This window comes from Demequina ureilytica, assembly GCF_048553575.1.
Lineage (GTDB): Bacteria > Actinomycetota > Actinomycetes > Actinomycetales > Demequinaceae > Demequina.
Map to the genome: position 1 here is coordinate 168,735 of NZ_JBLZIE010000002.1, position 112,962 is coordinate 281,696.

General features: G+C 68.6%; 110 protein-coding genes (2 of these 110 running past the window's edge). 48 read left to right on the forward strand and 62 right to left on the reverse strand.

Annotated elements, in window-relative coordinates:
* From ACNI3K_RS07545 to ACNI3K_RS07655, 23 genes are all read right to left on the reverse strand, one after another.
* Positions 1–641, reverse strand: partial view of a YifB family Mg chelatase-like AAA ATPase gene (locus tag ACNI3K_RS07545; protein WP_419391267.1) — the 5' portion only. Its footprint begins 877 nt before the window's first position; only the first 641 of its 1,518 coding nucleotides appear in the window; its start codon is at positions 639–641; its stop codon lies off the left edge, out of view.
* On the reverse strand, positions 638–994 hold the full coding sequence (locus tag ACNI3K_RS07550) for a YraN family protein (RefSeq protein WP_419391268.1): 357 nt from the start codon (positions 992–994) through the stop codon (positions 638–640). The genes ACNI3K_RS07545 and ACNI3K_RS07550 overlap by 4 nt, the downstream gene beginning before the upstream one ends.
* A 179-nt stretch (positions 995–1,173) precedes the next feature.
* Positions 1,174–2,808: an MDR family MFS transporter gene (locus tag ACNI3K_RS07555; protein ID WP_419391631.1), complete on the reverse strand. Its 1,635-nt coding sequence runs from the start codon at positions 2,806–2,808 to the stop codon at positions 1,174–1,176.
* Between the two features lie 56 nt (positions 2,809–2,864).
* Positions 2,865–3,518, reverse strand: coding sequence for a TetR family transcriptional regulator (locus ACNI3K_RS07560; RefSeq protein ID WP_419391269.1), 654 nt, complete (start codon positions 3,516–3,518; stop codon positions 2,865–2,867).
* Positions 3,519–3,559: 41 nt separating this feature from the next.
* Positions 3,560–3,886, reverse strand: a complete 327-nt coding sequence (locus tag ACNI3K_RS07565; RefSeq protein ID WP_419391270.1) for a DUF2469 domain-containing protein — start codon at positions 3,884–3,886, stop codon at positions 3,560–3,562.
* 61 nt (positions 3,887–3,947) lie between these two features.
* Entirely contained in the window at positions 3,948–4,649 is a 702-nt protein-coding gene (rnhB, locus tag ACNI3K_RS07570; RefSeq protein WP_419391271.1) for a ribonuclease HII, read from the reverse strand.
* Positions 4,649–5,275, reverse strand: a complete 627-nt coding sequence (gene lepB / locus ACNI3K_RS07575; protein ID WP_419391272.1) for a signal peptidase I — start codon at positions 5,273–5,275, stop codon at positions 4,649–4,651. Before lepB ends, rnhB begins: the two co-directional genes overlap by 1 nt.
* A 91-nt stretch (positions 5,276–5,366) precedes the next feature.
* Positions 5,367–5,714: a 50S ribosomal protein L19 gene (gene rplS / locus ACNI3K_RS07580; RefSeq protein ID WP_419391273.1), complete on the reverse strand. Its 348-nt coding sequence runs from the start codon at positions 5,712–5,714 to the stop codon at positions 5,367–5,369.
* A gap of 167 nt (positions 5,715–5,881) precedes the next feature.
* Positions 5,882–6,562, reverse strand: coding sequence for a tRNA (guanosine(37)-N1)-methyltransferase TrmD (trmD, locus tag ACNI3K_RS07585; RefSeq protein WP_419391274.1), 681 nt, complete (start codon positions 6,560–6,562; stop codon positions 5,882–5,884).
* Positions 6,563–6,564: 2 nt separating this feature from the next.
* A complete protein-coding gene (gene rimM / locus ACNI3K_RS07590) occupies positions 6,565–7,104 on the reverse strand; it encodes a ribosome maturation factor RimM (RefSeq protein WP_419391275.1) in 540 nt (179 codons plus the stop codon).
* Positions 7,105–7,218: 114 nt separating this feature from the next.
* Positions 7,219–7,449 (reverse strand): KH domain-containing protein, encoded by a 231-nt coding sequence (locus tag ACNI3K_RS07595; protein WP_419391276.1) that lies wholly within the window; start codon positions 7,447–7,449, stop codon positions 7,219–7,221.
* A gap of 2 nt (positions 7,450–7,451) precedes the next feature.
* Positions 7,452–8,036 (reverse strand): 30S ribosomal protein S16, encoded by a 585-nt coding sequence (rpsP, locus tag ACNI3K_RS07600; protein WP_419391277.1) that lies wholly within the window; start codon positions 8,034–8,036, stop codon positions 7,452–7,454.
* 159 nt (positions 8,037–8,195) lie between these two features.
* Positions 8,196–8,849 (reverse strand): hypothetical protein, encoded by a 654-nt coding sequence (locus ACNI3K_RS07605; RefSeq protein WP_419391278.1) that lies wholly within the window; start codon positions 8,847–8,849, stop codon positions 8,196–8,198.
* Between the two features lie 74 nt (positions 8,850–8,923).
* Positions 8,924–9,694 (reverse strand): FAD:protein FMN transferase, encoded by a 771-nt coding sequence (locus ACNI3K_RS07610; RefSeq protein WP_419391279.1) that lies wholly within the window; start codon positions 9,692–9,694, stop codon positions 8,924–8,926.
* Positions 9,695–9,697: 3 nt separating this feature from the next.
* A complete protein-coding gene (locus tag ACNI3K_RS07615) occupies positions 9,698–10,123 on the reverse strand; it encodes an FMN-binding protein (protein ID WP_419391280.1) in 426 nt (141 codons plus the stop codon).
* Between the two features lie 4 nt (positions 10,124–10,127).
* Positions 10,128–11,483 (reverse strand): ferredoxin reductase family protein, encoded by a 1,356-nt coding sequence (locus ACNI3K_RS07620; protein ID WP_419391281.1) that lies wholly within the window; start codon positions 11,481–11,483, stop codon positions 10,128–10,130.
* Positions 11,484–11,601: 118 nt separating this feature from the next.
* Entirely contained in the window at positions 11,602–12,684 is a 1,083-nt protein-coding gene (locus ACNI3K_RS07625; protein WP_419391282.1) for an amidohydrolase family protein, read from the reverse strand.
* Positions 12,684–14,276: a signal recognition particle protein gene (ffh, locus tag ACNI3K_RS07630; RefSeq protein WP_419391283.1), complete on the reverse strand. Its 1,593-nt coding sequence runs from the start codon at positions 14,274–14,276 to the stop codon at positions 12,684–12,686. Before ffh ends, ACNI3K_RS07625 begins: the two co-directional genes overlap by 1 nt.
* Before the next feature lie 588 nt (positions 14,277–14,864).
* Entirely contained in the window at positions 14,865–16,661 is a 1,797-nt protein-coding gene (locus ACNI3K_RS07635; protein ID WP_419391284.1) for an HD domain-containing protein, read from the reverse strand.
* A 19-nt stretch (positions 16,662–16,680) separates the two neighbouring features.
* Positions 16,681–17,019: a P-II family nitrogen regulator gene (locus ACNI3K_RS07640; protein WP_419391285.1), complete on the reverse strand. Its 339-nt coding sequence runs from the start codon at positions 17,017–17,019 to the stop codon at positions 16,681–16,683.
* A 2-nt stretch (positions 17,020–17,021) separates the two neighbouring features.
* The gene (locus ACNI3K_RS07645; RefSeq protein WP_419391286.1) at positions 17,022–18,275 is read right to left on the reverse strand and encodes an ammonium transporter; all 1,254 of its coding nucleotides are present in this window, start codon (positions 18,273–18,275) and stop codon (positions 17,022–17,024) included.
* A 156-nt stretch (positions 18,276–18,431) separates the two neighbouring features.
* Complete coding sequence (gene ftsY, locus ACNI3K_RS07650) at positions 18,432–19,547, reverse strand: signal recognition particle-docking protein FtsY (protein ID WP_419391287.1); 1,116 nt, start codon at positions 19,545–19,547, stop codon at positions 18,432–18,434.
* 24 nt (positions 19,548–19,571) lie between these two features.
* On the reverse strand, positions 19,572–19,940 hold the full coding sequence (locus tag ACNI3K_RS07655; RefSeq protein ID WP_419391288.1) for a hypothetical protein: 369 nt from the start codon (positions 19,938–19,940) through the stop codon (positions 19,572–19,574).
* Between the two features lie 131 nt (positions 19,941–20,071).
* On the opposite strand from ACNI3K_RS07655, the gene ACNI3K_RS07660 reads away from it, so the two are divergent.
* The gene (locus tag ACNI3K_RS07660; RefSeq protein WP_419391289.1) at positions 20,072–21,373 is read left to right on the forward strand and encodes a hypothetical protein; all 1,302 of its coding nucleotides are present in this window, start codon (positions 20,072–20,074) and stop codon (positions 21,371–21,373) included.
* Here ACNI3K_RS07660 and smc read toward each other — a convergent pair whose 3' ends face one another.
* The 3 genes from smc to ndk all read right to left on the reverse strand — a co-directional run bounded on the left by smc (position 21,374) and on the right by ndk (position 26,133).
* A complete protein-coding gene (gene smc / locus ACNI3K_RS07665) occupies positions 21,374–24,931 on the reverse strand; it encodes a chromosome segregation protein SMC (RefSeq protein ID WP_419391290.1) in 3,558 nt (1,185 codons plus the stop codon). It abuts the gene before it with no gap.
* 67 nt (positions 24,932–24,998) lie between these two features.
* Positions 24,999–25,613: a TIGR00645 family protein gene (locus ACNI3K_RS07670; protein ID WP_419391291.1), complete on the reverse strand. Its 615-nt coding sequence runs from the start codon at positions 25,611–25,613 to the stop codon at positions 24,999–25,001.
* A 100-nt stretch (positions 25,614–25,713) separates the two neighbouring features.
* Positions 25,714–26,133, reverse strand: a complete 420-nt coding sequence (ndk, locus tag ACNI3K_RS07675) for a nucleoside-diphosphate kinase (RefSeq protein WP_419391292.1) — start codon at positions 26,131–26,133, stop codon at positions 25,714–25,716.
* Between the two features lie 106 nt (positions 26,134–26,239).
* Between ndk and ACNI3K_RS07680 the strand changes: the two genes are divergently transcribed.
* Positions 26,240–26,749 (forward strand): adenine phosphoribosyltransferase, encoded by a 510-nt coding sequence (locus tag ACNI3K_RS07680; protein ID WP_419391293.1) that lies wholly within the window; start codon positions 26,240–26,242, stop codon positions 26,747–26,749.
* A gap of 28 nt (positions 26,750–26,777) precedes the next feature.
* Here ACNI3K_RS07680 and ACNI3K_RS07685 read toward each other — a convergent pair whose 3' ends face one another.
* The 4 genes from ACNI3K_RS07685 to ACNI3K_RS07700 all read right to left on the reverse strand — a co-directional run bounded on the left by ACNI3K_RS07685 (position 26,778) and on the right by ACNI3K_RS07700 (position 29,840).
* A complete protein-coding gene (locus ACNI3K_RS07685) occupies positions 26,778–27,338 on the reverse strand; it encodes a dihydrofolate reductase family protein (RefSeq protein WP_419391294.1) in 561 nt (186 codons plus the stop codon).
* Between the two features lie 80 nt (positions 27,339–27,418).
* On the reverse strand, positions 27,419–27,919 hold the full coding sequence (locus ACNI3K_RS07690; protein WP_419391295.1) for a hypothetical protein: 501 nt from the start codon (positions 27,917–27,919) through the stop codon (positions 27,419–27,421).
* Positions 27,916–28,437, reverse strand: coding sequence for a DUF4233 domain-containing protein (locus ACNI3K_RS07695; RefSeq protein WP_419391296.1), 522 nt, complete (start codon positions 28,435–28,437; stop codon positions 27,916–27,918). The genes ACNI3K_RS07690 and ACNI3K_RS07695 overlap by 4 nt, the downstream gene beginning before the upstream one ends.
* On the reverse strand, positions 28,434–29,840 hold the full coding sequence (locus tag ACNI3K_RS07700; protein WP_419391297.1) for a bifunctional folylpolyglutamate synthase/dihydrofolate synthase: 1,407 nt from the start codon (positions 29,838–29,840) through the stop codon (positions 28,434–28,436). The genes ACNI3K_RS07695 and ACNI3K_RS07700 overlap by 4 nt, the downstream gene beginning before the upstream one ends.
* A gap of 197 nt (positions 29,841–30,037) precedes the next feature.
* Between ACNI3K_RS07700 and ACNI3K_RS07705 the strand changes: the two genes are divergently transcribed.
* Positions 30,038–31,018, forward strand: coding sequence for an SDR family NAD(P)-dependent oxidoreductase (locus ACNI3K_RS07705; RefSeq protein ID WP_419391298.1), 981 nt, complete (start codon positions 30,038–30,040; stop codon positions 31,016–31,018).
* Positions 31,015–32,403, forward strand: coding sequence for a hypothetical protein (locus ACNI3K_RS07710; protein WP_419391299.1), 1,389 nt, complete (start codon positions 31,015–31,017; stop codon positions 32,401–32,403). The genes ACNI3K_RS07705 and ACNI3K_RS07710 overlap by 4 nt, the downstream gene beginning before the upstream one ends.
* A 49-nt stretch (positions 32,404–32,452) precedes the next feature.
* On the opposite strand, the gene ileS is transcribed toward ACNI3K_RS07710, so the two are convergent.
* Positions 32,453–35,680, reverse strand: coding sequence for an isoleucine--tRNA ligase (gene ileS / locus ACNI3K_RS07715; RefSeq protein ID WP_419391300.1), 3,228 nt, complete (start codon positions 35,678–35,680; stop codon positions 32,453–32,455).
* A 548-nt stretch (positions 35,681–36,228) separates the two neighbouring features.
* Positions 36,229–37,809 (reverse strand): FAD-dependent oxidoreductase, encoded by a 1,581-nt coding sequence (locus ACNI3K_RS07720; protein WP_419391301.1) that lies wholly within the window; start codon positions 37,807–37,809, stop codon positions 36,229–36,231.
* Between the two features lie 82 nt (positions 37,810–37,891).
* Here ACNI3K_RS07720 and ACNI3K_RS07725 point away from each other — a divergent pair, with 82 nt between their 5' ends.
* From ACNI3K_RS07725 to ACNI3K_RS07740, 4 genes are all read left to right on the forward strand, one after another.
* A complete protein-coding gene (locus ACNI3K_RS07725) occupies positions 37,892–38,773 on the forward strand; it encodes a class I SAM-dependent methyltransferase (RefSeq protein WP_419391302.1) in 882 nt (293 codons plus the stop codon).
* On the forward strand, positions 38,770–39,387 hold the full coding sequence (locus tag ACNI3K_RS07730; RefSeq protein WP_419391303.1) for a hypothetical protein: 618 nt from the start codon (positions 38,770–38,772) through the stop codon (positions 39,385–39,387). The genes ACNI3K_RS07725 and ACNI3K_RS07730 overlap by 4 nt, the downstream gene beginning before the upstream one ends.
* A gap of 183 nt (positions 39,388–39,570) precedes the next feature.
* Complete coding sequence (locus ACNI3K_RS07735; RefSeq protein WP_419391304.1) at positions 39,571–41,280, forward strand: MFS transporter; 1,710 nt, start codon at positions 39,571–39,573, stop codon at positions 41,278–41,280.
* Positions 41,281–41,334: 54 nt separating this feature from the next.
* Positions 41,335–42,576, forward strand: a complete 1,242-nt coding sequence (locus ACNI3K_RS07740; protein WP_419391305.1) for a PQQ-dependent sugar dehydrogenase — start codon at positions 41,335–41,337, stop codon at positions 42,574–42,576.
* 16 nt (positions 42,577–42,592) lie between these two features.
* Here the strand turns inward: ACNI3K_RS07740 and ACNI3K_RS07745 are convergent, their stop codons facing one another.
* The 3 genes from ACNI3K_RS07745 to ACNI3K_RS07755 all read right to left on the reverse strand — a co-directional run bounded on the left by ACNI3K_RS07745 (position 42,593) and on the right by ACNI3K_RS07755 (position 44,724).
* A complete protein-coding gene (locus tag ACNI3K_RS07745; protein ID WP_419391306.1) occupies positions 42,593–43,168 on the reverse strand; it encodes a helix-turn-helix domain-containing protein in 576 nt (191 codons plus the stop codon).
* 46 nt (positions 43,169–43,214) lie between these two features.
* A complete protein-coding gene (locus ACNI3K_RS07750) occupies positions 43,215–43,964 on the reverse strand; it encodes an SDR family oxidoreductase (protein WP_419391307.1) in 750 nt (249 codons plus the stop codon).
* Positions 43,965–44,235: 271 nt separating this feature from the next.
* Positions 44,236–44,724 (reverse strand): methyltransferase family protein, encoded by a 489-nt coding sequence (locus ACNI3K_RS07755; protein WP_419391308.1) that lies wholly within the window; start codon positions 44,722–44,724, stop codon positions 44,236–44,238.
* 63 nt (positions 44,725–44,787) lie between these two features.
* On the opposite strand from ACNI3K_RS07755, the gene glsA reads away from it, so the two are divergent.
* The 5 genes from glsA to ACNI3K_RS07780 all read left to right on the forward strand — a co-directional run bounded on the left by glsA (position 44,788) and on the right by ACNI3K_RS07780 (position 50,223).
* Complete coding sequence (glsA, locus tag ACNI3K_RS07760; RefSeq protein WP_419391309.1) at positions 44,788–46,584, forward strand: glutaminase A; 1,797 nt, start codon at positions 44,788–44,790, stop codon at positions 46,582–46,584.
* Between the two features lie 43 nt (positions 46,585–46,627).
* Positions 46,628–48,331 (forward strand): cytochrome c biogenesis protein CcdA, encoded by a 1,704-nt coding sequence (locus ACNI3K_RS07765; protein WP_419391310.1) that lies wholly within the window; start codon positions 46,628–46,630, stop codon positions 48,329–48,331.
* A 112-nt stretch (positions 48,332–48,443) separates the two neighbouring features.
* Entirely contained in the window at positions 48,444–48,608 is a 165-nt protein-coding gene (locus ACNI3K_RS07770) for a hypothetical protein (protein WP_419391311.1), read from the forward strand.
* A 164-nt stretch (positions 48,609–48,772) separates the two neighbouring features.
* Positions 48,773–49,387, forward strand: a complete 615-nt coding sequence (locus ACNI3K_RS07775; RefSeq protein WP_419391312.1) for a sigma-70 family RNA polymerase sigma factor — start codon at positions 48,773–48,775, stop codon at positions 49,385–49,387.
* On the forward strand, positions 49,384–50,223 hold the full coding sequence (locus tag ACNI3K_RS07780) for an anti-sigma factor domain-containing protein (protein ID WP_419391313.1): 840 nt from the start codon (positions 49,384–49,386) through the stop codon (positions 50,221–50,223). Before ACNI3K_RS07775 ends, ACNI3K_RS07780 begins: the two co-directional genes overlap by 4 nt.
* A gap of 36 nt (positions 50,224–50,259) precedes the next feature.
* On the opposite strand, the gene ACNI3K_RS07785 is transcribed toward ACNI3K_RS07780, so the two are convergent.
* A complete protein-coding gene (locus tag ACNI3K_RS07785) occupies positions 50,260–52,623 on the reverse strand; it encodes a hypothetical protein (RefSeq protein WP_419391314.1) in 2,364 nt (787 codons plus the stop codon).
* Positions 52,624–52,704: 81 nt separating this feature from the next.
* Here ACNI3K_RS07785 and ACNI3K_RS07790 point away from each other — a divergent pair, with 81 nt between their 5' ends.
* Positions 52,705–53,274: a dienelactone hydrolase family protein gene (locus ACNI3K_RS07790; protein ID WP_419391315.1), complete on the forward strand. Its 570-nt coding sequence runs from the start codon at positions 52,705–52,707 to the stop codon at positions 53,272–53,274.
* 95 nt (positions 53,275–53,369) lie between these two features.
* On the opposite strand, the gene ACNI3K_RS07795 is transcribed toward ACNI3K_RS07790, so the two are convergent.
* Positions 53,370–53,888, reverse strand: a complete 519-nt coding sequence (locus ACNI3K_RS07795; protein ID WP_419391316.1) for an aminoacyl-tRNA deacylase — start codon at positions 53,886–53,888, stop codon at positions 53,370–53,372.
* Positions 53,885–54,346 (reverse strand): hypothetical protein, encoded by a 462-nt coding sequence (locus ACNI3K_RS07800; protein ID WP_419391317.1) that lies wholly within the window; start codon positions 54,344–54,346, stop codon positions 53,885–53,887. Before ACNI3K_RS07800 ends, ACNI3K_RS07795 begins: the two co-directional genes overlap by 4 nt.
* Before the next feature lie 156 nt (positions 54,347–54,502).
* Between ACNI3K_RS07800 and ACNI3K_RS07805 the strand changes: the two genes are divergently transcribed.
* Positions 54,503–55,867 carry an MFS transporter gene (locus ACNI3K_RS07805; protein WP_419391318.1) on the forward strand — a complete coding sequence of 455 codons (1,365 nt, stop codon included), beginning with the start codon at positions 54,503–54,505 and terminating at the stop codon, positions 55,865–55,867.
* Here ACNI3K_RS07805 and ACNI3K_RS07810 read toward each other — a convergent pair.
* The gene (locus ACNI3K_RS07810; RefSeq protein ID WP_419391319.1) at positions 55,864–56,268 is read right to left on the reverse strand and encodes a hypothetical protein; all 405 of its coding nucleotides are present in this window, start codon (positions 56,266–56,268) and stop codon (positions 55,864–55,866) included. The two genes, ACNI3K_RS07805 and ACNI3K_RS07810, sit on opposite strands and share 4 nt — an antisense overlap.
* A 271-nt stretch (positions 56,269–56,539) precedes the next feature.
* Here ACNI3K_RS07810 and ACNI3K_RS07815 point away from each other — a divergent pair, with 271 nt between their 5' ends.
* The 4 genes from ACNI3K_RS07815 (at position 56,540) to ACNI3K_RS07830 (ending at position 59,199) form a co-directional block, all read left to right on the forward strand.
* Entirely contained in the window at positions 56,540–57,559 is a 1,020-nt protein-coding gene (locus ACNI3K_RS07815) for an aldo/keto reductase (protein ID WP_419391320.1), read from the forward strand.
* A 168-nt stretch (positions 57,560–57,727) separates the two neighbouring features.
* Positions 57,728–57,931: a hypothetical protein gene (locus ACNI3K_RS07820; RefSeq protein ID WP_419391321.1), complete on the forward strand. Its 204-nt coding sequence runs from the start codon at positions 57,728–57,730 to the stop codon at positions 57,929–57,931.
* A gap of 33 nt (positions 57,932–57,964) precedes the next feature.
* Positions 57,965–58,630: a SecDF P1 head subdomain-containing protein gene (locus ACNI3K_RS07825; protein WP_419391322.1), complete on the forward strand. Its 666-nt coding sequence runs from the start codon at positions 57,965–57,967 to the stop codon at positions 58,628–58,630.
* Positions 58,631–58,695: 65 nt separating this feature from the next.
* On the forward strand, positions 58,696–59,199 hold the full coding sequence (locus ACNI3K_RS07830; protein WP_419391323.1) for a hypothetical protein: 504 nt from the start codon (positions 58,696–58,698) through the stop codon (positions 59,197–59,199).
* Positions 59,200–59,207: 8 nt separating this feature from the next.
* Here ACNI3K_RS07830 and ACNI3K_RS07835 read toward each other — a convergent pair whose 3' ends face one another.
* Entirely contained in the window at positions 59,208–60,191 is a 984-nt protein-coding gene (locus ACNI3K_RS07835) for a diguanylate cyclase domain-containing protein (protein WP_419391324.1), read from the reverse strand.
* A gap of 92 nt (positions 60,192–60,283) precedes the next feature.
* On the opposite strand from ACNI3K_RS07835, the gene ACNI3K_RS07840 reads away from it, so the two are divergent.
* Together ACNI3K_RS07840 and ACNI3K_RS07845 are read left to right on the forward strand one after the other, a co-directional pair.
* A complete protein-coding gene (locus ACNI3K_RS07840) occupies positions 60,284–61,483 on the forward strand; it encodes an exonuclease SbcCD subunit D (RefSeq protein WP_419391325.1) in 1,200 nt (399 codons plus the stop codon).
* A complete protein-coding gene (locus ACNI3K_RS07845) occupies positions 61,480–64,521 on the forward strand; it encodes an AAA family ATPase (RefSeq protein WP_419391326.1) in 3,042 nt (1,013 codons plus the stop codon). Before ACNI3K_RS07840 ends, ACNI3K_RS07845 begins: the two co-directional genes overlap by 4 nt.
* On the opposite strand, the gene ACNI3K_RS07850 is transcribed toward ACNI3K_RS07845, so the two are convergent.
* The gene (locus ACNI3K_RS07850; RefSeq protein WP_419391327.1) at positions 64,518–65,627 is read right to left on the reverse strand and encodes an Ltp family lipoprotein; all 1,110 of its coding nucleotides are present in this window, start codon (positions 65,625–65,627) and stop codon (positions 64,518–64,520) included. The two genes, ACNI3K_RS07845 and ACNI3K_RS07850, sit on opposite strands and share 4 nt — an antisense overlap.
* Positions 65,628–65,955: 328 nt before the next feature.
* Here ACNI3K_RS07850 and ACNI3K_RS07855 point away from each other — a divergent pair, with 328 nt between their 5' ends.
* The 3 genes from ACNI3K_RS07855 to ACNI3K_RS07865 are packed head-to-tail and all read left to right on the forward strand — an operon-like array spanning position 65,956 to position 69,492.
* Positions 65,956–66,426, forward strand: coding sequence for a DUF6328 family protein (locus ACNI3K_RS07855; RefSeq protein WP_419391328.1), 471 nt, complete (start codon positions 65,956–65,958; stop codon positions 66,424–66,426).
* 58 nt (positions 66,427–66,484) lie between these two features.
* Positions 66,485–68,179, forward strand: a complete 1,695-nt coding sequence (gene treS / locus ACNI3K_RS07860) for a maltose alpha-D-glucosyltransferase (protein WP_419391329.1) — start codon at positions 66,485–66,487, stop codon at positions 68,177–68,179.
* Positions 68,176–69,492, forward strand: a complete 1,317-nt coding sequence (locus ACNI3K_RS07865; protein ID WP_419391330.1) for a maltokinase N-terminal cap-like domain-containing protein — start codon at positions 68,176–68,178, stop codon at positions 69,490–69,492. Before treS ends, ACNI3K_RS07865 begins: the two co-directional genes overlap by 4 nt.
* A gap of 30 nt (positions 69,493–69,522) precedes the next feature.
* Here the strand turns inward: ACNI3K_RS07865 and ACNI3K_RS07870 are convergent, their stop codons facing one another.
* The 3 genes from ACNI3K_RS07870 to ACNI3K_RS07880 all read right to left on the reverse strand — a co-directional run bounded on the left by ACNI3K_RS07870 (position 69,523) and on the right by ACNI3K_RS07880 (position 73,324).
* Positions 69,523–69,819 (reverse strand): Dabb family protein, encoded by a 297-nt coding sequence (locus ACNI3K_RS07870; protein ID WP_419391331.1) that lies wholly within the window; start codon positions 69,817–69,819, stop codon positions 69,523–69,525.
* Between the two features lie 230 nt (positions 69,820–70,049).
* On the reverse strand, positions 70,050–71,918 hold the full coding sequence (locus ACNI3K_RS07875) for an HNH endonuclease signature motif containing protein (RefSeq protein ID WP_419391332.1): 1,869 nt from the start codon (positions 71,916–71,918) through the stop codon (positions 70,050–70,052).
* Positions 71,919–72,022: 104 nt separating this feature from the next.
* Complete coding sequence (locus ACNI3K_RS07880) at positions 72,023–73,324, reverse strand: MFS transporter (RefSeq protein WP_419391333.1); 1,302 nt, start codon at positions 73,322–73,324, stop codon at positions 72,023–72,025.
* A gap of 144 nt (positions 73,325–73,468) precedes the next feature.
* Here ACNI3K_RS07880 and ACNI3K_RS07885 point away from each other — a divergent pair, with 144 nt between their 5' ends.
* Positions 73,469–73,960 carry a DUF2243 domain-containing protein gene (locus tag ACNI3K_RS07885; RefSeq protein WP_419391334.1) on the forward strand — a complete coding sequence of 164 codons (492 nt, stop codon included), beginning with the start codon at positions 73,469–73,471 and terminating at the stop codon, positions 73,958–73,960.
* Position 73,961: 1 nt separating this feature from the next.
* On the forward strand, positions 73,962–74,798 hold the full coding sequence (locus tag ACNI3K_RS07890; RefSeq protein WP_419391632.1) for a cytochrome c oxidase assembly protein: 837 nt from the start codon (positions 73,962–73,964) through the stop codon (positions 74,796–74,798).
* On the opposite strand, the gene ACNI3K_RS07895 is transcribed toward ACNI3K_RS07890, so the two are convergent.
* From ACNI3K_RS07895 to ACNI3K_RS07905, 3 genes are all read right to left on the reverse strand, one after another.
* Entirely contained in the window at positions 74,771–75,085 is a 315-nt protein-coding gene (locus ACNI3K_RS07895) for a hypothetical protein (RefSeq protein WP_419391335.1), read from the reverse strand. The genes ACNI3K_RS07890 and ACNI3K_RS07895 overlap by 28 nt on opposite strands.
* A 79-nt stretch (positions 75,086–75,164) precedes the next feature.
* Complete coding sequence (locus tag ACNI3K_RS07900; RefSeq protein ID WP_419391336.1) at positions 75,165–76,235, reverse strand: hypothetical protein; 1,071 nt, start codon at positions 76,233–76,235, stop codon at positions 75,165–75,167.
* A gap of 70 nt (positions 76,236–76,305) precedes the next feature.
* On the reverse strand, positions 76,306–76,788 hold the full coding sequence (locus ACNI3K_RS07905; RefSeq protein ID WP_419391337.1) for a GNAT family N-acetyltransferase: 483 nt from the start codon (positions 76,786–76,788) through the stop codon (positions 76,306–76,308).
* A 224-nt stretch (positions 76,789–77,012) separates the two neighbouring features.
* Here ACNI3K_RS07905 and ACNI3K_RS07910 point away from each other — a divergent pair, with 224 nt between their 5' ends.
* The 4 genes from ACNI3K_RS07910 to ACNI3K_RS07925 all read left to right on the forward strand — a co-directional run bounded on the left by ACNI3K_RS07910 (position 77,013) and on the right by ACNI3K_RS07925 (position 81,914).
* Complete coding sequence (locus ACNI3K_RS07910) at positions 77,013–79,103, forward strand: GNAT family N-acetyltransferase (RefSeq protein ID WP_419391338.1); 2,091 nt, start codon at positions 77,013–77,015, stop codon at positions 79,101–79,103.
* A 13-nt stretch (positions 79,104–79,116) separates the two neighbouring features.
* Entirely contained in the window at positions 79,117–79,533 is a 417-nt protein-coding gene (locus ACNI3K_RS07915) for an ASCH domain-containing protein (RefSeq protein WP_419391633.1), read from the forward strand.
* Between the two features lie 253 nt (positions 79,534–79,786).
* Entirely contained in the window at positions 79,787–81,571 is a 1,785-nt protein-coding gene (locus ACNI3K_RS07920; protein ID WP_419391339.1) for a DNA/RNA helicase domain-containing protein, read from the forward strand.
* Positions 81,558–81,914: a nucleotide pyrophosphohydrolase gene (locus ACNI3K_RS07925; RefSeq protein ID WP_419391340.1), complete on the forward strand. Its 357-nt coding sequence runs from the start codon at positions 81,558–81,560 to the stop codon at positions 81,912–81,914. The genes ACNI3K_RS07920 and ACNI3K_RS07925 overlap by 14 nt, the downstream gene beginning before the upstream one ends.
* Before the next feature lie 300 nt (positions 81,915–82,214).
* Here ACNI3K_RS07925 and ACNI3K_RS07930 read toward each other — a convergent pair whose 3' ends face one another.
* Both ACNI3K_RS07930 and ACNI3K_RS07935 read right to left on the reverse strand, forming a co-directional pair.
* Positions 82,215–83,213 carry a hypothetical protein gene (locus ACNI3K_RS07930; protein ID WP_419391341.1) on the reverse strand — a complete coding sequence of 333 codons (999 nt, stop codon included), beginning with the start codon at positions 83,211–83,213 and terminating at the stop codon, positions 82,215–82,217.
* 369 nt (positions 83,214–83,582) lie between these two features.
* Entirely contained in the window at positions 83,583–83,825 is a 243-nt protein-coding gene (locus ACNI3K_RS07935; RefSeq protein WP_419391342.1) for a hypothetical protein, read from the reverse strand.
* A gap of 227 nt (positions 83,826–84,052) precedes the next feature.
* Here ACNI3K_RS07935 and ACNI3K_RS07940 point away from each other — a divergent pair, with 227 nt between their 5' ends.
* The 5 genes from ACNI3K_RS07940 (at position 84,053) to ACNI3K_RS07960 (ending at position 90,001) form a co-directional block, all read left to right on the forward strand.
* Positions 84,053–85,990: a GmrSD restriction endonuclease domain-containing protein gene (locus ACNI3K_RS07940; protein ID WP_419391343.1), complete on the forward strand. Its 1,938-nt coding sequence runs from the start codon at positions 84,053–84,055 to the stop codon at positions 85,988–85,990.
* Positions 85,987–86,679, forward strand: coding sequence for a DUF429 domain-containing protein (locus ACNI3K_RS07945; RefSeq protein ID WP_419391344.1), 693 nt, complete (start codon positions 85,987–85,989; stop codon positions 86,677–86,679). Before ACNI3K_RS07940 ends, ACNI3K_RS07945 begins: the two co-directional genes overlap by 4 nt.
* Position 86,680: 1 nt before the next feature.
* The gene (locus tag ACNI3K_RS07950; protein ID WP_419391345.1) at positions 86,681–87,652 is read left to right on the forward strand and encodes a nuclease-related domain-containing protein; all 972 of its coding nucleotides are present in this window, start codon (positions 86,681–86,683) and stop codon (positions 87,650–87,652) included.
* Positions 87,653–87,763: 111 nt separating this feature from the next.
* A complete protein-coding gene (locus ACNI3K_RS07955; RefSeq protein ID WP_419391346.1) occupies positions 87,764–88,291 on the forward strand; it encodes a hypothetical protein in 528 nt (175 codons plus the stop codon).
* Positions 88,292–88,810: 519 nt separating this feature from the next.
* The gene (locus ACNI3K_RS07960; protein WP_419391347.1) at positions 88,811–90,001 is read left to right on the forward strand and encodes an RtcB family protein; all 1,191 of its coding nucleotides are present in this window, start codon (positions 88,811–88,813) and stop codon (positions 89,999–90,001) included.
* Positions 90,002–90,083: 82 nt separating this feature from the next.
* Here ACNI3K_RS07960 and ACNI3K_RS07965 read toward each other — a convergent pair whose 3' ends face one another.
* Together ACNI3K_RS07965 and ACNI3K_RS07970 are read right to left on the reverse strand one after the other, a co-directional pair.
* Positions 90,084–91,511 (reverse strand): DUF2252 domain-containing protein, encoded by a 1,428-nt coding sequence (locus ACNI3K_RS07965; RefSeq protein ID WP_419391348.1) that lies wholly within the window; start codon positions 91,509–91,511, stop codon positions 90,084–90,086.
* Positions 91,512–91,602: 91 nt separating this feature from the next.
* Positions 91,603–92,349, reverse strand: a complete 747-nt coding sequence (locus tag ACNI3K_RS07970) for an NYN domain-containing protein (protein ID WP_419391349.1) — start codon at positions 92,347–92,349, stop codon at positions 91,603–91,605.
* Positions 92,350–92,439: 90 nt separating this feature from the next.
* Between ACNI3K_RS07970 and ACNI3K_RS07975 the strand changes: the two genes are divergently transcribed.
* Together ACNI3K_RS07975 and ACNI3K_RS07980 are read left to right on the forward strand one after the other, a co-directional pair.
* The gene (locus ACNI3K_RS07975; RefSeq protein ID WP_419391350.1) at positions 92,440–93,123 is read left to right on the forward strand and encodes a DUF6308 family protein; all 684 of its coding nucleotides are present in this window, start codon (positions 92,440–92,442) and stop codon (positions 93,121–93,123) included.
* A gap of 138 nt (positions 93,124–93,261) precedes the next feature.
* Positions 93,262–94,239, forward strand: a complete 978-nt coding sequence (locus tag ACNI3K_RS07980; protein WP_419391351.1) for a zinc-binding dehydrogenase — start codon at positions 93,262–93,264, stop codon at positions 94,237–94,239.
* A gap of 6 nt (positions 94,240–94,245) precedes the next feature.
* On the opposite strand, the gene ACNI3K_RS07985 is transcribed toward ACNI3K_RS07980, so the two are convergent.
* The 3 genes from ACNI3K_RS07985 to ACNI3K_RS07995 are packed head-to-tail and all read right to left on the reverse strand — an operon-like array spanning position 94,246 to position 96,355.
* The gene (locus ACNI3K_RS07985) at positions 94,246–94,659 is read right to left on the reverse strand and encodes a hypothetical protein (protein WP_419391352.1); all 414 of its coding nucleotides are present in this window, start codon (positions 94,657–94,659) and stop codon (positions 94,246–94,248) included.
* 37 nt (positions 94,660–94,696) lie between these two features.
* Positions 94,697–95,845, reverse strand: coding sequence for an alpha/beta hydrolase (locus ACNI3K_RS07990; protein WP_419391353.1), 1,149 nt, complete (start codon positions 95,843–95,845; stop codon positions 94,697–94,699).
* Positions 95,846–95,878: 33 nt separating this feature from the next.
* Positions 95,879–96,355, reverse strand: coding sequence for an AMIN-like domain-containing (lipo)protein (locus tag ACNI3K_RS07995; protein WP_419391354.1), 477 nt, complete (start codon positions 96,353–96,355; stop codon positions 95,879–95,881).
* Between the two features lie 40 nt (positions 96,356–96,395).
* On the opposite strand from ACNI3K_RS07995, the gene ACNI3K_RS08000 reads away from it, so the two are divergent.
* Positions 96,396–96,539, forward strand: coding sequence for a hypothetical protein (locus tag ACNI3K_RS08000; RefSeq protein WP_419391355.1), 144 nt, complete (start codon positions 96,396–96,398; stop codon positions 96,537–96,539).
* 324 nt (positions 96,540–96,863) lie between these two features.
* On the opposite strand, the gene ACNI3K_RS08005 is transcribed toward ACNI3K_RS08000, so the two are convergent.
* The 5 genes from ACNI3K_RS08005 to ACNI3K_RS08025 all read right to left on the reverse strand — a co-directional run bounded on the left by ACNI3K_RS08005 (position 96,864) and on the right by ACNI3K_RS08025 (position 101,842).
* Positions 96,864–97,166 (reverse strand): DF family (seleno)protein, encoded by a 303-nt coding sequence (locus ACNI3K_RS08005; protein ID WP_419391356.1) that lies wholly within the window; start codon positions 97,164–97,166, stop codon positions 96,864–96,866.
* 63 nt (positions 97,167–97,229) lie between these two features.
* Positions 97,230–98,180 (reverse strand): 5'-nucleotidase, encoded by a 951-nt coding sequence (locus tag ACNI3K_RS08010; protein ID WP_419391357.1) that lies wholly within the window; start codon positions 98,178–98,180, stop codon positions 97,230–97,232.
* A gap of 81 nt (positions 98,181–98,261) precedes the next feature.
* Complete coding sequence (locus ACNI3K_RS08015; RefSeq protein ID WP_419391358.1) at positions 98,262–99,488, reverse strand: mechanosensitive ion channel family protein; 1,227 nt, start codon at positions 99,486–99,488, stop codon at positions 98,262–98,264.
* Between the two features lie 81 nt (positions 99,489–99,569).
* The gene (locus tag ACNI3K_RS08020; RefSeq protein WP_419391359.1) at positions 99,570–100,244 is read right to left on the reverse strand and encodes an SDR family NAD(P)-dependent oxidoreductase; all 675 of its coding nucleotides are present in this window, start codon (positions 100,242–100,244) and stop codon (positions 99,570–99,572) included.
* 143 nt (positions 100,245–100,387) lie between these two features.
* Positions 100,388–101,842 (reverse strand): glycoside hydrolase family 32 protein, encoded by a 1,455-nt coding sequence (locus ACNI3K_RS08025; RefSeq protein WP_419391360.1) that lies wholly within the window; start codon positions 101,840–101,842, stop codon positions 100,388–100,390.
* A 129-nt stretch (positions 101,843–101,971) separates the two neighbouring features.
* Between ACNI3K_RS08025 and ACNI3K_RS08030 the strand changes: the two genes are divergently transcribed.
* The 3 genes from ACNI3K_RS08030 (at position 101,972) to ACNI3K_RS08040 (ending at position 104,730) form a co-directional block, all read left to right on the forward strand.
* A complete protein-coding gene (locus tag ACNI3K_RS08030; protein ID WP_419391361.1) occupies positions 101,972–102,568 on the forward strand; it encodes a DUF6318 family protein in 597 nt (198 codons plus the stop codon).
* A 327-nt stretch (positions 102,569–102,895) separates the two neighbouring features.
* The gene (locus tag ACNI3K_RS08035) at positions 102,896–103,654 is read left to right on the forward strand and encodes a hypothetical protein (RefSeq protein WP_419391362.1); all 759 of its coding nucleotides are present in this window, start codon (positions 102,896–102,898) and stop codon (positions 103,652–103,654) included.
* Positions 103,655–104,043: 389 nt separating this feature from the next.
* Positions 104,044–104,730, forward strand: coding sequence for a DUF4287 domain-containing protein (locus ACNI3K_RS08040; protein ID WP_419391363.1), 687 nt, complete (start codon positions 104,044–104,046; stop codon positions 104,728–104,730).
* A 59-nt stretch (positions 104,731–104,789) separates the two neighbouring features.
* On the opposite strand, the gene ACNI3K_RS08045 is transcribed toward ACNI3K_RS08040, so the two are convergent.
* Positions 104,790–105,008: a hypothetical protein gene (locus tag ACNI3K_RS08045; RefSeq protein WP_419391364.1), complete on the reverse strand. Its 219-nt coding sequence runs from the start codon at positions 105,006–105,008 to the stop codon at positions 104,790–104,792.
* Positions 105,005–105,703 (reverse strand): nucleoside/nucleotide kinase family protein, encoded by a 699-nt coding sequence (locus tag ACNI3K_RS08050; RefSeq protein ID WP_419391365.1) that lies wholly within the window; start codon positions 105,701–105,703, stop codon positions 105,005–105,007. The genes ACNI3K_RS08045 and ACNI3K_RS08050 overlap by 4 nt, the downstream gene beginning before the upstream one ends.
* A 135-nt stretch (positions 105,704–105,838) precedes the next feature.
* Here ACNI3K_RS08050 and ACNI3K_RS08055 point away from each other — a divergent pair, with 135 nt between their 5' ends.
* The 4 genes from ACNI3K_RS08055 (at position 105,839) to ACNI3K_RS13085 (ending at position 109,122) form a co-directional block, all read left to right on the forward strand.
* The gene (locus ACNI3K_RS08055) at positions 105,839–107,161 is read left to right on the forward strand and encodes an MFS transporter (protein WP_419391634.1); all 1,323 of its coding nucleotides are present in this window, start codon (positions 105,839–105,841) and stop codon (positions 107,159–107,161) included.
* A gap of 81 nt (positions 107,162–107,242) precedes the next feature.
* Positions 107,243–108,247: a LacI family DNA-binding transcriptional regulator gene (locus ACNI3K_RS08060; RefSeq protein ID WP_419391366.1), complete on the forward strand. Its 1,005-nt coding sequence runs from the start codon at positions 107,243–107,245 to the stop codon at positions 108,245–108,247.
* A 12-nt stretch (positions 108,248–108,259) separates the two neighbouring features.
* Entirely contained in the window at positions 108,260–108,961 is a 702-nt protein-coding gene (locus ACNI3K_RS08065) for an alpha/beta fold hydrolase (RefSeq protein WP_419391367.1), read from the forward strand.
* Between the two features lie 41 nt (positions 108,962–109,002).
* Entirely contained in the window at positions 109,003–109,122 is a 120-nt protein-coding gene (locus ACNI3K_RS13085; protein ID WP_518486594.1) for a DUF8730 family Cys-rich protein, read from the forward strand.
* Positions 109,123–109,174: 52 nt separating this feature from the next.
* Here ACNI3K_RS13085 and ACNI3K_RS08070 read toward each other — a convergent pair whose 3' ends face one another.
* Positions 109,175–109,585: a ribonuclease E inhibitor RraB gene (locus ACNI3K_RS08070; protein WP_419391368.1), complete on the reverse strand. Its 411-nt coding sequence runs from the start codon at positions 109,583–109,585 to the stop codon at positions 109,175–109,177.
* Between the two features lie 59 nt (positions 109,586–109,644).
* Between ACNI3K_RS08070 and ACNI3K_RS08075 the strand changes: the two genes are divergently transcribed.
* From ACNI3K_RS08075 to ACNI3K_RS08085, 3 genes are all read left to right on the forward strand, one after another.
* Entirely contained in the window at positions 109,645–110,901 is a 1,257-nt protein-coding gene (locus tag ACNI3K_RS08075; RefSeq protein WP_419391369.1) for an arginine deiminase, read from the forward strand.
* Between the two features lie 59 nt (positions 110,902–110,960).
* On the forward strand, positions 110,961–111,599 hold the full coding sequence (locus tag ACNI3K_RS08080) for a biliverdin-producing heme oxygenase (protein ID WP_419391370.1): 639 nt from the start codon (positions 110,961–110,963) through the stop codon (positions 111,597–111,599).
* A 154-nt stretch (positions 111,600–111,753) separates the two neighbouring features.
* On the forward strand, positions 111,754–112,962 hold the 5' portion of the coding sequence (locus ACNI3K_RS08085; RefSeq protein ID WP_419391371.1) for an alpha/beta hydrolase. 459 nt of this gene lie beyond the right edge of the window; only the first 1,209 of its 1,668 coding nucleotides appear in the window; it begins with the start codon at positions 111,754–111,756; its stop codon lies off the right edge, out of view.

Here is a 112,962-nt window from a genome sequence, read left to right on the forward strand (position 1 = left end):
CCCGCCGCGGCGACCTCGAGGGCCCACCGCGCCTCGCCCTGCCCTCGCACCTCGCTGAGGTCCACGTCCGCAGTCGCGATGGCCGGCCGAGCCGGGGCGGGCACGGGCTCGCTCGCGGCCGCCACCGCATCGGCGCTGCCATAGGCGCGCGCGAGCTCCGCGAGCGAGGCGACGGCGCGGACGTCGACGCCGGGCACCAGCCGCGCCTCATCCGCGTTGGCCCACGGCACCACCACGGAGGAGTGGCCGGCAGCCACGGCCGCCGCGACTGCCGGCAGCACGCCGGCCACGGGCCGCACGCGCCCGTCGAGGCCGAGCTCGCCCAGATGGGCTCCCGCGGCCGCGCGCGCAGGGTCGATCATCCCCGCCGCGGCGAGCAGGGCGACCGCGATCGCGAGGTCCGTCGAGGAGCCGCGCTTGGGCAAGGAGGCCGGCGACAGGTTCACGGTGATCCGCCGCTGCGGCCACGTGAGCCCTGAGCTGGCCACCGCGGCCCGCACCCGATCGCGCGCCTCGGTAAGCGAGGCATCGGGCAGTCCCACGATCGTGAAGGCGGGCAGGCTCGAGCCGATATGCGCCTCGACGTCCACCACATGCCCGTGGAGTCCCGCCAGCACGATGGCGCGCGACCGGCCGATCATTCGACGCCCCGGACGTGCTCGAGCCGCGCCGCGCCCGCCGCCGGGAGCACCACCGCCACGACGTCGATCCGAACGGCGTCGAAACTGCGCTCCTGCTGCGACAACCACGCCGCGAGCAGTCCCCGCAGTCGCAACACCTTGGCGGGGGTCACGGCCTCGAGCGGCGATCCGCAGGCTGCGGTGCGGCGAGTCTTGACCTCGACCGCGACCGCCGCGTCGCCATCAGCCGCGACGATGTCGATCTCGCCCCGGGCCGTGCGCCAGTTGCGCGCCAGCACCTCCCAGCCGGCGTCCTCGAGATGCCGCGCCACGACGGTCTCACCGTGCCTGCCGACTGCGTCCTTCGCCGCCATGTCCCACCTCCTGAGACCCACGCTGGCGCGTTCAGGCGGCCGATGCGCGGGCTGGCTCAGGCGTCCGTGGAACGCCCGGGTGCGGCGAGCGGTGGGGACGGTGCGGATCCGCTGGAAGGTGGATGAGTCCTGACGTTCGTCCAGGATGCGCGAGGGCGCGAGAACGAGTCCCGACGTTCCTACTTTGGGGAGCGGGCGGGGACCAGGGCCGAGTCGCGACCCGTGGCGCCGGTGGGGGTCGCGGAGCCGGTGGTCGCTGCGGCAGGCATGTCGGAGCCCGCATCGGCCTCACGGTCGATCCGGGTCGCCAGCGGCGCCTCCTTCACGAACAGCAGTAGCACGAACGACACGATCGACAGCGGCACCATCAGCAGGAACACCGGCGTGAGGGCATCGTTATAGGCGCCCACGACGATGTCTCCGAGCGACTCAGGTAGCTGCCTGACCAACGCCGGCGTCAAGGAGTTGGCGCCGCCCTCGATCGCTCCCCCGCCATCGGGAAGCCGCTCGCCGAGCAGGTTCACCAGCCGTTCGGTGAACAGCGAGCCGACGATCGCGGTGCCGAGAGAGGCGCCAATCTGGCGGAAGTAGTTGTTCGAGGCGGTCGCGGTACCGACCATCGAGATGGGGAACGTGTTCTGGACCACCAGCACCAGGATCTGCATCGACAGCCCCAGGCCGGTGCCCAGCACCGCGAGGTACGCGCACACGTGCCACAGTGCGCCATCGGCGGTCAGCGTCGACAGCAGATACAGCCCGGCTCCGATGAACACCGAGCCCACGATGGGCAGCATCTTGTATCGACCCGTGCGGGTCACCGCTCGCCCCGCCGTGATGGAGGTGATGAGCATCGCGCCCATCATGGGCGCCATCAGCAGGCCAGCCGCCGTGGCGCTCACGCCAGCGACCATCTGCAGGTAGGTGGGCATGTAACCGACCGTGCCGAACATGCCCACGCCCACGAGCAGACCCGCGGCCGTCGGGAGCACGAAGTTGCGCCTACGGAACAGCGCCAGCGGAATCACCGGCTCGCTCGCGCGGCGCTCGACCGCGACGAAGGCCACAGCTGCAGCGACGGTGAGCACGATCAGGCCGATGATCTGCGGCGACCCCCACGCGTACTGGTGCCCGCCAAAACTCGACATCAGCACGAGCGACGTGGACGCGATGGTGATCAGCGCCATGCCGGCCACATCGACCTTGCGGCCCGCGCGCGGCCGCGACGGAATCTTCAGGAACAGCACCGCCGAGACAATCGCGAGAGCACCGAGCGGCAGGTTGAACCACATCACCCAGCGCCAGCCGATGGACTCGGTGAACCAACCCCCGAGTAGCGGTCCCGTCAGCGTCGCGAACGCGAACACTCCGCCCATGACGCCCATGTAGCGGCCGCGTTCGCGAGCCGGAACCACGTCGGCGATGATCGCCTGCGCGAGCACGAACAAGCCTCCGCCGCCGAGGCCCTGGATCACTCGCCCGACGATCAGCGAATCCATCCCCTGGGCGAGGCCGCCCACAACCGATCCCGCCAGGAACAGCAGGATCGCCACAATAAACAGTCCCTTGCGCCCGTACAGGTCGCCGAGCTTGCCGTAGATGGGCATGGTGATGGTGGCCGCGAGAATGTACGAGGTGGTGACCCACAGCATCTGATCCACGCCCTGGAGCTCGCCCACGATCGTCGGCAGCGCTGTCGCGAAGATGGTCTGGTACAGCGCCGCGAGCAGCATCGCCGTCATCAGGCCGACGAACATCAGCGTGATCTGACGCCGGTCGGGCGCAGAATCCGTCGCGTGCTCGCGAGACTCGGTCATCTGGGACACAGAGGTCTCCTTCAAGGTGTCACGCCGCGGGTCGGGCGGCGGGCGGCTCAAGCGCTCGGCGCCTGGGTGAGGCGTCGCACGCGGGGGAAGTACTCGTGAGTAAGGGCGGCCAGGGATGCGTCGCTATCGCCGGAAAGCCAGCCTCGGGCCACCACCTGCAAGGCGCCCATCGCAATGGAGACGGCCATGGTCGCCTCGATCGCGGCATCCTCGTCGGACAGCCCGGGCCGCGTCACGTTGAGGCGCTGGAGCACGATCTCCGAGTACTGCTCGCGGGCCTCGGTAATGCGCATCATGTTCGCGCCTGCCAGTTCTGGCGTGGCGTCGAGGAGCCGTCGGCGAGCCCGAAATCGCTCGCGGTCGGGCTCGGCGGCGGTCCACACCTCGGCCATCATCACGGCGAAGGCCTCGACGTCGGAGACACCCGTCGCGGTGACGAACGCATGAATCTGAGCCTCGTCCGGCATGGGCTTGCCCTCACCCAGGACGGCGGACTCGCGGCTCGGGAAGTAGTTGTAGAACGTGCGCGGCGAGATGCCTGCCGCGTCGCAGATCATGTCGACCGTGACCGCTTCCCAGCCGTGCTCCAGCCCCAAGTCGATCGCCGCGCGCTGCGTTGCTGCGCGGGTCTCGCGACGCTTGCGCTCGCGCAGGCCCTCAGGCTTGGCTTCGAGAAGGTCCGCTGATTGCATAGTCTGCATATTTGCAGACTATGCAACGAAAAGTCAAATGGTCCGAGGCGTCAGCGGGACCTCAGGTGTCTGATGTCGGGAATCGCGTCGTCGTCTGTCGAGAGCTCCTCGATGTTGACGTCCTTGAAGGTCACCACCCGCACGTTGCGCACCAGCCTCGCGGAACGGTAGACGTCCCACACCCAGGCATCGGTCATGGTCACCTCGAAGTAGACGTCGCCGCCCGAGGCGCGCACCTGCAGATCCACCTTGTTGCACAGGTAGAAGCGCCGCTCCGTCTCCACGACGTACTGGAACAGGCCCACCACATCGCGGTACTCGCGGTAGAGGGCCAACTCCGCGTCGGTCTCATAGCTCTCGAGGTCGTCGCTGCTCACCGGACCATCTTGGGTCACAGACGGCGTTGCCGCTCATCCGGCGCGCCGGGGGCACCCCGGCCTAGACCGGCAGGCGCCAACTCCTGCGATGAAGCGGCGTCGGCCCCAGGGTCCGGATCGCCTCGAGGTGGCCCGCCGCGCCGTAGCCCTTGTTTGACTCCCACCCGTACTCCGGGTGGTCGGCGTGCGCCGCGGCCATCAGCGCGTCACGCTCGACCTTCGCGATCACGGAGCCGGCGGCGATGGAGGCGCACAGTCCGTCGCCCTTGATCACCATCGTCACCGGTGGCAGCGGCTTCGCGGGGAGTGCCGATGCGGTTGCTGGGTCGTCGAACAGCGCTGGGTTATCGAACAGCGTGGCCGGCGGCGCGGTCAGCCAGTCGTGCTTTCCATCGAGCAGCACCGCGTCGACAGTGAGCCCTGAGTCCACGATCTGGGCCAACGCGCGCAGTCCCGCCAGCCGCAGCGCGGCGATGATGCCGTGCGCGTCGATCTCTGCAGGGCTCGAGTGACCCACCGCCCGCGCCAAGCCGAAGCCTGTGCCAGCGAAGGTGCCGAGCGCATCGGCCATTGCGACGCGCCGTGCGTGGTTCAGCTCCTTGGAGTCCGCGAGCCCCTCGGGCCAAGAGTCGCATCGGCCGACCGCGCACACGCCCACCGTCACGGGCCCGGCGAGCGCTCCCCTGCCCACCTCGTCGACACCGGCGACCACGTGAGCACCTGCGTCCCACAGCGACGCCTCATACGTGAGCGAGACGGACATCAGTCCTGGACGGCGTCCGGGTCTTGGTACGGGTTGCCCAGCGTCTGCCACTGCTGAAGCGGCCACACGGTGACGAACGCGGTGCCGACGATCGAGCTGATCGGCACGGAGCCACCGCCGGGGTTGCCCTGGTGAGCGCGGGAGTCGGCCGAGTTGGGGCGGTTGTCGCCCATCATCCATACGTAGCCCGGGGGCACGGTCGTGGAGAAGTCTGTCTCGGAGGGGGACACGTCCTCCACCAGGTACGGCTCGTCGAGCGGCTCGCCGTTCACCAGCAGGCGGCCCTCGTCGTCGCAGCACTCGACGGTCTCGCCGGGCAACCCGACCACCCGCTTGACGAGGTGCTCGCCCGCGTCCTCGGGCAGCAAGCCGGTGAAGACCAGCAGGGTCTTGCCGGCGGCCTCGAGAGGGGAGTCCTCCGAGTCGTCGACGGGGTTGAGCCACCCGCCGGGATCCTTGAACACCACGATGTCGCCGCGGCGCAGGTCGAGCACGCCCGGACGCCACTTGGTGACGAGGATGCGGTCGTTCAGCTGGAGCGTGGGCTCCATGGAGCCCGACGGGATCCAGAACGACTGGAAGAAGAAGGTCTTGAGAATGAGCGACAGCAGCAGCGCGCTGACCACGATGACGAGGAGCTCTTTCCCCCACCCCCACAGACGACCACCGGCGGAGGGCTGCTGCCCGTCCGCCGGTGATTCGTCAGTGGTGCTGATGTCAGTTCTCGCGCTTCTCGCGGATACGCGCAGCCTTGCCGCGGCGGTCCCGGAGGTAGTACAGCTTGGCGCGGCGGACGTCGCCGCGGCTCACGAGCTCGATGTGGTCGATCGTGGGTGTGTGCACCGGGTAGGTGCGCTCCACGCCGACGCCGAACGACACCTTGCGGACCGTGAAAGTCTCGCCGATGCCGTGGCCCTGGCGACCGATGACGGCGCCCTGGAAGATCTGAATACGCGAGCGGGTGCCCTCGACGACCTTCACGTGCACCTTGACGGTGTCTCCGGGACGGAAGTCGGGAACGTCGTCGCGACGCTGGCCCGCGGTGATGTGGTCAAGCTTCTGCATGACTTATCTCTCCTCGCGCACGCCACAGGTCCTGCACGGTATCTGCCTTGCGGCATCTGATGGTTGCTGTGCGCAGCGGATTTCGCTCGACCCCCTGTGGCAGGCAAGAGCGCCGCACGCACCGACGACCGATTATGCCACAGCCGAGACTGCGACGGGAGCGATTCTCACGCCAGCAGGTCGGGCCGGCGCTCGCGCGTGCGATCGACCTGCTGTGCGTGGCGCCACTGCGCGATCTTGGCGTGGTGGCCGCTCAGCAGGACCTCGGGCACCTCGAGACCGCGCCACTGCGCCGGCCGCGTGTAGCTGGGGTACTCCAGCAGTCCGTCGGAGTGGCTCTCCTCGACGATGGACTGGGCGTTGCCCATGAAGCCGGGGATGAGCCGCGTGATCGCCTCGATCATCGCGAAGGCGGCCACCTCTCCACCGTTCAGCACGTAGTCGCCGAGCGACACCTCCGATACCTGGAAGCCCGCATCGGCGTAGTGCTGCGGCACGCGCGCGTCGATGCCCTCGTAGCGGCCACACGCGAAGACCAGTTGCGGCTCCGTCGCGAGCTCGGCGGCCTGGCGCTGCGTGAACCGCACGCCGGCGGGGCTCGGGATCACGAGATGCGCGCCAGGCTGCAGCACGTCGTCGAGCGCGGCCCCCCACACATCCGGCTTCATCACCATGCCCGCGCCGCCGCCGAACGGGGCGTCGTCCACGGTGCCGTGGACGTCGTGAGTCCAGTCCCGCAGGTCATGCACGTGGGTGTCGACGAGGGCGGCCTGACGCGCCTTGCCCAACAGAGAAACGTCGAGCACCTGGAAGAACTCGGGGAAGATCGTGACGACGTCGATCCGCACGCTTAAGCCGTCCCGTGGGTCTCGCCGGTGGCCTCGGGGGTCTCTCCGGAGAGCAGACCGTACGGCGGGGTGAGCGTCACCGTGCCCGCGTCGATGTCGACCTCGGGCACGAATTCCTCGACGAAGGGCACCATCGCCCGGTGACCGTCCGGCTGCTTGATGACCAGCAGGTCCTGGGCGGGCATGGACAGCAGGTCCACCACCTCGCCCAGCCTCTCCCCGTCGGGACGCATTGCGGTGAGGCCCACGAGCTCGTGGACGAACCAGGCGTCGTCCTCGTCAGACTCCTCGCCGTCGATCACGAGCTCGACCCCCCGCAGCGCATCGGCGTCCTCCCGGGTCGCAACCTGGTCGAACCGCACGTACCAGCGCCCGCCCTGGGTCCGCACGCTCTCCACGGTAAGTGGGCCCGCGGCCGCCGGCTCGGTCTCGAGGGCCTCTCCGGGCACCAGCCGCTCCTCGGGGATATCTGTGTGCAACTCGACGCTGAGTTCGCCCTTGAGCCCATGGGCGCGGCCGATGCGCGCGACGGTCAGTTTCATGGCACCAAGGGTACGGGGCCGGACCCGGCGCGCGTGCCGCGCACGACGAAGGCCCCCGCCGCGCGGCTTGGATTCAAGCGGTGCGCGGCAGGGGCCTCGGTCGTTGCGTTCGAACTAGTCGACGTCGACGATGTTCACCCTCACGTCATCGCGCGCGATGGCGTCGATGACGGTGCGGATGGCCGTCGCGGTGCGACCGCGGCGGCCGATCACGCGCGGCAGGTCCTCGGGGTTGACGACGACATTCAGTGTGGTGCCTCGGCGCCCGTCTCGCTCCGTGACCGTGACATCCTCCGGGTTGCGGACGATGCTCTTGATCAGGAACTCCAGCGCGTCGACGACCATTGCTACTTGTCCTCTGCTGCGGGCTCCGGCTCAGCCGGCCCGGTGGCCTCATCGGACGCGGGCGCCGCGGCGGCGGCGTCCTCGGCAGGTGCGGCCTCGGCGACTGCGGGTGCCGCAGCCTCGGACTCGGTCTTGGCGGCCTCGTCGGCCTCAGCCTTGGCCTTCTCGTCGGCCTCGGCCTTGGCGGCGGCGTCCGCCTCCTTCTTGGCCTTCTCGTCGGCGGCGGCCTTCTCGGCCTTCAGCTTCTCGCCTGCGTCGGCGTTGGCCTGGATCTGGTCGGCCGGCGACAGCTTGCCCGCGGCGACCTCGACGGTGCTCTTCGAGTCCTTCTCGCCCTTGAACGTGCCCCAGTCACCCGTGAGCGTCAGGAGCTTGCGCACCTGGTCGGAGGGCTGGGCGCCGACGCTGAGCCAGTACTGCGCGCGCTCGGAGTCGATCTCGATGACCGAGGGGTTATCGAGGGGGTGGTACTTGCCGATCTCCTCGATCGCGCGACCATCGCGCTTGGCCTTGCTGTCCATGACGACAACTCGGTAGAACGGGGCCTTCTTCTTGCCAAAGCGCTTGAGACGAATCTTTGCAGCCATGATGGCTTCTCCTTGTGTATTCGGTGTGAGCCGGCTCTCGTCGCCCGGGGAAAGGTGGGCGACGGTTGCTGGCAAGACGAATAGCCGTGGCGGGTAGAGGGCCGCTACGACCAGCACGCCATTATGCCAGAGTTCCCGCCGTGCGGGCAAAGCCCCGGCTCAGCTGGAGGACAGCCCTGCCACATAGGGCTGCACGACGGCCGTGACGAGCCCGTCCTCGACCCGCAGCCACAGTCCGCGGTGTTCGCCGCCGTCGCTCGGACTCGCCGCCTTCGCGAAGCCGGCGGCCGAGATCGGCTCCCACTGCGCGGAGGCGAGATACGCCTGCGCACCGTCGTCGATCCGCAGCGTGCGCTCGTGCACGACGTCATTGATGACGACGTGGTTGGTGAGCGCGGTCCGCTCGACCTCGCTGTCCGAGGCCCCGGCGTAGGCCTCGAACTGATCCGTGTCGGTCCCGTACACGCACGCGATATCGACGGTCACGTGCGACTGGTCGTAATCGACCACGAACGCGTACCAGTCGCCGTCCGGCAGGGACTCGGCCTCCTCATCGGAGCAGCCGGACCCCAGGGTGCCGTCCTCGCCCGCAGGTGCCGACATCGCGACGAGGTGATGCAGGCCTCTCGCCACCAGCGCGGACTCCGCGCCGGTGGACTCGGCGGCCGGGACCTCCACTACAGCGGAGGATTCGGACTCGATCGCGACCTCGGTCTGCGTGTGCGCGCCGTCGGTAGCCGCGGGCTCGCATGCTGCGAGCGCCAACGCGCCAGCGAGCAGCAATGCTCGCCGGGGATTTTTCATCGGTGCCATCGATTTCCCCTCGGCTCAGCCGTGTGTCCGACAATCTAGCGCATGAGAAAGACCCCTGCATCCCGCGCAGGTCCTCACCACCCGGGGCTCTGCTGGGAATGCACCTTTCCCTCGAGCACCCGCAGCACCAACACATCGAAGCCGGCGTCGAGCGCGAGCCGCAGCGTCCTCTTGCCCCCCGCGACGATCGCGGTCGCCCACGCATCGCACGCGAGCAGGTCTGTGCCGCGGACGCTGACCTGCGCGTAATGCCTGGCAGGCGCGCCCGTGCGCGGGTCCCAAATGTGACCGGCTCGGTGAGCCTCGCCGGAGGTGGCGAGGGCCGTTGCGGTGGTCCCGAGCGTCGTCGTGCTCACCACGGCCGGGTCAGCGGAGGCATCGTGGGCGGCGCGGGGGTCCGCGATGCCCACGCGCCACACGCCCTCGACTGGCCCGCGGCCCTGCACCACTACGTCTCCGGCGCAGCCCCACAGCCAGCCGCTGGCACCAAGCAGACCCCACCGCCATCGCGCGCGTTCCATCGCCCACGTCTTGACGATGCCGGTCGGATCGATCGCGCCGGAGGGACTGCGCGCGTCGAACGCTCCCCCGGTCTCGTCGCGGAAGCGCTCGCACAGGTCCATCACCTCGGCCACCGCTGGGGGAGCATCGGCCACGCCGCACTCACCGCGCGACAACCGTGAGATCCAGGATTCGCTCCGATAGGTGGAGAACACCTCGTCGGCCCAGCGGAGGTCGGACTCGACGTGAGTCATCACCGCATCGAGGGACTCCGGAGCGACGTCGCCTTCCGCCTCGAGGCGGAAGTCCATGGCCATCGCAGTGCTGGTGCGCGACAGGCTCATCCCCTACAGCCCGGCATCCGCGAACGCCGCCGCTGCGGACTCGGTGATGGCGGGCGACGTGTAGCTCGCTCCGGACACGTACTCCACGTCGCCGCTCTGAGCCTCGAGGATCCGTTCCTCGAGCTCCGGCAGCGCCATCGCGTTGACCTGGCGCGACTCCGCGGCATCGGTGCCGGCGACGGGGAACTCGACGTCCACTACCTCGCCGTCGACCACGTGCAGCCGCACCTGGTAGTCGCCCCGGATGTTCGTCACCACCGGTCCGTCGACCGTGATCGTCGAGCTCGACTCGTCTCCGCCGGGGCCGGCGGCATCGGCGCCCACACGATCTCCTACGGGATCCTCGATGGCGCTCGGCGCCGCCACCCAGCCTGCGGTCAGGATGACCGCCGACGCTCCTCCCACCATCACCGCTCGCGACGTCCTCATCGCCTCACCATCCGAACTCCTCGCGATGCACGGCGTCCCGCGGGATTCCCGCAGCGATTGCATCGGCCTCGACCTGCAGCGCCCACTCGCGCGGCCCGCAGATGTACACGTCAGTGTCGTCGCGCCGTTCCACCAGCGCTGCGATCGAGCCGGGCTGCTCGCTCGTGCCCCAGGTGCGTCCCCGCGCGCCCAGCATCAGCTCGAGACGCGCGCTGCGCTGCTGCGCGAGCTCTTCCACCTCGTCCAGCAGCGGCGCCTCGTCCCGGGAACGCGCGCGGATCACGACCGTCACATCGTCCTCGGGATCCGCCTCCTCGAGCAGCGACCGGATGGGCGTGACCCCGATCCCGGCGGCGATGAGAAGGAGTGAACCGCGAGCCCGAGCACCGTGCGTGAACACCCCGAGCGGACCCTCGATCATCACTCGCGTGCCGGGCTCGAGCGTCCGGATCCTGGAGGACCCGTCGCCCGACGCCTTGACGGTAATGCGAAGCCGGTCCCCAGGGGCTGCGGAGAGCGAGTACGGGTGTGACTGGGCGCGCAGCTCGGGGCTGAGGAACCTCCACAGGAAGAACTGCCCGGCATGGGCGCGCAGCCGCGCGAGGTCGCGACCCGCGACCGTGACCGTGGTGCTGCCGTCCGTGTGCGGGTCGACCGATTCGACGGTGAGCCCGTGTCGCCGCATCAGCACCAGGGGGCGCAGCAACCGGAACGCCACGAACGAGCCGACCGTCACCGTCCACAGCACAGCCCAGAACCACCACGCGAGTCCGCCGGAACGGAACGTGGAACCTTCCAGGAACTGATGCGGCACGGCGAACGCGACTCCCACGTACACCAGCATGTGAACGGCGTGCCAGCGCTCGTAGGGCACCCGCAGACGCACCGCGGCCACAGACGTCACGAGGACCACGACGAACGCCGCCGCGGCGATCTGCGCGAACAGCATGAACCAGCCGTAGTCGGCCCACGCCAGCGACTGCTCCGCGAAGGAGCGCCCGTCGTAGATGCCCGTCATCCACGTCATCAGCACCAGGTGCAGCAGCAGCAGGATGATCGCGACGGGGCCGATCCGGGTGTGCTTCGCGATCGCGCGGTCGTGGCCGATCGCGCGCTCCACCCATGGCGCTCGCGAGGCGAGCAGCACCTGCGTCATCATCAGCACGGCCGCGACGATGCCGAGCGCGCGTCCCAAGGTGTAGAACCAGTCGGTCGCCGTGGCGGCAAGCAGCCCGCCGGACGCGAACATGAGCGCGATCCCGCACGCAGCCGCGAGCCATATCGCGGCCTCGAGACCATCCGCCCACCAGGATCGGCGCGCGGCGGTGCGAGCGCGCACTCCCGTGGTCGTCGCAGTCACGTGTCTCCCTCAAGCAGTTCTGGTGCAAGGAACGCGGTCAGTATCCCCCGTGACACCTGGTGTTGTCGCCGGTGCTCCACCATTTCCCTCAGGCGCGACCAGCGTGCCGCGCCGCCGGTCAGGCGACCCGGGCACCCCGCAGCACCACGTGAGCGGGCTCGGCGAGCACCGAGATATCCGCACGCGGATCCTCCCGGTACACCACCAGGTCCGCGCTCTCTCCCTCGTCGAGGGAAGCCGCCCCGAGAAATGCCCGCGCGCGCCAGCTCGCCGCCGCCACCGCATCGGCCGCCGGGACACCCGCCGCCACCATCTCCGCCGCCTCCTGCGGGAGCAGCCCGTGCCCGAGCGTTCCCCCCGCGTCGGTGCCGACGAGCAGCGGCACGCCGGCCTCCCAGAGGTCGCGGACGTGCTCGTAGCGGCGCGCGTGCATGCGGCGCATGCGTGCCGCGTAGCGCGGGAACTTCACCTCGCCCGCGTCGGCGTACGCGGCGAACTGGTCGATCTGCAGGAGCGTGGGGACCACCGGGATCCCGGCAGCGGCTACGGCCCGCATGTGCTCCTCGGTCATGCCGGTGCCGTGCTCGATGCAGTCGATGCCGGCGTCGAGCAGGGGCTGGATGGCCTCTTCCGAGAAGGTGTGCACCGTTGCCCTGGCGCCCTCGGCGTGAATCGCGGCCAGCGCATCGGCCAGCTGGGCTGGGGTCCAGAGCGGGGCGAGGTCTCCCTCGTCGCGGTCGATCCAGTCGCCGATGAGCTTGATCCAGCCGTCGCCCTTGCGCGCCTCCTCGACCGCCACCTCAGTGAGGTCCTGCGGCTCGATCTCGCGGGCGTAGTGACGGAGGTATCGCTTGGGACGGGCGATGAACCGGGCGGCGCGGATCAGCCGCGGCAGATCATCGCGCTGGTGCACAAACGACGTGTCGAGTGGCGAGCCCGCGTCCCGGATCAGCAGGGTGCCGGCGTCGCGGTCCGCGGTGGCCTGCTTCGCCGCCAGGTCGCGGTCGGTTGCGCCACCCGAGTCGAGCCCGACGTGGCAGTGGACGTCTACCAGGCCCGGGATGACCGTCCCCGCGACCTCGGTGATCTCGCCCGCGTGCCGGGGCCTCTCGAATGTGATGCGCCCACCGACCACCCACGCCTCGCCACGGACGTCGTCATCCCCGACGACGACCGGCCCGGTGAGATGGAGAGCGGGCACTACTTGAGGTACTTGCTCAGGTCCGCGTCGACGCTGGACGGGTCGAAGTCCTGCTGCTGCTTGCCCAACCCGAAAGCGCTGCCCGGCTCGGCCTGCGCTGGCTTGCGGTTCTTGGCCGCCGCCTCCTGCTGGGCGCGCTTGGCGGGGTTGCCCGACTTGCCCTTGACCTTGCGCTGGGGAGCCTGCTTGCCCTTGGACTTCTTGCCGCCCGGCATCCCGCCCCAGGCGCCCGGCCCGCCGCCCTGACCTGGCAGCTGCGGCATGCCGCCGCCGTTGGCATTGATCGCGCGCATCATCTGCTGCGCCTGCTCGAACCGCTTGACCAGCGAGTTGATGTCCGCGACGGTCATGCCGGAACCGCGCGCAATGCGGGCGCGGCGAGAGCCGTTCAGGACCTTGGGGTTGTCGCGCTCGAGGGGCGTCATCGACTGGATGATCGCCTCGGTGCGCACCAGCTCGCGCTCGTCGAAGTTCTCGATCTGGTCGCGCATCGCGCCCATGCCGGGCAGCATGCCCAGCATCTTCTTCATCGAGCCCATGTTCTTGAGCTGCTGCATCTGCGACAGGAAGTCCGTGAAGGTGAAGTCCTCGCCCTTCGAGACCTTCTCCGCCATGCGCGCGGCCTCATCCTGATCGAAGGCCTTCTCGGCCTGCTCAATCAGCGTGAGGACGTCTCCCATGTCGAGGATCCGCCCGGCCATGCGGTCCGGGTGGAAGACCTCGAAGTCGCCGAGCTTCTCTCCCGTCGACGCGAACATGATGGGCCGGCCGGTGACCTCACGGACGGACAGCGCCGCCCCTCCGCGAGTGTCGCCGTCGAGCTTGGTGAGGACCACGCCCGTGAAGTCGACGCCCTGCTGGAAGGCGGTCGCGGTGGCGACGGCGTCCTGTCCGATCATCGCGTCGATGACGAACAGCACCTCGTCGGGCTCGAGGGCCTTGCGGATATCCGCGGCCTGCTTCATGAGCTCGGCGTCAACGCCGGTTCGGCCGGCGGTGTCGACAATCACCACGGAGTGCTGGCGCTGCTCGGCCTCCTTGAGGCCCTTCTTGGCGACCTTGACGGGGTTGCCGCGTTGCTTCTCGCCCTCGCGAGTCACTCCGGGCTCGGGGGCGAACACCGGGACGCCTGCGCGCTCGCCGACCACCTGCAACTGGTTCACGGCGTTGGGGCGCTGAAGGTCTGCCGCGACCAGCAGCGGCGTGTGGCCCTGCTCCTTGAGGTGGTGCGCGAGCTTTCCGGCCAGGGTCGTCTTTCCCGCGCCCTGGAGGCCCGCAAGCATGATGACCGTCGGGCCATGCTTGGCGTGCTTCAGCTGACGCGCTTCGCCTCCGAGGATCGCGACGAGCTCTTCGTTGACGATCTTGACGACCTGCTCGCCGGGGTTCAGCGCGCCGGACACCTCGACGCCGAGCGCGCGCTCGCGGATGTTGCCGGTGAACGTGCGGACCACGGACACGGCGACGTCGGCGTCGAGCAGCGCACGGCGGATCTCGCGGATCGTGCCGTCGATGTCCGCCTCGGTCAGCCTGCCCTTGCCCCGCAGGTTGCGGAAGGTGGATGTCAGGCGGTCAGAGAGGTTCGCGAACACAGGTGTCCCTTCGAGGAAATCGTGGCCTCCAGCCTACCCGGAGCGCGTCGGTGTCGACCGTCGTGCGCCCCGGCGGTGCCTCAGCCCCCGCGTTCGGCGCCTCCGGACACCGAGGCGGGGCTGTAGCGAAGCCCGCCACCGCATCGGCCGGCCGAACGGACGGATCAACTGAGCGCCGCCGTCCGACTCTCCGCCTGCGCGCGCGAATCCGCCACAGTTGATCCGGCCCGTCGGGAGGGGTGGGGGGCGCGGTGCGGGCGGGGGGCGCGGTGCAGGCACGATGCGCATGGTGCCAGCGAAACGGGAAGACGACCGGTGCACGGGCCGGCTCACGCTCCCCGGCTCAGGCTCCCCGCTTCCCGCACGCGTCTACGCGAGCACGCTCAGCCGGCCACCGCATCGGCCGGCCGAACGGACGGATCAACTGAGCGCACGCGTCCGACTCCCCGCCTGCGCGCGCGGATCCGCCACAGTTGATCCGGCCCGTCGGGCGGGTGCGGGGTGCGATGCGCGGGGTGCGGGTGGGGAGAGCGGGCCCGCGCTGCAGGGTGCCAGCGAAACGGGAAGACGGCCGATGCGCCGGCTGGCTCAGGCGCCCCGCTCGCCGGGCACGTCGGACGGCAGCAGCGCGCGGCGAGCGTTTCCGGTGAGCGTGTCGATCAGGCTGGCGCGCCACGAGGTCCAGGCCTTGGGACCCGCGGCGCGGGCATCGGCCTCGGTGAGTGCGCGCAGCGTGTCCAGCAGGTCCAGCCGGTGTTCGACCGCGTCGAGCAGCCGCGCCACCGTCGCAGGAGACGCGGGGTCCTCCTTCGTCGCCAGCGTGGCCAACGTGAGGTGCTCGCGTACCAGCAGTTGGAGATCCCGGGCGAACTCGGCGCGCAGGCCCAGCCTGGCCCCAATGTCCGGAATCAGCGCGGCGCCATCGACGGAGTGATCCGTGGCCCCGGGGCGCTTGCCGATGTCGTGCAGCCACGCGGCCAGCAGCAGCAGGTCGCCATCGGGGACGTGGCGCCGCTGCTTGCCAGCGAGGACCACCGTCTCCAGCATGTGGCGATCCACGGTGAAACGGTGCACGGGGCTGCGTTGCGGACGGTTGCGGACGCCTTCCCACTCCGGCACCCATCGCACGGCGAGGCCGTTCAGATCGATGGCCTCCCACACCGCGACGAGGTGCTGGCTCGAGCGCAGCAGGTCGCGCAGGTGCCCGCGCGCCTCCTCGGGCCATGGCTCGGGAAGCTCCGGGGTGCGAGTGAGAGCCATCAGCAAGTTCGGGGAGAATGTCAGCCCGGTCGTGGCAGCGGTAGCGGCGGCACGCAGAGGCATCAAGGCGTCGGTCTCGGGCTCGGCATCGGTCGCGAGGGCGAGTTCGCCGTCGACGTCGATCAGCCCGGGCGCCACCTCGACGTGCCGGGGGGCGATGCCACGGCGGCGCGCGCGCCACGCGCGCGAGCCGATGCCGGAGCGTTCCAGAGCGCGTCTCGCCCCGCGCTCAGTCGTGTCCAGCGCATACGCCACGGTGCGGCTGGCCTCCGCGAGCGACGCGAGCAGATCGTCAGGATCGTCGAAGCCCTGCAGCGCAGCCACCTCGTCCGCGATGTGCCGCCCGAGCACGTTCATGGGGCGGCCAGTGACGATCTGTATCGAGTCGCGCACGTCCTTAATGTGCGAGCCCGCGTCATCGACGGCGCCGTGCGGGCGGTCGGTCAACCAGGTCGCGGACAGCGCGGTGAGGCTCATGTGGTCGCGCAGGCCTCCGCGTGCCTCCTTGAGGTGCGGCTCGATGAGGTACGCCAGCTCTCCGTGGCGCTCCGCGCGCTGGCGCGATGCGGCCAGCAACTCGGGAAGTCGTTTGCGGGCGGCGGATCGCCAGTCCTGGTAGATGGCAGATCTGGCCTGCTGCGCGAGCGTGGCATCGCCCGCCACGGGATGCAGGTCCAGGAGTCCGGCCGCGGCAGCCAGGTCCTTCGAGGCCACCTGGCGGCACTCCGTGAGCGACCGCATCGAGTAGTCGAGCTCGAGGCCTGCGTCCCAGATGGGGTACCACAGGCGCTGAGCCAGCTCGGAGACCTGCTGCGTGGTGTGGGTGTGACCGTCGTGGATAAGCACCAGGTCCAGGTCGGACCACGGACCCGAATCGCCGCGGCCCAAGGAGCCGACGGCACCCAAGGCCACTCCCTCACCGAGTGGCTCGGCGGCGTCCCAGTGCTCGCGCAGCCGCGCGAGGGTCAGGTCCGTGATCGCGCGGCGACGCTCGGGACCCGTGACCCCTGCGGTGACGAGGGACTGAGCGAGTTCGGCCCGCTCACGCTTGAGGTCCCGCACCCCGTGGGGGTGCGGGACCTCAGCGTGCGGGCCATCGGAGGCAGTGCCCCTCTGACCCGTCATAGATGTAGAACGGGTCCGGTCAGAGGGCGTCGGCGCCGTGCTCGCCAGTGCGAACTCGAGCGACATCGTCCACGGGGACCGTCCAGACCTTGCCGTCACCGATCTTGCCGGTCTGCGCGGCCGAGACGATGGCCTCGGTCACGACAGCGGCGTCAACATCGTCGACGAGCACTTCCATGCGGGTCTTGGGCACCAGGTCCACGGTGTACTCAGCACCACGGTAGACCTCGGTGTGACCCTTCTGGCGGCCGTAGCCGGCGGCCTCGGAAACCGTGACGCCCTTGACGCCTGCGGCCTCGAGAGCTGCACGAACCTCGTCCACGCGGTGTGGCTGGATGATTGCGGTAACCAGCTTCATGATCAGATCGCCTCCTCGTAGGCAGTCTCGCCGTGCTCGGAGTAGTCGATGCCTGCGACCTCGTCCTCTTCGGACACGCGCAGACCCATCGTGTACTTAATGGCCAGACCGATGATCAGCGTAGCAACGGCGGAGTACGCCATCACGACCAGTGCAGCGATGACCTGCGACAGCAGCAGGCCTGCGCCGCCACCGTAGAACAGACCAGCGTCACCGAAGGCGTTCAAGTCCGTTGCGAACAGACCCACGGCGACCGTTCCCCAGAGACCGGCAACCAGGTGGATGCCGACCACGTCGAGCGAGTCGTCGTAGCCGAGCTTGTACTTGAGCCCCACCGCAAGAGCGGAGAGGATACCGGCGATGAAGCCGATGGTGATCGCACCGAGCGGCGAGACCGAGAGGCCTGCCGGGGTGATCGCGACCAGACCGGCGACGACACCAGATGCGGAGCCGAGCGAGGTGGCCTTGCCATCACGCAGCTTCTCCAGCAGGAGCCAGCCGAGCATACCGGCGGCGGTTGCCACCAGGGTGTTCAGCCAGATCTGGGCGGCGAACACGTCCGCCTCCCACCACGAACCGGCGTTGAATCCGAACCAGCCGAACCACAGCAGCGCGGCGCCGAGCATCACGAGGGTCAGGTTGTGCGGGCGCATCGGCTCCTTGCCGAAGCCCTTGCGCTTGCCGAGCAGCAGTGCCAGCACAAGCGCGGCCACACCGGCATTGATGTGCACCACAGTTCCACCGGCGATGTCCTGCGGAGCCGTCAGGTCGGCGAACAGGTAGTCCGACGTCAGCAGTCCGCCGCCCCACACCCAGTGCGAGACCGGCGAGTAGACCAGAACGGCCCACAGACCCGCGAACACGAGCCAGGCCGAGAACTTCATGCGGTCGGCGACCGCACCCGAGATCAGCGCGACCGTGATGATCGCGAAGGTGGCACCGAAGGCCGCCAAGATCAGGTCGAACTCGGATCCGTCAAGCTCTTCGGCAGTGGTCCCCGCTTGGAAGACCGACTGCATACCGAAGTCTGCTGCGGGGTTGCCGAACCAGCCGCCGACGGTGTCGCCCGCCGAGACCGAGAATCCGACAATGACCCATAGGACGCCGACAACGCCAATGGCGCTGAAGGACATCATCATCATGTTGAGCACCGACTTGCGACGCGACATGCCACCGTAGAACAACGCCAGTCCAGGCGTCATCAGCAACACGAGCGAAGCGGAAGTCAGCAGCCATGCAACGTTTGGGCTGTCCATAGTTTCGCTTCTCCTTGTATCCCTCGCCCGCTCGGCGAGTCAGGAGACACCCTTCCGCAGACTTGTTGCCCCTGAACCTCGGGCGTGTTTCCGTACGGTTACATCAGAGGGCTTGCGGTAAAAGGTGTGTTGCGCACGGGGAGAACCGGGAACTATTCAGACACCGAGCAGGCCGTCGACGAACTCCTCGACGTCGAACGGAGCCAGGTCATCGGCTCCTTCTCCGAGCCCGATGAGCTTGACGGGCACGCCCAACTCTCGCTGCACCGCCACCACGATGCCGCCCTTGGCAGTGCCGTCCAGCTTGGTCAGCACGATGCCGGTGACGTTTGCGACCTCGGCGAACACTCGGGCCTGTGCGAGGCCGTTCTGACCCGTGGTGGCGTCGAGGACCAGCAGCACCTCGACCGGCTCCTTCACCTTGGACACCACGCGCACGAGCTTGCCGAGCTCGTCCATGAGCCCAGCTTTGTTCTGCAGACGTCCCGCCGTGTCGACGAGTAGCACGTCGGAACCTTCGTTGCGCGCACGGTCGGCCGCCTCGAACGCCACGGAGGCCGGGTCCGCCCCCTCGCGGTCGGAGCGCACCACCGGCACGCCCACCCGGGCGCCCCAGGTTTCGAGCTGATCCGCGGCGGCGGCGCGGAACGTGTCCGCCGCAGCCAGCACCACGGTGCGCTTCTCGGCGACGAGCATGCGCGCGATCTTGCCGACGGTGGTGGTCTTGCCGACGCCGTTGACTCCCACGACGATGATGGGCTCGTGTGCGCCCTCCCCCGGCTCCCCGAGTCTCAGTGAGCGGTCAAGAGCGGGGTCGATAGTCTGGATCAGCTCGGCTCGCAGGATCGCACGCGGGTCGCCGTCGGGCTCGGCACGCAGGCGCGACTGCAGGCCCGCAAGGATGTCGTCGGTGGCCGAGGCTCCGACGTCCGCGAGCAGAAGCGTCTCCTCCAGCTCGTCCCAGTCCTCCTGAGACAGGGCGCCGCGCGAGAAGATCGCGAGCAGGCTCGCCCCGAGGCCACCGGCGAGCTTGGCGCGCAGCCGGGTGAGGCGCGAATCAGGCGCCTCCGGTGCCTCGGAGACGACGGAAGGCTCGGCCGATGTCTCACGCACCGGGGCATCGTCCGAGCCATACGGGGCGTAGCCGCGCTGCGACGGCGCGCCCCCGCGGCGACGGCTGCCTACGTAGGCGCCCGCACCGCCGAGCACCGCAACTGCGGCCACGATGACGACGACGAGGTCAGCGGAACCAGGGATCCATGAGACGTCCATGGCGTCAGTCTGCCAGGTGCGCGACTACTGGCGCGCGAGGCCCAGCTCGCCCGTGCCGGGACCGGTCTCAATCGCGTCGCCGGTGCCACCGAGGGCCGATGCGCGATCGGCGACGGCACGCGACGCCCTGGTTCCGGTGTCGGTCGCCCAGATCGCGACGCGGGTGCCCGGAGCGGGGCGATCCGGCGTCGAATCGACGTGGGCGACGAGATCCCAGTCCCCGCGCTCGTACGGCGCCTCCGCGAGGAAGTTCTGGAGGTCCCGTCGCGAGCGCACAGCCACCACGAACCGCGCGATATGACGGCCGCGACCCTCCGCCACCAGGGCAGCCAGCATCAGGCCGACGGCGAGCAGGATGGCGAAAGTCAGTGGGCCGATCATGGACGAGAGCATCAAGTCTCCTTTTGGGATGTTCAGGACAGATTGTGGCTCGCCGTCGAACTCAGATTCAACTCAGAAGCACTCAGAAGGGCGCGCCCGGCCGCGTCGTCTGCGGCACTGGATGGAGCGGCTACCCTCCCAGCATGGACAACGCGCGGCAGGGCCGAACAGTTGCTCTCTGGGCGACGGGAGCCGTGGTCGTGGCAGTCGCGCTGACGGCGGCGCTGCTGACGTTCGGGGGATCTTCCGAGCCGGACGAGCCCCTCACGAGCCCGACCGAGGCGAGCGACGGCTGCGATGGCGTCGAGGGACAGTCTATCGACCTCGACGAGCAGGTCGTGGACCCATCCCCCCGCACGTGCTTCGTTCTGGACGAGGCCGCCTCGGTGACCGTCGGAGCCGCGGCACTCGAGCCCAGCGACACCATCGAGCTCGCCCTATATGACGAGGACGGCGCGCAGCTCGGCACTGCGGCGAGCGCACCCGACTGGGACCCCGAGTTCACCGTCGAGCTCGCGGCGGGCGCCTACGCGATCGAGGTCACCGGCCTGGTGCTGGGCGAGGAGCCGCCGTTCCTGCTCTACACCGCGACGTTCACGCCCCAAGGGGACGGCGCGGCCGATGCGGGGGACGGCTTCGACACTGCGTCAGTTCCGCCAGCGCAGGCGTGTGGCGCCGAGGTCCCCGTCCTCGCCGACGACCAGCCGGTGTCCGTCGCTGCGGACAGCGCCGTGGACGACGCGACCCTCGACCCGAGCGCGCCGGGCGACATTCACTATGCGTGCGTCGAGGTCGAGCAGTCGGTGTTCGCGAAGGTCGGTGTCGCATCGGAGGACCCCGAGAGCGTGGACTCGCCGGACCTGACGATGGCGATCTACCGGGCGGCCGAGGACGACGGCGCGGCGACGCTGCTGCGCACGGCCGACGACGTGATCGGCTTCGACCCGGAGACCAGCCTCGAGCTCGAGCCCGGCACATACATGGTGGCCGCCAGCGCGTGGCTGGGCGGCGACACGGGAGCGCTCGAGCTCTACTTCGACGACGACGCGGACCTCTTCCGCCGCGGCGAGGCGACCAGCATGCACGCCGACGTCTCCCCTGACCTCTGCGACGACGCGCCCGCGGTGTCCCCCGGCGACACGCTCACCGTCGAGGGGGAGAACACCTACGTGTGCCTGGACAACGATGAGGATCAGCGGCTCACGATCCAGGCGGCGACACTGACGGACCAGGATCTCGTGCTCGAGATCCTGGGCCACGACGAGCAGCCGTACCGGCTCGCATGGGCCGACGGCAACCCCTACTCGGACGTGCTCGCCGACTTCGACCCGCTGCTGGACCAGACAGTGCCCGAGGGCCGGTGGATCATCGCAGTGACCACGTACTTCGCCGGAACGGCCGCAGACTACGACCTCAGGGTCGTCGAGGGCGGCGGAGGCGAGTAGCTACGCCGCACCCTCGTCCGTGAGCCGCTGGCTGATGACCGTCGTCACTCCGTCGCCGCGCATGGTGACGCCGTAGAGCGAATCGGCGATCTCCATGGTGCGCTTCTGGTGGGTCACGACGATGAGCTGCGAGTCTTCCTTGAGCTCGGTGAAGATCTCCAGCAACCGGCCCAGGTTGGCGTCGTCCAGAGCGGCCTCGACCTCGTCCATCACGTAGAACGGGCTCGGGCGCGCCTTGAAGATCGCGACCAGCAACGCGACCGCGGTCAGCGAGCGCTCGCCGCCTGACAGCAGCGACAGGCGCTTGACCTTCTTGCCCGCGGGTCTGGCCTCGACCTCGATGCCGGTCTCGAGCATGTTCTTGGGGTCGGTCAGCACCAGCTTGCCCTCCCCTCCCGGGAACAGCCGCGGGAAGATCAGGTCGAACTGCGCCTGCGTGTCCTCGAACGCCTCGACGAAGATTCGCTCGACCCGCTCGTCGATCTCCCGGACGATCTCCATGAGGTCCGCGCGCGACTTCTTGATGTCGCTCAGCTGGTCCTGCAGGAACTTGTGCCGCTCCTCGAGAGCGGAGAACTCCTCGAGAGCGAGCGGGTTGACCTGGCCGAGCTGCTTCATCGCGCGCTCTGCCGTGCGCAGGCGCTTCTCTTGGGCGTCGCGCACGAACGGTTCGGTGGGCTGCTCGCCATCCTCCCCTGGCTCGGCGTCGGTGACAGGGACGGGCAGGTGCGGGCCGAACTCCTCGACGAGCTTCGCCGGGTCCACCCCGAGCTCGTCGACCGCCCGCTGCTCGAGCTGTTCCAGCCGTACCTTCAGCTGGGCGCGGGCCACCTCGTCGCGATGCGACTCGTCCGTGAGCCGGCGCAGCTCGTCCGCGAGACCTTCGACCTCGCGGCGCACGTCGGTGAGGTCGCTGGTGCGCTCGGCGCGCGCGGCCTCGGCCGCTGCCCGGGCGTCATCCGCGTGGGCGACGGAGATGTCGATCGCCGCCAGCGCATCGGCCGCTCCCGCCATCACCTCGCGCGCGGCCTGGGCCTGACGCTCGCGCCTGCGCGCGGCCTCCTCGGCGCGGGCGCGGGCGTCCCGCTCGGCGTTGGCGGCGCGCTCGAGGCTTTCGGCCCTCGCCGCCAGTGCGCGGGCGCGCTCCTCCGCCGTGCGCAGCGCGAGCCGGGCCTCGGTCTCACGGGCGCGTGCCGCCACGGCCGCCTGCGCGTCCTCGTCGCGCTGGACCTGGGCGCCGGCGGTGTCGGATTCGGTCTGTTCGGGCTCCGCCTGGGCTGCCGCGAGCCGCTCGGTCATGCTCGCGAGTTCGCGCGACTGCTCGGCCATGCGCTCCTGCGCCGCGGCGATCTGGGTGTCCAGCCGCTCGCCGTCCGCACGCGCCGCCCTCGCGGACGCATTCAGGTGGCCGAGCTGCTCCGCGACCGCGGCCATGCGCGCATCCGAGTCGTTGAGGCGTTCGAGGGTGATCTCATGGCGGGTGCGGGCCTCGGACTCGCGCTCCTCGGCGCCGCGGATCTCGAACGTCGTGGACTCGACCACGGCCGCGGCCGCCTCGCGCCCCTGCCTGGCCTCGTCGAGCGCCGCCTGCATGTGCAGCACGCTCGGGGCGTCGCCGGCACCGCCGGACGCGCTCTTGGCGCCCAGCAGGTCGCCGCGGCGAGTGACCGCCACGACGTCGCGGTGCGTGGCCACGAGTGAGCGCGCGGCGGCCAGATCATCGACGACAGCGACGCCGGACAGGTGCGCGCGCACCGTGTCGACGATCCCCGAGGGGCCCGACACCAGGCTGGACGCCCATGCTGCGCCGTCCGCGAGCGCGACGTCCGGGTTCGCCACCTTGGCCTCGGGGTCCGCGACAAGGAACCTGGCGCGCCCCGCGTCCTCGTCGCGCAGCCACCGGATCGCATCGACCGCGTCCTCGACCGAATCGACGGCCAGCGCATCGGCCAGCGGGCCCAATGCCGCGGCGATCGCGTCTTCCGCCTCCGCGCTCACCTCGATCAGCGCGGCCACGGTCCCACGCACGGAGCGCGACCCTGCGGCCAGCAGTGCGCCGGCGCCGTCCTTGCGCGCCAGCGACAGGTCGAGCGCCTCGACCTTCGCCGCCCACGTGTCCCGCTCGCGCATCGCGGTGTTGAGTCGATCTTTGAGCTCCGCGAGCGTGGCCTTGGCCTCGTCCCACTCCTCGGTCGCGGCCTCGTGCGCGTCGTCAAGGTCCTCCTCGCCCTGCTCGACGGAGGCGACCTGGGTCTCGAGGTGCTGGAACTCGGTGGTGGCCTCGTGCGCGCGGCGCTGGGCGTCCGCCAATGCCTCGCGCAGCCGGCCGATCTCTGCCTCGGCCGATTCGACTCGCGAGCGCCGGGCGGAGACGTCACCCGCGAGGCGGGCGACCCCCTCACGGCGGTCGGCGACCGAGCGCAGCAGGTTCGCCAGGTGCCGCTCGGAGTCCTCGGCCACCTGCTCGGCGTCGCGTCGTTGCTGCTCGGCCTGCTCGAGCGCGGTCGCGGCGGCCGCGACCTCCGACTGCAGCTCCGCGGTCGCGGCGCGCGCACGCTCGAGCTGCTCGTCGAGGTCGACCAGGTCCGTCGGGGGCGCGTCCTGAGTCGAGTTGCCCAGCATGCGCAGGCGCTCCTCGGCCAGCGAGGACAGGTTGCGCAGCCGCTCGCGGATGGCGCTGAGTCGGTAGTACGTGTCGTTCGCCTTGGTCAGCGCGGGAGTGGCCTCAGCCGATGCGCGCTCCAGGTCGGCGAGCCGGTCACGGGCGGCGGCGAGCGCCTTCTCGACCTCGGCACGCCTCTCGAGCAGCGCAGACTCGTCCGCCTGCTCCTGCGAGAAGCGCGACTCGAGCTGAGCGATGTCGTCGGCAAGCAGGCGGGCCCGCGAGTCGCGCACGTCCACCTGGATGCGCTGCGCCTGGCGGGCGACCTCGGCCTGACGGCCCAGCGGCCCCAGCTGACGCCGCAGCTCGGCCGTGAGGTCGTTGACGCGCGTGAGGTTCGCCTGCATCGCGTCGAGCTTGCGGAGCGCCTTGTCCTTGCGCTTGCGGTGCTTGAGGATGCCCGCGGCCTCTTCGATGAAGTGGCGGCGATCCTCGGGAGTGGCGCGCAGCACCGCGTCCAACTGGCCCTGTCCGACGATGACGTGCATCTCGCGGCCGAGCCCCGAGTCGCTCAGCAGGTCCTGGATGTCGAGCAGGCGGCACGGAGAGCCGTTGATCTGGTACTCGGAGCCGCCCGTGCGGAACAGGGTGCGGGTGATCGTCACCTCGGTGTACTCGATGGGCAGCGCGCCGTCGGTGTTGTCGATGGTGAGCGACACCTCGGCGCGACCCAGCGGCGCGCGGCCTGCGGTACCGGCGAAGATGACGTCGTCCATCTTGCCGCCACGCAGCGTCTTCGCCCCCTGCTCCCCCATCACCCAGGCGAGGGCGTCCACCACGTTGGACTTGCCCGAGCCGTTGGGGCCCACCACGCAGGTGACGCCGGGCTCAAAATCCAGGGTGGTCGCCGACGCGAACGACTTGAAGCCGCGGAGCGTCAGCGTCTTGAGATACACGTGGGTGAGTCTAGAGGCTTCGTGCGGCGAGGCGACCTAGGCGGGCGGCCCCGCGACCGCATCGGCGCTATTTGGCGTCAGAGGCGGACACGTCCGCCTGATCCGTCAGGTACTCGGCGTTCAGGCTGCGCGCCTTCAACTTGGTGTCCATCAGCAGCGCCTGCCGCTTGGCACCCCAGTAGTCCATGATGGCGAACAGCAGCCCTGAGATGACGAAGGTGAAGTGCAGCCCGATGCGCCAGGCGACCGCCTCGTAGTCCATGGTCGTGTTCGGGTCCGCGGCCGCGACGAAGTCCTTGAGCAGCAGGATCACCGAGATCGCGACCAAGGAGCCGATGAGTTTCATCTTGAGGCCGGAGAAGTCGACCGTGCCCATCCACGAGGGACGATCCTCGGAACCCTCCGCGACCTTGATCTTCGACACGAAGTTCTCGTACCCGGCGAAGATCACGATGAGGATCAGGTTGCCCAGCAGCGCGATGTCGATGAGCGACAGCACCGACACTGTGACCTGGTCCGCCGACTGGCTCCACGAGAACGTGTCGATGATGTACCAGAGTTCCCCGAAGAACTTCAAGGCGACCACGACGAGGCCGGCGACCAGGCCGACGTACATGGGGGCCAGCAGCCATCGGCTGGCGAACAGGCTCCGCTCGAGCCCATCCTCGAATCCTGTGTGCACGCGTGTGTCCTTCAGGTCATGACGGGAGCGCGCCCCGGACGAGGCGCACTGGGGTGACGCGAGTGCAGGCCGACGACCGCATCGGCCGTCCTGCCAGCGACTAGAGAGAGGGGAACCAGATTCCGATCTCGCGTGCGGAGGACTCCTCGGAGTCCGAGCCGTGCACGAGGTTCTGGAGCACCTTCGTGGGCCACTGGCGGCCCAGGTCGCCGCGAATGGTGCCGGGAGCGGCGCTCGTGGGATCGGTGGCGCCGGCGAGGGAACGGAAGCCCTCGATCACGCGCTCACCCTCGGCCACGATCGCCAGGGTGGGGCCGGACAGCATGAACTCGACCAGCGGCTCGTAGAACGGCTTGCCGACGTGCTCGGAGTAGTGCTCGGCGAGCAGCTCGGGCGTCGCGGTGCGCAGCTCGACGGCCACGAGCACGTAGCCCTTGGCCTCGACGCGTCGCAGGATCTCCCCCGACAGGCCACGCTTGACGCCATCGGGCTTGACGAGGATCAGGGTGCGTTCGCTCATGCGGGCAAGCCTAACGGCACGGCCGATGCGCGGGCGGCACAGTGGGCGGCAGGTTGGGCGGCACAGTGGGCGGCAGGTTGGGCGCGGACTCTGGGAAGATGGGGGCGTGATCACGCTCGCGGACTTCGACACCCATCCGGACTTCCCCGTTCCGGGAATCCTGTTCTACGACATCAGCCCGATCCTCGCGGATCCGGTCCGATTCCGGGAGGCGTGCGACGCGCTGACACCCGAGCAGGGGTCGGTCGATGTTGTGGTGGGCGTGGATGCCCGCGGCTTCATCTTCGCGCCCGTGGTCGCGCAGACGCTGGGCGTGGGCATGGCGATGGTGCGCAAGAAGGGCAAGATGCCAGGCGAGCTGCTCGAGTCCGATGCGACTATCGAGTACGGCGCTTCCGAGCTGGTGCTCAGCCCTTCGGGGCTCGACGGCAAGCGCGTGCTGGTGGTGGACGACGTGCTGGCGACGGGCGGCACCGCCAGGGCCGTGGGCGACATGCTGGCACGCGCCGGCGCCGCAAGCGTGCGCTACGCCTTCCTGCTCGAACTCGCCGGACTGCCCGGGCGCGAGGCGCTCACCGGCTTCGAGGTCACCTCAGTGGTCGAGGTACCCGCGTAGCCGGGAGTCCCCGCTCGGCCGTGCCTGCTCAGTGCAGAACCTCGTATCGCAGCCACACCATGCCGTTCGCGAAGCGGCGTTCACCACGCAAAGCGAGCCGCTGGCTCAGCCCGTCGGGGAACATGCGCTGGCCGCCGCCCGCCAGCATCGGCGAGACGAACACCTGGACCTCGTCGATCAGCCCTAGCCGGAAGGCGCTCGCCGCCAGGGTCGCTCCGGAAACGGCCAGGTCGCCGTCGATGCCGTCCTTGATCGCCTGGACAGTGGCCCGGTCGAACTCGCGCTCGATGCGGGTGCGCTGCGTCGCGACGTCGTTCAGCGTGCGGGAGAACACGATCTTGTCCGCCCGCTGCCAGATCGCGGCGAACTCCGCGCTCTGGGGGCTCTGCGTGGCAATGTCGGGATCGGTCTCCCAGCCCGTCATCAGCTCGTAGATGCGGCGCCCGTACAGGTACGTGGACACGTCGCGTTCGACCCCGTTGATGAAGCCCAGCACCTGCTCGTCCGGCCGCGCCCACGCGAAGCCGCCCGTCGCATCGGCGATATAGCCGTCCAGTGACGAGAGGTACGAGTAGACCAGCCTCCCCATGCTCGGAGACTACGACCGCACCCGTGTTCCCGCCACCGCTCGGGATGCCGGTGCCGGTGGGGCTACTGGTCTGGCTGGGACTACTGGTCTGGCTGGGGCTGTGTTTCGCGAGGCGCCTTGTACCCCGGCGCCCAGCGCGCGCCCAGCAGCACGAGCGCGATGATCACAAGCGCCGCCATCATGACCTGGAAGGCGACGAATCCCATGTTGGGGTCGACGGGCACGGCATCGAGGCTGCGAATGTACCCCGCGTGCGTCGCGACCGAGGTGATGAGCGCGGCGCCCGGCAGGACGACCAGCACCAGCAGGAACCACACCGGCAGCTGCGGAGCATCCGGGTGCGCGCGCAAGTACGCTGACCACTGGCTGACCGCCCAGAAAGTGCAGAGGTTGACGACAGCCAGGCCGATGAACATCGTGACGTAGACCCTGATGGGGGTCTCCGCCTCCGCGCCGTCGTGCATGGCCGCGAAGTTGACCAGCGACGTGCGCTCCAGGGCCCACACCAGCATGGTGAGGCCCACGATTCCCAGCACCAGCGCCGCCATCACGCGGCGCACGAGGGACGATGCGGACCTCACTCGGACATCCTGCCGTCCACCTGCGTGTCCTCGTTGCTTCGCGCGGCCGCCGCCTCGTCTCGCTCCTTGCGCTCGCGGTCGATGCGGGAGCCGAGGCGCAGCGCCATGATCCAGATCATCAGAAACACCACCCCGAGGGCCGCGATCGCCGGGACCAGCAGTCCCGCCACCAACATCGGCACCTGGAGCACCCACGCGAGCGCGCGACCCCAGCGCTTCTTCTGCTTTCCGGCGGCATAGAACAGCATCACCATGAGCGCGGCGCCGCCTCCGGCGACCCATCCCGCGGGCGCCTCGACCAGGCCATTGCGTGCGAAGCTCCACGCGACCAGCGTGGCGAACAGCGCGACGAACGCCTGCAGGGCGAGCACCGACTGCGTGAAGACCAGGGTCGCGGGCCGCTGGGGACGGCGCTGGGTGGCCGCCGACTGCTCGGGGGACGGCTCGGGCGCCGCGTCGCTGGCACCCTGCTGCACGCTGTCGCGGGCCGCCCCGGGCCGCGTCTCCTCGGCGCTCATCGGGCCTGGCCCGCGCCCTTGTGACGGTCGGCGCCCATGAGGATGCGTGCCTCGGAGACCACAGTGACGGAGCCCGTCACGAGCACTCCTGCACCCATGTCGTGCACCCGCTCAGCCGTCTGGACTGCGCGATCGATCGCATCGGGAAGATCCCGGGCGACCTGCACGCGGTCGTCGCCGAAGATGCCCCTGGCGACCTCGGCGAGTTCGTCCGCCGGTATCGCGCGAGGCGAGCTCGACGCGGTGATGACGACGTGGTCCAGCAGCTGCTCAAGGCCGCCGAGGATGCCCTCCGCGTCCTTGTCATCCAGGACGCCGACCACGCCGACGATGGACTCGAAGGCGAACGACTCCTCGACAGCGCTCACCAGCGCATCGATGCCGGCCGGATTGTGGGCCACGTCGACCAGGACCATGGGCGACGTGCGCACGGCCTCGAGCCGTCCGGGCGAAACGACGGCGCCGAACCCCGCCTCGACGGTTTCGCCATTCAGCGCTTCGAGGTCGCCGCCGTCGGCCAGCAGCGCCTCCGTGGCCGCGAGCGCGAGCAGCGCGTTGTGCGCCTGGTGCTCGCCGTACAGCGGCACGAACAGGTCCGCGTAGGTGGCGGCGGGGGTGCGCAGCGTCACCAGCTGGCCGCCCACGCCGGGCTGGCGCTCGACGACCTCGATGGCGTCGCCCTCCCACAGTCCGGTCGCTCCGCGCGCCGCGATGGCCTGAAGGAGGACCGGGGTGACCGAATCGGTCTGCTCGGCGATGACCGCGGTGGCGCCGTCCTTGATGATGCCGGCCTTCTCGCCCGCGATGGCGGTCAGATCCTCACCGAGCCACTGGGCGTGGTCCATGCTCACGGGCGCCACCACAGCCACCTGCCCGTCGGCGACATTCGTGGCGTCCCACACGCCGCCCATGCCTACCTCGACCACGGCGACGTCGATGGGCGTATCCGCGAACGCGGCGTACGCGAGCACGACGAGCACCTCGAAGAAGCTCATGCGCGGGCCGCCGCCCTCGATCGAGCGAGCGTCCACCATGTGAATGATGGGCGCGACGTCCTGCCATAGGCGGATGAACTCGTCCTGGGTGATGGGCTCGCCATCGACCTGGATGCGCTCGCGCACGGTGCTGAGATGCGGCGACGTGAACAGCCCGGTGCGCAGTCCGTGCTCGCGCACGAGCGACTCCACCATGCGCGCGGTGCTGGTCTTGCCGTTCGTGCCGGTGATGTGCACCACTTTGAAGGCGGACTGCGGGCTGCCGAGCAGGTCGCACGCCTCCCGCACGCGGTCGAGCGTCGGCTCGAAGTCGTGTTCGGGGTTGCGAGTGAGAATATGGCCGTAGATCTCGCGTTCCGCCTCGTCGGTGGTGAGGCCGCCGAGCGTGAAGTCACTGGGGTCAGACATGCGGCCAGTGTCCCATGTCGGCCGCTTGCTGTCCGTCCGTCACGCGGACCGTAAGGATCAGGGATGCCCCTAGCATCGCACTGCACCCGAGCGGTTCCCCAGTTGTTCCGCAGTTGTTCCGCAGTTGTTCCGCTCGCGCGCGCGCCTGAGGCTGCCTACCGTGTGTGAGAGAGACGACTATCCGAGGAGCGACTCCGATGCGCAAGCTCAAGAGGTCGACCGTGGTGATCACCGGCGCCACGAGCGGCGTGGGGCGGGCCTGCGCCCTGCAGTTTGCCGACAAGGGCGCGGCGCTCATGCTCGCGGCGCGCAGGGCCGATGCGCTCGACGAGATCGTGCGCGAATGCCGCGATCGTGGCGCGCAGGCCCATGGCGTCGCGCTCGACGTGAGGGACGAGTCCGCGATGCTGGAGCTCGCGCGGGAGACGGTGAGCCGTCATGGGCGCATCGACGTCTGGGTCAACGCCGCGTCGGCGAACGCATACGGACGCATCGAGGAGCTGCCGAGCGAGTGGTGGCGGGCCGTGATCGACACCAACCTCACCGGGTACTTCTTGGGGCTGCAAGCAGCCATCCCCTGGATGCGCGACCAGGGCCGCGGCACCATCATCAACATCGGCTCGATCCTCGACACCACGGTGGTGCCCTACCAGGCCGCCTACATCGCATCCAAGCACGGCGTGCGGGCGCTGACCGACTCGGCTCGGCAGGAGACCAGCGACGTCAAGGGCATTCGCCTGTGCCTGATCAGCCCAGGTGCCATCGACACCCCGTTCATCGCCAACGCCGCGAACGTCACGGGCAGGCGCATCGAGCCGCCGGTGCGCGTCCTTGACGCTCGCGCGGTGGCGGCCAAGGTGGTCTCATGCACGCGCAGGCCCCGCGACGACATCTTCGTCGGTCCGGACAACGTGTCGGTGATGCTGTCCGAACGCGTGGCACCCGGCCTGACCCGACGCCTCATGACCGTGCTGGGCAACCACGACCAGTTCGGGGATGAGCCACAGGCCCGCACCTCGGGATCGCTGCTGGAGCCCCAACCGGATGTGCCCGCGCGCATCGACGGCGGCTGGCGCGGCCACGGGACCAAGAACCACCGTCGCAAGCGTGGCGCGCTGCTGGGCCTCGGAGCCCTGGCCGCAGGGGGGTTCTGGCTGGCGCGGGCGCCGCGCGCGTGAGCACGCCGCCGTTCCTCGCCGCTTTCGATTCCGCCTCGACCATGGTGATGGCGACCGCGAGCGCGCTGCACGAGCTGCCCTTCACCGCCGCAGGCAACTCGCGCCTGGCCATACCGATCATGCGCGCCGCGAACGCGCTGCCTCGAGGGCTGCGCGGCAGGGCGTTCGCCCAGTCAGGCGCCTCCGAGGCCGTGAAGCCCGAACGGCTCGCGGGAGCAGATCTCGAAGAAGCCTCGCGGTGGGTCACCGACCAGTACCCGCGGCGGCGCTATCGACAAGTGGCCGTGGGCTCATCGAACGGCGCGCTCGTGTACCTGAACGCCGCGCTCGGGATGCCATGGCTGCCGCAGACGCTGCTGATCCCCTTGGCACACGAGGTGGACCCGGACGATCCGGCGACGGGCCTCGCGCAGGCCCGCGAGCACGGCATCCGGCTGGTTGACGACAATCCGGACATTCAGCTCCACCACATGCACGATGGGGCACAGGACCGGCGCATGGTGCGCAAGCTCACGTACTTCCGCTACAAGCGCCGCATGCTCGGTCCTGGCTTCGAGGCGTTCCTGCGGGAGCGCATGGAGCCCGGGGGGACGCTGCTGCTCACCGAGTGCACCGCCACTTGGCGCACCACGCGGGTGCACGAGCGCTACGTGTTCCAGCACGGCGGCCTCGGCGGCGTCACGGAGCGCGAGTACCACGCGGGAGGCGATCGCGTGGAGCGCTTTCTCGCGGAGCAAGGGTCCGACGTGCGCGCCTGGCCTCAGCCCGCCCCCGACACGGACAGCCCTGAAGCGGAATGGGGCTTCGCCCCCGAGCTGCGGGAGGACGTGCTCCGCCTGGCAGGTGAGCACGGATGGCGCGTGCGTCGCCTGATCGTCGACCACCCCGAGGACCTCAGCCCCCTGGTGGCGGACCTCTACACCTGGTGGAACGCGCGCCGCGGCATTCCGGTCCGGCGACTGTACGTGGGGTCGTTCGCGATGAGCTCGCCGTACTGGGCGCTGCGCACCGGATCGGTGCCGTACTGGATGTACTTCAACGACGAGACGTCGCTGCGCCGCTTGCATGCGTTCCTCGACGGCCGCGAGCCGTTCGCGGACATCGTGCTGTCGCTGTTCCAGAACGGGATCGAGACCATTGGCACCCCGGATACCGAGCAATGGCAGGGGGTACTCGACCGTGCGCAGCGCCGCGGGCACTATGCCGGATCGGACCTGTCCCGCTACCCCTACGACTTCGCCGCCTTCGTCGACTACGAGAAGGCGCTGAGGAGTATCCCCGCGCGCTACCCGGTCCCGGCACCGCTGACCATGACCGAACTCGACGAGTTCCTGGAGCAGGCCGGTGACTACCCGGGCGTGCGGTGGGAGGACGCGGACTTATAGGTGGCCGCTGCGCCCGGCTCCTGACCAAAGAGGTTCGGGACCGCCCGGGCTAGAGACGCTCCACCGCCACATCCAGCTCCGTGCCAGCGATGACCTCGATCCGGTCCGCACCTGTCGCCGGGTCCTGAGCCAGGGTCTCGCGAGCGATCAGCGTGCTCCACGCGTCGACGGAGGCCAGCCGGTCCATCGGCACGCGCAGAGTGAGCCTAATGCGGTCAGAGACGTTCAGCCCCTCGGCCTTGCGCTTGTCCTGGACGGCACGGACGACGTCACGCGCGTATCCCTCGGCCTCGAGCTCCGGGGTCAGCGCCGTCTCCAGCAGCACGAAGCCGCCGCCAGGCAGCACCGCGGCCGCCTCGTCCGAGTCAGCGCCAGGGTCACCGCCACCGATCACCGTCGCGAGCTCGTACTCGCCCTCAACGAGCGGCACGCCTCCGGAGACGACCTCGCCGGTGGCGGATAGTGACCACTCGCCCGTCTTCGAGCCGCGGATCGCCGCCTGCACCTCCTTGCCGATGCGCGGGCCGGCCGCGCGGGCGTTCACTGTCAGCGTCTGCTCGACCGGGTGCGCGGCGGTGAAGTCCTCAACGCTCAGCACCTGCACCGACTTCACGTTGAGCTCGGCGGCGACCAGTCCGGCATAGGGCTCGAATGCCGCGACATCGGCCACCGCGACGTGCAGCGCCGCCAGGGGCTGGCGAACGCGGATCTGCTCCTTCTTGCGCAGCGCGTGCGCGGTGGAGACCACCTCGCGCACCTGGTCCATGACGTCCCCGAGCGACGTGTCGCGCCATGCGTCGGGTGCCGTGGGGTAGTCGGCGAGGTGGACGGAGCGCCCGCCGGTCAGCCCGCGCCAGATCTCCTCCGTGAGCAGCGGCAGCAGGGGCGCCGCCGCCTCCGTGATGGTCACCAGCACGGTGTAGAGGGTGTCGAAGGCCTGGACATCCTCGTCCCAGAATCGGTCTCGCTGGGTACGCACATACCAGTTGGTGAGCAGGTCCATCGAGGCGGTGAGAGACGCCGATGCGCCCGGCACGTCGTATGCATCCAGCTGCGCCGTCATGGCGTCGACGAGCTCGGCGGTCTTGGCGAGCACGTAGCGGTCCATCACGGGCAGCGAGGCCACGTCCGCGTCGGCCACCAGCGCGGCCCGGTGCCCCGCTCCCCCGTTCGCGGCCCCCGCGTACAGCGTGAAGAAGTAGTACGAGCTCCACAGCGGCAGCATCACCTCGCGCACGCCCTCGCGGATGCCCTCCTCGGTCACCACCAGGTTGCCGCCACGCAGGATCGGCGAGGCCATGAGGAACCAGCGCATCGCATCGGAGCCGTCGCGGTCGAACACCTCGTTCACGTCCGGATAGTTGCGCAGGCTCTTGCTCATCTTGCGCCCGTCGGAGCCGAGCACGATGCCGTGCGAGATGCACGTGGTGAAGGCGGGACGGTCGAACAGCGCGGTCGCGAGCACGTGCATGACGTAGAACCAGCCGCGCGTCTGGCCGATGTACTCGACGATGAAGTCAGCGGGGTGGTGGCCGTCGAACCACTCGCGGTTGTCGAACGGGTAGTGCACCTGCGCGAAGGGCATGGAGCCGGAGTCGAACCACACGTCGAAAACGTCGGGGATGCGGCGCATCGTGGACCTACCGGAGGGATCGTCCGGGTTGGGACGCGCGAGGTCGTCGATGAACGGCCGGTGGAGGTCCACCTCGCCGTCCTCGTTCAGCGGCAGGCGTCCGAAGTCGCGCTCGATGTCCTCGAGAGAGCCGTACACGTCCGTGCGCGGGTACTCGGGGTTGTCGCTCACCCACACCGGGATTGGCGTGCCGAAGTACCGGTTGCGGGAGATCGACCAGTCGCGCGCGCCCTCGAGCCACTTGCCGAACTGGCCCTCCTTGATGTGGTCGGGCACCCACCGGATGTCCTCGTTCAGCTCGACCATGCGGTCGCGGAACTCGCTCACCCGCACGAACCACGAGGAGATCGCGCGGTAGATCAGAGGGTTGCGGCAGCGCCAGCAGTGCGGGTACGAGTGGTCGTAGGTCTCGTGACGCAGCACGATCCCGGCGTCCTTGAGGTCGCGGATGATCGGCGCGTTCGCCTCGAAGACCTGCTGACCCGCGTAGTCAGGCACCTCACTGGTGAAGCGCCCCTTGGAGTCGACCGGGATGACGGTGTCGATGCCGGCCTCGCCGCACACCGCCGCATCGTCCTCGCCGAAGGCCGGCGCGAGGTGCACCAGCCCGGTGCCGTCCTCGACGGTCACGAAGTCCGCGACCAGGATCTGGTGCGCGTTGTCACGCGCCGCGAAGTAACTGAACGGCGGCTGGTACGTCAGGCCGGCGAGCTCGGCGCCGGTGACAGTGGCGACCACCGTCGCACCCTCGCCCAGCTCGCGCGTGTACGCGCCCAGGCGGGCGGAGGCGAGCAGCAGCTTCCGCCCCACGAAGTCACCCTCGACCGGAGACACCACCGAGTACTCGACCTCTGGTCCCACCGCGACCGCAAGGTTGGATGGCAGCGTCCAGGGGGTGGTGGTCCAGATCACGGCCGATGCGCCGGTCAGGGCCGCCTGGATGTCGTCACCGAGGCCGGAGGCAGAGATAGCAGGGGCGTCGAGCGGCAGCAGCACCGTCAGCGCAGGGTCCTGGCGCATCTGATAGACGTCGTCGTCCATGCGCAGCTCGTGGTTGCTGAGCGGTGTCTCGTCACGCCAGCAGTACGGCAGCACGCGGTAGCCCTCGTACGCGAGGCCCTTGTCGTGAAGCGACTTGAACGCCCACAGCACGGACTCCATGTAGGTGGCGTCGAGCGTCTTGTAGTCGTTGTCGAAGTCCACCCAACGCGCCTGGCGGGTGACGTACTCCTGCCACTCGTCGGTGTATTTCAGCACCGACTCGCGGCACACCTTGTTGAACGCGGCGATGCCCATCTCATCGATCTGGGCCTTGTCGGTGATCCCGAGCACCCGCTCGGCCTCGAGCTCGGCAGGCAGGCCGTGGGTGTCCCAGCCGAACCGGCGCTCGACCTTCTTGCCGCGCATAGTCTCGAAGCGCGGCACGACGTCCTTGGCGTAGCCGGTCAGCAGGTGTCCGTAGTGCGGCAGCCCGTTCGCGAAGGGCGGGCCGTCGTAGAAGACGAACTCCTCCGCGGTAGCACGGTTGTCGATCGACGCCTGGAACGTGCCGTCGGTCTTCCAGTGCGCGAGCACTTCCCTCTCGATGGAGGGGAAGCTCGGCGAGGCGGGCACTTCGGAGTCGGGGCGGTGCTGCGGGTACATGCGATTCCTTCGGTGGTCCTGGGCGTCTCAGTGCCACGAGGACGCTCCCGGGTCCGCGGGCCTGACGGCCGCAGTCCCGCTCGCGCGGTACCACCTCGCTTGCAAAGCGAGCCCCTAACCTTCTGATCCGTAGTCACCTACGCATCCAGGGCCCTACTTCACCACTCATGTCCCCGGGGGGACTCGCTGTGACGGGCTGCCCGTGCGGTTCTACTGAGGCTTGTGGGCCCGTTCTTCCGCAAGCTCACCGGTGATGGCCGGGTCGTCGCTGGTGCGACCAGTATAGGCGGGCACGCTGGACCACGCGCCCGCATTGCCGCCGAGGTGTTTGCCGAGTTGCGCTCCTTGCGCCCCGCCAGGTGCGCGGTGCCCTGGAGGGACATCAGTGCAGGATTCGACGGCAATCCTGCACTCATGTCCCGCCAGGGCGCTTAGCCTGGGCGCGGGCCGGCTGGCGAGCGGCCGATGCGCGGGCCGGCTTGCGCTGATCGGCCGGCTTCAGCGGGCCAGCAGTGCGTGACGGCCCGAGTCAGCCGCCTCGTGAGCACTCATGCACTGCTAGGGAGCGCCGTCGAGGTTGCGGTTCCCGCTCCCACGGTGCTCGCGAGGACCTCGGCAAGGCGCTCCGACGAAGGCCGGTGCAGCGCCGCGGCCACATAGCGGTCCGGCCGCAGGACGACCACGTGACCGGTGCGCAGCCGGGAACCGCGTGGCGCGGCCTCGAGCCGCACCACGGCGACCCCCGCGGGCACAGCGGGTGGGTCGCAGCCGATGGCCACGACCGCAGCGCGACCCTGCGTGTGCGACACCATCCGGGTGCCGTCGGGCAGCACCACGTTCGCCATCCGCCGTCCCACCGGCCCCACGCCAAGGCGGCTCGAGCCGAGCAGGCGCTCCGAGTGATGCGGTCGGTACCTCAGGTCCCTCATCGACAGCCGTCGCGTGAGCAGGCGGGTGAACCACGGCAGCCGTGTCGCGATCCGCAGAGCGAGGAAACCGAGCGGCCGCACCCACGGCGGCGTCGCGAACTCGAGCAACGAGTTGAGCTGGGCACGCCACGCCACGACGTCGGCCGCGTGCTCGCGCTCCCCCGCATAGCCGTCGAGCATCGCGTGCACGACGCGCTCGTCGTCGGCACGCAAAGCGACGGCGAGCGACCACGCGAGGTTCTCGGCGTCCTGGATCCCCTGGTTCATGCCCTGTCCGCCGGCGGGCGACACGAGGTGCGCACTGTCACCGGCGAGCAGGATGCGCCGGCCCAGGCGGAAGTCCGGCACGCGCTGCTGATAGAGCGTGGTCTGGCTCTGCCAGAGCACCTCGAGGCCCCGGTCGCCGAAGAGCTGGCGCGCGAAGCCCTCCAGACGCTCGACGGGCTGGTCGGGCTTGCGCGGAGGGGGCCCATCGGTCGCGGAGGCCGTGGGGTTGGTCAGTGCCTCGAGCGAGGCCAGCACGCGCCACCGTCCGGGGCTGAATCGCAGACCTGCGAGCAGTCCCGGTTGGCGCGCCACGAGCCGGACCGGACTCAGGTCCTCGTCGTCCTCGAGCGCGATGTCGAACACCAGCAGGTCGTGATCGATGATGCGTCCCTCGTGGCGCACGCCCTGGGACTCGCGGACGGCGGACCGGGAGCCGTCAGCACCCACGACGTAGGCCGCGCGCAGCGTCCGCGTCTCGCCCCCCGCCAGTGCGATGTCCACGTGGACGAACAGCTCGTCTTGGCGCGCGTCCGTGACGTCACCCTGGACGAGCTCCACGCCGGGCGCGTCCTCGATAGCCGCCCGCAGCAGTCTCTCGGTCGCGGACTGAGGAATGAGCAGCAGGCCCGGCATCGCGCTCTCGGCAGCGAGCACCGTGAAATCCACGGTGAAGGCCGGGCGCCCCGACTCGACGGTCACCGGTGACACCGCGTCGCGTGCGTCTCCGGACGAGAGGAAGGAGGAACTGAGACCCCACGCGTCGAGGATCTCGAGCGTGCGACCCCACACCCCGAAGGCCTTGGAGCCCACCGTCGGCTCGTCCCTGCGCTCGATGAGAGTGCACGGAATGCCGTGATGCGCGAGACCGAGGGCCGTCGCCATCCCCACAGGGCCAGCGCCGACGACGATCACGTCGCCATGAATGCTCGTCACTTGGGGCGACACCTCCTCGTGGGCATGAACGCCCACGTCCGCGCGTTTATTCAGCCACAGTGGCCGACGGGAGGAAGCACAGATGACGGTACAGGCCGAGCCGCTCGAAGTTCTCGATGTCCTCTGGGACCTCGAGATGCCCTCCGGCGAGCGGCTCCCTGTGAACAAGGCCGATGCGCGGGCTGAGCTCGCGGACCGCGGCCAGCACCGCGCGGCGCAGATGATCGACCCTTTCCCCGCGCGCCGCGACGGCACCCTCGAGGAGGGGCCCGTCGACCAAGTGTTCCTTGCGGTGCACCTCGAGCTCGCGCGCCTGTCCGAGTTCGTGCACGTCCCGCAGCGCATGGCCTCGTCGTTGGCGCCAATCGTGGCCCGACTGCGCGAGGAGGCGGGTGGGACGATCAGGGTCGTGGACGTGGGCTGCGGGATCGGCTTCGACACTCGGGTGCTCGCGGCGACGCGGGCCCTCGGGCCGGACGTGGAGTTCGTCGGACTCGACTTCAACTCGCTGCTCGTCGACGCAGCCGCGCGACTCGCGCGGGCCGAGGACATCCCGGTGAGGTTCATGCACGGAGACGCGCTGGACCCGAGCCTCGCGATCGACGATCCGGCTCGTACCCTGATGATCTCCTCGGGCGTCCTGCACCACATCGGCCGCGAGTCGCTCGATGACTTCTTCGCCCGCCACGGCGAGCTGGGGGTCGCCGGCTTCGCCCACTTCGACCCCTCGCCCGGCTTCTGGACGCATGCGGGCGCATGGATGCTGCACCGTACCCGCATGCGGGAGCCCATCTCGCGTCACGACGGGTCGATGTCCATGCGGCGGGCCCTCGACGCCCGAGAACTGATCGAGAGCGCGAGAGCGCGCATCGGCGATGACTACGAGCTGGAGTGCGAGGACGTGTCCCCGTACATCCCGCAACCGGAGAAGATCGTGCGACCCATCGTGGGGAGGCGCCGATGAGCTCCATCATCGACGCCGTGGCCGCGTGGCCCATCTGGGACCTCAGCGTGGCCGAGTGGGCCGTGTTCGGTGCCCTGCTGCTCGTCGTGCTGCAGCACGGCGGCACGGCAGGCATCCATGCCGCCATGGGTCGCGACGGCATGATCGACCACCGGCGCGCCGAGATGAGGGGCGCGTGGCGCGGCACGATCGCATTGGTGGTGCTGATGACTCCCGTGCTGGTGGTCTGGGCGTTCGATGCGCTCTCCGGCCCCGAGCGCATGGAGATGTACGTGCGCGCCAACTGGGCGATCCTGGCCGTGTACGCCCCGATCACCCTGATCGCGCTGGTGAGCTTCGTTCTTGCGCGCACCACGCCGTGGCAAGTGCGCTCCAACATGAACTCCGTCGTGATCGGCACCTTGGAGTTCCTGCGCACGCCCATGGCCGCCCTGGGCATGCTCGCGGGCGTGCTCGTGACCCAGGACCTGCGCGTCGCGGTGATCGGCTCCCTCGCCGTGATCGCCGGCGTCTTCGTCGCTCCCCTCACCCGCCGGTGGTGGTATTCGAGACCCGTCGAGCTTGACGATCTCGGGGAGCCGGCAGCCGCTGAGGACCCCTCCAGCCGCGCCTGAATCTGCGGCGCGATTCGATGCCTCCGGGCACGATGAGCCGCGGACTCGTGGGAACATGGAAGGGGCGGCGCCCGTTGCCCCAACGAGGGGTCATCGGCTCGCGAGATCTCTTGCTGGTCATCTCGCACACCAAGCCTTGTACCAGCCGCTTCACGCCCATTCGACCCCAGAAAGCCGCGCACGTTGTCCGACCCCACCGCCACGCTCGAGCTCTACCCGAGCGACGACGACTCCTCCGAGCCACTTGCCGACACCCAGGAGCTACCTGTCGGCTCGCTGCCGGGCTTCGATCCCGCGGACTACGAGTACGAGCCGGCCACCCTGTCCATCCCGATCGCCGGTGGCACGACTGCCTCGATGGTGCTCGATGAGCCCGATCCGGGCTACCGCTCTGACGAGGCCCTCGCCCTCTCTCCGCGCCGCGCGCGGCTGGGCCTGATCACTCTCGCGACCGGCGCGTTCGCGGTGGGGGCCAACGAGGCCTCGGTGGTGGCTATGAGCACTACGATCGCCGCCGGCCTTGACGTGCCCGTCTCCTCGATCGGCCTGCTCGCCACCGCCTTCGCCCTCACCGTGGTGGTCGCGACGCTGCCGCTCACGATCCTCACCCGGCGCGTGAGCCGCAGGCTCGCCCTCAGCGCCACCTTCGGAGTCTGGACGGCGGGCGTGCTCGTGGTCGCGAATTCGGACGGCCTGGGGATGTTCGCGACGGGCCGGGTGATGTCCGCGACGGCTCACGCACTGTTTTGGGCAGTGGTGGCCCCAGCGGCGGCGAGCCTGTTCGCCCCGCACATGCGGGCCCGGACGGTGACCACGGTCATGCTCGGCTCGGCCGCTGCGGGAGTGCTCGGCACCCCGCTGGTCACGGCCTTCGGCAACGGCGTGTCGTGGCAATCGCCCTATTGGGGCCTCGCCGTCCTGGGAGTTGTGCTGGCCGTCGCGCTCGCCCTCGTTCTGCCCTCGTCCCGGTCGGCCTCCGGGCCTCACCACACCGTCGGTGACCTCCCGTCACGACCGGCGTTCGCGCGTGTCCTAGTCGTGACACTGATGGCCGCGACCGGCATGTCGCTCACCTGGACCTACGTGGTGCCGCTGCTCACCCAGGTGGGGAACATGCCGGTCTCCTCGCTGCCGCTGCTGTTCGCACTCGGTGGCGCGGTCGCAGTGGCCGCCACGCTCGGGATCTCGGGACACTTGTCCCGCAGACCGGTGCACACGGTCGCCCTAGGAATCGCGGGTCTCCTGCTCGCGTTCGGGCTGCTCGCGATCGGCCAGACATGGTCGGCCGTGGCCTTCCAAGTGGTCCAGGCCGCGTCTTGGGCCATCGTCGTCACGGCGCTGCTCAACTGGGCCATGCGTCACACCCCGTGGCGCACGGAGATGGGTGCCGGGGCGTACACGGTGATGTTCAACGTCGGGGCCGCGCTCGGCCCGGTGCTGGGCGGGCTCGTCGTCGCGCGCTGGGGTGCGCAGTGGCTGCCGTTCGTGTCGCTGGGGTTGACCCTCGCGGCCGCCGCCGTGGTCGCGACAGTCGACCGCCGCAGCCTTCAGCGCCTGAGCGTCCCCCGCCAGGTGCGCGCGGCGCTCGCCGCCCAGGCCGCCCTGAACGAGCGCCGGCGAGAGTGGTGGTGGAGGACCCAGCTCAACAACCAGAAGCCTCGCGCTTACGCCGATCTGGCTGCTCGCAGGCCCCGCAAGTCCCGCGCCCGGCCCGCCCCCAAAACCACCAAGGGCGGCAAGTCCCGCAAGGACGATGGCGCCCGTAAGAACCCCGCAGCGAAGAGCGGCGAGGCGGTCAAGAAGGTCATCAAGGGGGCTGCGGCCAAGAGCGCCGCTGCGCTCCCTCCCGTGGCACGTCCGGGGCCCCGCCACGAGCGCACGCCCGATACCTAACACCGCCCCTTAAGCGGCCCTGCAAGCGCCGATGCGCGCGCATAGGGTGGCCATATGCCTTTCGCTTCCGCTCCGCTCGCCCTGGGCATCCGTGCGAGCGCGCTCGCTACCGCTACCGCGCTGTCACTCGCGGCGTGCTCTGCCGAGGCCGACCCCTCTCCCACCTCAGGCACGCCGGACGAGGTCCCTGGCGTGACCGCAGGCAGTGCCTCTCCCGCACCGTCGGTGAAGCCCCCCAGCGTCGACGCGGAAATCGCCCAGATGGTTGAGGTGGGACGCGAGGATGTCGCGACCGGCCTGTCCGCGCCGTGGGCGATCGCCTTCGAGCCCGCCGGCTCCATGCTCGTCACCGAACGGGATGCCGGCCGTATCCTCCGAGTCGAGGACGGGGGCGCCACGGTGCCGCTCACCGGTCCCGGCGCGCAGGCGCTCGCCCAGACGGACTCCACGGGCGAGGCCGGGCTGCTGGGGATCGAGTTGCTGCCGAGCGACCCCAGCGTGCTGTACGCGTACCTCACTCGCACCGACGGCAACGCGGTGGTGCGCATGGACCTCGACGGCGACACCCTGAGTGCGCCGGTCGACGTCGTGTCCGGGATCCCGAAGGCCGCCAACCACGATGGCGGCCGCATCGCCTTCGGTCCCGACGGCCACCTCTATGTCGCGACCGGCGACGCCGCCCAGCCGGAGCTCGCCCAGGACCCAGGCACGCTGCACGGCACGATCCTGCGCGTCGTCGCAGACGGCCCCGACGGCGAGGAGGACGGTGCCCCGCCGCCTGGTAACCCCTTCGGCGACCTGGTATGGAGCTACGGGCACCGCAACGTGCAGGGCATCGGCTGGGCTCCCGATGGGACCATGCTGGCCGCGGAGTTCGGTCAGGCGGACGCGGACGAGCTCAACGTCATCGAACCGGGTGCCAACTACGGGTGGCCGCTGGTCGAGGGCCTCATCGGCGCTCCGGAGGGGACGGAGCTCGGCGACACGGTGGACGGTCTCACGTATCCGGTCGCCGAGTGGCGGCCCACGGCAGCGGCGTCCCCGAGCGGAATCGACGTCACCGACGAGGGCGCCTACGTCGCGGCGTTGCGCGGCGAAGCCGTGTTCCGCGTGCCATTCACGGCAGACGGGATCGGCGAGCCACAGGTGCTGGTCGACGACCTAGGGCGGGTGCGCACGGTCGCGGTCGGCCCCGACGGTGCGCTCTACGTCCTGACCAACAACACGGATGGCCGGGGCGAGCCGCGCGAAGGCGACGACCGCATCGTCCGTAGCGAGCTCGAGCCCGCCGAGTGAAGAGCCCGGCCCGTCGCTACTCCTGGTCGCTGGCGCCCGGCCCCGGGCACACGTCGGGAGGACCCACCTCGGGCACGGCCGCCACCTGCAATGCGTGCAGGCGGGACTCCGGGCCGCGCGACTTCGACTGGTACGAGGCGAACAGCTGCAGGATGTCGTCCGTCAGCTGGGCGCGCTCGTCGTCAGTCAGCCACAGCGGCGCGTGCCGGACGGTGAGGCATGCTTGCGACCAGTCGTCGCCCGCCTCGGAGAGGTAGCGGCTTGTAGAGGTGACCATCATGTCGGCCAGGGCCTGCACGACGCCGAGCGCCTCCTCGGCGCCCGAAGAGTCCAGATCCTCCGAGGTCAGCTGGGCGTCGTTCTCGGCTGCCATGCGATAGGTGCGCTCCATCGCGCCGCCCCTGCGCTCCTGGCTGACCACCTCGATGATCCCTGCCGCCGCGAGCTGCGAGATCGCGCGGTAGAGAGACGCCTGCGGCACGTCCGGCATCAGCTGCTGCATGTGCCGGGTGGTCAGTTGCTGGGCTGACAGCGCGATGACGATTCGCATCCTGACCGGATGCAGGAGCAGCCTCGCCCTCTCAGTTGCCATGAGGGCCATTGTAGGCAGGAGCAGCGGTGTCAGTGTGGGAGCGCACTCAACGCTCCGCGTGGCGCACGGTCTTGGAGGCGCCGGCTTGCTCGCGCGGCCGAATCACGAGCTGATCGATGTTGACGTGGTGCGGGCGGGTGAGCGTCCACGCGATTGCGTCCGCGATGTCGTGAGCGGTCAGCGGCTCGATGCCCGCATAGACCGCGTCCGCCGAGTCCGTGTCGCCGGCGAACCTGTTCAGCGAGAACTCCTCGGTGTGGACCATGCCGGGTGCGATCTCGATGACGCGCACGCCGGTGCCAGCGAGCTCGAGCCGCAGCGTTCGAGTCATCGCGGCTTCCGCGTGCTTGCTCGCCACGTACCCGGCGCCGTTCTCGTACGGTTCGTGACCCGCGGTTGAGGTCACCACCACCACGTCTCCGCGGCCCGTCTCCGTGAGCGCGGGAAGCAACGCCTGGGTGACGCGGACGGTGCCGACGACGTTCAGCTCATATTGCTGGCTCCACGCGTCGAGACTCGATTCGGCGATGGTGTCCCAGCCGATCGCGCCGCCCGCATTGTTGACGAGCATGTGCACGGGACCGCGCACCTCACGCGCGAGGCGGTCCACGTCCTCTTGAGAGGTGACGTCCGCCTGCACGACGTCGCAACCGGTGAGCTCCGCGAGCTCGTCCAGGCGGTCGCGCCTGCGGGCGACGGCCGTGACCCTCATGCCGTGGTCTCGGGCGAGGACGCGGACGGTCTCATATCCGATCCCGGAGGATGCGCCGGTGATCACTGCGTGGGGCTGGTCCATGGGGTCGAGGCTAGGGCATCGACCGGCGCAGGTGCCGGGGCGGACCTCCGCTTGTCGAAGATCCACCCCGGCCCTGACGACGTCCAGGCGCCATCAACCCGGCACAGCGAACCCGCACCTTCGCGCCGCCTCTCCCCCCAGGACTTGGGCGCGCAAGAGGCGAATTCGCAGGCACATCCGCAAAGATGCACTTGTCACACAGGTTAGCGCCGTCGTGTCCAGACGTACAGGGGGAGGCCGTACCGCGCGGCGGCTGTTGCCCGGCCGCGGGTCACTGCCCGACTGCGCGCCGGCCCATCCCAGGGACGAACTTGCCCGTCCGCGAGGCGTACTCGCCGTAACCCGCGTAAGCGTCGATCAGGTATCGCTCCTCCACACGGGTCTTGTACTCGAAGAACACCGCGAGCAGGAGCACGGACACGTAGGTCAGCGCCGCGCCGGACCCGACCGCGACCCCCAAGCAGATCACCACGAGGGCGGTATACATCGGGTGGCGCGCGTAATGGTAGGGACCGCGGGCGACGAGTCCCGCGCGGTTGGGCACGGGCGACGGGGTGAGGGAGGTGCCGAGGTCCTTCGCGGACCAGATCACGCCGATGGAGCCCAGCACCACCAGCGCGAGGCCCGTCCACAGCGACTGCCACAGCACGGGGCTCAACGAAGGAGCGGCGGCCGGCATCAGCGCGGTCACCGCGACTGCCGCGAACAGCAGCCCCTGCGCGGCGACCATGCCCCACCGTCCGTCCTTGAGTGCACTCATGCGGACCACGCTACGTCACACCCGGAGCCCCGAACTCGCTGCGGCCAGCACTAGTCTCGACACATGCGGAGCCCGGTGCAGCAGTACCTCGAGTCCATCGTCGAGCAGTGCCGCGACACCGAGGGCGAGGTGGCCTCGTACATCCCCGAGCTGGCCGATGCCGACCCCGACCGGTTCGCGCTGGCCCTCGCGACCGTCGATGGGCACGTCTACACCGTCGGCGACGCGGACTTCCGCTTCAGCATCCAGTCCATCTCGAAGCCCTTCACCTACGCGCTTGCGCTCGCCGACCGAGGCACCGAGGCCGTGGACCGCAAGGTCGACGTGGAGCCGTCCGGGGACGCCTTCAACGAGATCAGCCTGGCCTCCGACACTGGCCGGCCCCGCAACGCGATGATCAACGCCGGCGCCATCACTGCGGCTTCCCTGGTGTCGGGCGACAGCGGCCAGCGCCGATTCGAGCGAGTCCTGGACTGGTACGGCGCGTTCGCTGGGCGCGACCTCGAGGTCGACGAGGACGTCTACACGTCCGAGCTGACGACGGCGCACCGCAACCGGGCGATCGCGCACATGCTCCGCGAGTTCGAGATCCTCGAAGGCGACCCCGAAGACTCGCTGTCGCAGTACGTCCGCCAGTGCGCGATCAACGTGGATACCCGGGACCTCGCGCTGATGGCCGCGACGCTTGCCAATGGGGGCGTGCAGCCGGCCACCGGCGCCCGCGTTCTCGACACCGCCACCGTGGAACGCGTGCTCAGCGTCATGGCGACGTGCGGCATGTACGACTCGGCGGGCGACTGGATCTCCGCCGTCGGCATGCCCGCCAAGAGCGGCGTCAGCGGCGGGATCATCGCCGTGCTGCCCGGACAGGTGGGCCTCGCGGTGTTCTCGCCGCGCCTCGACTCTCATGGCAACAGCGCACGCGGGGTGCGGTTGTGCGAGCGCATGTCGCACGACATGGAACTGCATCTCATGCACGTGGGCCGCACGTCCAACACGGCCGTGCGCGCCAAGTACCCGCTGTCCCAGGTCGCCTCGCGCCGCCGCCGTGCCCAGTCGGACCAGGCGGTGCTCGACGAGCACGCCGCGCGCTCCATGGTCTACGAGCTGCATGGGGACCTGCTCTTCGCGGGCGCCGAGCACGTGGTCAGGTCGCTCGTGGACGATGCGCCGGAACTCGCCATCGTCGATGTGCGCCAAGTGGATGACGTGGCCGCGGTGGCGCGGGTGGCGCTGCGCGGGCTGCGGGACATGCTCCGTGAATCGGGCGGTGAGGCCGCATTGGTCGATCCCGAAGGGGCGCTGCAGGATCCGGACGCCAGCACCGAGCACGCGAGCCCCGTCTTCGACGATCTCGACTCGGCGGTCCGATGGTGCGAGGACGAGTTGCTGCGCCGGCACGGCGACGGGCCGGCGGACGAGCAGTCCCTCGTGGATGACCACCCGCTGCTGCGCGGTCTCTCCCCCGCGGCGCGCAGGGTGATCGACGACGCGATGCAGGAGCTCCGATTCGATGAGGGCGACGTGGTCCTGGAGGCGGGCACCGCCTTCGCGGGTGTCCACGTGATCGTCAGCGGCAAGGCCGTCGCCACGGTGGAGGGCCCGCGCGGCGAGGCACTCCGGGAGGTCACGATGAGTCCCGGCACCTCGTTCGGCGAGCTGGCGCTGGGCGCACAGGACGTTCAGGAGACCCACGTGCTGGCGGCGAGCGAGCTCGTGGTGCTACGCCTGTCTGCGGCGGCGATCGACGCGATCACCGCCGAGCAACCCGACGTGGCGCTCGAGATGTGGCGGGCGATGGCGCGCGACGGCTACCGGATGGCCGACCGCGCGCTGCGCGCCGGAGCCGAGCGCAGCTGACCGCCGTACCCAACTGCGGGAGCTCGGCCTCCGAACACCTGTCGTGATTCTTCTCGCCGTCGTCGGGCTCGTCTCCGGCATCATCACCGCGGTCAGTCCGTGCGTGCTGCCCGTCCTGCCCGCGATCCTCACCAGTTCGATTCAGGACGGCGCGGCGTCCAAGCGCCGGCCGGTGGTCGTCGTCGCGGGTCTCGTCACGAGCTTCGCGGTCTTCACGCTGCTGGGCGGACTGCTGCTGTCCTCGCTGGGGCTGCCGCAGGACGTGCTCCGGTGGGCCGGCATCGTCGTGCTCGCGCTCGTGGGCCTGGGACTCGCGATTCCCCCGCTTGGCGAGCTGCTGCAGCGCCCGTTCGAGCGCATCGGCCCACCGCAACTGAAGCGCGACGGCAACGGGTTCGTCATGGGCCTCGCACTCGGGCTGGTGTTCGTGCCCTGCGCTGGGCCCATCCTCGCGTCGATCACGGTGCTCGCGGCGACCAACGGCTTCAGCTGGTCGCTAGTGGCGCTGACGCTGAGCTTCTCGGTGGGCATCGCGGTGCCGCTGCTCGTGTTCGGACTCGCGGGCCAGGCGATGGGAGGGCGAATCCGGGCCGTCCGCGAGCACCTGAGGGCGATCCGCATCGGCTCCGGCGTGGTGCTGCTCGCCACCGCGCTGGTGGTGGCGACCAATGTGGCGGAGCCGCTGCAGCGCTGGGTCCCTGGCGTGCTCGCGAGCGCGCAGAAGGCCATCGAGGACAACGACGCCGTGCGCGACGAGCTCGATGTGCTGACCGGTCGCGACGACGCGCAGGCAGGGACAGGTGACGCGCTGACCTTCGACCAGTGCGAGGAGGGCCCCGCAGACGAGCTGCAGAACTGCGGGCCGGCGCGCGACCTGGTGGGCGTCCATGACTGGCTGAACACCGAGGACGGCCAGGCGCTCGACATCGACGAGCTCACGAGCGGCGGGGGTGTGGTGCTGATCGACTTCTGGACCTACTCGTGCATCAACTGCCAGCGCACCTTCCCGTTCCTCACTGGGTGGGACGAGCGTTACCGCGACGACGGGCTGACGATCATCGGCGTGCACTCCCCCGAGTTCACCTTCGAGAAGGTGACGAGCAACGTGGCCGATGCGGCGGAGCGGTACGGGATCGAATACCCCATCGCGATCGACAACGACTTCGAGACCTGGCGCGAGTGGGACCAGCGGTTCTGGCCCGCGCACTACCTCATCGATCAGGACGGTGTGGTGCGCCAGGTCCACTACGGCGAGGGTCGCTACGAGGAGACCGAGGCCCTCATCCAGGAGCTGCTCGACGCGGAGCCCGCGCCCCCGGTGGCAGAGAATCCGGGAGGCCACACCCAAGGCCGGACCCCGGAGATCTACCTGGGGTACGGACGCCTCGAGTACGCGGACAACTCGGTCCAAGTGCGGCGCGACGAGACGGCCGACTTCGACCACCACGAGCTCCCACAGCGCGACCACTTCGTGTACCTGGGCGAGTGGACGGTCACGGAGGAGCACGCGCTCTCGGGGGCCGATGCACGGCTGATGATCGACTTCTACGCCGCCGACGCTCACCTGGTCATGGCGGGCGAGGGCGAGGTGCGGGTGACGCTTATGAACGACGAGAACTATGAGCGGGTGGTCGAGGTGGATGGGGTCTCGGACCTCTACGACCTGTACGAGGGTGCGCCTGTCGACGACGTGATGATCCTCGAGTTATCGCCCGGCATCGAGGCGTACGCCTTCACGTTCGGGTAAAGGACTTGAGGAAGATTTTGCCCGCCTCGACGTGCGAACCTTGCGGTTTCGAGGGTAAATGGAAGTGGCGGGCCAGATGGGCCCGTTCTGCCATGACCCCAAGGAGGAATCCATGATGGATCTTCGCAAGGCTGCAGTTCCCGCCCTCGTCCTCTTCGGCGGCGCCCTTCTCGCAGGTTGCGGGGATGACGTCGACAACGGCGACTTGGACACCACCACGGACCCGCTGATGGAGGAGACGACGGATCCGATGGAGGAGGACACGATGGCGCCCTGACGCCATCCTCACTCCACTTACAGGGCGGTCGACTGAGCGGGTCGGCCGCCCTTTGCCATGCCCGGCGGGCACGTCGCCACCCATCCGGCACGCGTTCCGGGCCGAACTACTGGTGGCGGTGACACACACCGGCCATGATGGACGCGAGACACGAGGAGGTCCGCATGAGCGCCGAACGGCACCTGCACGCGGTCCCTCAGCCGGGCGCGCAGCCCGCATCGCAACCGGCCCCCGACGTGACCACGCTGCTCGAGCGCACGGCGCTCGGCGACGCGGAGGCGTACGAGCAGTTGTATGACGCGGTCGCAGGCTCCGCCTTCGGACTCGCGCTGCGGATCGTGCGCGACCGGGACATGGCCGAGGACATCGCCCAGGAGGCGCTCGTCGAGGTGTGGCACCGGGCCGCGCGATACGACCGCGCTGCCGGCTCCGCGCGGTCGTGGATCCTCACGATCACCCACCGCCGCGCCGTGGACCGGGTGCGATCCGAGCAGGCGCACACCAACCGGATGCGTGCTCACGGCGTGCGCGAGGAGATCGACTCCGCCGAGCAGGACTCCGTGGTGAACGTCATGTACCGCGAGTGGGAGGCCGAGCGCGTGCAGACGGGCATGGAGTCGCTCACGGCGCGCCAGCGCGAGGCGCTGGAGCTCACCTACTTCAAGGGATACACGCAGCGCGAGGCGGCCCAGGCGCTGGGCATCCCACTGGGCACCGCCAAGGCGCGCATCCGGGACGGCCTGATCAAGCTCCGTGACGCGTTGGGGGTGGAGCGATGAGCACCGACCTGCATTCACTCGTGGGCGCGTATGCCGTGGACGCCCTCGAGACTCCCGACCGTGACCTGGTGGAACGCCACCTCGACGACTGCTCGGAGTGCCGCGAGGAGCTGGCGTCGTTCGCCGAGGTCGCCACGGCGATCGCCGACGCCCACGCGACGGCCCCGCCGAGTGCGCTGCGCGCGCGGGTGATGGCGGCGGTCGGCACCACGTCTCAGCTCACTCCCCACGCGCTGGGTGAGCAGGCGGCCGATGCGCGGGTCACCGAGGTGGGGGCGGCCGACGCAGGTCTTGCCGAGGCAGGTTCTGCTGAGGCAGGTTCTGCTGAGACACGGCTCGCCGATGCGCGCGCAGCACGCCCGGGGCCTCGCCAGCGCCCCCGGCGCTGGCTGCCCGCCATGCTGGGCGCGGCCGCATCGGCCGTGGTGATCGCCGTCGTGGCGCTGACCGCGTTCCCCTTCGGCGGCGACGACGAGACCGGGAGTGGGCTGGCGCTGGAGAAGGACGTGATGATGGTGACGTCCGCACCCGATGCGCGCACCATGGACCTCGACCTGGGCAACGGCCACGTGGTCAAGAGCGAGCGGATGGACGGACTGGCGCTGATGGGTGCCGCCGCGCCCATGCCCGCCGATGGCATGGAGTATCAAGTGTGGCTCGTGATGGAGGACGGCACCGCGGTCCCTGGCCCCACCTTCGTGCCGCGCGACGGCGGCGACTACATGGCCGTCGTCCACATGGAGATGGGCGGCGTCTCGGCCGTGTGCATCACGGAGGAGCCGTCGGGCGGGTCCACCCACCCCACCATGGAGCCGATGCTCACCGTCGAGTTGTAGGGCGGCGCAGGGCTGTAGGACGGTGCAGGGCTATGGTCACTCCAACGCAGCGAGATCGTCGAGCGCCCGCTGGTACTCCGCGCTGTACTGGTAGTGGGAGTGTGCGAGCACACGGGTGCCACCGCGCGGCGGTGTGTGCGACACGGGCCGGCAGTTGGAGCCGAGCACGTCGATGGGATGGCCCAGCGGATCCGTCTCGCGGAACAGCTGAATCCATCTGTCCGGCGACGTGTCCGCGAGCGCCCGCAGCCGCTGATCGTCGAACAGGTGCGGGAACAGCTGTTGGTAGTGCGCGGCGAGCAGGTTGCCGTAGCTGAGGAACCGGACCGAGCCCGCGTGCGTGGGGTCGTCCGCGAGCAGCCGCCGCATGGCGGGGAAACCCAGCGACGCACCCTGGCTGTGGCAGCTGAGGATAACGCGATGGCCCGGGTGATCGGCGCGGAGGTCGCGCAGCCTGCCCTCGAGCGCCGGAATCGCGGTCTCCGAGTAAGGCGGCGGTGCCCAGGGGTGGTGCAGGCGCGGCCAGTAGTTGGTGAGGTCCCACACCACGCCCACTCCGCGGCGGGACTCGCGGTTCCCCGACGCGGAGAGCACGAACCACAGCACGGACGCCGCGGGGATGAACAGCGCGACGACCACGGCGATCAGCGTGAAGGCGGACGCCGCCACCCACGGTTCGCCGAGGAAGGCCCCGGCTGCGTTCGCCACATCTTCGGGGGCGACCACCCCGAGGGCGGTCTCCGACGCGGCCTCCACCAGCAAGGCGCCGTCGCCGGGTGCGGCGGCTCCCACGCGCGCCCACGCCAGCGGGTCGAAGCCGGCGCGCTGAACCAGCCAGCCGAGCGCCCCGAGGACCGCCGCAGCCGCCAGCGCCACCACGAGCGCGGCGCGGCGCCCGCGGCACAGGCGCACCAGCAGGTATCCCACGAACAGCCAGCCTGCAGCGCCCGCCACCAGCCGCGGCTCGGTCACGATGCGCCCGGCGGTGAACGCCCATTCCTGCGCGGGCAGACTCACCCGCAGCAGCTCGCCCACCACCAGGGCGGCCGCGGCGACCAGCATGCCGATTCCCGCGCGGCGCACCTCGACGGGCGCCCGCTCCACGGCGGAGCGCACGCGCACCGCCGCGTCGACGCCCAGGTCGCCGGGCGCGGCTAACGGCCTCACCTCACCCACGACCCGCGCGGCGATGTAGAGGGCTCCGCACGTCAGGGTGACCGCGGCGAAGTCCACCAGGCGGAACATGGCTGCGGGGTCGGGCGACACGATGAATGCGCGCGGCGACCGCTCCGAGCCCAGCGCGAGCAGGGCGTACGAGAGCGCCCCGAACGCGGCGTAGTACATGAAGAAGCCGAGCGACGAGAAGGCCACCGAGTAGCCCGCAGAGCCGCGGACCGGCATGCGCCGCTCCCCCGCGTAGGCGACTCCCAGCGCGATCACCGCCGTCGCTGCCAACACGAAGTGCACCGCGGTCAGTCCGTTCGCCGCGCTGCCGGCCGCGTCGCGCAGCGAGGCGCTCACGGCGGCGGCCACGACGGCTGCGGCCCCGAGCAGCGCCCCCGGCGCCCCCGCGGGATGGCTGCGGTCGGGCCCGTTCACGCGCGTGCCGAGCGCCGCCGCGCCGCCGAGCGCGAGAGCGGCGCCCGCGAGCACCGCCCCCAGTACCGCCGTCACCGCGGCCACGATCGACGACGCCTCGTCACCGACCGTCACGTCGCCCGGGAGCGTCACGACCCAACCGACGACGGCCACGGCCGCGAGCGCGACTCCCAGGTGTGCCAGCGCGAGCGAACGCAGGGCGAGCACGCGCCCCCACGGGTCGTCGTGACGGTCGCGGTCGTCGGGCCCCTTCCCCACGCGGGCCAGCAGGTGAAGACCGGCCGGCACGAGGGCCGCGAGCAGGATCGCCGCCGCCGCTCGCCCGGGTGCGAGGACCGCATCGGCCGCCATCAGTCCCAGCGCTGAGGCCCCGGCCTGCACCGCCACCGCAGCGACCAACACCGTGGCCACCAGGGTGACGAGCCGCATCGCTGCGTCCCGCACCACGTGGGAGCGCTCGCCCCGCCCTTCGGTGCGGGCGCGTTCGCGGGCGGAATGCGGCAGCGAGTGCGTAGGCGTCATCCAGCCCGCGACGTTGATGAGGGACAGGGGCGCGAGGAACAGCCACAGCGCGGTGCTGCGACGGCGGGACGTGAGCCCGCCCCAGCTGAAGGCCTCCGCGATGCCGCCCGCCGCCCCCGCATCGTGCACGCGATAGAAGCCCGCGTCCGCGTTGCCCGCCACCCGCACCGGGAAGCCCCCGAGCAGCGCCTGCGGAGGGGTTCCGGACACCCCGTGGACGCGCATCTCGACGGTGCGGTCGGGCACCCGCACTCGCACCAGCTCCTCGACCGGCTCCATGCGAGCGAAGGTACACCCGCGCGTCACCGGTCGCAGGGCGCTCATCCAGCGAGGATCACGCTGGCGAGGCAGACTGGTGTCATGGCGGAAGTGTTGATGTTCCACCACGCGCACGGTCTCACCGAGGGCCTTGCCGCGCTGGCGGACCGCCTGCGCGCGGGCGGCCATACCGTCCACACTCCCGACGCGTTCGAGGGCCGCACCTTCACCAGCGTCGACGACGGCATCGCCTTCGCAGAGCGGATCGGCCACGACGCGGTGCTGGAGGTGGCGGCCCGCTCGGCGCGGCTGCACCCCTCGGCGAACGTGGTGATCGGCTTCGCCATGGGCGCCGGTCCCGCCCAGTACCTGGCGCAGCACCGGCGGCGCATGCGAGGCTGCGTGCTCGTGGGAGGCGCCACGTCGCCGGAGATGTACGGCTCGTCATGGCGCCCGAGCGTCGCGCTTCAGATCCACGTGGCCGATCCGGACGACTGGTGCACGGCCGAGGAGGTGGGCGCACTCGAGAGGGAGGTGCCCGGGTGCGAGGTGTACCGCTACCCCGGGCGCCGCCACATGTTCGTCGATCCCTCGACGCGGGACTACGACGGGGATGCCGCGGACGCGTTCGAGGATCGGCTCGGCGCGTGGCTCGCCCGCCTGGACGGCTAACCCCCTCCCAACATCCCGCCGTAGCGCCCCTGAGGCCCACCAGCGTGGGTACCCGCGGTCGCGCGAACCCTGGCGGACGGTGAGTGTCGCCCCGGCTAGACCGGCTCGGTCACATCCGCCACACGGGCGTCCAGCACCTCGACGAGCTGAGCGGGGTGCACCGTCGCCGCGACGCCGTGCGCTCCGCCCCCGATGGACACGGGTCCCTCGCGCGAGACGATCAGGGCATCCGCGATCACGGGCCACGGGGTGCCGGCCGGCGATGGAAGGGACCCGAACGGGGTGATAGTGCCGCGCTCGTAGCCGGTGACGTCCTTCGCCGTGTCCTTACCCGGCATCGACAGCCGTGACACGCCCAGGTGCTCGCGCAGCTTGGGCCACGAGATCTGCCTGTCCCCGGGCACCAGCACGAACAGGTAGTCGTCCTCGCCCCGGCGCACCACCAGCGTCTTGAGGATCTGCCGGGGCTCGAGCCCGCGCGCCTCCGCCGCCTCCTCGAGACTTCTCACGGGCCCGTGCGCGGTCACCGCGAACTCGATGTCCGATGCGGTGAGGGCCTTGATGGCCTCCGTCTCAGGAACCAGGGCGTCCTCGAATCCCGCGCCGCCGGTCACAGGTACGCGCCGTCCGCGTCGTCGGCGCCTCCCGGGCGCGAGAACCGGTCACGCGCGATGCCGCGCAGCGTGGCGACCATCCATTCGCAGATCATCTCGTCGAAGTGGCCCTGCACGCCGCTGAAGGCCACGATCAGTCCCTCGCGGATGATCGCGCCCGGGTACTTGATGTCGCCCTCGCGGTACAGGTGAGGGAAGTCCTGGCGCACGCGCGAGCTGTCCATGCCGGTGCGGATCGTCACCGCCACCTTGCCCTCGACGTTGCGCAGGTACTCGGGGTCGGGCTCGCCGGCGTGCGCGACGTACAGCGGCGCGGCCGGATCGGGGCTTGCCGGGTCGAGCACCATGAGCGTGCCGCGGAACCCGTTGGTCTCCCCCACTTGGTGCGCGCTCCTGATCGCGGGCTCGATGATGGACCACGCCAACGCGCAGGACTCTTCGGTGACACCTGGGAACATGCGATCTCCTTGGAACCTGCGGGCGGCCGATGCGCCACTCGCCTCGCGCTTTCCACGCTAGCCGATGCGCGGGCGGGTTGGTCTCCCTCGCGCCCGGGACACGTCACAATATGTTGAAAGCAACAACCTTCACACCGACGACGATGGGATCGGCAGATGCGCGACGACGCGATCAGCGAGCCCGGCAAGCGCTCAGCCGAGCCCGGCGAGCCGGGCGATCGCCCAGCCGAGCCCCCGCACGGCTATGCCGTGCCGATGCCCGGAACGAGCGCATCGGCCCTGTTGCCGGCAACTGCGATCCCACAGACCGTCCCGACCGGGAGGGCCTGGACGCCGCCGGCGTCGCCGCGCCGCTCGATGGCCGCGCTGGTGGCACTCGCAGCGTCCGCGTTCATGATCGTCACGAACGAGATCGCGCCGCTGGGACTGATCCGGCTGATGGCGGCGGATCTGGGCCGCACGGAATCCGAGATCGGCCTGGTCACCACGGTGTTCGCCGTGGTGGCGATGGTGTCGACGGTGCCGCTCGCGCTGGTCACGACCCGGCTGCCGCGGCGCCCGCTCATCGTCGCGACGCTGACGTTCTGGTCCGCGGGCGCGCTGGTGATGGCGACCGCGGATTCGTTCGCGCAGGTGCTGGGCGGGCGGGTCATCACCGCGATGGGGCACGCGCTGTTCTGGGCAGTCGTCACCCCAGCAGCCGCTGGCATGTTCGCGCCGAGCATGCGCGGCAGGTCCGTCACCCGGCTCATGCTGGGCGCGTCCGGCGCGGGCGTGATCGGGCTGCCCATGTCGACGTGGCTCGCGCAGCAGACCGACTGGCGTGCGCCATTCTGGATCGTCGGGATCGGCGGGCTCGTGCTCGCGGCGACGGTCGCGGTGCTGATGCCGAGGTTCCGCACCGAAGAGGGCTCCGTGGTGCGCGGGGACGTGCCGTCGCTGCGGCGGTTCACCCGCGTGTTGGCAGTGGTGCTGCTGACCACGGGTTCGATGGCGACCACGTGGACCTTCATCACCCCGTTCTTTGTCGAGGTCTCCGGGTTCGCGGAGTCGACCGTCCCCGTCCTGCTGGCCCTCGCGGGGGCCACGGGCGTGGTGTCGATGTGGCTGACCGGCAGGTTCCTGGACCGGTGGCCCGTCAAGGCCGTTGCGCTCGGCGAGGTGGGCTTGCTGGTGATGTGGCTGGGGCTCGCGACGCTCGGTCATCACAAGCCCATCGCGATCCTGATGGTGCTGCTGCAGGGTCTCGCGTGGTCGCTGCTGGTGGCGGCGATGCTCAATTGGGCGCTGCGCCACACCCCATGGTCCAGCGACATCGGGGTGGGCGCTCAGGCCAGCACGTTCAACGCAGGCAACGCCGTCGGATCGGTGGCGGGGGCCGCGATGCTCGCGTGGTGGGGCGCACAGTGGCTACCGCTGGCGTCGGCCGCGATGTCCTTCGTCGCGCTCGCCCTCATCGTGGCGGTGGCGCCCGACGCGGCGCGCGTGCTCAGCAGGCGCTCCCTGCGGGCGCGGTCCTAGTCGGTCACCACGAACGATGGTGTGGTCGGGTTGCCGAACAGCGACCCGTCGCCCACAGGCAACTGCCTCACCATCAGGTCGATCTCAAGCTGCGGGGCGATCGTCGAGGAGTACCAGCCAAGGAGAGCGTCGGTGGCCGCCGGGATCCACGCCTGCGCGAAGGCCAGGTACGCGATGAGGAGCAGTCCGGCTACGGCAAGAGTTCGGAATAGCACCGAGCCCACGACGATCCCCACGCGAGTGCGGCGCTCGACCTCGGCCGAGCGATCCGCGGCGGTGCGCGCGTCCCTTGCGGGCGCGGCCGTCCTTGGGGGTACGGCAGTGCCGGGGCGTGCGGTCGTAACCGTCGGAGCGGTGACGCGGACCGGATGGCGGCCTTCAGTCACCTTCTCCAAGGTCATGACAGAGGGGTGTGTGACTGTCACGTCGTCCTTAGGGGTAGGTGTGTTTTCCTGCCATCTAGGGCAACTCTCGCACCTTGGGACCTATTCCGCTCGCGCTACGAACCTCTGAAACACAACCGTGACAAACCGGATTTTCCCCGCCCCCACCACGCGGTCACTTCTACGGCTCTCAGCGACGTTTGGGGCGAATGTTGGTCGCTTGTGACGCGCGCCCATGGCGCGTGCAGTGCCACCATGGTGTCGACCCCCACGACAAGGAGCAGCACTCGTGAAGTACCGTCAGCTGGGCGGCTCTGGAGCCGCAGTATCCAACCATTCGCTTGGCACGATGACCTTCGGGACCGAGTCCTCTGAGGAGGTCAGCCACGCGCAGCTCGACCTCTACGCGGAGCGCGGCGGCACCGTGATCGAGACGGCCGACGTCTACAGCGCGGGGGCGTCCGAGGAGATCGTGGGCCGCTGGCTCGCCAGCCGCGACCGCGCGACCACGGACGGCATGTTCCTGGCGACCAAGGGACGCTTTCCGGTGGGTGTGCCCGCGCGGGAGGCGGGGCTGTCGCGCCGCCACCTGCGGCGCGCGCTCGACGCCTCGCTCGCGCGCATGGGAGTTGACCACATCGACCTCTACCAGGTGCATTCCTGGGACCCGGTGACCCCGATCGAGGAGACGCTGGGGTTCCTCGAGCACGCCGTCGTCTCGGGCAAGGTGTCCTACGTGGGCCTGTCCAACTTCCTCGGCTGGCAGATCGCGCAGGCGGCGACCCTCGCCCGCGACCGGTTCCCGCTGGTGTCGATGCAGCCGCAATACAACCTGCTGGCGCGCGAGGTCGAGTGGGAGATCGTGCCGGCGTCCGAGGCCTGTGGTCTAGGGCTCCTCCCCTGGTCCCCGCTCGGCGGCGGGTGGCTGGCGGGCAAGTACTCCAAGGACCAGGCCCCTACCGGCGCAACGCGGCTCGGCGAGGACCCGGAGCGCGGGGTCGAGGCGTACGCCAAGCGCTCGCGGGACGAGCGCACCTGGCGAGTGCTGGATGCCGTCTCCGACGTCGCCGCTCGCACCGGCTACACCGCGGCCCAAGTCTCCCTCGCGTGGCTCGACTCCCGTCCGGCCGTCAGCTCGGTCATCCTGGGCTGCCGCACCGTCGAGCAGCTCGAGTCGAACCTGGTCGCGGCAGACCTCACGCTCTCCGCCGAGGATCTCGCGCTGCTCGATGCGGCGAGCGATCCCGCTCCCGCCGACTGGCCCTACGGAGCGGCCGGCATCGAGCAGCGCAGCCGGTCGCTCGAGTAAGGTGTCAGCCTCGCAAGTAACCCACTTTCGCACCGCAGGCCGCTCAGCGCCGTACAGGTGACCAGCCTTGGGGTAACGGGCCAGCAGTCCGATGCGCGGGCCGGGCCTGTGCGTGCAGTCCGATGCGCGGGCCGGGCCTTCCGCGAGGCGCGGCGCTAGGGTGTAGCCATGGCCGGTCCTCTGGTGTACGCCTACCCCAACCCGCTGGTGCCTGCGGCGTACGACGTCATCTGGATGCTCACGAGCCTTGCGCTCCTCGCCGTCGTGGTGCTGGCCATCGTGCTGATCGTCCGCCGGTCCCGCAGGCGCGACGCCGAGTTGACGGCGCTGCGCCTAGATGTCGACGACCTGAAGTCCCGAGACGGCTTGTGACTCGGGCCGCCTGCCTGTGACACGGTGGGCCGCATGGATGCTCGCAGCACTCGCGCGGCGCTTGCCGCGCTGACCGTGACGGCCGCGACTCTTCTCGCGGCGTGCGGGTCGGAGGAGAGCGGCGGTGCCGCGACCGCCGCCGGAGCGACCGCCGCGCCGGCGATATCGAGCGTCGAGATTCGCGCCGTGGCCTTGGCGGCCCCGATCGCAGATTCGAGCGACCCGCTGCGCAAGGACGACGTCGCGCTTGGCGACATGCTGGCGGATCTCGGATTCGACGAGTCCCCTGGCACGATCGAGGCGGCAGAGTGGTTCGCTGTCGGCGACTGCTCCGCCGAGCCGGTCTCGAATGCCGATGCCGCGGCCGGTTGCCTGACCGACAGCTCCGAGGCGTTCCTCCTCGGCTCCCGCTCGCTGGACGATTCGCACATCAGCGGCTCCGATCCCGTCGAGGAGGGCGAGCTCGGCGATTCGCTGACTATCTTCCTGACCGACGCCGGCATGGAGGCCCTGGCGGACCTCACGGGCGACGCGGTCTCCAAGCCAGCGCCCGCGAATCGCATCGCGATCGTGGTCGACGGCGTCGTCATCGCGGCCCCCACCGTCCAGGAGCGCCTCACGACCGGCGAGGTCACCGTCATAGGCCATCCGGGCGACGAGGGTTTGCAACGGCTCGCGGGCCATCTGGTCACCGACTGAGTCTTGCGGTCCCCCACGCCGGCCTGGGGGTGCGCATCGGCGTGCACCGCACATAGTGTGGAGAGATGACTGACGCCGACGAGAACCCTGACGCCGCGCCCGAGACCACCACCGAGGAGATCCTGCAGGCCTTCGCCCGCGATGTGGAGCTCCTGCTCACCACGCTGCCGCCCGCCTCATCCGGCACGCTGGTCGAGAACCCGCACCGCGAGCTCGACCCCATCGAGACGGAGATGCTGGCCGACATGCCGCACGCCCTCGACCCCGCGCGCGACAACCGGTTCTTGCGCACCGAGTACGCGGAGTTCATCCAGTTGGCCGTGACCGTCGATGCTACGGCGCGCGAAGCGCAGGAGCGCGCCCAGACCGTGCTGCAGGCGCTCCCCGAGGCCGACGGCATCGCGCTGGTGCAGCAGCCGTTCCAAACTCTCACCGACGAACAGGCCGCCACTCTCGCGGCACTCGGTGACGACACGCTGATGCGCGCCAACGCCGACGGCCAGCAGCTCGCCGAGGACATCGCGATCTTCCTCGACCGCAACGTCACGATCGCCGAGGACGACGACTGAGTCGTGCCTCACCGCCGCCGCTTCACCTCGTACATGCGGGCGTCGGCGAGGGCCAGCACCGCGTCGGCGCTCCGCGTGTCCCCGGCCTCGACGTAGGCGGTGCCGATGCTGGCGGCGACCTCCACCCGTTCGCCCGCAATGGTGACGTGGCCACGGATCCCCTCGGCGACGCGTGCGGCAAAGCGCTCCGCGTCCTCTTCATCCTTGGCCTCACCAACCACCACGAACTCGTCGCCGCCAATCCGCGCCGCGACGTCACTCTGGCGCACCGTGGCTCTCAGGCGATCGGCGACGTGCACGAGCAGTTGGTCGCCGGCGCTGTGACCGAGCCGGTCGTTGATCACCTTGAACCAGTCGAGGTCCATGAACACCACGACCAGCCCCGTGCTGCGGCGTTGACGGAGCATGAGCCCCAGCTGCTCGAAGAGCAGCTCCCGGTTGGCCAGCCGTGTCAGGAAGTCGTGGGTCGCCCGGAACTCCAACTCCTCACGCAGCCCGGCGGCCTCATCGAGGGCCTCCTTCAACACGTGGATGTCGGTGCACGTCCCGAACCACTCGACGATGTCGCCCGACTCGTCACGCAGTGGCACGGCGCGCCCGAGCATCCAGCGGTAGACGCCGTCGTGGCGGCGCAGCCGATACTCGATCTCGTATGGTTCGCCGGTGCTGATGGACTCCTTCCACCGCCTGCTCGTGCGGGCTCGGTCGTCGGGGTGGAACGGCGGGAGCCAGCCGTCTCCCAGGCTCTCGGCGAGGGTCAGACCGGTGAAGTCCAACCACTGCTGGTTGAAGAACAGGTGGTAACCGTCGGGCCGAGTGATCCACACGATCTGCGGGAGCGCCGCGACCACCTGTCGCCACCCGAGCCGCTCGTCCAGCTCGGACTGCAACTCGGACGCGACGACGCTGGGCGCGCCGTCGTCACGGTGGCTGCCAGGGCGCTTGCGCGAACTGTTGGCGATGACCCACCTCCCTGGAAGAGTGCTTGCCACCGTAGTACGAATGCGCTGCCTTGCTCGGCAGCTGTGACGTAGTCCATCCGCGAGTCGGTCGAGGTGTCACCGAGGCCCACTACCGTGGCGTCATGCGCCTTCTCCACACCAGCGACTGGCACATCGGCCGCACGTTCCACGGGCACACCACGGACGAACACCTGCGCGAGGTCCTCCACGCGATCGCCAGCGCGGTGGCCGAGCACAGCGTCGACGCCGTCATCGTCGCGGGCGACATCTTCGACAGCTCGACCCCCAAGGCGGACGCCTTCACCCTGCTGGCCGATGCGCTCGTGGCCATTCGCGCGGCCGGCCCCCAAGTGATCCTCACCTCGGGCAACCACGACGGGCCCGCGAGGCTCGCGCACAACGCGGCCTTCGCACAGGCCGGCGGCGTTCACATCAAGGCCGACCACACCAACCTGGCCTCCCCCGTGACGCTGACCGACGAGCACGGCGAGGTGCTCGTCTATGGCATCCCCTACCTACACCCGGAGTTCATGCGCAGCGCGTACGAGGGCTTCACCGGGTCCACGCATCAGGACGCCCTGGCTTTCGCGATGGACCGCATCAGGGCCGATGCGCGGGCCCGGGAAGATGGCGACCACGCACCCAGGTGCGTGGTCGCCGCCCACTGCTTTGCCGCATCGGCCGCAGGGACTGCCCCACCGGAGACGAAGGAGGACACCGGGCGCGCCGAGGAGCGGGACATCACGCGCGGAGGGCTCAACCTGGTGGACGTGGGGGTCTTCGACGGGGTGGACTACGTCGCGCTGGGCCACATCCACTCGCGCCAGACGCTGAGCGACACCGTGCGCTACAGCGGTGCTCCCCTGCGGTTCTCCTTCGGCGAGCGAAGCAGCGCGAAGGGCATGTGGCTGGTCGACCTGGGAGCACAGGGCGTCGAGGAGACCACCTGGCTCGAGCTGCCGACGCCGCGAGAGGCCGTGCGGCTCGAGGGCACGCTCGCGGAGCTGACGGCGCCCGGCGCCCACCCGGATGCAGCGGACGCGTGGGTCGAGGTGATCCTCACGGACGATCAGCTGCCGCGGGACGCGATGCGCACTCTCCAGGAGCACTATCCGCACGCGGTGACTCTCGCGCACCGGCCCGCCAACCGCCATGACGCGGGGCCTCAGCAGTACGCCCAGCGCGTCGAGGGCAAGAGCGATGCGGAGGTGCTGGAAGAGTTCCTCGCGTATGTGCGAAACGGTGCGGGCCCCACGGATGCCGAGCAGGAGCTCATCAACGAGGCCCTCAACGCGATCGACGCGCGGGAGGCCACCCGGTGAAGGTAAACAAGCTCAGCATCGAGGGGTTCGGCCCGTACCTGTTGCGCCAGACGATCGACTTCGCCGTCTTCGACGACGACATCTTTGTCATCACGGGCAAGACCGGAGCGGGAAAGAGCACCATCCTGGACGCGATCGTGTTCGCGCTGTTCGATAAGGTGCCGCGCTACGAGGGCGCCTCGACGTCGGTGCGCAGCGACTTCTGCACGGATGAGGACCCGACGGTCGTGACGCTCGAGTTCGAATCGGGCGGCCAGCGATACAAGGTGCGACGCTCGCCCGAGTTCCAGCGGCCCAAGCGGCGCGGAGAGGGCCTCACCACCCAGAAGGCCGAGGCCACGTTGTGGGTCGAGCGCGACGGTGACTGGGACGCGCTGGCCGTGCGGCCGGTCGAGGCCGGTCACCTCATCAAGGACATCCTGGGGCTGACCGCGGACCAGTTCCTGCAGGTGATCCTGCTGGCCCAGGGCCGGTTCCAGAAGTTCCTCGAGTCCAAGCCGGACGAGAGGCGCGAGGTGCTCCGGTCGCTGTTCGGGACCGGCCGCTTTGCCGCGCTCGAGCGACACGTGCGCGAGGTCGCCAAGGAGCGCTCCCGCGAGGTGGAGACGGCCGATGCGGGCTTGGCTGAGCTGGTGGCGCGGGCCGCGTCCGAGGCGGGCGCTGCGCCAGAAGCGGGAGCTGAACCCGAGGCGGGGTTGGCGGCGCCGGGCTTGGCCGAGCGCGACCAGTGGCTTGCAGCGACAGCCGATGCGCTGGCGGAGGTGGCGCTCGAATCCTCCCGTAAGCGGATCACGGCGGGCGCCATGGCCGATGCCGCGGCGCGGGCCCTCGTCGCCGCCAAGGAGGTCGCGGAAAGCCAAGCACGGCTCGCGCAGGCGCGCGAGACCGTGGCCGAGCTCGAGTCGCGGGCCGAGGACCACGAGGTGAATCGTAAGCGTCTCGACGAGGCCACGCGCGCCAAGCCGGTGGCCGCGCCCGTGCGTTCCATGGAACGCGCCGAGGCCGAGCTGGAGAAGGCGCGGGCCGCGCGGGACGCCGCCGTCGAGGGGGCGCAGTCTGCGGCGGTCGCGGAGGTCGCGTGGCCGCAGTCGGCCAGTGCGCTGCCGGAGGCCACCGAGGAGCAGCTCAGCGCGCGCGTCAGCGAGCTGGCTGGCGAGATCGGCGCGCTGTCGACGGCTCTCGAGCAGGAGCTCGCGCTCCCGCGGCTGCGCGAGGAGGCGGAGGCGGCCGAGCTCGCGGTGGCCGCCGCGGTCGAGGAGCGGGATGCGGTCCAGCAGGACATCGACTCCCTGCCCCACGTGGCGCGCGAGCTGCGGGCCGCGCGGGACCGGGCTGCTGCTAGCGCGGCACGTGTCGAGGACCTCGAGCAGGCCCACCTGCGTGCCGAGGAATCGGCGCAGGCGCACGAGCGAGCAGTGGAGCTAGCGTCGGAACTCGAGCTTGCGGTGAAGGAGCGCGACGCCGCGCTCGCCGCGCACGCCGCCGCGACCGAGGCCTACAACGACGTGGTGCAGAGGCGGCTCCGCTCGCAGGCCGCGCACCTGGCCCGCGAGTTGGAGGACGGCGAGCCGTGCCCGGTGTGTGGCGCAGCCGAGCACCCCGCACCCGCAGAGCCATCCGAGGACCATGTGACGGACGACGAGGTCGACGCCGCGCGCTCCGCCGAGACCGAGGCCGGCGACGAGTTGAAGGGCGCCAAGGACGCGGTGGCGGGCGTGGAGTCGAATCTGGCCGTGGTGCGTGCGAAGGCCGGCGACGGGGACGCGGACGCGGCAACCGCGAGGGTCGAGGCGGCGCTGGAGCAGCTGGAGGCGGCGCGTGCGGCGGCCACCGAACGCGACCGCCTGAGCGAGGAGCTGGCGGGCCTCGACGAGCGAGAGGCTGCGCTCAAGGAGTCGCTTGCCGCCAAGGTCGCGGCGCTCGATGCGGCGCGCGCGGCTCTCACCCAGGCGAAGGCCGCCGTCAACGCCGCGCGAACGTCCGTCAAGAAGGGCCGTGCCGCATACGAGTCCGTGGGCGCCCGGGCGCGTGACCTGGAGCGAGCGAAGGAGCTGGTGGCCGCGGTCGCATCGGCCGTGGGAGGGCTGGCGGAGGCGCAGGCCGCCGCCGCAAACGCGAAGGCCGCGCTCGCCGAGGCCCTCGCGGAGTCGGGCTTCGAGACCGTCGACGCAGCCAGCGACGCGATGGTGCCGGAGGCCGAGTTGGTCTTGCTCCGCGAGGCGGTGAAGGCCCACGACAACGACCTTGCCGGGGCGCGGGCCGTGGTGAAGAACCTCAGCAGCGAGGACCTACCCGAGGTCACGGTGGATGTGGAGGCCCTGAGCACATCGGCCGCAGAGACGGCCCAGGCGCGTGATGACGCCGTCGCGGCCGAGGCCGCAGCCGTGTCACGCAGCGAGCGGTTCGCAGCGCTGCGCGCCGAATACCAGGACAGGGCCGAGTCGTCGCAGCAGGCGCGGGCCGCGCGGGACGTGGCGCTGACCCTGGCCGACAGCCTCGAGGGCAGCCCACCGAACGACCGCAGGATCCGGCTGGAGTCGTTCGTGCTGGCGTCCAAGCTGGAGCGGATCGTGGCTGCGGCGAACACGCGGCTGCAGGTGATGTCGAACGGCCAGTACCGCCTGGAGCACGACGACGACAAGCAGTACCGGAACACGCAGGCGGGGCTGGGGCTCAAGATCGCGGATTCGCATACGGGCATCTCGCGGTCGACGAACTCGCTCTCGGGCGGCGAGACGTTCCTGGCGTCGCTGTCGCTCGCGCTGGGGCTCGCGGAGACCGTGACGGCGGAGGCCGGCGGCATCCGGCTGAGCACGCTGTTCATCGACGAGGGGTTCGGGTCGCTAGACGGCGACACCTTGGAGGTCGCGATGTCGACGCTCGACGAGCTGAGGTCGGGCGGCCGCACCATCGGGCTGATCTCCCACGTCGAGGCGATGAAGGAGCAGATCCCGGCCAAGCTCGAGGTCGAGAGGCTGCCAGACGGGTCGAGCCGTGTTCTCGTGCGGTCCGGTGACGCCGCGACGCTCGATCTCTAGAGACCCACCTGGTCGACGGCGTACGTCGCTTGCTTGGTGGTGAATCCCTCGTACTCGAGCTGATCGATGAGCCCCGCTCGTGAGAACGAGGAGAAGTCCAGGTACGACTCTGCCGACTTGACGGCCTGCTCACTCCAATTCGCGTCCACCGCATCGGCCCCGTAGGTCGCCTGCTTGGTGGTGAATCCCTCGTACTCGAGCTGATCGATCAGACCGGACTTGGAGAACGCGGAGAAGTCGAGATAGGACTCTGCGCTCTTGGCAGCCTGTTCGCTCCAGTCCGCACCGACGGCGTCCACCGCGTACTCGGCGTCGGCGGCGTCATAGCCCTCGTAGTCGAGCTGATCCATCAGACCCGACCGCGAGAACGCTGAGAACGCCAAGTAGGACTCGGCAGATTCGCGGGCGTTCTCCTGCCCCGCCGTCTCCTGCGGACCCTCGTCGGCGGGCTCCTCCTCGGCAGGCTCTTCTTCCGCGGGCTCCTCTTCCTCCTGGGCCTGGCTGGTCTCGGGGGGCTCGTCCCCTGGGCATGGCTCTTCCTCAAGCACCGCCGACAGCAGCACAGTCGCCTCGACCGGCACCTCGGCACCCGCCGCCGGCTCCTGCGCGCACACGCGCCAGTTCGAGTCGATGACTTGAACGCGCCCGTCGCCCGAGGCGTCCTCTTGATCAAGGGCGTAGGAGCCCAGTGCCTGCAGCGAGTCCTGCGCCTCTTGCAGGTTGACGCCGATGACGTCCGGCATCGTCAGCATTGAAGGCGCCGCGGACTCGGTTGGCTCCGCGGAGGGTTCTTCCGATGGGGTCGGGGATGGCGAGCTCGCTGCGACCTCGTCTGCGCCACCGCCGGCGGCCGCGCCCAGTGCGCTGATTCCGATCACAGCCGCGACTGCGGCGACGGGGATAATCAGACGCTTCTTTTTCCACAACGGTCGGCCGTCCGGAGGGCTGACATTCGCGACGGGCGCCTCTGAATTGGCCTCACCGGGCGCCGATTCAGGTGCTGACACGGCAGCTGGCGCGATGTGCGGGGTCCATTCCGACCCGTCCCAGTAGCGCTGGCTTCCATCGGGCTGCGGGTACCAGCCCGCGGGGGCATTTTCTGTCATTACTCGTCGACTCCCTCAGCCAGCGTGCCCGGTCCGCACCAGGCCGACCGAACTGCCTTGTTCGGTCGCGCTCTAATCCAGGCTAGTGACATTTTCTGTCATTGTCACCCGTCCATTTATTGCGGGCTGATCTGCCACGTCGGGGCGATCAATGAGCAGGTCCCGGCCAAGCTCCAGGTCGAGAAGTTGGCCGGGGGGGTCGAGCCAGGTCGAGCCGGGTCCTGGTTCGTGGGACGCTCGCCGGACCCCCAGCACCTTCTGTCTTGCAGCGATAAAATTGCACCGACGCGCGAAGCGGGGCCGCGCGAGGTGCGACGGGAGGTTCACGGTGGCGGAGGCACAACTCGACGACGAGGCCGAGCAGCTGCGCGAGCGCTACCGCGAGCTCCTAGAAGAGCTGCGCACCATTATTCCGGGTTCGCAGGTGCTTTTCGCCTTCCTGCTGACCGTGCCGTTCAGCTCCCGGTTCGACCACCTGGACAGCTTTGGCCGCAACGTCTTTGTGGCAGTGCTGCTGTGCGTCGCGGCTGCGACCGTGTTCTTCTTGGCTCCGGCAGCCTTCCATCGGGTGAGCGACCACGCATACCGGCGGGCCCGGCTGCGGTTCGCGGTGAGGTCCACCGTCGTGGGCATGGCGCTGCTCGCCGCTGCGATGGCGGGAGCAGTGTTCGTCGTCACCCGGTTCATTTTTCAGGACACCTCCTGGGTGGCCGTGGCGAGCGGCGCCGCGGTCGTGACCCTGATCGCCGTGCTCTGGTACCTGATGCCCCTTGCCCACGGTCGCCGTCATCACGGATGATCGGCTCGCCTGTGGGACCCGCCTGGCTCTTTGCCAATGCATTGCATAGGTTGGGCACATGACTGATGTCGAGCAGGGCATAGACCACACGGACGTCGACTGGTTCAAATCGGCGGTGTTCTACGAGGTGCTCATCCGGTCCTTCCGCGACTCCTCGGGGGACGGGATCGGTGACCTCAAGGGGCTGACAGAGAAGCTCGACTACCTCGAGTGGCTCGGGGTGGACTGCCTGTGGCTCCCGCCCTTCTTCCCCTCACCCTTGAAGGACGGCGGCTACGACGTCGCGGACTACACCGCCGTCTCCGAGGACATCGGCACCATCGATGACTTCCAGGCTTTCCTCGACGAGGCGCACTCGCGCGGCATCCGCGTGATCATCGACGTGGTCATGAACCACACCTCGGACCAGCACCCGTGGTTCCAGGCCTCGCGCAGCGACCCGGAGGGTCCGTACGGCGACTTCTACGTGTGGAACGACACGGACGAGCCGTACTCGGACGCGCGGATCATCTTCGTCGACACCGAGACCTCGAACTGGACCTGGGACCCCGTGCGCCAGCAGTACTTCTGGCACCGGTTCTACGGCCACCAGCCGGACCTCAACTTCGAGAACCCCGCCGTGCACCAGGCGATGATCGACGTGCTGAAGTTCTGGCTCGAGCGCGGCGTCGACGGATTCCGCCTGGACGCCGTCCCCTACCTCTACGAGGAGGAGGGCACCAACGGCGAGAATCTGGCCCGCACCCACGACTTCCTCAAGACCGTCCGCAAGTACGTGGACACGAACTTCCCGGGCCGCGTGCTGCTCGCCGAGGCGAACCAGTGGCCCGCGGACGTCGTGGACTACTTCGGCGACCCGGCCGTGGGCGGCGACGAGTGCCACATGTGCTTCCACTTCCCGGTCATGCCGCGCATCTTCATGGGGGTCAGGCGCGAGTCGCGCTACCCCATCAGCGAGATCCTCGACCAGACGCCCGCGATCCCGGACCACTGCCAGTGGGGCATCTTCCTGCGCAACCACGACGAGCTCACGCTCGAGATGGTGACGGACGAGGACCGCGACTACATGTGGAACGAGTACGCCACCGACCCGCGCATGAAGGCCAACATCGGCATCCGGCGCAGGCTCGCTCCTCTGCTCGACAACGACACCAACCAGATGGAGCTGTTCACCGCTCTGCTGCTCAGCCTGCCGGGGTCCCCGGTGCTGTATTACGGCGACGAGATCGGCATGGGCGACAACATCTGGCTGGGTGACCGCGACGGCGTCCGCACGCCGATGCAGTGGACGCCCGATCGCAACGCGGGCTTCTCGCAGGCGAACCCAGGCAAGCTGGCGCTGCCGCCGGTGATGGACCCGGTGTTCGGGTATCAGTCGGTGAACGTCGAGGCGCAGCAGGAGAGCACCTCCTCGCTGCTGCACTGGACGCGCCGGATGATCCACGTGCGCCGCCAGCACTCGGCCTTCGGTCGCGGAAGCTTCTACGACCTCGGCGGGTCCAACCCGTCGGTGCTGTCCTATCTGCGGGAGGACGGCGACGACGTGATGCTGTGCGTCAACAACCTCTCCCGCTTCCCCCAGCCGGTCGAGCTCGACCTGCATCAGTTCAGCGGTTCGCAGCCGGTGGAGATGCTCGGTGGCGTGGAGTTCCCCGCCATTGGCGAACTGCCGTATCTGCTGACCCTCGCCGGATACGGGTTCTACTGGTTCCGGATCAGCCGGCCCGCTCTCACGGAAGGAACACTGCCATGAGTCAGTGGATCGAACGCCCGGAACTCAGCGCCTACTTGGCGCGCCAGCGCTGGTTCGGCCAGGGCCAGGAAGAGGTCGCGATCACCGAGGTTCGCGAGCTCGAGTGGCTGAGCGACCCGTCCTCGGGCCTCGGGGTCCGGTTCGAGCTCGTCGCCGCGGGCTCGCTGTTCAACGTGCCGCTGTCCTACCGGCAGACGCCGCGCGAGGACCTGTCCTATGGGTTCATCGGCGCGGGCACCCTCGACGGCGAGGTCTTCTACGTCTACGACGCGCTGCACGACCCGGAGGCTCGCGGCGTCCTGCTGCAGGGCTTCGCCGAGGGTGCGCAGACGCCGGCCGGCATCGAGTACTCGCGCATCGACGGCTTCGCCCTCGAGTCTCACGACGACAACGTGCTGCTCTCGGCTGAGCAGAGCAACACGTCCGTGATCGTCGGCGAGAGCCTCATCAAGTTCTTTCGCAAGCTCGCGCCTGGCCGCAACCCGGACATCGAGATCCAGGCGGCGCTCACCGAACTGGGCTCCGACGAGATCTCGCCGCTCCAGGGCTGGATCAGCGCAGGCGACATCGACCTCGCAATGATCGGCGTGTTCCAGCGCTCCGCGACCGACGGCTGGGACACGGCCCGCACCAGCGTGCGCGCCCTTCAGGACGATGCGGTCAGGGCTCGCGAGGCCGGCGGCGACTTCGCCGGCGAGAGCGAGCGCCTGGGCGCGACACTCGCCATCGTGCACGAGCAGATGCGCCAGACCCTTCCGACGGGAAGCTGGGGCCCCTCGGAGATCGGCACGTTGGTCGAGCGCCTCAATGCCCGCCTCGAGGCCGCAGTCTCCATGCAGCCGTCCGTCGCCGACTACGCCGAACGCGCCCGCGAGGCCTACGCTGCGATCGACTCGGGCACTCCGGTGCCGGTGCAGCGCGTGCACGGCGACTTCCACTTGGGACAGACGCTGCGCACCACGTCCGGATGGAAGATCATCGACTTCGAGGGCGAGCCGGCGCAGCCGCTTCTGGAGCGCACGCGACTGGATTCTGTCGCCCGCGACGTCGCGGGCCAGCTCCGGTCGCTGGACTACGCGGCGCACTCGGTCGCGATCGTCACGGGCATCGAAGACACCGAGCACATCAACGACTGGGTGAGCCGCAACCGCATCGCGTTCCTGCGCGGCTACGGCTACGAGCAGACCGCGACCGCGGTGGCTCTGCTGCACGCCTACGAGATCGACAAGGCCCTCTACGAGGTGGTCTACGAGTCGAACTACCGTCCGGACTGGGTGCAGATCCCGCTGGGAGCGCTGAACCGGCTGCTCTAGGGGCCTACGCGACAGCCTTTCGGAGCCGCGCTACGCCACGAGGCGCTCGGCCCACTCGCCGATCACTCCCGCCACCGGGAGGTGCGTAGGGTGAGGCAGGTATCCGTCGCGCGCCTCCACGCTGTCAAAGGTCACCAGGAGGGCCCAGTCGTAGCCGGCCTCGAGTCCCTCCGTGCTGACGCTCTCGCCGTGGACCACGCTCACGACTCCGGGGATCTCTTCGGGGAATCGAGCGAGCATCTCCGGTAACGCGGCGAGGGCCTCGCTAGGGGTGTCGCTGCGCCACTGCGTCAGGACCACGTGGACGATTCCGCCTGATGTTGTCATGACTCGATCCTGGCACGGCCTGTTCGGCGGAGGCACTTAGGCGCGAACCGCCTGGGACAAAGCTCGGTCCAGCACGCCCTTGCTCATGATCGAGTGAAGCGACCGGACGAGACCGAACGCCGCGAGCGCGGCCGTGGCGACTACACCGGCGATAGTCCCCGATACCCGGTGCCCAGTTCCCTACCCCCGATGCCCAGTTCCGGACGCCCGGTGCCCGGCGCCCGGTGCCTTCACCGCATCGCCGCCGTGAGGGCACCAAGGTGCGACGACGGCGACGCCCGGCTTGGTGGCCGCGCACCCACCGGACGGCGTGCTCGCCTGCCGGTACGGCTCTCCCCCGGCCCGGCGAGCGGGCCGCTGCAGGCACCACGAGCCCGACCGCGCTGGCTCCGGCTCCGACTCCGACTCCGACTCCGACTCTGACTCCGGCTCCGGCTCCGGCTCTGGCTCCGGCTCTGGCTCGGGCTCGGGCTCGGGCTCGCGCTCCGGACCATGTGCTCCGCGTACGCCCGCGCGGGCTGTTCCTCACGCCAGTGCCCGTAGGCGTCACAGTTCACCCGCGCCACCACGCACGGCTCGCGAGCCGCCAACGCGCATCGGTCGTCCGCAGCGCTAGGACTGGAAGCCGGCTCGGGTTCGAGCGGATATGCATCGAACAGCCGACGTCCACCGGGGCGTCTTCGCCGGGCGGGATCGACGATGGCCGGAGGCGTGAACCACACCTCTTCGGCGGTGGCGTGGATCTGCCAATCGGCGTTATGGATGTCGTGATGACATCGCACGCACAACATCACGCCGTTGGCCAGGTCCGTGGGTCCACCGTGAGCCCAATGACGAATATGGTGCGCGTCGCACCACGAGGGCGGAGCGCCACACATCGCGCACCCGCCGTCGCGCTCGACGAGCGCCAGCTTCTGCGCGTGTGTGAAGTGCGGCCGGCGACGTCCGAAGTCCAACACCACCGAGGGCCCGCCCATCACCTCCGGGATCACTCCCGCGGCGGCGGCCGCGCGTCGCAGCATGCCCGCGTCCATCGAGGTCGCGAGCCCATCAACCGATGCCCCACCCAATCCCTCACGCAACTCTTCGAGCGTGGTCCTCACCACGAGGGACACGCCCGAGCGCGGCAGCACCTCGACCTCGCACCCGGCGAGGTGGCGCGCGAAGTCACCAATGGCATCGGCCCTCACCTGCTCAGGGGTGCGCTCGTCGATCACCACGGACTCGCCTGCCTTGGCAGCGTCTTGCATGCGCTTGCGCAGCCGAAAGTTCTGGTTGACCATCGCCTGCAACACGGCGATGAGGGGTGCGCCGTTCTCGGGATCGAGCCGACCGTTGACCGTGATCATGCCGTCGGCCGCCTCCCCGATGCGCAAATAGCGTCGCTCGCGCCGGTCCCGCGCGAGTTCCTCGAGGTGCTCCCGGTCTAGGCGCTCCTCGGTGCGAGTGATGAGCTTCGCCAGACGGTCGAGCCGCATGTACTGCGCGGACTCCACCAGGTCCTTCTCGGCCGCCGCCACCGCCTGCTCGGTGCACCTGGTCGCTACGCGTCGCAGCATCCGCAAGATCATCGTGGAAGCCTCGACCCCCAACTCTCCGGCGCTCACGGCCTCGGCCACGATCGGGAAGACGGGGACGGGCTCGGGCTGCTCATGGTTCTGATCCGACGGCGGCGGCGCACCTTCCTCACCGCCCGCCCGTTCCACGCCAGCACGTTCAACATCGCGCAGCGCCTCACCCAGTTCGATGAGGCGGCCCGCCTCGGCATCGGAGCCGCCAGTCTGAGAGGAGACCATCCCGCGCTCGTCACCTTTGCCGCGACGGCGCGCCAGCCCCAGCTCCTTGTTCTTGGCACGGGAGCGCGCGGCCTGCTCGGCGGCCACCACGGCCATCATCCGGTCCGCGTCTTTGCGCACCGCGCCGAGCGCAGCACCAAGAGCGACCAGATCGTCGTCTGCCATCGCGCTGACGCCAGCGTGCGTCAACTCGCGCCGATCCACGAGGGCGGCGCGCACCCGCTGATCCCACGTCGCGGCGCCTTGAGAATCCCGCGCAGCATCGCCCTGAATGGGGGCGAGCAATGCCGGTGCCTCGGTCATGTATCCATCACATCATCGAGGTCTGACATCGGTGAGCCGCAGCATCAAAGGCGACCATCACCCCTGCAAAATCTACGCGCCCCGAAAAGCGCAGCACGGACCGCCTACTTGCGCCCCGCCTCCGGCAGCCCACGCCCCACCACGGCTCCGGCCACGCCCAGCACCGCGAGCAGCGCCAGCGCGAACTCAGGACCCCACGCCGCCAACCCCGCGGTCACCGCACCAACCGCCAGCAGCAGCACCCCCATCAAGGTGTTGGCCACCGCCACGTACTGAGTGCGCTGGTCGCCCTCGGCGATGTCCACCACGTACGTCTTGCGGGCCAGTCGCGCGCCGATGTGCACGAACGCAAGCAACAGATACGTCGCGGGCGCGAGCCATACCGCCTCCCCCAAGAAGGGCGCCATCAGCGCACCCAAGAAAGCCACAATCACCACCGAGCTCGCGATGGACGCCCCGATCATCAGCCGCCTCGACGACCGGTCCGCAAGCCGGCCGAACACGCGCCCACCCACCAGGCCCGCCACCCCCTGCGCGATCACGAACAGCCCGAGCGAGGACAGCCCCGACGCGCCCTGTTGAGCAGCAAGAGCCACGACGAACGGTGGGCTGAGCGCCGAGACGAGCAGCAGGGCCCGCGCGATGACAAACCGCCGGAAGACCGCATCGGCCCTCCAAAGGTCGCGCGCCTGCGCCGCCCAACCTGCCCCGTCCGCATCGGGCGTCTCGACCTCCCCCGCAGGCTCGCGGATGGTCGAGAAGACCACCGCCGCGCAAGCCCACACCAGCGCGGCGCCCCCGAGCAGCGCGGCGAGCACGCCGACCCCCAGATCGTCGCCGCCCCACACCCGCAGCGACAGTCCGAGCGTGAGCGCCACGGCGGCCGATGCCATGGCAGCGATCCCCTTGATCTGGCCTCGCTGCCCCTTGGGCACGGTACGGCCCAGCACGTCCTTGCTCGCGATCGAGCTCAGCGAGCGGGCGAGCGCGAAGACCGCGAGCGCGGCCAGTATGCCCACACCCGCCAGGGTGCCCGATGCGGTCGCGGCTACCAGCGCCAGCCCAGCAGTTGCGGTCGCTTGGCCGACTGCTCCCGCGACCCACACCCACTTGCGCAAGCGCCGGCTTCGCACGCGCGGCGCCCACGCGGCCTGCGGCAGCATCGACCCCGACTCGCGGATGGGCACCAGGAAGGCGACGAAAGCCCCGGGTGCGCCGAGCGCGCTCACGAGCCACGGCAGCACCGTCTTGGCGTTGACCACCTGGTCACCCATCGACTGCAGCGTCTGCGCGGCCATCTGGCGAATCGCGTTGCGGGGGACGTTCGGCCGGGCCTCCTCGGTGAGGCTCTCGAGCTCCGACTCGTCGGCATCGACCAGTTTGCGAAAGATCCGTTTCGAGGCCACCGCTTCATTATGGCGCGGCCCAGCTATGTCGCAGGCGGCCGATGCGCGGGCCGGCTGAGCGCCGGCCCCGGGCTCGGTTGCAGCTCGCCGCACCCGAACGAACAATGGACTGACGAGACACGACGCCGACGCGAAGGAGCCCTCATGGCCGATCCCGGAGCCCGTGCCGTCGCGGCCGAGGGCACCAAGGTGGACCGCCGCACCGTGCTGTCCGGCTTCCTGTTCGGGTGCGGGATCGCGGCGTCGATCGTCGACCTGTTCGTCTTTCACCTGGTGCTGCAATGGCACCACTTCTATGACCTGTCGACCACGCACGTGGCGTTGGTGGCCGATGGGTTCTTCCACGCCTTCGGCTGGTTCATCACCATCGGTGGGCTGTTCCTGCTGGCCGACCTGCGCCGCCGCGCGGGGGTCGCCTGGAGGCGGTGGACCGGGGCGGTCATCACGGGGGTCGGGTTCTTCCAGCTCCTCGACGGCGTGGTCTTTCACAAGATCCTCGGCATCCATCAGATCCGCTATGACGTGGACCTGCTGCTCTACGACGTCGTGTGGATCGGCACGGCCGTGCTCGCGCTCGTCATCGGGCTGCTGATGCTGTGGCGCACGCACCCCCAGCCCGCGCGCACTCGTGACTGAGATGTGGCTCGCGGGCCACCTCGGCGAGCACGGCGCCGCCCACGGACAGGCCACGGCCGGGTGGGCCGCCTTCGACGCCGTGGTGTTGCTCGTGCTGGCCGCGGCGGCGGCCGGTTACGCGCTCGCGCTGTGGTCCGCCCGGGGCCGCACGCCCTGGCCGCTCCCCCGCACAGCGGCCTGGTATGTGGGTCTCGCCTGCGCCGGCGTAGCACTCACCGGCCCTCTTGCCGAGGCCGCGCACGCCAGCTTCACGGCCCACATGGCCGGGCACCTGCTGTTGGGGATGCTCGCGCCGCTGCTGCTGGTGCTCAGCGCGCCCATCACCCTCGGGCTTCAAGCCCTCCCCGTGGCGCGCGCCCGGTCTCTGAGCCGACTGCTGCGCAGCCCGTTCGTGCGCGTGGTCACGTACCCAGTCACCGCGGCCGTCCTTAACGCCGGCGGACTCTGGCTGCTCTACACGACCGACCTCTACACGCTGATGCACTCGTCGGTACTAATTCATGCGCTCGTGCACGCACACGTCTTCCTGGCCGGCTACGTCTTCACGGCATCGATCGTGGGCGTGGACCCGGACCCTCACCGGGCGCCCATCCGCGTGCGCGCCGTGGTGCTGGTGGCGTTCATCGCGGCCCACTCGATCCTCGCCAAGTGGCTCTACGCGAACCCGCCGGCCGGGGTCGAGACCGCCGACGGGCAACTCGGCTCGCAACTGATGTACTACGGCGGCGACGCGGTGGACGTGACGCTCATCGTGCTGCTGCTCGCCGGTTGGTACCGAGCCACGCGGCCGCGTGAGCCGGTTCGACAGGCTCAGTCCGCGTCGCCGAAGAGCCGCTGACCCATCTGCGACAGCTCCTGCCCCGCGTCCTCGATGCGCATGAGCTCGTCATCGGGGTAGATGCCTTCCGGGTAGGAGAAGGCAGCGCCGAGGTCCACGAACGCGAACGCGAGGCGCTTGGGCACGTCGGGCCGGTCCGCGTAGTAATCAACGAGCCTTTCGAGCGCGCCGGTGAGTTCCGTGTAGGCGTCTTCGTCCAGACCCTCCTGCAGGCGCAGGCGCACGGGGATGGACTCGTCGGACACCAGGAGTCGCTCGACGGTCGCCAGGTCGTGCTCGATGCTCACGCAACGCTCCTTCCTCGGCGGAGAGTTCACTTCCGAGTCTGGCACTGTGCGGGCGTCGGCGCCGCTCGGGCTGCGCCGACTACTTTCGGCGCTTGAACTTGGCCGTCACCGCACCAGCGGCGCTCGCCCCTGCGCCCGCAACCGCCTTCGCGCCACCGACAGCCGCGCCGCCCACAGCGGCCCCGGCCGTCTTGACCGAGGTCAGCGCCTGTGGCTCCTGGTACTCCCCGTCGACATCCGTACCGCGGAACGCGGCCGTGCCGTCCACAGCTCGCTGCCACACGACCTCGCCAAAGCCCTTCGCCGATACCGACGCCGCGCGCATGGTGCGCGCGGCGCGCGAGTCAGCGAGCGCATCGGCCATATCGCCCTCCGCGGGCGCGAGCCATTCCGGCCATGTCTCCGCGGGCGCCGAGAAGCCTTCGCGGCACGACTTCACCACGCCGCTGCCGAAGTAGTAGCTGGTCGCGCCGCCCGCGACCGCGCCGATCACGGGGACGGCCTTGGAGCCGATCCGGATCCCGCCCATGACCGCGCCCTGCGCCATGGCCTGCTTGGCGAGCACCATCGTTACGGGCACCAGCGCCGAGTCGGGCAGCTGCTGCGCGAGCAGGTCGCCCCACTTGGGGTTGACCTTGGAGACGGCGCCGCCCGCCACCTTGCGCGCGGTTCCCACAGACGCGCCCGCAGGGAGCGCGCCCAGCACCAGCTCGGTGACGCGGCTCTTGCGCTTCTCCCCCAGCATCGCGCCGAGCACCACGGCCTTGGCCCGCTCGGGATCGTCAATGGGGATGCCGCGCAGCTCGGCCATGCAGAGAGCAAACAACGCGGTGGTCTCGTAGAAGAACAGCAGGTCCGCGACGCCCAGTCCTATAGCCACGGGGATGCCCACCACCGGAATCGTGGCCGTGGCACCGGCCGCCGCACTCGCCGACGTGGTGGTCGCGATGTACTGCGACTCGATGATCTTCATGACCTCGGCGGGAGTCGCATCCGGCTTACGTCGCCGAATCTCCTTGATGTAGGCCGTCGCCGCGGGACGCTGCACCGCGATCGCCTTGAACACCCGCTCCTGGAAGTCGTCGGGAACGGCTATCTCCTTCGACGAGGCCTTTGGGCTGCTAGCGACGTTGCTCTGCGACTCGTTCATGGGGCTCCCTGTGCGGCTTGGGTACTAGGCCCAGTATGCGGCTCAGCGGCAATACGGCCGATGCGTTCGCTCAGTTCAGTTCGCCGAACGGGTAGCGCACGGTTGCGAAGGGCCACGCCGTCGCTAGCCATTCTGGGACGAACTCGCGCACCGCTTCGGCGAGGCCTCCGGGTGCGTCCGGGACGACCCACCACGAGACGTCGGCGGCAGGCTGTTCGACGCTAGAGCCGGGCTCAAGCTCAGCGGGGTCGATGTAGATGCAGCCAAACAGCCGGCTCTCGACGCTAGGCAGGATCGCGTAGTTGAACGAGAGGTTCTCGGCCATGTCCTCGGCGTGGAGCACCAGGTCCTCGCGGTCCTCCTCGGCCGTCATCTTGGCGGGCGGCCAGCCCCAGGCGTCGCCGTACTTGTCCCACAGCATCGCCTGGTTGCCCATGACGGCGGGCATGTCGATGTCGAGATCGTCGGGGCTGATGGGGCGGATGTGGGCGCCGTCGGTGATGTCTACGCGAAGCGGATGCTCGAAGTCGTTGAGGAGCCAAGGGGAAGCCATCGGTGAGGACTCGTCTCTTCATCTTGTCGGGGAACTGGGGCCGACACGATAGCAGTTCGATCGTGGACGGGCCGGAGCACCTCGTCAACCGAGACACATCGCCGAACGACTGGGCCAACGCCCTTTGCTTACCCGTATCGACGTGCATGCGCGTGAGCGCCACATCCGTAATCGCGTGGCGAGGCAACTCCTAAATCTGACGACCGCCTGCCACGCTAAACCACATGAGCGACGGGGGCGGCTCGGAGCCAACGGGCTTCACCTTGCAGCAAGTGGACGAGGAGTCTCCTTTGCTCCTAGAAGCAATTGCACTTGCCGACGCGAACCGCGAGTTCTTGGGCATTTTGACTCCCGCCGCTTGGCGCGAGTACGCCGCTCGTGGCGGAGTGATCGTAGCGACGAAGAGAACCCAGGGCGGGAACCAATCCGTCCTTGGCGTGGCTTCCTTCCGGCGAGGGCGGCAGCGAGCAGCACTCGCGCATCTCGCCGTCGCCAGCGAAGCCAGGCGCCTCGGGATTGCCCGGTCGCTCGTTGGCGAGGTTGCGAGGCTCACTGCAGATCTTTCAGGGATTCTGGTCCGGTGCCGACGCGACTTTCCGGCGAACGATGTGTGGCCGCAGTTGGGTTTCGTTCCGCGCGGCGAACAACCGGGCCGCGGCAAGATACCTAAGGTCATCACCTGGTGGTGGTTTGACCACGGCCACACCGATCTATTCGCCTGGGATGGGATCGCGGGCACCAATGTTGCGGTGGTTCTCGATGCGAACGTATTCATCGACCTGCATGGCGAGCAGCAGGGCTCTGAAGAAGCGCTCACGCGCGAAGCTCTGGACGAAGCTCAGGAGAGCGGCGCAATCCTCTTGGTGACCCCCGAACTGCCTCGAGAGCTTGACCGCCGCGCCAATGCGTCAGAACGCAAGCGTCTCATCGGACTCGCAAACGCCACCCCAATGGTGCGGGCGACACGGGACTCCGTCGAAACAACGCGGGAGGCGATCGACGCAGAGGCCGAGAGAGAACACGCAAGAAGACAAGATTCATCCGACATAGCGCACCTTGCCTATGCAGCTGCCGCAGGTGTCCGCTATGTGGTCACTCGTGATGACCGCGCTAAGCGTCGACTCAGGAACGTGGCCGCCTCGCTTGGGGTGGAGTTCTTCAGCCCAGTGCAACTGGCGGCCGAACTGGCGATGAACGACGGCGGAGCGAGGTATTGGCCAGCGGTCGCGCACGGGCAGGGGTTTCAGGTAGTCGAAGAGTTGCGAGTAGCGATCCCCCTGCTTGAGCACCTCAACGCAGACTCTCTTGGCGAGCCGCGTCGCGCGATCACCCGCCGTCTAGAACCACTGTTACTCGCTGGCACCCATGGCCAAGCCTGGGCGCTCTGTGACGCAGCCGGCATACCTCTAGCTGGGGTCGCCATGACACGCGAGGGCGAAGCGGTGGACGTCCACCTCGCCCGGGTTTCGACTGGACAACTCGAGGACGTCCTCGCCCGCTACATCGTGCATCTCCTAAGCACTGCGGCCGCACTGGACGGTAGCCGCATGGTCCGTGTGACCGATCCCCTGATGCCCCCTGCGGTACAGGTTTCCCTTGCCGCACAAGGCTTCGCCCGCACCCAAGACAGATATGTCGCACCGCGACTTAGAGGGCTCTTGTCGCCTGCCACCGCGCGAGAGGCACTCAAAGCACTCCCGGGCGCCGAGCAAGACGCAATAGCGCTACTGCGAAGACTTGCAGATGCCACCGACGGCAGTATTCGTTCGTCAGAGTTGCTTGCATTAGAGACAGCATTGGCCCCAGTAACGCTTATCGAGCGGTCGATACCCGTTTGGTCCGTGCCGATAAGACCTGCCTACGCGTATGAGTTGCTGGGAATCGGCGAGAGTCTCCTGGCCCGCAAGGACTCGCTTGGAATCTCCCTCGAGCACGTCTACTACACGGGTGCACCTGCAATTCCTCCCGCCGGGAGTCGCGTCCTTTGGTACCTCAGCGGCGCCAACACTCCTGCCTACGTGGCACAGAGCGTGGTAATCGAGTCCGGACACCTACCGTGGAAGGACGCATATCGCGTTCATCGTCGACTCGGTGTCTACACGCGCGAGGAAGTGCGAAACGCGTCGACCTCTTCTGGCAAGGTTGGGTACATCGTGTTCGGGCGCACGCGACCGCTACACCGATCCGTGTCGCTGAACCGCGCCTCCAAAGCGGCGTCAGACCTAGGGACCAGGATGATGCTACGCGGACCTTGGAAGTTGCCTGCCGTCCTTGCCAACGAACTAATGGAGGTGGCTTTTGAGCACAAGCGATAGTCACATCATGCTTATGTCCATTCGTCCAAGGTTCGTTTCTCAGATACTCGCTGGCAGCAAGACGGTCGAACTGCGCCGCACGAAGCCTCTGGTGAGCGCGGGACAGCCGCTCGCTATCTACTCGACACTGCCAGCGGGAGCTATTGTCGCCACCGCCAGGGTCGCTCGGATCGAGAGGGCTCCCAAGCGAGACCTCTGGAATGCGCGCAAGGACGCCCTGGGCGTGACTGAGGCGGAGTTCGAGTCCTACTTCGCGGGGCGGCCGTGCGCCATTGGCGTCCACCTCGATACGGTCGTGGAACTCGATGTGCCGGTGTCACTAACTCAGATGCGGACAATGGGCGTGCCGAACCCGCCACAGCAATGGATGTTCCTCCGGTCAACTCTGTGGCAGCGACATTTGCAACTCCACGACCTCGCCGTCGCATGAGGCTGGAAGCCCGTCGTGTCGCCCGAGGTCTTACCAGACGGCCAGGCGCTCCAGTGCCCTACTTGTCGCACAGCATTGCCGAGTCGCCAATGGCGCTGCAGATGCCAACCACGAGGCGGTCTGGGCTGAAGTGACGAACGTAAACGCCTGCCGAGAGTTCGACGTGGAGCGCATGTCTGAAGACTTCAGCAGCCTTCCCGGTCAATAGGCTGAGCCGTGAATGGCATAGTTCTGTGCAGAATTGAGGTGACAGGTGACCGACCGGCCGAACCCCACTCGTATTCACGAACTCGAGTTCTCCCGCGCGAGCATCGACGCCTGGCGCGACGACACTCAGCGCCACCGCAACTGGCCGGTCGTCTACACCTTGAACAACAAGTCCTCGATCTACGTGGGCGAGTCCCTAAACGCCGTGGGTCGGATCCGGCAACATCTCGACTCTGCAGAGAAGCGCGGACTTCGTGCCGTTCGGATCGTCGTCGACGACACGTTTAACAAGTCAGTCTGTCTCGACCTCGAGTCATTCCTTATCCGGATGTTCTCTGGTGACGGTCGGTACCAAGTCCTAAACCGCAACGACGGGGTGACTAATGCGGACTACTACGAGCGTCTCCGCTACAACGAGACGTTCCGTGACATTTTTGGCCAGTTGCGCGAGGCGGGTCTCTTCGACAAGAAGATCCCCGAAATCGAGAACAGCGACCTGTTCAAGTTGTCACCTTTCAAGGCCCTGAACAAGGACCAAGAAGCAGTAGTCGAGGACATCGTGGAAGGTCTCTTTTCAGACCTTGAAGCGGTACGTCCCAGCACAGCCGTGATCGAAGGGGGACCAGGTACTGGTAAGACCATCGTCGCGATCTACCTCCTAAAGCTCTTGGTCGACATTCGACACGGCACGGACACTGACAATCCCGACGTTGAGTCTGTGTTCAGCGATTTCTTCCAACCAGGTCACGCAGAACTCTTGCAAGGTGCACGCATCGGCCTTGTGATCCCTCAGCAGTCGCTTCGCAAGTCGGTCAAGAGGGTGTTCGAGCGCACTCCCGGCTTGAGCCAAGACATGGTCCTCACTCCATACGACGTCGCGAAGTCGGATCGCTGGTATGACTTGCTGATCGTCGACGAGTCTCATCGACTCACCCAATACGGAGCCCAAGCGATGGGCACACTCACGAAGGCCTACCGGGAGCACAGCCAGCGACTCGCGAGAGACGGCGAGAGTTGGGAAGATCTGACCCAAATCGATTGGATCGTCCGATCGAGCAAGCACCAAGTGTTTCTCGTTGACGAGGGTCAGTCTGTGCGGCCCATGGACGTATCGCGGGGCTCGCTGGCAAAGTTGCGCGCCGTAGCCAGCACTGACCAGCGCGGGTACCGTCTCGTGTCCCAGATGCGTGTACAAGCGGGTCAGGACTACGTCGCGTACGTGCGCGACGTTCTCTCCGACGTGCCGCCGGCGGGACCTCGTGCGTTCGAAAGCTACGATCTCAAGTTCTTCGACAACCTGCCTCTGATGCGCGCTGAGCTTTCGAAGCGAGAGCAAGAGAGCGGGCTCGCTCGCCTAGTTGCCGGCTACGCCTGGCCGTGGAAATCGAAGGGCGTCGATTCCGCGAGCGAGGTGTTCGACATCGAACTCGATGGCGTTCGCCTCTGCTGGAACCGTTCGGCGACCGACTGGATCAATACTCAGGGCTCGGTCGACGAGGTCGGGTCGATTCACACAGTTCAGGGCTACGACCTCAACTACGCCGGGGTGATCATCGGCGCCGATCTTCGTTACGACCCAGGTTCCAAGCGCATCGAGCTCGACAGAAACAACTACTTCGACAAGAAGGGCAAGGCTAACAACGCCCTCCGTGCGATCACTACCAGCGACGCTGACGTGCTCGCCATGGTGCGCAACATCTATGGGGTGCTCCTGACGCGTGGCATGAAGGGGACATATGTCTATGTGGTAGACCCTGCACTACGCGAGCATCTTCGACCGTACTTCGACTATGCAGAACCTCCTGGAGGCCCGACCGATGACTCAAAGTGATTCCCTCAGAGGCCTGACGCGCGAGATTCGAGATTTCGCTCAGGAGCGAGACTGGGAGCAGTTCCATGACCCGAAGTCACTTGTCCTCGCTCTCGTAGGCGAGGTCGGTGAGCTCGCCGAACTCTTTCAGTGGGTTCCGGCTGACGATGCAGTGCAGCAGTTCGCGGACGAGCCTAAGAAGCAACGTGCCGCGGACGAAATCGCCGATGTCGCGACTTATCTCCTCCGACTAGCGGACGTGCTATCGATTGACATCGAAGAGGCGATCGTGTCAAAAATGGCCGAGTCGCAGACACGGTTCGACCCTGCCGAAGTCCGAGGCGTCGCTCCGGACAAACTTTAGCTTCCGCGCCGTTTGCCTGATCGAGAATCCTCCCGGTTGGTGTGCGAGGGGCGCTTCGCGCACCAAAGCCAGCCGCACATACGGGCCCCTGGTCGTAGAAGACACCGCCCACTGTTTGTCAGGCGAACGCTCTGTGCGGATTGGAGGAAGGCGACGCCACACTGCACTGCGGCTGGACTGCCTTCATGCTGCGAGCCACCGGACCGTTTGCACGCATCGTCCCTGGTTATAGAAGTAGAACTTCACGCTCGCCCCCTTGCAGCATGGGAAGCCAAAACGGAGAAAAGCTCGACACACGAACTAGATGCGGCGCCAAGCTTCGCGTCCCACCCGTTTAAGCACGGCTTCGGCACTCAAACCGTCATCGATCGAGTCCACCGGCTGAGGAGCCTGCGTAGCCTCTTTCACACGTGAAATGGCCTCATCCGTTTTCCGGGAGATGAGATCCGCACCTTTCGGGTCTCTATGATCTAGAAGCAACGTGGTCGCTCCATCTGCATAGGCGCGAGCCTGCCCTTCCCAGTCCGCATCCGAGAAGTTCACAAGTTCAGACACTTCCCTCACCGCATCATCGATCATCCGATCGTACCCATCGACATTTCCCGCTTTCTCCATCGCAATGGCCGTAGCAACCTGCCATTCAAGGGATCCGGTCGATTGTAAGAGGTTGAGCTCCTCGAGAGTTCGGACGGTCCCCGCCAACAATTGGCTTTCTGCGAGCCGTTGGCTAAGCGCGGTGGCCAGAAGCGCACGTCGCTCGCCTTCAAGCACTCGCGCCTGGCGTAGCAAGACCAAAGCTGCAGCGAGGAACAGCAAAGCCACCCACCATGGCCCAAGGATTCCGAGTTCAATCCCAAGAACCAAGAGCGGTAACGAAACACCAGTCCGGAACGCCGATTCCGCTGCCAACCTATCGGTTTCGTGGTACTGGTCGGGAGCCTTATGCCATAACTGCATCGACAACGACTCGAGTTGATCCTCGAGTAAATCCACTGGAAAACAAAGGGAAGCCCTGACAGGAAGACCACGCTCCGCATAGCGGTCACTCACGGCATCCTTCACTGCGCTTCGGATCTGTTGTCCACTACTATCCGGCACGCTTAGCGTGCGCGCCGCGCGACCTACGGCGTTTGCCCATCCTCCGACCTTGCCTGCCAACGCCGTCGCGGAGATCCCCATCGCCCGCCGAAACCCCTTTGACAGCTCCTGAGCCAGAATTCCTATCAAGTACGTAATAAACGCGACTACCGCGAACAGCAGCGTTTCCGGTAGAAGAAGAACTGAGTGCGCGATCTCCACTATTTCGGGGGCAACCCTACTTACCGCGTCCCACTGTAGCCATCCGAAGATTCCGAGCACAGCCACCCAAAGCGCTCCGACCGCAAACGGTGTACGGATTTGCCGCACCCCGGGCATTAGCGCCGCGAATATCCCCATGAGTCCTCTCCGTACCGCTAGCGAAATGATGAACCAGAGCGTACGGCCGAGCTCACTTGCAGGCCAACCCGTCTTGATCTAACACCTGCAAACGCTCTGCGCACCGCGATCTGTTCGCATGCCACGTGCGCCGGCGCCGGCACATCGCTCGCACCGAGCCGTTCGGCCTCGTGATCGACGCATCAAACGGCGGCCTGAGGCTGACCACGACGAGCAATCCGCAAACACTGCTCAGAGCATCGGTCGGCCCAGCACCCCGTGCAGCAGTACCGTGTTGCCACGCGCAAGGAGCTCAGCGACCGCATCAGCTACCTGCTCAAGCACGTCCTGAAGGTGCGTGTCCTCGTGCTCGGCCTCGCTGTGTACGAGCCAAACCTCCAGGCGGTTTGTGCGCGTAGTTCCCGGCGGCACCTGCTCGTCGCCCACGCGGCACAGTGACACGACCGCGTCGACCTCGGCCGGGCAGTCATCCACCAAGCCGTCGTCGTGCCGCTTCCGCGTGGGCGTGCCGTCGGGCGAGGTCGTCGCGCCGCGAGCGCGGGATCTGGATTCCCGTAGAGGTGCCGCCGGTCGACTTCCCCCGACTCCCCACTGCGAAGAGGACGAACCAAACAGAGTCGTCAGGCTGCCAACCCTTCGAGAATGAGCGAGTTTTGGCGTCGCGCTACATTAGGGACACATCACCGCGCTGAGGGGGCGACATGAGCGTCGAAATGCAACAGCCGTCAATTGCGGACCTGCTCAAGGACGTCGGAGCAGGTCGCATCCAACTACCCGACTTTCAGCGCGAGTACCGCTGGGACGTCGAGCGCATACGCGAACTGTTAGTCACCGTGCTCAAAGGACACCCTATGGGCGTCTATATGGTGTTGCAGACCGGCTCTGATCAGGTTCGGTTCAAGCCAAAGACCCTGACCGGCGTTGTCGCAGGTGGCGACGAGTGTCGCGAATGTGCTGAGCGCTTCCGGGGACGAAACATTGGTCACATTGGCCAACCCGACTACCTTCTTCTCGACGGGCAGCAGCGCTTGACCTCACTCTTTCAAGCGCTCGGCGGAGACGGAATAGTCCACTCGGCCGATGACAAGGGCAAACTACGGCACGTCACCTACTTCCTCGACGTTGAAGCGGCATTGGGCCAGGATGGCAACCAGTCGGACGCCATCGTGGTGTTACCCGCGGACCGCGTAGAGCGGACCAACTTTGGGCGTGACGTGGTGCGGGACTGCAGCACCCTAGAGGGCCAACTTGCAGCGGGCCTGATGCCGGTCACAGCGATCTACGACGATTCCGCAGTCAGCTGGATGCTCGAGTACCTCAAATCAGCACCCGAGCTCGCACAGCATCGCACCGACCTCTTCACGTCTCTCCAGAGTGCCGTATTCGGCCCCATGAAGTCGTACCAGGTGCCTGGGATCGAGCTCCTCAAAGACACCTCGAGAGACGCCGTTGCAACGGTCTTTGAGAAAGTGAACACCGGCGGCCTTGCACTAGATACGTTCGAACTCCTGACCGCGACATTCGCGGGTGACCCGGCCGGCGCGAGCGCGGACGGAAGCGACTTCCGGCTGGTGGACGATTGGAAGAAGACCAAGAAGATTCTCGATCAGCACCCCACGCTAGGTGGGTTCCAAAAGGTGTTCTTCCTCCAAGCGATTACGCTCCTCGCGACCCGCGCAGCAAGGATTGCTGGGATCGAGGCCGGCAAGGCCAAGCCGCGTTCCATCAGTGCACGACGCGAGGACATCTTGCGCCTGCGCCTCCCGGACTACTTGGCCTGGGCCGACCAGGTTCGAGCGGCACTTCCCTGGGTTGCGCAATTCCTCATCGAGCAGAGGATTCACTCCGACAAGTTCGTGCCGTACGCAACGCAGATCGTTCCACTGACGGTAGTTCGCGTTCTACTCGCTCAAGACGCAGACAAGTACGCGGTCAAGGAACGGCTCCAACAGTGGTACTGGTGCGGGGTTCTGGGCGAGCAGTACGGGTCCACTACCGAGACCAAGTTCGCCCGCGACGTCGAACAAGTGCCGGACTGGGCGATGGCCGCAGTTCAGAGTCGTGGCTCCCGACCGCCAGAGACCGTCACGGTCGCCTCCTTCGCGGAGTCCCGACTCTTGACGTTGAGAACACGCGGCTCGGCGGCGTACAAAGGCATCTACGCACTGCTTATGCGAGGCGGTTGCAAGGACTGGCAGTACGACCAAGACATTGACCACGCGACGTACAACGACATGAACGTCGATATCCACCACGTGTTTCCGCGAAAATGGTGCCTGGACAACGGGATCGAAGATGCCGAACGTGAGTCAATTGTGAACAAGACTCCACTCAGTCGCCGCACCAACATCATGATCTCGGCGAACTCGCCTGCGGACTATGTCGTTACTCTCGGGGTGAAGTCAGGGCTGTCGAGCGATGCGCTCGACAGGGTATTCCGTTCCCATGAGATTGACCCGGTGCACCTCCGCGCCGGCGACTTTCCGGCGTTCTTCGACGCTCGCCGTGAGGCCCTTGTCGCCCTCATCGAACGGGCGATGGGGAAGGCCGTTGCCCGTGATCTCGAGGTCACTAGGCGCGACGAACTAATTTTCGAGCCCGAGGATACAGACGACATGGATGCAGATGAGGGCGCATGACAGTCGTCGGGCTGGACGCATGCAAGGGCGGCTGGGTAGCCGTCGCCATCAATGACGAGTCCTTCGCGGAGGCGTTCATCGCGCCTACGCTCAGCGCCGCGGAGCGCATCGCACGCGAACGATGGAGCATAAACACAGTCGTGGTGGACATCCCCATCGGGCTTCCCGATGCGGGGCCTCGCGCGGCAGATATCGAGGCAAGGAAGTTCATCGGCCCGCGTCGCAATAGCGTCTTCCCCACGCCGGTCCGCGCCGCGGTCGAATCTGATTCATACCTTGCAGCATCGGCGGCGTCCCTTGCGGCGTGCGGCAAGCGCATCAGCCAACAAGCGTGGGCGATCACGGATCGCATCCGCGATGTCGATGCCTTTATCCGGCGCAGTGTCCCAGAGACACGCATAATCGAGGGCCACCCCGAAGTCTCCTTTCGCGCGATGGCGGGCGAGCCACTGCTCGACTACAAGAAGTCACTCACGGGAGCGTTGCACCGCCGCGAGCTCCTTGCAGCCGAGGGTCTCGTGCTCCCAGACGGGCTAGAGCGCGGGCTCAAGGGCGTCGCTCGTGATGACCTCCACGATGCGGCCGCGATGGCGTGGACCGCACGCCGTGTCGAACGCGGCGAGCACAACAGCCTGCCATCTGCTCCCGAACGGTTCTCCGATGGAATCCCGAGCGCGATCTGGTACTGACGTGGATGATTTCACCATCACCCGATGGAAGCGCTACGGACACGACCGTGCGTACGTGGCAGACGCGTCGGGCACAAAGTTCGGGTACGTCGACCTGGCCACGGGCGAAAGCGTCTTCGATCCGGGTGCCGCCACCGAACCCGCACGAGACGCGGTGAACGCTTGGTGCACACATGAGGGCATCCCCCTGCCCGCCGCAGTTCACACCGAAGAGTCCACCGACACCGAACCCGAAGTGGCTCAAGAGCCTGAGACATCGTCGACTGAGCCACCGCCACCCTTGGCCCCAAGCTCGACATCGGTCGCGGACCCAGCTCCAGATACCCGGGCGCCGGAATGGACCGACCTCTCCGCGCATCGGCCGGGTGAAGGCGTGCGCCAAATGGCCGACGCCGAATGGGCCGCCTCAAAAGACCGCTCCAAGGTGTTCGCTGCCCTCAACCGCTACGTATTCGACAATCACACCGACGAGCGAGCGTGGCGCAAAGGCGCCGAGGGTGAGGAGTACGTCGGGGCCAAGCTCGACAAGCTCCGGGACAGGGGCTGTCACGTGCTGCACAGCGTGCCGGTCGGCAAGGGCGAATCGGACATCGACCACATCGTGATCGGGCCTGGGGGCGTGTTCACCATCAACAGCAAGATGCACTCCGGCAAGAAGATCTGGGTCGCCAAATACCAGATGCGCGTGAACGGCCAGCCTGTCCCCTACCTCCGGAACTCGCTGCACGAGGCCGAGCGGGCCAAGAAGCTATTGGACGCGCACCTCAACTTCGAGGTTCCAGTTGTGGGCTGCGTCGTGGTGCTCACCGGCTCGCTCGTCCCCGAGGTGACCTACAAGCAGATGCCCGACGACGTGCGCGTGCTCGACAAGTGGGACGTGCCCAAGTGGTTCAAGAAGCGGCCGGCGGTACTGTCGCCAGAACAGGTCGAGGCGGTCTTCGAGGTCGCGCGCCGGTCGACTACGTGGACCTGAAGGCCACGGTCAACCAGCGCCCCGAAGGGACTTGGCTATGAACAGGATTGCAGCGCTCCCGACGTGAAAATCCCCCTTTGGATGCTTGAACTTCGCCGCTACGGTAAGTGCATGTCCAGATCGAGCACCGTGCCAACGCGAGCGCATCAAGACCTGGCTATTGCCTGGTACCGGCGGATCCGGCGTGCCCAACACGACCATGGACGCGCCGCGGGAACAGCGCGGCGATGGGCAACTATCTGGACGGTTGGCGGGCTCGGGCTAGGCGTGTTGGCTGGCGGATCCTACGTCGCGGACCTATTGGATCTAGATGTGGGGCTGCGTCCCGCGCTATCTGCGTCGCTCGCCGTGGTCGGGGTCGTCGCGACGGCTGTTCCTTCCCTGACCGACCTGGGAGGTTCACGGGCCCGCCATGAGCGCGCGTCACGCGACTTCGGACGTATCCGCCGAGAACTCGCCATAACTGCCCTCGATGCTGAACTTTCGGACGTCGCGAGGTACAAGGCGCTCCAGAACCTGAAGACTCAGATGGATGCAGTTGCGCTCGCCTCGCCAAACATTCCCGACCGCCTTTGGAAGAAGAGTCTCGACCAAGATGACTATTTCCCACCGGAGTTCGGCCACTGGCGAGCGAGGTAGGAGAGGGCCCAGCTCCACCTGCAGGCATTGCGTGCCGTAAGCCGCAAGTCCCCGCCGCGGTGACGGCGGCGCACTACCTGTCGATGGCTCTTGCGCTCCCAGCCAGGCCCGCGCTAAGGTCCCATGCTCGTGCGCCGGCACCAGCCGGATCACGCACCAGGGACGCACAGAAAGGAACCGCGATGAGCTTCGACGCCACGAGCTCGGCCACCGCCGGCTTCCTTCTGCGCACCCAAGAACCTCTCCGCCTACAAGAGCGCCACCTCTGGCGACCGGTAGAGCGTCGAGAGGGCTATCTGCCCAAGCGCTGACCATCACTGTGCTCACACGACCGTGGGCCCACATGGCGGCGCTGGCCGGGATTCCCTAGGGGGCGGTCGGCCTAGCGGCCAAGCCGCCAGGCCCCCCGCCCCGGCGACTCTCACACCACCCGTCATGCTCGTGCGCGCGCACGCCTGCTCGCCACGACGTCGGCTCAGCCGACACCCCATCACTCACCACTCAACGAAAGGAAAGACCATGGAGAAGCTGAACTCTCGGCTTCTGAACTGGGCGTCCATCCTGGACCCCCAGACCAAGGAGCAGGCGATCACCACTTCGACCATGCCGTTCATCTACCCGCACCTGGCGCTCATGCCCGATGCTCACTTGGGCCTCGGCGCGACCGTAGGCTCGGTGATCCCCACCCTGGGGGCCATCATGCCTGCGGCCGTGGGCGTGGACATCGGCTGCGGCATGATCGCAGTGCGGACCCAGTTCACGCTCGACGACGTCGAGGGCAAGGACCTGGCCGAGTTGCGGTCGCAGATCGAGCGGTCCATCCCACTCAGCGCGGGCGGCAAGAACCGCAAGTTGCGGGACACCGCGGCTGCCCGGATCGAGACGCTCGAGGCGGCGGCGACCCCAGAGCAGATCGCACGGTTCGACTCGCTCGCCAAGGCTTGGAGGCTGCAGCTAGGTTCACTCGGCTCTGGCAACCACTTCATCGAGGTGAGCGTCGACGAGTCTGACCGGGTGTGGCTGTTCCTGCACTCCGGGTCCCGGGGCATCGGGAACCGGATCGCACAGCACCACATCGCGGTGGCTCACACCGAGATGTCCAAGTACTGGATCACGCTGCCGGACAAGGACCTCGCGTACCTGGTCGAGGGCACGCCCGAGTTCGACGAGTACATCGCCGACCTGTTGTGGGCGCAGGCATACGCGCTCGCCAACAGGGAGGAAATGATGGATCGGGTGATCGACCAGTTTGAGCGGTGGATGTCCGCGGCCACCGGTACGGAGGCCACCATCGACGAGCAGCACCGGATCAACTGCCACCACAACTTCTCCGCAAAGGAGAGGCACTGGGGCAAGGAGGTCTGGGTGTCCAGGAAGGGCGCTATCTCGGCGGCCGACGGCGAGTGGGGACTCATCCCCGGATCGATGGGAACCGCCTCGCACGTGGTGACCGGGCTGGGCAACGCGCCGGCGCTCAACTCGTCTCCGCACGGAGCCGGGCGGGTGTACTCGCGGTCCAGGGCTCGGAAGTCGTTCACCCAGGACGACCTCCGGGCGTCCATGGTGGGCATCGAGTACCGGGACACGGACGCCTTCATCGATGAGATTCCGGCGGCGTACAAGGACATCGATCAGGTGATGGCAGATGCCTCAGACCTGGTGGAGATCCAGCACACGCTCCGGCAGATCGTCAATGTGAAGGGCGACTGAGCCGGTGCGGCGCGCCCTCGGGGCTAAGGCCCCGAGGGCGTGCGCTGTCCCAGCCCGCGCGTCGGCCGGGCGCTTGCGGCGACTACGACCCCTCGGCAATCGGCAGCCGGCCACTCTTGACCGCGGCCAGCAATGCCTCGTGGTCGGCCTCGGTCTGATCCGCATAAGCGCGAGCGAACTTCGCCATCGCCTTGTCCAGATTGGTGCCCTTGCCCACGTAGCCGGCGATCATTGACGCGCCGCTCGTACGTGCGTGGCCCTTGGCGAGCAGGCGACCGGCGATGCCCGCGTAGTTCGCGAGCGCTTTCCCAGAGATGTTCTTCAGCGAGACGGCGCCCTTCATGTTGCGAAACTGCCGCACGTAGAACTGCCGGTCATCCACGGTGGTCCATCCGAGCAGCGGATCACTCACTGTTTGAAGCGCCTTCTGATACTCCACCACTCGCTGACCCTGGTGCTCGTGTAGTGCCTTGTCGCCGTGCACGTGTCGCGCGAGCACCGACCTTCGAGCCTGCTTGAGCTGAAGGAAGATCACGTCGTCCTCACTGGACCCCTCTAGTAGAGCCACATAGGCGCGCAGTCCCACGGACCCCACGCCCACCACTTTGTGAGCCACGTCCACGAGCGTGTAGCCACCCAGCAGGCGGCGCCAGTGCGGATCGAGAGTCATCAGGTACTCGTCGAGACCCTCGGCCACCATCTCGGCCTCGGCCTCGGGTAGCCGGGTGATGAGCGGCGGCTCCTCAACGATCTGGCGGGTACCACCGTTCTCGGTGGTGAAGCGCGGAAGGGCGCGGTCCGAGGTGCGCTTGCGCGCCCGCTTGGCCGCCCGCGCGAGCTCTGAGTCCAGCGAACTGCCCGTCTCGTGGTCAGCCATCCGGTCCATGTCGAGTCGCTCGAACGAGCGGGCGAACAGAGGCTGGTCCGCTTGATAGCGGATCTCGTCGCGATAAGACCGAGCGCAGTTGAGCACCGCCTCTTTGCACTTCTTCTCCGAGGCGCCGGTCTCGCGGCCGGCCACCCACGTGCTCGCCACCAGCCGGCGCAGGTCCCACTCCCACGAGCCCGGGTGCGCCTCGTCGAAGTCGTTCAGGTCCAGCACCAGGTCGCGCTCGGGCGAGGCGTAGAAGCCCACGTTGCCCAGGTGCGCGTCTCCGCACACCACCGGCGTGATGCCGGTCGCGGGAAGACGTGCCACGTCATCGGCCATGACCACCGCGGAGCCACGAAGGAACCCGTATGGCGAGGCAGCCATCCGTGCCACTCGCACGGCGACCAGCTCCGGGACGCGGCCCTCGTGGTTCTGCTCCACGAGTGCGATGGGGTCCCGGTCCTCGCGGCCGATGCTCCACTCACCTAGCGAGCGCCTCGGCACCTTCTTGCGGAGGGCCTTGCCGAGCGCGTAGCGCTCGGAGCGGTCTGCGGGACGCTTTCGCAGCGACTGATACGCAAGCCGGTCGGTGTCGGCATCGCTGACGACATCGTGGCCTTCTGACTCGTCATTGCGCACGCGATCCATCCCCTCCACCGCGCTCCGGCAGCGGGCGACCTCCCTATCGTCACACGTCTACGGCGAGGTTCCGGCTGCGTGTGTGGTCCGACTACCGGGACTTGCGGCGCGGAGCCTTCCGTACATACGCGTTTGACTGCCTGCCGTCGCCGGCCTTGCGGGACGTCATCTCATACGAGGGGTGAGCCTCCATCAGGTCCCTCAGCTTGGCGTAGCCCCACGTGCGGGTGTCGAAGTCGGAGGCGAGCCGGGACAGGTTGGAGCCAACGGTGCCCAGTTGGGTCCAACCGTCGTCGCCCGCAGCGGACTCCACGGCCTCGGACAGCAGCTTGTCGAGCGCCGGGTCCTTCTTGAAGGCGGGGGCCGCGGCCGCGGGCTCGGGTGCGGCCTCCGGCTCGACCAGGTTCTCCACGTAGACGAACTGGGTGCACGCCGCCACGAACGGCTTGGGCGTCTTGCGCTGGCCGAAGCCGTAGGCCGCGAGCCCCTGCTCGCGGATCCGCGCCGCCAGCCGTGTGAAGTCGCTGTCGCTCGACACCAGGCAGAAGCCATCTACCGTCCCGCCGTGCAGCAGGTCCATGGCGTCGATGATCAGCGCGCTATCGGTGGAGTTCTTGCCCGTTGTGTACGCGAACTGCTGGATGGGCTGGACCGAGTGTGCGAGCAGTTCCGGCTTCCACTTGGACAGTCGCGTGGACGTCCAGTCGCCGTAGGCGCGGCGCACGGTCGCCGTCCCGTACTTGGCGATCTCGACGAGCAGGCGTTCAAGATGCTGGGCGCTGGCGTTGTCGGCGTCGATCAGGACGGCCAACCGGGCGTCATTCGTGGGTTCTGCCATGACCCCACTGTCCCACTGATGGGCGCTCGACCGCGCCCCTCAGCGTCCCGCGCATCGACGCGGTTGGCCCGATGAGCGTACGGTCGAGAGATGAATAAGACATCGCAAGAGTCCACGACACTCACCGTCGGCGACCGTGACGACGCCGTCTCGCGGCTGCGTCACTACTTTGGGAAGTGCGAATGCGCGAGCCCCGATAGCGGCGCTTCGTTCGAGACCGTCGGGCACCCCTGGGACAGCAAGTCCAAAGTCAACACCGTCAGCCCAAGCGACTTGGTGGCTTTGGCCACCATCACCACGCCGGTCGCGGGGCCAGCGGCCATCTGGATGCTCGACAAGCGCAACCTCAAGAAGACCCAGAAGCTGCTCAAGAAGATCCCGGTCAAGTCGAAGATCGGCACCAAGGCCGGAACCAAGCTCCTCAAGGACGGCGGGCCCGTGTCCAAGCTGTGGGACCACTGGAGCCAGGCGCCCGGGCTCGGTCCGGTCTCGGTCAGCAAGCTGCTCGCCCGCAAGCGCGGCAAGCTCGTCCCCGCGTATGGGTCCGTGGTCGCCGAGCAGTTGGACGTCAGCGATCCCGGCGAGCACTGGGCCGCCATGCAGGGCCTGTTCACCGATGGTCGACGGGACCTGTGGGCGACGGCAAAGGACTGGCGACGCGCCGCCGGCGTCAACTCGCTGGTGAGCCCGCTCAGAGTGATCGACGTGGTGCTCTGGAGCCGCGGCACCCTCCCCGAGGGTCCGCCCTGCGCTACGGACGCCGCTAAAAAGTAGCTTCACCGCCGGGCGCGCAAAGGCGCCTCGCAAGAAATGCGTGAACCGCCGCCGACGTTGTCGCGCCCGGACCCTTCGTGACTGGCGCCCCTCATCGGTCCGCAACGCCACGTCACCGCAGCAACGAAAGGCCTCATCATGCGCGCGCTCATTCAGCATCAGTTCGGCGACCCGTCCACAGAGCTTGCTCTGGAGGACGTTCCGGACCTCGAGCCCGGCCCCGGACAGGCGGTGGTCCGCATGGTGCTGTCGCCCATCCACAACCACGACCTGTGGACCGCGCGCGGCAGCTACGGATTCAAGCCCGAGATGCCCGCCCGAGCCGGCAGCGAAGCGGTGGGCGTGGTTGAGGCGGTCGGCGACGAGGTCGACTACCTCTCCCCCGGCCAGCGCGTGGCCAGCGCCGGAACCTTTGGCGTGTGGGCCGAGCAGTTCGTGGCCAATGCGGCCTCGCTCATCCCCGTGCCCGACGAGATCCCCGACGAGGTCGCCGCGCAACTGGTGGCCATGCCCATGTCCGCGATCAGCCTGCTCGACTCGCTGGACCTCAGCGAGGGCGACTGGATGATCCAGAACGCCGCGAACGGCGCCGTGGGTCGCATGGTCGCCCAGCTCGCGCCGTCCCGCGGCATCAACGTGGTGGGACTCGTGCGCCGCGCCGAGGGCGTCGAGGAGATGGCGAACCATGGGATCGCGCGCATCGTCGCGACCGACCACGACGGCTGGAAGGACGAGGTCGCGGCGATCACGGGCGGCGCACCGCTCAAGGCGGGCGTCGAGTCCGTGGGCGGCGAGGCCGCCTCGGACGTGCTGTCGCTGCTGGCCGAGAACGGCACTCTCGTGGTGTTTGGCGCAATGGCCTCGCCCACGTTGCAGCTCAGTTCGGGCGACGTCATCTTCAAGCAGGCCACGGTGCGCGGCTTCTGGGGCAGCAAGGTGAGCGGTTCGATGTCTGCCGACGACCGCACCCGCCTGATGCAGGAGCTGTTCGCTCGCCTCTCGGATGGCACCCTCACGCTTCCCGTCGAGGCCACCTACCCGCTCAGCGAGATCGCCGATGCGACACGCGCCAACTTCGCGCCGGGCCGGGCGGGCAAGATCCTGCTGCGCCCCTGAGGGCAGTCAGTCCTGGCCCTGAGGACCGAACCCCCGCGGCATCCTGCCTTTGCCCGACGCGCTCAGCTGCCACACCGCGCCCGCTGTCCACGCGATGCCGCCTAGGAGGGTCACGTAGACCCCGATCGCGGGGGTGCCAGACATGTTCAGAAGTCCGACCAGTGCGACGAGCATCGCCAGCACCAGCAGGGTCTTCTGGGACGCGCTCCCGGGAGTCCGGGCACGGCCGACCACTCCTGACGTCATGATCAACACCACGGCTCCGGCAAGCGCTAGCGCGAGCGTAGTGATGCCGCCCGTTTCAATCCCGATCCTGCTGACGTTCGGGATCGAGACCCACGGGAGGAATGCCGCGACAATCACGACAAGGATCGCCACGCCCGAGATTCTCTGGGGCATGGTCAGACGTCCGAACCTCATGAGCGGAACCTAACACCAGGCCGGTCGTGAACACCGCCTACTCACTGATCTCGCGGCCCGCAAAGGCCTCCGCGAAGAACGGCACCACCGCATCGGTCATCCTCTGCTCGAAGAGGCTCACGTGCGTGCCGTCGTGCACCGTGTAGACGTGCGGCACGCCCTGCTCGGTGAACTCGGAGTCGATGAACCGGCAGCCCTCAAAGATCCACCGGAACTCGTCGTTCGATCCGCAGTCGAGGCCCAGCGCAGTGAGCGACAGCAGCGCCTCGCGGTGCTCGTCGATGTCGGCACCGATCTGCCCGACGCCTGCCTCCCACAGCTCCCACACAGCGTCGTCGCGCACCGCCTCACCGTCGACCAGCGAGTACGGATACTCGAGGTACGGAGGCTCCGGGGACGGTGCGAACGCCGCGCCGTACGAGAACGTGAAGCTCGCCCGCGAGTCCCCCAGCGCGCTCAGCAACTCCTCCCCCTCGATCCCCTCGAGGCGCTCCAGCTCCGACAGCACCGCTCGCGCCTCAGCAGCGGACCCGAAGAGAGCGGGATCGTCGATCCCGTCCTCCCCCGCGACTGCGGGCGACATCACGAAGACCGAGCCAAAGACGTCAGCGTGCCTCATCCCGATGGAGAGGGCGCCATACCCACCCATCGAGTGCCCGGCCAGCCCACGCGATGCGGCCGATGCGAGGGTCCGGTAGTGCGCATCCACGTACGGGACGATTTCGGTCACCAAGGCTTGCTCCCAGTTACCCGTGGCGTCCGAGTCCGCGTACCAACTACCGCCCAGCTCGTTGGCGCCCGTGACGGTCACCACGATCATGGGGTCGGACGTGTCGAGCGCCTCCCCAAGTACGTCGGGCATGTCCGCGGCCGTGTCGTACGCGGAGTAGCCCGGCAGGAAGTACAGCACCGGCAGGGGCTCGTCGGAGGTGAAGTACGCGTCGGGCAGGAGGACGCCGACGGTGATCTCGGTCGATGCGCCCAGGAGGTTGCCCGCGAGTTCCTCTGAGTCGAACTGGAACACCGTGCTGGGTGCGGGCGTCGCCGACGTCTGTGGCGCGGAACTGGCGTCGGAGGCTCCCGTGGCGCCGCAACCGCTGAGGGCAATCGCCGCCGCGATGACAGCGGCCGCGCACGCACGTCGGGACGGCCGGACCAGATGGTTGATGCCCCCACGAGTGTTCACGCCGCGCACCTCACTCACATCTCGGCATCGCTCTCACGGGTGTCGCACGTCGATCACCACGCGCGTGGGGTCCGCGAGACTGAACACCCGGAACGGCTCGTCTGAGGACAGGCCCACCCAGATCTCGACCTGGCCGTCGAACTCCGCGCCGTAGCGCACCTCTGTGACCACGCCGCCAGTCGAGGGGGTGATGCGGCGCGGGCCCTCGAAGTCTTGTGCGCCGTCCACCGTCGGGTCCACCACTCCACTCACCAAGATCAGCAGGTACTGCTCGCCCAATAGATAGACGGGCTCCCCTGCGGCGACCTGCGTGGGGTCCTCGACGTACCTGCCGTCCCAGCCGGGAGTGCCTGTGCCTGCCAAGTCGAGGACAATCCGGTCAAAGCGCTGGTGGACGCCAAAGCGCAGGTCGACTGGGCTGAGGCGTGCATCGGCACTGGGTTCGGCGGTATCGGGCGCGCGATCCGCAGGGAAGGGGGCCGCGACGGCCAGCGGGTGATCGTTCGGCAACGGAACCTGTGGGACCGATGGCGCCGGGGAGGGCGTTGTCGTGGGCGACGGGGAAGCCGAGGCCTCCGAGGTGTCGGGCGATGCGGTGACCGTCGCAGTGACCGTCGGCTCAGGGGTGTCGAACGTGCAACCCCCCACGACCATGGTGCCCGCGACCGCCAAGGCCAAGACTCGTATGAAATGACCCCGTCGCATCGTGCCGCTCCCGTGCAGGCCAGCCGGCGTAGCGACGCCGGCGAAGGCGTGCACCTTCATTGTCCTCCCATGGAGAATGGCCTGCAACAGGTCGGCGTCACGCACCCGACCGCGCTTCCAGGCACCGCGAAATGTCCGCCACCGGTAGTACGGAATCGGCATGCCGGAACTGCGGCACTACGGCATCGTTCCTGCGTATCGATTCGGACCATCGCTCGGTGTATCTCGTCGATGGCTCTAATGCGCGAGACGACATCCCGATCTGAGTGCGCACGGCTCGGTCGCCGTCGACGAAGAAAACAACAGAGCCCGACTACGCTCCCAAGAGAACCTCAGTCAGTTGCCCGACCGTGGGTGAGCCGTCGACACCTTCCGGCGTCCGGTAGAGCCGGCACGATAGCCCCACCGACGCACCAGGTTGAGCGAACGGATCCTCGCCGTCGATGAGCAACGACGGAGACCCGAGAAAACCCCACTCTTCGGCCTGCTCGGGTGTTGCGACCAGAACCTTCTCGACGTTGGCCGTGCTGCCCACCGCTTCGAGCGCTTCACGCAGGCGCCCCTCAGTAACCCGCCAGTTGGGGCAGCCGTCGAAGTACAGCAACTGAACTCGCATGACCCCATGGTGCACCTTTCCGACGCCGCCCGCCTCGCCGCATCGGCCGCCCGGCAAGAGCAGCTACGAGCCCGCGGCCTGCTCCAGCGCCTCGTTCGCCACGCCGTACGGCACGTGCACGCCCGCCACATGCGCGAGCGCACCTGACAGGTGGCCGTCCTGGTCGTCGAAGAACAGATGCGGGCGCATGACCTCGAGCACCTTCGCCTTCTCGATGCCGCCCAAGAAGAACGCGTCGTTCACGGTCACACCCCAGGACCGCAGCGACTGCACCGCGCGCTCGTGCGCGGGTGCCGCCCGCGCCGTGACCAAGGCGACGCGCACGCGTGGCTCGTAGGTCGCATCGGCCGCCTGGCGTTCCTGCTCGAGCTTCTGAATGCGGTTGAGGTCTTCCAGCAGCGGCTTCAGCAGCCCCGGCGAGTGCGCGACGTCGCGCTTGGCGACCTCGTTCTTCACGAACCCAGCCATGCCCTCGGTCTGGTAGATCCGCTCGGACTCGTCCGTGGCGAGCACCGCATCGAAGTCGAAGGCGATGCGCAGCGACTTGTCCGAAACCTCGTAGGCCGCGGTGTTGGGCAGCACTTGGCCCGCGGGCTGACCCGCGCGCACGGCGGTCCAGACGTCGTCCTTGTTCTGAGTGAGAAACAGGCTCATGCTCAGTGCAGGGATATACGACAGCGGCGAGCGTCCCTGCGTGAAGAACGCCCTCGTGACCGTGAGCCCGTGGTGCTCAACGGACCGCATCACGCGCAGACCGGTCGATGCGGCGTTGCGCGACAGCACGATCACCTCGACCAGCGCATCGCCTGGCCGCAGGTCGTTCAGCTGCAGCAGGCGCTGAATGAACGGGAACGCCGGGCCGGGCTCGAGCGGCACGTCGACGTTGCGGTCCTGGTACTCGGCGTAGGCCGCCTCGCCGTGCTCGCGGAAGTACGCGTCGGACTCCGTGAGATCGAACAGCGCGCTGGACGCGACCCCCACCACGAGCCTGTCTGACAGGTCATAGGCGGGCATCGAGAACCTCCAAGGCGGGTCGTGCAGGCGGAGTCACGACTCTATCTGGGCTCACCACCGCCACGCACCCGCCCCGAGCGCTCAGGCGCGGTGCGAGGAATCCTCAGCCCCAGCATCGGCCGACTGCTCGGCCTCCTCCTGCTCGCGCACCTCGCGCGCCATGCCGTGCGTGAAGTTGGTGGCGCGCTCCTCCGCCTCGGCGCTGCCGGTGAACAGGCCCGGGACCTCTGTGGTCTCGGTCGAGACACCCTTGCGCGGGCGGTGCGGCTTCTGAGGCACGTCCGGCTCGTGGACGATCACGCGCTGCGTGGGAGCCGCATCGGGCATCTCGCCCTGCATCCAGATGACCATCGCCTCGCGCACGTAGCAGCGCAGGTCGAACAGCGTGGGGGCGTCGGCCGCGGTCACGAGGATGCGCACGCGCACGTAACCGCCGACAGCCTCGGTGACCTGCAGCACCTTCGCCCGCCCGTCCCACAGCGAGGTCTGCTCGAGAACAGTGTCGAGGTGCTCGCGCATGCGCTGCGGCGACACCCGCCAGTCCAGATCGAACTCGACCGAGCCCAACAGCTCGGACCCGCGACGTGTCCAGTTCTCGTACGGCGTGGTCGTGAAGTACGTGCACGGCAGCACCAGGCGGCGGTCGTCCCACAGCTCGAGCACCACGTAACTGAGCGTGATCTCGCCCACGCGGCCCCACTCGCCCTCGGCGACAATGACGTCGTCCACGCGCAGCGCGTCGCTGAACACCAGCTGGATCCCGGCGAACATGTTCGCGAGCAGCGACTGCGCCGCGAGGCCGGCGACGATCGACACCAGCCCGGCCGAGGCCAGCACGCTCGCCCCCAGCGCGCGCACCGAGTCGAAGGTGAGCATCACCGCGCCGATTGCGATCACGACAATGATCGCGATCGCGAGGCGCCGCACAATCAGGGTCTGCGAGCGCAGGCGCCGTGCCAGCCGGTTGTCGGGCACGTCGATCCGGTTGCGCTCCAGCGTGAGGTCGGTGAGGAACTCCACCAGCGCCGCAAGCAGCCAGGCCGATGCGCCAATCACCACGATCGTGAGCGCTCGGAAGACCACGGCCTCCCAGTTTTCGGCGGGGAACGAGGCGCGCACGCCCACCCAGAGCCCCACCAGCAGCACGAGCGCCCAGAACGGGCGACGCGTGTGCGTGACAAGGGACTGCGCCCAGGGCTGGCGCTTGGCCGTCACCCTCATGGCGATCTTGATCACCAGACCGGCCACCACGGCCACGCCGATGGAGATCGCGGTGGCGATCGCAAACTGGAGCCAGTCGTCGAACATGAGTCTCCCAAGAGAAAAGGCCGCTGACATACGACTCTACCGAGCCATACGCCAGCGGCCTGTGCGACTTTGCGGGGTCGGCTACTCGCGACCGTCCTCGAGCGGGATCAGCATGGTGCGGAAGTCCGTGCCGGTGGAGTGCATCTCCCAGATGCGGTCCGCGACGTCGTCCACGCCGTTGTCGAGTTGGAGCTTGGGAATCGCGCCGGGGATCACCAGCTGGGTGACGCGGATGCCCTCGTCCGCGAGAGCGTCATGCAGCATCTCGCCGTAGGCACTCTCCGCGGGGAACGCGACCGAGGTGCCGGCAAAGCCGTGACGGGCCTTCACGGAGGTGCCGCCGTTGATGAGGATGATGCTCCCCTCACCGGCCTCGCGCATGCCAGGCAGCACGGCGCGCGCAGCGTGGATCAGGCCGAGCGCGGAGAACTGCAGCGCCTCGAGAGCGAGCTCGGGCGTGAGGTCGAGCACCGGCTTGAGGTAGTCGCGCGACGGCAGCGGGCTGTACTGCAGGGCGGTGATGGGGCCGAGGTCCTCTGCGGCATGAGCGAGTGCTTCCTCGAGCTGGGCGCCGTCTTTGACGTCAGCTGAATAGCCCTTGGCGGTCACGCCGTGCTCGCCGAGCGACTCGGCCAGGCTCTCGAGCTTGGCCATGTCACGTGAGATGAGGGCGACGGAGAATCCTTCGCGGCCGAACCTGCGGGCGACAGCGCCTCCGAGGTTGGGTCCGGCTCCGACGATTGCGATGGTGGGCATGGCTTGAGTCCTTCCTAGGGTTGCGGGACTGCTCTCAACCTAACGCCCGCGCCGACGAGGCCCATTCCTCCGCGGCCCCTCCCCGCCTTAGCGCCCCGGTGGTAGCTGAGTGTCGGGTTCAGGGGTCGCGCAGATCCTGGCGGTCACTCAGTGTCGGCGGGCACGGCGATCGTTACAGCACCGGCAGCACCACCGATCACCCGCACGCGCCATCCCTCGGGTCCCACAAAGACCTGGTGCGACATCACCGAAGCCCCGTCGCACGCAAACACCTCCACCAGGTGCGCGTCCAGGAACACCTCAACCGGGTCGCCGTCCCACGGCATGCGCCGCTCGCTTGCGAACCGCTCGTCGATACCGTCGACGCCGGCCGAGGCCCGCTCGAACACCACCTCGCGCGAGTCCACATCGAGGGTCACGGTCGCGAGCACGTTGTCCCCGGAGCAAAGTTCGACCGAGACCGTGCGCTCCGCCTTGAGCGACTCGATAGTGACAACGCCCACGAGCCCCAGCTCGAGACTGTCGTCGTTGTCGTCCCCCACCGACAGCAAACCCAGCTCTTCCGGAACTACCGGGGTCTGCTCCAGCTCCACCCGCGCATCGGCCGTAGTCCTCAGCGACAGCTCGCGCACCAGCGACATTGCTCCGCGGAAGGGCACTGTCGGAACCTCGTGGGCGTACTGCCAGTTCGACATCCAACCGAGCATGAGGCGGCGGCCGTCGGGAGCATCGGAGAACGTGACGCCCGCGTAGAAGTCGCGGCCGTAGTCGAGAAGGCTCCACGTCTCCCCCGGCGCGGGCGTGAAGCGGCGGCCGTCGAAGTCGCCGACGATCCACCGCATGGTCGAGCCCTGCTCGTCGGTGCGGTCGTGGTCGTGGGTCGAGAGGAGCATGACCCAGCGCTGGTCGGCCTCGTCGCGGTCCACTGGCAGGGCGAAAAGGTCGGGGCACTCCCACAGCTCGTCAACGGGCGTCGGGTGGTCGAAGGCGCTTTCCCACGTCCAGTCGCGCAGGTTGTCCGACGAATAGACGAGCACCTCGTGGGCGACGGCCTCGACCACCACCATGACCCAGCGCGCTTTGCCGTCCGCGCCCTCAAACCGGAAGACCTTGGGGTCGCGGAAGTCGCGGGAGCCACGGACCAGCACGGGATTGCGGTCGTAGCGCTGCCACGTCGCGCCGCGGTCCTGGCTGAACGCGAGCGACTGAGCCTGCAGGCCGTCCGGGGTCGCGGCCGTGTAGATCGCGATGATGGGATCGGCGGTTCCGTCACCCAGTCCAGAGGTGTTGCCGTGATCGATCACCGCGGAACCCGAGTAGACCTGCTCGGTGGCCGTGGCCGGGATGGCGACATCGAGCTCGCGCCAGCTGATGAGGTCCTCGCTCACGGCGTGGCCCCAGCTCATGTTGCCCCAGCCCTCGCCGCCCGGGTTGTACTGGAAGAACGCGTGGTAGACGCCGTCGATATGGACCAGCCCGTTGGGGTCATTCATCCAGTTGCGCGCGGGAGTCAAGTGCCACGCGGGCCGGGGCGACAGCCGGCCGATGAGGTCGCTGGGCTGATCGTCTTCGCTCGCCTGATCCGTCGCTGGGTCCACCGTCATGAGCCTAAGTCATGGGGGCGGTGGGTGTGACTTTGCTGTCCACAGGTTTGCCGCTCACCCTGCCGCGGCTGGCCGTGTGTCGGTAATGTCTGCCACATGAACCACGGGCGGGGTGGGTCCAGGGTGGCGGTCGTGCTCGTCGCGGCTGCTCTGGCCGCGTCTGCCGCCGGATGCTCGGGCGATCCGGACCCCATCGTGACCGAGACACCCACGCCGACCGCCGTGCCCATCACGACGCCGAGCCCCACGCCCACGCCATCCCCTTCTGCGACCGAGCTCACGGACGAAGAGGTAGCGGCTCTCCTGCCCTCTGGTGCAATGACGGCAGACCTTTGGGGTGCATTCGCTTTCGCGAGCACGCTCATAACCGAATCTCGGTCGATGGTCGTTGATGGGGATACCCGTCTATTCGAAGCCCTGTCGACCGAGACATGCACTTTCTGTGCGAACGCGCTTTCGTATGCGCGCTCCTTGAACGCGGCGAACGAGTCACTATCTGGCGGCCAGATCAGTATCGAGAGCCAGACCCCGCAGGGCGGCCTCCAGCCCGATGGACTATGGCAGTTGGAGTTCGACATCGCCGTCGAAGAAGCAGCCATTCTGGATCAGAGCGGGGCACCCACGGTCGAAGTCCTTTTCTCGGAACACAGAGTCGCAGTACTCATGGAGCACGATGGAAACGCCTGGCTTGTGCGCGACGTCGGGTCGGAAGAAGGCTGAGACATGTTGCCGATTCGACTCCTCACCGCATTGGCGCTTCTGGCCGTCTCCCTGGTCTTCGCCTCTCCAGCGGCACAAGCTCAAGGGTGCCGTAGCACGGGGCATGTGAGCGCACATGAGTGGAACGCCAACACATGTGACGCAACTGTGGAGGTGGGCACCGCGACCGGCGAGCCAGCTTCTGCAGGAAGCGCTGGCCCTGCTTCTTCGTCCAATGCTCCACAAGACCGCTATCAGCGGCGAGAGATCTGCGCAGACTGGCTCACGTACGAAGAAGGCACCGACCCAATCATCCGGCAGTTCCCCGGGCAGATCGCCGACTGTGTAGTGCCCTACGAGACGCCCGATCTCGATTGCCCCGCCGGCAGCTCGGTGATCCCGCCGCTGTGGGTCTCCCGCCACCTGGGCGGGGGCGCCTATGGCCCCTGGACGCAGATCACCGGCTACAACTGCGGGGCAGACCTCCTCCCCGCCGCTATCGCGAGCGCCTGGCGAGCCATGCACATCACCCCCACGACCTACACCACCCAGCCCGCGAGCGGATGGGCCATCGCATCCATGGGCGTGATCCCGGTCGCGAGCGCCGAGCCGCAGACCAATGCCGTCACCGCCCTCGGCACGCCCGTCCTGCTCCGCGCGACCCCCACGAACTTCACGTGGACCACATCGGACGGCACCGACGTCACCACCTCAGTTGCCGGCGACGGGTACGGGTCCGGCGCGCAGCCGCTCACGTTCGACCGCCGCGAGTATCGCGCCCAACTCGCCCTCACCACCACCTGGACCGGTCACTACAGCCTCAACGGCGGCGCAACCTGGGCCGAGGCGCCCGGCACCGCGACCACTACCTCCGCCACCACCTCGATCCACGTCTTCAATCCACGCGTGCAACTAGTCGACTGCGACACGAGCGGCGACTGCGCCACCGGCGCCTCCGCGGGCCGGACGGCCGCCACTCTCACCGACCCCGACGCCGACGGGATCGACAACCACCTCATCCCCGACCACGCCATCAACGCCTACCTCGAGGTCCGCGCCGACGGACAGAAATGGACCTCAAGCGAGCGCAGAAACCCTTCCCAATAGCAACGATCTGGTCACGGTTCCCATGTGAACCCTCACATCGACAGCGCTCCACGCCCGCCGGTGACACGATGGCGAACAGTCGCGCGGCCTTGGTTCGCGTGCAGGACTGCGGGGGTCGTGTCAACGGCGATACGGCCTTCGCACTCCATCTCCTCCCTGGATTCTCAGCGCCCATCAACCTGCGCGCAACCAGTGCATCGGCGCTATTCTGAACCCCAAAGGCGACCCGTCTCGCCTGACCTCCGATGCGACGCTCGCGCCGCCGCAGACCGAATCTTCGGTGGAGGCAAAGGGGGCCCAAGAGTGCTCGACGCGGACGAACTGCCGTGTCTCATGCGCGGCTCGGCCGGCGCGAGCGACCGGGACGCGCTCGACCCACGGGAGTTCCTATGACCACTCAAGAATCCTTCAAGAAGCGCGTCCGCACCCGCATGGCGAAGACAGGCGAGAAATACTCCGCCGCACGCCGCGCCCTCCTTCCCCCGCCCAGCAGCGCCAACGCGTCCGCCGGCTGGGTCTCGCAGCCCGAGTCCACCGACGAGCAGGTGAGCAAGGCCACCGGCCGCACCTGGGACGAGTGGGTCGCGGTCATCGACGCGGGACCCGGGCGCGACGCCACCCACACCGAGATCGCTGCGTGGCTGAACGAGCACACCGACATCGGCGGATGGTGGGCGCAGGGCGTCACGGTGGGCTACGAGCGCATCACCGGCAAGCGCCTGCCCGGCCAGATGCCCGACGGCACCTTCACCATCTCGCGCTCACGCACAATCGCGACCCCGCCCGATGCGCTCAAGGCCTTGATCGAGGACGACCAGTCGCGCGCTGCACTGCTTCCCGACGTGGTCGCCACGCGCACCTCGAAGCCGGGCGTGAAGTCGCCCCGCTACGCGCTCACCGACGCCAAGGACGGTGCGGCGCTGGGCTCGGTGCTGTTCAACTTCGACAGGGCGACGACGGGCACGCGGTTAACCGTCAGCCACGAGAGGATCGCGACCTACGCCGCGACCGAGCCGTGGAAGGAGTTCTGGGCGCAGTGGCTCACCGAGCTCGCAAGCGCGGAGCCTCCGGCGTAGTCGCTGTGCCCACAGTCTGGGGTGCTGCGCGTCCTGCGTATTCGTCAGGACCACAGCAGTCAGTCCTCGAGTGGCGTCGACGGATCGGCAAGCGTTTCGGCCCTGCGTCTCACGCGGATGTACTCCACCAGGATCCGCATCGCCGCGCCCGCGATGATCCAGAGCCCCAAGATGATCAGCACCCAGGACAGGGACATGTCGGTCGCCACGTAGAGCAGGACAGCAACGATCACGCCCGACACTGCGGAAGAGAGGCTCCAGATGCGTGGGTTCGTCATGACTCCACCGTAAGCGACATGTCCACACGCATGTCGGCCCTATGGGCGGAGGGCGCGATCAGCTCGGCATTGCGCTGGTCGCTTCCCAGCGCGTGGGCCCGCGCAGCCTCGACGCTGCGCCCGAACGCAACGTGCCGCGCCACCAGCCGCTCGAGCCGTACCTCCTCTTGCGCCTCGAGATACCACGAGTCCGTCAACAGGTCCCCGATGTCGCCCCACGGCGACGGCTCCAGCAGCAGGTAGTTGCCCTCGACGATCACCAGCGGGATGTCGCGCGGCACCGGGATCGCGCTGGCGACCGGGTCCTCGATGTCCCGGCGGAACTCGGGCGCGTAGACCACGTCCTCATCGTTCGCGACGATCCTGCGCAGCAGGGACAGGAAACCGGCCGCATCGAACGTGTCGGGCGCCCCCTTGCGCTCGACCCTGCCCAACCGCGACAGCTCCGCGTGCGCCAGGTGCAACCCGTCCATGGGGACCACCACCGCACGGGCCGCGCTGCCCGCATTCAGGCGAGCTGCGAGCGCCAAGGCGAGCGTGGACTTGCCCGCCCCCGGCGCTCCCACGATGCCGAGAACCGCCCGGCCTCCGCCCGCTTCGGCCGTCAGAGACCGCGCCCGCGCAACCAAGGAATCGAGCGACATTCCTCGCTCGGTACCGGTACCGCCGGCATTCGCGTAGCCATCGAGCGTCATGATCGTGACGCTACCCCTCCCGCCCCGCCCGCGCATCGGTCGTACGCTGGAGACGTGTCTACCCCCGCATCGTCCGGGCCACCCGGCGTGACGGACGTCCCCCGCGAGCAGAAGCTCATCCTGTGGATCGCCATCATGGCGTCCTTCGTGTCCTTCCTCGACGGCACCGTCGTGACCGTGGCACTGCCCGCCATCGTCGACGAGCTCGGTGGCGGCATCACCACTCAGCAGTGGACCGTGGACGCGTACCTCATCACCCTGGGCGCGTTCATCCTGGTCGCCGGGTCGGTCTCCGACACGTACGGCCGGATCCGGGTGATCCGCTGGGGACTGATCGGCTTCGCCGTCACGTCGGTGCTCATCGCGCTTGCCCCCTCGGCGCCGATCCTGATCGGCGCGCGCCTGCTGCAGGGCGTCGCCGGCGCGATGCTGGTGCCGAGTTCGCTGGCCCTCATCACCTCGAACTTCCGTGGCCGCGCGCAGGCGAAGGCCATCGGCACGTGGACAGGCGCCACCGCGGGAGCGATGATCGCGGGCCCCATCATCGGCGGGCTGTTTGTGGACCTCGCGTCGTGGCGCTTGGTGTTCCTCATCAACGTGCTCCCCATCGCCGCGTGCCTATGGCTGCTGACTCGCCTGGAGCAGCGCGACGTCCGTTCGCCCGATGCGCGGGTGGACTACCCGGGCGCGCTCCTGTGCGTCACGGGGCTGGGCGGCATCGTGTTTGCGCTCATCGAGCAGCCGAACCTGGGTTGGGGCGATCCGCTGGTGTGGGTGCCAGGGGTGATAGGTGCGCTCGCCTTCGCGGGCTTCATGTGGTGGCAGACCGTGGCGACATCGCCGATGCTCCCGCTGGGCCTGTTCCGCGCGCGCAACTTCGCATGGGGGAACCTCTCCACCTGGATGATCTACGGTGCGCTGTCGCTGAACGGATTCGTCATCGTGGTGTACCTGCAGGAGCAGGCGGGACTCTCGGCCACGCTGGCGGGCTTGGCGTCGCTGCCCATCACCTTGATCATGGTCGCGCTGTCCTCACGCGCGGGAGCATGGGCCGGCCGGTTCGGCCCGCGGCTGTTCATGACGGCGGGGCCGCTGGCGATGGCCGTCGGGTCGCTGATGCTGCTCGCCGTCGGCGAGGACTTCAACTACTGGTGGCAGATGCTGCCGGGAATCGTCGTGTTCGGCTTCGGCCTCACGCTGACCGTGTCGCCGCTCACCGCGGCAATCCTGGGTGCCATCGAGCCATCGCGCGCCGGCATCGCCTCCGCCACCAACAACGCGATCTCGCGGATCGCCGGGCTGATCGCGATCGCGGCCGTGGGCGCGATCGTGGGCGGCACGCTCGACCTCGACGGGTTCCACCGCGCCATGTGGGCGACGGCCATAGCGATGGCTCTCGGTGGGGTGATCTCCTGGGCAGGGATCCGCAACCCGGTGGCACCCGACGACGACGAGTAGCTCCCGCTCTCATGCTTGGCGACGATATGCCTGGGACCCGGGGCCTATCGAAAACGATTTACGCCCGCCATACTTGCGGCCATGGCCACGATCTACGAGGTCGCCGCGCACGCAGGTGTGTCGCCGGCGACAGTGAGCCGGGTCATCAACGGGACGGCCGTTCGCCCGGCGCTCGAGACGCGCGTGCAAGAAGCCATCGCGATCCTGGAGTACCGCCCCAGCAAACGGGCCCGGGCGCTGCGCACCAAGCGGTCGGAGATGATCGCCCTGGTGATCCCCGATCTGGAGAACTCGTTCTTCACGGCGCTGGCCCGCGGCGCCGAGCGCGTGACCCGGGAGGCCGGGTACTCGCTGGTGCTGTGCAACACGGACGGTGACCCGGCCTATGAGACCGCGTACGTCGAGGTGATCCAGGACGAGCACGTGCCAGGCGCCATCGTCGCGCCGTATGGCGGCGGTGCGCCGTTCGCTGCGCTGCTCGACGAGGGCCGGCCGCTGGTCGCCGTCGACTGCCGGATCGCGGATCCACGGGCGGACGCCGTGCTGGCCGCCAATCACGCGAGCGCGGTGCTGGCCACCCAGTGGCAGTTCGACCAAGGCCGCTCACGCGTCGCATGCATCACCGGCCAACGGGAGGTAGACACCGCCCGCGAGCGCGCCGAAGGCTGGCGCGAGGAGGTCGACCGCCGGACCGGCGCGCCCGACGAGTACCTGGTGTGGACCGACTACCAAGTCGCGGGCGGGACGCGCGCCCTCGAGCAGCTGCTGGACCTGCCGAACCCGCCCGACGGGATCGTGGCGGCGAACCACCTGATCGCGATCGGCGTGCTCGCCGCACTCGCGCACCTGGGGATGAAGCCCGGCGACATCACCCTCTCCGTCTGCGACTCGCTCCCCTACCTGACCGTGCCGTTGCCGGGGCTCCACACCGTGCCCAACCCCTCCCGGGAGATCGGCGCACACGCCGCACGGCTGCTGCTCGCGCGCATCCACGGTGACACCAGCCCGCCGCGCACAGTCGTGCTCGACTCGACCGGCGCGATCGTGTCATCGGCCGCGCACCCCACCACGCAGCCGGTCTCCTGACACACTGATCCCATGGACGTCGCGTTCCTTCCCGGCATCGCCTCTGGCGGGCCCGAGGCATGGCGCCATCTGGTGCGGTATCTCGACAGCGCGCTGCCCGCCTTCGACATAGCCCGGGCCCGGTTCCTCGACCTGCGCGAGCCGAACGGCGGCTTCGCGGACCACGCCGAGTGGGCGGTGGCCGGGGCCAGCGCGGCCCGGCCTGTGCACGTGATCGCGCACAGCTTCGGAGGCAACGGCGCTCTCCTCGCGGCGCAGCACTACCCCGAGCTGATCGCCAGCCTCACGCTGATCGAGCCCGCCGCTCTCGCCCTCACCCGCCATACCGCCGCAACCGAGGCCCACATCGCAGAGGTGGGGCCCATCTTCGCCAGCCGCGCGGACCTGGACTGCACCGACTCTCAACTGGGCTACGCGCTGCTCACCGCCCTGGGCGGCCGCATGCATCGCGAGGACCCGCTCAACGAGGCGGTGGGGCGCACCATGCGGCAGGCCGGCGCGCCGTGGGAGGCGCCGCTCGACCGCAAGTGGACCATGCGCGTGCCCACCCTGGTCATCACCGGTGGATGGGACGACATCTACGAGGACGTCGCGGCGCACCTCGAATCACGCGGTGCCACGCACCTGGTGGTGCCGGGGGCCGAGCACCGGCCGCAGGACCTGCCGCCGGCCCACCGCGCCATCGCGGCTCACCTCGAAGCGCACAGCCAGTAGGGGAAGTGCGCGGGCGGCGCGAGCGTGAAAGAATCGTCCGCATGTGCTCCCCCATTGCGTGCCGCTCGTGCGGCAAGACCACCTGGACCGGCTGCGGACTCCACATCGACGAGGCGCTCGCGAACGTGCCCGAATCTAACCGCTGCACCTGCAAGAACTGACGCGCCCGCTGACAGGCGAGCCCGCGCATCGGCCGCCTGGCGGGTCACCCCGCTACAAGAGCGGCTCGATGCCCCAGCCCGCCTTCTCCTCGGCGGTGTACAGCGCAGCCCAGCCCTCGTACTCCCCGCCGTGCGTGGACGCGATGCCCTCGGCGACGTCGACCGTCTCGCGTAGGAAGTCGGGCACCAGCGGCACGTCGCGTCCGTAGATGAGGATCGACCACTCGTCCACGCCGTGACTGGGCTCGACGAGCTCGCCGCGGTACTGCCCCTCGCCGAGCTCCTTCGCCGCCGCGCGGGCGCTCTCCTCGTTCTTGAACGTCACCGAAAACTCGCTGTCCCGCGGGGCAGAGATGTCGGCACCCGCGTCCACGAACCGCTGCAGCTGAGCCGCATCGTCCTCGAACAGGCCGTACGGGTCCACACGCTTGCGACCGCCGGTGAACTTCGAGAGGAATCCCATGCGCCAACGCTAGTCGGTGATGCGCCCTCACTCGCACGGCCCGGTGCTATTTTCGGTACATGAGACAGGCTCCAGTCAAGCCTCAAGACCGCTACGGCGCACACTCCGAGGTGGGACGGCTGCGCAAGGTCCTGGTCTGCTCCCCCGGCCTGGCGCACAACCGCCTCACGCCGTCCAACGCCGATGCGCTGCTGTACGACGACGTCATGTGGGTCGACAACGCCCGCCGCGACCACGCCGAGTTCGTGTCGCTCATGCGCGAACGGGACATCGAGGTGCTCGAACTCCATGACCTGCTCGCCCAGACCCTCGAGATCCCCGAGGCGCGCACCTGGCTCATGGACCGCAAGATCACCGCCGACGAGGTGGGCCTGGGCCTGGTGCCCGACGTCCGCGCCTTCCTGGACCTCCTCGATCCCCACGTGCTCGCGCGCTACGTGCTGGGCGGCCTGTCCACCTCGGACCTGCCCATCGACTTCGCGGCGCCCAGCCTGAAGCTGGTACGCGAGGAGTCCGGCATGCGGGACTACCTCATGCCGCCGCTGCCCAACACCCTCTTCACACGCGACACCACGAGCTGGATCTACAGCGGCGTCACCCTCAACCCGCTGTACTGGCCCGCACGCCACGCCGAGACGCTGATCATGAAGGCCGTCTACAGGTTCCATCCGGACTTCGCCGGCGAGGTCACCACCTGGTGGGGCGACCCCGAGTGGTCGCACGGACTCGCCACGCTCGAGGGCGGCGACGTCATGCCCATCGGCAACGGCGTGGTGCTGATCGGCATGTCCGAGCGCTCGAGCCGACAGGCCATCACTCAGGTCGCGAGGTCGTTGTTCGCGGCCGGCGCCGCGCAGCGGGTGGTCATCGCCAAGATGCCCAAGCTGCGCGCCGCGATGCACCTCGACACGGTGTTCACGCTCGCGGACCGCGACGTGGCCACAGTCTTCCCCGGCATCGTCGACGGCATCGAGACCTTCTCCCTCTTTCCGGCCGATGCGCCGGTCGTCTTGGACGTCGTGCGCGAGAACCTGCCCTTCACCGAGGTGGTTGCCCACGCGCTCGGCCTCAAGAAGCTGCGCACCATCGAGACGGGCGGCGACCGCTACGCGTCCGAGCGTCAGCAGTGGGACTCGGGCAACAACGTGCTGGCCCTCGAGCCCGGCGTCGTGGTGGGGTACGACCGCAACACTCACACCAACACCCTGCTGCGCGAGGCCGGGATCGAGGTGCTCGAGATCGTGGGCGCCGAGCTGGGGCGCGGACGCGGGGGCGCGCACTGCATGACCCAGCCGCTGGTGCGCGACGGGATCTGATCCCGGCCGCACCTGGGGACCCGATCGTGAGGCCTCGCGCCGGGGCTACACTCGGCCGCATGGCCCCCTCGACCACCCTCTCTGCGCGCATCCGTGAGGCCACGGCGGCCGAGCACCGGGCCGCCGAGACGCGAGGGTTCATCACCCGGCTCATGGACGGGGAGTTCGACCTGGCGACGTACACGCGCTACTTGATCCAGTACGCGCACGTCTACCGGGCTCTCGAGTCGCGGACGCCACAGCCCGGTGATCCGGCGCTCATCAACGACTCCCGCCTGGACCGGTTCCCGTCGATCGCTAGCGACCTGGACCACCTGGGCGCCAGCGACTGGGCGACGCATGCGCCCGTCGACGCGACCCACGCCTACTGCGCTCACCTCAAGTCCATCCCGGTGGACGACGTCCCCCGCTACCTCGCCCACCACTACACGCGATACCTGGGCGATCTATCCGGCGGCCAGGCGATCGGCACCCTCATGTCGCGGCACTACGGCGCGACGCCGGAGCAGTTGTCGTTCTACCGTTTCGAGAAGATCCCCGCCGCACCTCGCTTCAAGGCGGAGTACCGCGCCGCCCTGGACGCCCTCGACTTCACCCCCGATCAGGAGCAGGCCTTCGTGGACGAGTCGCTGGTCGCTTTCCGGCTCAACGGGGCGGTTTTCGACGAGCTGGGCGCGACCCAGCCCTCCCCCGCCTGACGACCCAGAGCCGTCCTGGCCGCATCGGATAGCCTCTGAGCGAGCCGTCACCGCTGAGCGAGATCCGAGGGGAGGCGCCGTGCCGACGCACATGCTGCAACGCGCATTCTCGCGGCTTAGCGAGCCTCCCCCTCCTCGACCGCGAGCGCCTGGCGTGCTGGAGCTCAGCTTCTCCGCCGTCGGGCTGGTCGTGGGCCTGTATCTGTTCGCCATCTCGCTTACCCCGTCGCTGCTGCCCCGCGCCGGCTACGCGCAGGGGCTGAACTCGGGCGTCGCTTTCATGATCGGCTACGGGCTCGGTGCCGCGGCCTATGCCGTCCTGCGGTTCCTCCGGGTGCCGCAAGCGCACGGCCGCGTGCGTGCGGCCCTGCTCGCGATCTCGCTGCTGCTCATCGCGATCCAGGCGTCGCTGGCCATCTGGCGGTACGTGGGCTGGCAGAACCAGACACGCCTCGCATTCGGCATGGAGCCGCTGTCGCCCCTGGTGTGGCCGCAGATCGTCGTCGTCGCCCTGTCGGTTGCCACGATCGTGATCGTGGTCGCCCGGCTGCTGCGGCTGCTGTTCCGCAAGGCGGGCAACCTGCTCGACCGCTGGCTGCCGCGGCCGCTCGCAGTCGCTCTCGCGGCGGTGCTCTTGACCTCGTTGCTGTGGTGGGTCGCATCCGGCGCGTTCGTCAACGCCTTCTTCACCACTTCGAACTGGATCTTCTCCGGGCGCGACCTGCAGGACAACCCAGGCGTCACGCAGCCGTTGGAACCCGAACGCTCGGGCTCCCCCGCATCGTTCATCGACTTCGACGAGCTGGGCCGGCAAGGGCGGTCCTTCGTGGCGAGCGGTCCCACGGCGGCGGAGATCGACGAGTATTCGGGCGGCGGTGCGCTCGAGCCCATCCGCACCTATGTGGGCCTGCGAGCCGCGGACACGATAGCCGAGCGGGCTGAGCTGGCTCTCGCCGAGCTGCAGCGCACCGGGGCGTTCGAGCGCGAGGTCCTGGTGGTGTCCACGGTCACCGGCACCGGGTATCTCGACCCCGCGGGAGTGGACACGCTGGAGTACCTGTGGAACGGCGACACGGCGATCACCGGGGTCCAGTACTCCTACCTGCCGAGCTGGATCTCGCTCCTGGCCGATCAGGACGTGGTGCACGAGACCGCGCGGGTGGTGTTCCGGACCGTGCACGACCACTGGTCCACCCTGCCCGAGGACGACCGGCCCCGCCTGTACCTCTACGGGCTGTCGCTCGGGGCCACCGGCGTGGAAGCAGTGCTGTCCAGCGCCGAGATCCTCAACGAGCCCATCGACGGCGCGCTCATGGTGGGGCCACCGTTCGTCAACGAGATGCACTCCGAGATCACGGCGGCC

Coding starts and splice junctions, on each gene's coding strand:
- ACNI3K_RS07980 (WP_419391351.1), top strand. CDS start 93,262: ATGCGCGCGCTCATTCAGCATCAGTTCGGCGACCCGTCCACAGAGCTT.
- ACNI3K_RS08060 (WP_419391366.1), top strand. CDS start 107,243: ATGGCCACGATCTACGAGGTCGCCGCGCACGCAGGTGTGTCGCCGGCG.
- ACNI3K_RS13085 (WP_518486594.1), top strand. CDS start 109,003: ATGTGCTCCCCCATTGCGTGCCGCTCGTGCGGCAAGACCACCTGGACC.
- ACNI3K_RS07660 (WP_419391289.1), top strand. CDS start 20,072: ATGGACAACGCGCGGCAGGGCCGAACAGTTGCTCTCTGGGCGACGGGA.
- ACNI3K_RS07725 (WP_419391302.1), top strand. CDS start 37,892: ATGACGGTACAGGCCGAGCCGCTCGAAGTTCTCGATGTCCTCTGGGAC.
- ACNI3K_RS07805 (WP_419391318.1), top strand. CDS start 54,503: ATGCGCGACGACGCGATCAGCGAGCCCGGCAAGCGCTCAGCCGAGCCC.
- ACNI3K_RS07870 (WP_419391331.1), bottom strand. CDS start 69,819: ATGACAACATCAGGCGGAATCGTCCACGTGGTCCTGACGCAGTGGCGC.
- rnhB (WP_419391271.1), bottom strand. CDS start 4,649: ATGTCCGTCTCGCTCACGTATGAGGCGTCGCTGTGGGACGCAGGTGCT.
- ACNI3K_RS07685 (WP_419391294.1), bottom strand. CDS start 27,338: ATGGGGAGGCTGGTCTACTCGTACCTCTCGTCACTGGACGGCTATATC.
- ACNI3K_RS07775 (WP_419391312.1), top strand. CDS start 48,773: ATGAGCGCCGAACGGCACCTGCACGCGGTCCCTCAGCCGGGCGCGCAG.
- ndk (WP_419391292.1), bottom strand. CDS start 26,133: ATGAGCGAACGCACCCTGATCCTCGTCAAGCCCGATGGCGTCAAGCGT.
- ACNI3K_RS07985 (WP_419391352.1), bottom strand. CDS start 94,659: ATGAGGTTCGGACGTCTGACCATGCCCCAGAGAATCTCGGGCGTGGCG.
- ACNI3K_RS07955 (WP_419391346.1), top strand. CDS start 87,764: ATGTCCAGATCGAGCACCGTGCCAACGCGAGCGCATCAAGACCTGGCT.
- ACNI3K_RS07840 (WP_419391325.1), top strand. CDS start 60,284: ATGCGCCTTCTCCACACCAGCGACTGGCACATCGGCCGCACGTTCCAC.
- ACNI3K_RS07865 (WP_419391330.1), top strand. CDS start 68,176: ATGAGTCAGTGGATCGAACGCCCGGAACTCAGCGCCTACTTGGCGCGC.
- ACNI3K_RS07890 (WP_419391632.1), top strand. CDS start 73,962: ATGTGGCTCGCGGGCCACCTCGGCGAGCACGGCGCCGCCCACGGACAG.
- ACNI3K_RS07615 (WP_419391280.1), bottom strand. CDS start 10,123: ATGAGGACGTCGCGAGCGGTGATGGTGGGAGGAGCGTCGGCGGTCATC.
- ACNI3K_RS07975 (WP_419391350.1), top strand. CDS start 92,440: ATGAATAAGACATCGCAAGAGTCCACGACACTCACCGTCGGCGACCGT.
- ACNI3K_RS07740 (WP_419391305.1), top strand. CDS start 41,335: ATGCCTTTCGCTTCCGCTCCGCTCGCCCTGGGCATCCGTGCGAGCGCG.
- ACNI3K_RS07640 (WP_419391285.1), bottom strand. CDS start 17,019: ATGAAGCTGGTTACCGCAATCATCCAGCCACACCGCGTGGACGAGGTT.
- ACNI3K_RS07830 (WP_419391323.1), top strand. CDS start 58,696: ATGACTGACGCCGACGAGAACCCTGACGCCGCGCCCGAGACCACCACC.
- ACNI3K_RS07705 (WP_419391298.1), top strand. CDS start 30,038: ATGCGCAAGCTCAAGAGGTCGACCGTGGTGATCACCGGCGCCACGAGC.
- rimM (WP_419391275.1), bottom strand. CDS start 7,104: ATGAAACTGACCGTCGCGCGCATCGGCCGCGCCCATGGGCTCAAGGGC.
- ACNI3K_RS08075 (WP_419391369.1), top strand. CDS start 109,645: ATGAGACAGGCTCCAGTCAAGCCTCAAGACCGCTACGGCGCACACTCC.
- ACNI3K_RS07790 (WP_419391315.1), top strand. CDS start 52,705: ATGGCGGAAGTGTTGATGTTCCACCACGCGCACGGTCTCACCGAGGGC.
- ACNI3K_RS07645 (WP_419391286.1), bottom strand. CDS start 18,275: ATGGACAGCCCAAACGTTGCATGGCTGCTGACTTCCGCTTCGCTCGTG.
- ACNI3K_RS07695 (WP_419391296.1), bottom strand. CDS start 28,437: ATGAGCGCCGAGGAGACGCGGCCCGGGGCGGCCCGCGACAGCGTGCAG.
- ACNI3K_RS07745 (WP_419391306.1), bottom strand. CDS start 43,168: ATGGCAACTGAGAGGGCGAGGCTGCTCCTGCATCCGGTCAGGATGCGA.
- ACNI3K_RS07875 (WP_419391332.1), bottom strand. CDS start 71,918: ATGACCGAGGCACCGGCATTGCTCGCCCCCATTCAGGGCGATGCTGCG.
- ACNI3K_RS07595 (WP_419391276.1), bottom strand. CDS start 7,449: ATGGTCGTCGACGCGCTGGAGTTCCTGATCAAGAGCATCGTCCGCAAC.
- ACNI3K_RS07770 (WP_419391311.1), top strand. CDS start 48,444: ATGATGGATCTTCGCAAGGCTGCAGTTCCCGCCCTCGTCCTCTTCGGC.
- ACNI3K_RS07655 (WP_419391288.1), bottom strand. CDS start 19,940: ATGCTCTCGTCCATGATCGGCCCACTGACTTTCGCCATCCTGCTCGCC.
- ACNI3K_RS08050 (WP_419391365.1), bottom strand. CDS start 105,703: ATGACGCTCGATGGCTACGCGAATGCCGGCGGTACCGGTACCGAGCGA.
- ACNI3K_RS07885 (WP_419391334.1), top strand. CDS start 73,469: ATGGCCGATCCCGGAGCCCGTGCCGTCGCGGCCGAGGGCACCAAGGTG.
- ACNI3K_RS07700 (WP_419391297.1), bottom strand. CDS start 29,840: ATGTCTGACCCCAGTGACTTCACGCTCGGCGGCCTCACCACCGACGAG.
- ACNI3K_RS07900 (WP_419391336.1), bottom strand. CDS start 76,235: ATGAACGAGTCGCAGAGCAACGTCGCTAGCAGCCCAAAGGCCTCGTCG.
- ACNI3K_RS07820 (WP_419391321.1), top strand. CDS start 57,728: ATGGCCGGTCCTCTGGTGTACGCCTACCCCAACCCGCTGGTGCCTGCG.
- ACNI3K_RS07560 (WP_419391269.1), bottom strand. CDS start 3,518: ATGCAGACTATGCAATCAGCGGACCTTCTCGAAGCCAAGCCTGAGGGC.
- rplS (WP_419391273.1), bottom strand. CDS start 5,714: ATGCAGAAGCTTGACCACATCACCGCGGGCCAGCGTCGCGACGACGTT.
- ACNI3K_RS08040 (WP_419391363.1), top strand. CDS start 104,044: ATGACCACTCAAGAATCCTTCAAGAAGCGCGTCCGCACCCGCATGGCG.
- ACNI3K_RS07910 (WP_419391338.1), top strand. CDS start 77,013: ATGAGCGACGGGGGCGGCTCGGAGCCAACGGGCTTCACCTTGCAGCAA.
- ACNI3K_RS07925 (WP_419391340.1), top strand. CDS start 81,558: ATGACTCAAAGTGATTCCCTCAGAGGCCTGACGCGCGAGATTCGAGAT.
- ACNI3K_RS07780 (WP_419391313.1), top strand. CDS start 49,384: ATGAGCACCGACCTGCATTCACTCGTGGGCGCGTATGCCGTGGACGCC.
- ACNI3K_RS08080 (WP_419391370.1), top strand. CDS start 110,961: ATGGCCCCCTCGACCACCCTCTCTGCGCGCATCCGTGAGGCCACGGCG.
- rpsP (WP_419391277.1), bottom strand. CDS start 8,036: ATGGCTGCAAAGATTCGTCTCAAGCGCTTTGGCAAGAAGAAGGCCCCG.
- ACNI3K_RS07825 (WP_419391322.1), top strand. CDS start 57,965: ATGGATGCTCGCAGCACTCGCGCGGCGCTTGCCGCGCTGACCGTGACG.
- treS (WP_419391329.1), top strand. CDS start 66,485: ATGACTGATGTCGAGCAGGGCATAGACCACACGGACGTCGACTGGTTC.
- ACNI3K_RS07905 (WP_419391337.1), bottom strand. CDS start 76,788: ATGGCTTCCCCTTGGCTCCTCAACGACTTCGAGCATCCGCTTCGCGTA.
- ACNI3K_RS07915 (WP_419391633.1), top strand. CDS start 79,117: ATGTCCATTCGTCCAAGGTTCGTTTCTCAGATACTCGCTGGCAGCAAG.
- ACNI3K_RS07945 (WP_419391344.1), top strand. CDS start 85,987: ATGACAGTCGTCGGGCTGGACGCATGCAAGGGCGGCTGGGTAGCCGTC.
- glsA (WP_419391309.1), top strand. CDS start 44,788: ATGCGGAGCCCGGTGCAGCAGTACCTCGAGTCCATCGTCGAGCAGTGC.
- ACNI3K_RS07940 (WP_419391343.1), top strand. CDS start 84,053: ATGAGCGTCGAAATGCAACAGCCGTCAATTGCGGACCTGCTCAAGGAC.
- ACNI3K_RS07550 (WP_419391268.1), bottom strand. CDS start 994: ATGGCGGCGAAGGACGCAGTCGGCAGGCACGGTGAGACCGTCGTGGCG.
- ACNI3K_RS07970 (WP_419391349.1), bottom strand. CDS start 92,349: ATGGCAGAACCCACGAATGACGCCCGGTTGGCCGTCCTGATCGACGCC.
- ACNI3K_RS07755 (WP_419391308.1), bottom strand. CDS start 44,724: ATGAGTGCACTCAAGGACGGACGGTGGGGCATGGTCGCCGCGCAGGGG.
- ACNI3K_RS07960 (WP_419391347.1), top strand. CDS start 88,811: ATGGAGAAGCTGAACTCTCGGCTTCTGAACTGGGCGTCCATCCTGGAC.
- ACNI3K_RS07555 (WP_419391631.1), bottom strand. CDS start 2,808: ATGACCGAGTCTCGCGAGCACGCGACGGATTCTGCGCCCGACCGGCGT.
- ACNI3K_RS07610 (WP_419391279.1), bottom strand. CDS start 9,694: ATGAGCCTGTCGCGCACCAGCACTGCGATGGCCATGGACTTCCGCCTC.
- ACNI3K_RS07810 (WP_419391319.1), bottom strand. CDS start 56,268: ATGACCTTGGAGAAGGTGACTGAAGGCCGCCATCCGGTCCGCGTCACC.
- ACNI3K_RS07800 (WP_419391317.1), bottom strand. CDS start 54,346: ATGTTCCCAGGTGTCACCGAAGAGTCCTGCGCGTTGGCGTGGTCCATC.
- ACNI3K_RS07730 (WP_419391303.1), top strand. CDS start 38,770: ATGAGCTCCATCATCGACGCCGTGGCCGCGTGGCCCATCTGGGACCTC.
- ACNI3K_RS08015 (WP_419391358.1), bottom strand. CDS start 99,488: ATGTTCGACGACTGGCTCCAGTTTGCGATCGCCACCGCGATCTCCATC.
- ACNI3K_RS07750 (WP_419391307.1), bottom strand. CDS start 43,964: ATGGACCAGCCCCACGCAGTGATCACCGGCGCATCCTCCGGGATCGGA.
- ACNI3K_RS07605 (WP_419391278.1), bottom strand. CDS start 8,849: ATGGCACCGATGAAAAATCCCCGGCGAGCATTGCTGCTCGCTGGCGCG.
- ACNI3K_RS08065 (WP_419391367.1), top strand. CDS start 108,260: ATGGACGTCGCGTTCCTTCCCGGCATCGCCTCTGGCGGGCCCGAGGCA.
- ACNI3K_RS08010 (WP_419391357.1), bottom strand. CDS start 98,180: ATGCCCGCCTATGACCTGTCAGACAGGCTCGTGGTGGGGGTCGCGTCC.
- ACNI3K_RS08070 (WP_419391368.1), bottom strand. CDS start 109,585: ATGGGATTCCTCTCGAAGTTCACCGGCGGTCGCAAGCGTGTGGACCCG.
- ACNI3K_RS08055 (WP_419391634.1), top strand. CDS start 105,839: ATGGCGTCCTTCGTGTCCTTCCTCGACGGCACCGTCGTGACCGTGGCA.
- ACNI3K_RS08045 (WP_419391364.1), bottom strand. CDS start 105,008: ATGACGAACCCACGCATCTGGAGCCTCTCTTCCGCAGTGTCGGGCGTG.
- ACNI3K_RS07850 (WP_419391327.1), bottom strand. CDS start 65,627: ATGACAGAAAATGCCCCCGCGGGCTGGTACCCGCAGCCCGATGGAAGC.
- ACNI3K_RS08005 (WP_419391356.1), bottom strand. CDS start 97,166: ATGCGAGTTCAGTTGCTGTACTTCGACGGCTGCCCCAACTGGCGGGTT.
- ACNI3K_RS07785 (WP_419391314.1), bottom strand. CDS start 52,623: ATGGAGCCGGTCGAGGAGCTGGTGCGAGTGCGGGTGCCCGACCGCACC.
- ACNI3K_RS08020 (WP_419391359.1), bottom strand. CDS start 100,244: ATGCCCACCATCGCAATCGTCGGAGCCGGACCCAACCTCGGAGGCGCT.
- ftsY (WP_419391287.1), bottom strand. CDS start 19,547: ATGGACGTCTCATGGATCCCTGGTTCCGCTGACCTCGTCGTCGTCATC.
- ileS (WP_419391300.1), bottom strand. CDS start 35,680: ATGTACCCGCAGCACCGCCCCGACTCCGAAGTGCCCGCCTCGCCGAGC.
- ACNI3K_RS07635 (WP_419391284.1), bottom strand. CDS start 16,661: ATGACGGGTCAGAGGGGCACTGCCTCCGATGGCCCGCACGCTGAGGTC.